This is a genomic window from Ruegeria sp. HKCCD7255 (assembly GCF_013031565.1).
Classification (GTDB): Bacteria; Pseudomonadota; Alphaproteobacteria; order Rhodobacterales; family Rhodobacteraceae; genus Ruegeria.
The window spans coordinates 632,222-743,754 of record NZ_WQAG01000001.1; the positions used below are offsets into that span (position 1 = coordinate 632,222).

The 111,533-nt window shown below is 57.2% G+C and carries 114 protein-coding genes (2 of these 114 running past the window's edge); 74 read left to right on the top strand and 40 right to left on the bottom strand.

Annotation, left to right across the window (positions count from 1 at the left end; all coding sequences use genetic code 11):
- From GOX45_RS03005 to GOX45_RS03015, 3 genes are all read right to left on the bottom strand, one after another.
- On the bottom strand, nucleotides 1-69 hold the beginning of the coding sequence (locus tag GOX45_RS03005; protein ID WP_371808944.1) for an Hsp70 family protein. 1,233 nt of this gene lie to the left of the window's left edge; 69 of the gene's 1,302 nt are visible here — the first part of the coding sequence; the start codon lies at nucleotides 67-69; the stop codon falls past the left edge of the window.
- Nucleotides 70-131: 62 nt separating this feature from the next.
- Nucleotides 132-1,229: an acyltransferase family protein gene (locus GOX45_RS03010; protein WP_217350249.1), complete on the bottom strand. Its 1,098-nt coding sequence runs from the start codon at nucleotides 1,227-1,229 to the stop codon at nucleotides 132-134.
- 231 nt (nucleotides 1,230-1,460) lie between these two features.
- On the bottom strand, nucleotides 1,461-3,644 hold the full coding sequence (locus GOX45_RS03015) for an esterase-like activity of phytase family protein (protein ID WP_171097832.1): 2,184 nt from the start codon (nucleotides 3,642-3,644) through the stop codon (nucleotides 1,461-1,463).
- A gap of 266 nt (nucleotides 3,645-3,910) precedes the next feature.
- On the opposite strand from GOX45_RS03015, the gene GOX45_RS03020 reads away from it, so the two are divergent.
- From GOX45_RS03020 to GOX45_RS03055, 8 genes are all read left to right on the top strand, one after another.
- Nucleotides 3,911-4,990, top strand: coding sequence for a hypothetical protein (locus tag GOX45_RS03020; protein ID WP_171097833.1), 1,080 nt, complete (start codon nucleotides 3,911-3,913; stop codon nucleotides 4,988-4,990).
- A 317-nt stretch (nucleotides 4,991-5,307) separates the two neighbouring features.
- A complete protein-coding gene (locus GOX45_RS03025) occupies nucleotides 5,308-6,432 on the top strand; it encodes a hypothetical protein (RefSeq protein ID WP_171097835.1) in 1,125 nt (374 codons plus the stop codon).
- A gap of 57 nt (nucleotides 6,433-6,489) precedes the next feature.
- Complete coding sequence (locus tag GOX45_RS03030) at nucleotides 6,490-8,421, top strand: ATP-binding protein (protein WP_171097836.1); 1,932 nt, start codon at nucleotides 6,490-6,492, stop codon at nucleotides 8,419-8,421.
- A 115-nt stretch (nucleotides 8,422-8,536) separates the two neighbouring features.
- Nucleotides 8,537-8,833 carry a hypothetical protein gene (locus tag GOX45_RS03035; protein ID WP_171097838.1) on the top strand — a complete coding sequence of 99 codons (297 nt, stop codon included), beginning with the start codon at nucleotides 8,537-8,539 and terminating at the stop codon, nucleotides 8,831-8,833.
- Nucleotides 8,834-8,872: 39 nt separating this feature from the next.
- Complete coding sequence (locus GOX45_RS03040) at nucleotides 8,873-9,208, top strand: hypothetical protein (RefSeq protein WP_171097840.1); 336 nt, start codon at nucleotides 8,873-8,875, stop codon at nucleotides 9,206-9,208.
- Nucleotides 9,205-10,542 carry a DUF6638 family protein gene (locus GOX45_RS03045; protein ID WP_171097842.1) on the top strand — a complete coding sequence of 446 codons (1,338 nt, stop codon included), beginning with the start codon at nucleotides 9,205-9,207 and terminating at the stop codon, nucleotides 10,540-10,542. Before GOX45_RS03040 ends, GOX45_RS03045 begins: the two co-directional genes overlap by 4 nt.
- Before the next feature lies 1 nt (nucleotide 10,543).
- Nucleotides 10,544-10,810 carry a hypothetical protein gene (locus GOX45_RS03050; protein WP_171097844.1) on the top strand — a complete coding sequence of 89 codons (267 nt, stop codon included), beginning with the start codon at nucleotides 10,544-10,546 and terminating at the stop codon, nucleotides 10,808-10,810.
- Nucleotides 10,811-10,820: 10 nt separating this feature from the next.
- Nucleotides 10,821-11,465, top strand: coding sequence for a DUF1523 family protein (locus tag GOX45_RS03055; protein ID WP_171097846.1), 645 nt, complete (start codon nucleotides 10,821-10,823; stop codon nucleotides 11,463-11,465).
- 38 nt (nucleotides 11,466-11,503) lie between these two features.
- Here the strand turns inward: GOX45_RS03055 and GOX45_RS03060 are convergent, their stop codons facing one another.
- From GOX45_RS03060 to GOX45_RS03075, 4 genes are all read right to left on the bottom strand, one after another.
- Nucleotides 11,504-12,601, bottom strand: coding sequence for a flagellar basal body P-ring protein FlgI (locus tag GOX45_RS03060; protein WP_171097848.1), 1,098 nt, complete (start codon nucleotides 12,599-12,601; stop codon nucleotides 11,504-11,506).
- Nucleotides 12,598-13,320 carry a transglycosylase SLT domain-containing protein gene (locus GOX45_RS03065; protein ID WP_171097850.1) on the bottom strand — a complete coding sequence of 241 codons (723 nt, stop codon included), beginning with the start codon at nucleotides 13,318-13,320 and terminating at the stop codon, nucleotides 12,598-12,600. The genes GOX45_RS03060 and GOX45_RS03065 overlap by 4 nt, the downstream gene beginning before the upstream one ends.
- A 72-nt stretch (nucleotides 13,321-13,392) precedes the next feature.
- Nucleotides 13,393-13,821, bottom strand: a complete 429-nt coding sequence (locus GOX45_RS03070; RefSeq protein ID WP_171097852.1) for an Lrp/AsnC family transcriptional regulator — start codon at nucleotides 13,819-13,821, stop codon at nucleotides 13,393-13,395.
- A 54-nt stretch (nucleotides 13,822-13,875) separates the two neighbouring features.
- The gene (locus GOX45_RS03075) at nucleotides 13,876-15,195 is read right to left on the bottom strand and encodes an MFS transporter (protein WP_171097854.1); all 1,320 of its coding nucleotides are present in this window, start codon (nucleotides 15,193-15,195) and stop codon (nucleotides 13,876-13,878) included.
- A 168-nt stretch (nucleotides 15,196-15,363) separates the two neighbouring features.
- Here GOX45_RS03075 and GOX45_RS03080 point away from each other — a divergent pair, with 168 nt between their 5' ends.
- From GOX45_RS03080 to GOX45_RS03110, 7 genes are all read left to right on the top strand, one after another.
- Complete coding sequence (locus GOX45_RS03080) at nucleotides 15,364-15,978, top strand: ribonuclease D (protein WP_171097855.1); 615 nt, start codon at nucleotides 15,364-15,366, stop codon at nucleotides 15,976-15,978.
- Nucleotides 15,975-16,937, top strand: coding sequence for an SIS domain-containing protein (locus GOX45_RS03085; protein WP_171097858.1), 963 nt, complete (start codon nucleotides 15,975-15,977; stop codon nucleotides 16,935-16,937). The genes GOX45_RS03080 and GOX45_RS03085 overlap by 4 nt, the downstream gene beginning before the upstream one ends.
- Complete coding sequence (lptC, locus tag GOX45_RS03090; protein WP_254445911.1) at nucleotides 16,937-17,548, top strand: LPS export ABC transporter periplasmic protein LptC; 612 nt, start codon at nucleotides 16,937-16,939, stop codon at nucleotides 17,546-17,548. The genes GOX45_RS03085 and lptC overlap by 1 nt, the downstream gene beginning before the upstream one ends.
- A 3-nt stretch (nucleotides 17,549-17,551) precedes the next feature.
- Nucleotides 17,552-18,046, top strand: coding sequence for an LptA/OstA family protein (locus tag GOX45_RS03095; protein ID WP_171097860.1), 495 nt, complete (start codon nucleotides 17,552-17,554; stop codon nucleotides 18,044-18,046).
- Nucleotides 18,046-18,804: an LPS export ABC transporter ATP-binding protein gene (gene lptB / locus GOX45_RS03100; protein ID WP_171097861.1), complete on the top strand. Its 759-nt coding sequence runs from the start codon at nucleotides 18,046-18,048 to the stop codon at nucleotides 18,802-18,804. Before GOX45_RS03095 ends, lptB begins: the two co-directional genes overlap by 1 nt.
- A gap of 253 nt (nucleotides 18,805-19,057) precedes the next feature.
- Complete coding sequence (gene hpf / locus GOX45_RS03105; protein ID WP_171097863.1) at nucleotides 19,058-19,621, top strand: ribosome hibernation-promoting factor, HPF/YfiA family; 564 nt, start codon at nucleotides 19,058-19,060, stop codon at nucleotides 19,619-19,621.
- A 61-nt stretch (nucleotides 19,622-19,682) separates the two neighbouring features.
- Entirely contained in the window at nucleotides 19,683-20,147 is a 465-nt protein-coding gene (locus GOX45_RS03110; protein WP_171097865.1) for a PTS sugar transporter subunit IIA, read from the top strand.
- 51 nt (nucleotides 20,148-20,198) lie between these two features.
- Here GOX45_RS03110 and GOX45_RS03115 read toward each other — a convergent pair whose 3' ends face one another.
- A complete protein-coding gene (locus GOX45_RS03115) occupies nucleotides 20,199-20,714 on the bottom strand; it encodes a CAP domain-containing protein (RefSeq protein WP_171097867.1) in 516 nt (171 codons plus the stop codon).
- Between the two features lie 170 nt (nucleotides 20,715-20,884).
- Between GOX45_RS03115 and GOX45_RS03120 the strand changes: the two genes are divergently transcribed.
- Entirely contained in the window at nucleotides 20,885-21,484 is a 600-nt protein-coding gene (locus GOX45_RS03120; protein ID WP_171097869.1) for a L,D-transpeptidase, read from the top strand.
- Between the two features lie 139 nt (nucleotides 21,485-21,623).
- Entirely contained in the window at nucleotides 21,624-21,806 is a 183-nt protein-coding gene (locus GOX45_RS03125) for a hypothetical protein (protein WP_171097871.1), read from the top strand.
- 65 nt (nucleotides 21,807-21,871) lie between these two features.
- Here the strand turns inward: GOX45_RS03125 and hemH are convergent, their stop codons facing one another.
- Together hemH and GOX45_RS03135 are read right to left on the bottom strand one after the other, a co-directional pair.
- Nucleotides 21,872-22,921 (bottom strand): ferrochelatase, encoded by a 1,050-nt coding sequence (gene hemH, locus GOX45_RS03130; RefSeq protein ID WP_171097873.1) that lies wholly within the window; start codon nucleotides 22,919-22,921, stop codon nucleotides 21,872-21,874.
- Between the two features lie 57 nt (nucleotides 22,922-22,978).
- A complete protein-coding gene (locus GOX45_RS03135; protein WP_171097874.1) occupies nucleotides 22,979-23,809 on the bottom strand; it encodes a methyltransferase domain-containing protein in 831 nt (276 codons plus the stop codon).
- On the opposite strand from GOX45_RS03135, the gene GOX45_RS03140 reads away from it, so the two are divergent.
- Genes GOX45_RS03140 through GOX45_RS03155 form a run of 4 tightly spaced genes read left to right on the top strand, consistent with a single transcriptional unit; the run spans nucleotide 23,790 to nucleotide 26,135 of the window.
- Nucleotides 23,790-24,554, top strand: coding sequence for a ComF family protein (locus GOX45_RS03140; RefSeq protein WP_254445912.1), 765 nt, complete (start codon nucleotides 23,790-23,792; stop codon nucleotides 24,552-24,554). The genes GOX45_RS03135 and GOX45_RS03140 overlap by 20 nt on opposite strands.
- Nucleotides 24,555-24,592: 38 nt before the next feature.
- The gene (gene grxC, locus GOX45_RS03145; RefSeq protein ID WP_171097876.1) at nucleotides 24,593-24,850 is read left to right on the top strand and encodes a glutaredoxin 3; all 258 of its coding nucleotides are present in this window, start codon (nucleotides 24,593-24,595) and stop codon (nucleotides 24,848-24,850) included.
- A complete protein-coding gene (locus GOX45_RS03150; RefSeq protein ID WP_171097878.1) occupies nucleotides 24,850-25,680 on the top strand; it encodes a carbon-nitrogen hydrolase family protein in 831 nt (276 codons plus the stop codon). Before grxC ends, GOX45_RS03150 begins: the two co-directional genes overlap by 1 nt.
- A gap of 14 nt (nucleotides 25,681-25,694) precedes the next feature.
- Nucleotides 25,695-26,135, top strand: coding sequence for a MarR family winged helix-turn-helix transcriptional regulator (locus GOX45_RS03155; protein WP_171097881.1), 441 nt, complete (start codon nucleotides 25,695-25,697; stop codon nucleotides 26,133-26,135).
- Nucleotides 26,136-26,137: 2 nt separating this feature from the next.
- Here the strand turns inward: GOX45_RS03155 and ubiG are convergent, their stop codons facing one another.
- Nucleotides 26,138-26,884 (bottom strand): bifunctional 2-polyprenyl-6-hydroxyphenol methylase/3-demethylubiquinol 3-O-methyltransferase UbiG, encoded by a 747-nt coding sequence (ubiG, locus tag GOX45_RS03160; protein ID WP_171097883.1) that lies wholly within the window; start codon nucleotides 26,882-26,884, stop codon nucleotides 26,138-26,140.
- A gap of 48 nt (nucleotides 26,885-26,932) precedes the next feature.
- Between ubiG and pip the strand changes: the two genes are divergently transcribed.
- From pip to infB, 6 genes are all read left to right on the top strand, one after another.
- Nucleotides 26,933-27,910 carry a prolyl aminopeptidase gene (pip, locus tag GOX45_RS03165; protein ID WP_171097885.1) on the top strand — a complete coding sequence of 326 codons (978 nt, stop codon included), beginning with the start codon at nucleotides 26,933-26,935 and terminating at the stop codon, nucleotides 27,908-27,910.
- Nucleotides 27,907-28,728, top strand: a complete 822-nt coding sequence (locus GOX45_RS03170; RefSeq protein ID WP_171097887.1) for an ABC transporter substrate-binding protein — start codon at nucleotides 27,907-27,909, stop codon at nucleotides 28,726-28,728. The genes pip and GOX45_RS03170 overlap by 4 nt, the downstream gene beginning before the upstream one ends.
- Before the next feature lie 174 nt (nucleotides 28,729-28,902).
- Nucleotides 28,903-29,493: a ribosome maturation factor RimP gene (rimP, locus tag GOX45_RS03175; RefSeq protein WP_170386826.1), complete on the top strand. Its 591-nt coding sequence runs from the start codon at nucleotides 28,903-28,905 to the stop codon at nucleotides 29,491-29,493.
- Nucleotides 29,493-31,106 (top strand): transcription termination factor NusA, encoded by a 1,614-nt coding sequence (nusA, locus tag GOX45_RS03180; protein ID WP_171097888.1) that lies wholly within the window; start codon nucleotides 29,493-29,495, stop codon nucleotides 31,104-31,106. The genes rimP and nusA overlap by 1 nt, the downstream gene beginning before the upstream one ends.
- 22 nt (nucleotides 31,107-31,128) lie before the next feature.
- A complete protein-coding gene (locus tag GOX45_RS03185; protein WP_171097890.1) occupies nucleotides 31,129-31,752 on the top strand; it encodes an RNA-binding protein in 624 nt (207 codons plus the stop codon).
- Between the two features lie 8 nt (nucleotides 31,753-31,760).
- Nucleotides 31,761-34,235 (top strand): translation initiation factor IF-2, encoded by a 2,475-nt coding sequence (gene infB, locus GOX45_RS03190; RefSeq protein WP_171097891.1) that lies wholly within the window; start codon nucleotides 31,761-31,763, stop codon nucleotides 34,233-34,235.
- Between the two features lie 204 nt (nucleotides 34,236-34,439).
- Here the strand turns inward: infB and GOX45_RS03195 are convergent, their stop codons facing one another.
- The 3 genes from GOX45_RS03195 to GOX45_RS03205 all read right to left on the bottom strand — a co-directional run bounded on the left by GOX45_RS03195 (nucleotide 34,440) and on the right by GOX45_RS03205 (nucleotide 37,509).
- Nucleotides 34,440-34,925, bottom strand: a complete 486-nt coding sequence (locus GOX45_RS03195; protein WP_171097893.1) for a GNAT family N-acetyltransferase — start codon at nucleotides 34,923-34,925, stop codon at nucleotides 34,440-34,442.
- A gap of 9 nt (nucleotides 34,926-34,934) precedes the next feature.
- A complete protein-coding gene (locus GOX45_RS03200; RefSeq protein WP_171097895.1) occupies nucleotides 34,935-35,888 on the bottom strand; it encodes a homocysteine S-methyltransferase family protein in 954 nt (317 codons plus the stop codon).
- 181 nt (nucleotides 35,889-36,069) lie between these two features.
- Entirely contained in the window at nucleotides 36,070-37,509 is a 1,440-nt protein-coding gene (locus tag GOX45_RS03205; RefSeq protein ID WP_171097898.1) for an aldehyde dehydrogenase family protein, read from the bottom strand.
- A gap of 222 nt (nucleotides 37,510-37,731) precedes the next feature.
- On the opposite strand from GOX45_RS03205, the gene GOX45_RS03210 reads away from it, so the two are divergent.
- Nucleotides 37,732-38,382, top strand: a complete 651-nt coding sequence (locus tag GOX45_RS03210) for a peroxiredoxin (RefSeq protein ID WP_171097899.1) — start codon at nucleotides 37,732-37,734, stop codon at nucleotides 38,380-38,382.
- A gap of 77 nt (nucleotides 38,383-38,459) precedes the next feature.
- Here GOX45_RS03210 and GOX45_RS03215 read toward each other — a convergent pair whose 3' ends face one another.
- From GOX45_RS03215 to GOX45_RS03260, 10 genes are all read right to left on the bottom strand, one after another.
- Nucleotides 38,460-39,191 (bottom strand): glycosyltransferase family 25 protein, encoded by a 732-nt coding sequence (locus GOX45_RS03215; protein WP_171097901.1) that lies wholly within the window; start codon nucleotides 39,189-39,191, stop codon nucleotides 38,460-38,462.
- Between the two features lie 54 nt (nucleotides 39,192-39,245).
- A complete protein-coding gene (locus GOX45_RS03220; RefSeq protein ID WP_171097903.1) occupies nucleotides 39,246-39,935 on the bottom strand; it encodes an outer membrane protein in 690 nt (229 codons plus the stop codon).
- A gap of 154 nt (nucleotides 39,936-40,089) precedes the next feature.
- Entirely contained in the window at nucleotides 40,090-40,584 is a 495-nt protein-coding gene (locus tag GOX45_RS03225; protein ID WP_171097906.1) for a LuxR C-terminal-related transcriptional regulator, read from the bottom strand.
- Between the two features lie 23 nt (nucleotides 40,585-40,607).
- Nucleotides 40,608-40,880, bottom strand: a complete 273-nt coding sequence (locus GOX45_RS03230; protein ID WP_171097907.1) for a PepSY domain-containing protein — start codon at nucleotides 40,878-40,880, stop codon at nucleotides 40,608-40,610.
- Between the two features lie 265 nt (nucleotides 40,881-41,145).
- The gene (locus GOX45_RS03235) at nucleotides 41,146-41,700 is read right to left on the bottom strand and encodes a putative glycolipid-binding domain-containing protein (RefSeq protein WP_171097909.1); all 555 of its coding nucleotides are present in this window, start codon (nucleotides 41,698-41,700) and stop codon (nucleotides 41,146-41,148) included.
- A 170-nt stretch (nucleotides 41,701-41,870) separates the two neighbouring features.
- Nucleotides 41,871-42,698: an alpha/beta hydrolase gene (locus tag GOX45_RS03240; RefSeq protein ID WP_171097911.1), complete on the bottom strand. Its 828-nt coding sequence runs from the start codon at nucleotides 42,696-42,698 to the stop codon at nucleotides 41,871-41,873.
- 72 nt (nucleotides 42,699-42,770) lie between these two features.
- A complete protein-coding gene (gene tdh / locus GOX45_RS03245) occupies nucleotides 42,771-43,799 on the bottom strand; it encodes an L-threonine 3-dehydrogenase (RefSeq protein ID WP_171098152.1) in 1,029 nt (342 codons plus the stop codon).
- Nucleotides 43,800-43,818: 19 nt separating this feature from the next.
- The gene (locus tag GOX45_RS03250; protein WP_171097913.1) at nucleotides 43,819-44,769 is read right to left on the bottom strand and encodes a cysteine synthase family protein; all 951 of its coding nucleotides are present in this window, start codon (nucleotides 44,767-44,769) and stop codon (nucleotides 43,819-43,821) included.
- Nucleotides 44,766-45,953, bottom strand: coding sequence for a glycine C-acetyltransferase (locus tag GOX45_RS03255; RefSeq protein WP_171097915.1), 1,188 nt, complete (start codon nucleotides 45,951-45,953; stop codon nucleotides 44,766-44,768). Before GOX45_RS03255 ends, GOX45_RS03250 begins: the two co-directional genes overlap by 4 nt.
- 109 nt (nucleotides 45,954-46,062) lie before the next feature.
- The gene (locus tag GOX45_RS03260; RefSeq protein ID WP_171097917.1) at nucleotides 46,063-46,629 is read right to left on the bottom strand and encodes a helix-turn-helix domain-containing protein; all 567 of its coding nucleotides are present in this window, start codon (nucleotides 46,627-46,629) and stop codon (nucleotides 46,063-46,065) included.
- A 111-nt stretch (nucleotides 46,630-46,740) separates the two neighbouring features.
- Between GOX45_RS03260 and GOX45_RS03265 the strand changes: the two genes are divergently transcribed.
- Nucleotides 46,741-47,916, top strand: coding sequence for an acetyl-CoA C-acyltransferase family protein (locus tag GOX45_RS03265; RefSeq protein ID WP_171097918.1), 1,176 nt, complete (start codon nucleotides 46,741-46,743; stop codon nucleotides 47,914-47,916).
- Nucleotides 47,917-48,014: 98 nt separating this feature from the next.
- On the opposite strand, the gene ubiB is transcribed toward GOX45_RS03265, so the two are convergent.
- Together ubiB and ubiE are read right to left on the bottom strand one after the other, a co-directional pair.
- Nucleotides 48,015-49,544 (bottom strand): 2-polyprenylphenol 6-hydroxylase, encoded by a 1,530-nt coding sequence (gene ubiB / locus GOX45_RS03270; RefSeq protein WP_171097920.1) that lies wholly within the window; start codon nucleotides 49,542-49,544, stop codon nucleotides 48,015-48,017.
- Entirely contained in the window at nucleotides 49,545-50,297 is a 753-nt protein-coding gene (ubiE, locus tag GOX45_RS03275) for a bifunctional demethylmenaquinone methyltransferase/2-methoxy-6-polyprenyl-1,4-benzoquinol methylase UbiE (RefSeq protein ID WP_171097922.1), read from the bottom strand.
- An 86-nt stretch (nucleotides 50,298-50,383) separates the two neighbouring features.
- On the opposite strand from ubiE, the gene mutM reads away from it, so the two are divergent.
- The 7 genes from mutM to recF all read left to right on the top strand — a co-directional run bounded on the left by mutM (nucleotide 50,384) and on the right by recF (nucleotide 56,990).
- The gene (mutM, locus tag GOX45_RS03280) at nucleotides 50,384-51,235 is read left to right on the top strand and encodes a bifunctional DNA-formamidopyrimidine glycosylase/DNA-(apurinic or apyrimidinic site) lyase (protein WP_171097924.1); all 852 of its coding nucleotides are present in this window, start codon (nucleotides 50,384-50,386) and stop codon (nucleotides 51,233-51,235) included.
- A gap of 66 nt (nucleotides 51,236-51,301) precedes the next feature.
- Nucleotides 51,302-52,078, top strand: a complete 777-nt coding sequence (locus tag GOX45_RS03285) for an enoyl-CoA hydratase (protein ID WP_171097926.1) — start codon at nucleotides 51,302-51,304, stop codon at nucleotides 52,076-52,078.
- A gap of 229 nt (nucleotides 52,079-52,307) precedes the next feature.
- Nucleotides 52,308-52,571 (top strand): 30S ribosomal protein S20, encoded by a 264-nt coding sequence (rpsT, locus tag GOX45_RS03290; protein WP_171097928.1) that lies wholly within the window; start codon nucleotides 52,308-52,310, stop codon nucleotides 52,569-52,571.
- 246 nt (nucleotides 52,572-52,817) lie between these two features.
- Entirely contained in the window at nucleotides 52,818-52,955 is a 138-nt protein-coding gene (locus GOX45_RS03295) for a hypothetical protein (protein ID WP_171097930.1), read from the top strand.
- Nucleotides 52,956-53,106: 151 nt separating this feature from the next.
- Nucleotides 53,107-54,483, top strand: a complete 1,377-nt coding sequence (gene dnaA / locus GOX45_RS03300) for a chromosomal replication initiator protein DnaA (protein ID WP_171097931.1) — start codon at nucleotides 53,107-53,109, stop codon at nucleotides 54,481-54,483.
- A 228-nt stretch (nucleotides 54,484-54,711) separates the two neighbouring features.
- A complete protein-coding gene (dnaN, locus tag GOX45_RS03305) occupies nucleotides 54,712-55,833 on the top strand; it encodes a DNA polymerase III subunit beta (protein ID WP_171097933.1) in 1,122 nt (373 codons plus the stop codon).
- A 59-nt stretch (nucleotides 55,834-55,892) separates the two neighbouring features.
- Nucleotides 55,893-56,990, top strand: a complete 1,098-nt coding sequence (gene recF, locus GOX45_RS03310) for a DNA replication/repair protein RecF (protein ID WP_171097935.1) — start codon at nucleotides 55,893-55,895, stop codon at nucleotides 56,988-56,990.
- Here the strand turns inward: recF and GOX45_RS03315 are convergent.
- Entirely contained in the window at nucleotides 56,987-57,553 is a 567-nt protein-coding gene (locus GOX45_RS03315; RefSeq protein WP_171097937.1) for a carboxymuconolactone decarboxylase family protein, read from the bottom strand. The two genes, recF and GOX45_RS03315, sit on opposite strands and share 4 nt — an antisense overlap.
- 99 nt (nucleotides 57,554-57,652) lie before the next feature.
- On the opposite strand from GOX45_RS03315, the gene GOX45_RS03320 reads away from it, so the two are divergent.
- From GOX45_RS03320 to GOX45_RS03425, 22 genes are all read left to right on the top strand, one after another.
- Nucleotides 57,653-58,225, top strand: a complete 573-nt coding sequence (locus GOX45_RS03320; protein WP_171097939.1) for a TetR/AcrR family transcriptional regulator — start codon at nucleotides 57,653-57,655, stop codon at nucleotides 58,223-58,225.
- Nucleotides 58,226-58,327: 102 nt separating this feature from the next.
- Nucleotides 58,328-60,745, top strand: coding sequence for a DNA topoisomerase (ATP-hydrolyzing) subunit B (gyrB, locus tag GOX45_RS03325; RefSeq protein WP_171097941.1), 2,418 nt, complete (start codon nucleotides 58,328-58,330; stop codon nucleotides 60,743-60,745).
- Nucleotides 60,746-61,257: 512 nt separating this feature from the next.
- Nucleotides 61,258-62,997 (top strand): ABC transporter substrate-binding protein, encoded by a 1,740-nt coding sequence (locus GOX45_RS03330; protein ID WP_171097942.1) that lies wholly within the window; start codon nucleotides 61,258-61,260, stop codon nucleotides 62,995-62,997.
- An 81-nt stretch (nucleotides 62,998-63,078) separates the two neighbouring features.
- Nucleotides 63,079-64,128 (top strand): ABC transporter ATP-binding protein, encoded by a 1,050-nt coding sequence (locus tag GOX45_RS03335; RefSeq protein WP_171097944.1) that lies wholly within the window; start codon nucleotides 63,079-63,081, stop codon nucleotides 64,126-64,128.
- Between the two features lies 1 nt (nucleotide 64,129).
- Nucleotides 64,130-65,206: an ABC transporter ATP-binding protein gene (locus GOX45_RS03340; protein WP_171097946.1), complete on the top strand. Its 1,077-nt coding sequence runs from the start codon at nucleotides 64,130-64,132 to the stop codon at nucleotides 65,204-65,206.
- A complete protein-coding gene (locus tag GOX45_RS03345; protein ID WP_170670891.1) occupies nucleotides 65,203-66,066 on the top strand; it encodes a carbohydrate ABC transporter permease in 864 nt (287 codons plus the stop codon). The genes GOX45_RS03340 and GOX45_RS03345 overlap by 4 nt, the downstream gene beginning before the upstream one ends.
- Nucleotides 66,063-66,860, top strand: coding sequence for a carbohydrate ABC transporter permease (locus GOX45_RS03350; RefSeq protein WP_170401963.1), 798 nt, complete (start codon nucleotides 66,063-66,065; stop codon nucleotides 66,858-66,860). Before GOX45_RS03345 ends, GOX45_RS03350 begins: the two co-directional genes overlap by 4 nt.
- A gap of 8 nt (nucleotides 66,861-66,868) precedes the next feature.
- Nucleotides 66,869-67,270, top strand: a complete 402-nt coding sequence (locus GOX45_RS03355; protein WP_171097948.1) for a DUF2160 domain-containing protein — start codon at nucleotides 66,869-66,871, stop codon at nucleotides 67,268-67,270.
- Nucleotides 67,271-67,336: 66 nt separating this feature from the next.
- A complete protein-coding gene (locus tag GOX45_RS03360) occupies nucleotides 67,337-67,732 on the top strand; it encodes a BlaI/MecI/CopY family transcriptional regulator (protein ID WP_171097950.1) in 396 nt (131 codons plus the stop codon).
- A complete protein-coding gene (locus tag GOX45_RS03365) occupies nucleotides 67,719-68,819 on the top strand; it encodes a M56 family metallopeptidase (protein ID WP_171097952.1) in 1,101 nt (366 codons plus the stop codon). The genes GOX45_RS03360 and GOX45_RS03365 overlap by 14 nt, the downstream gene beginning before the upstream one ends.
- Nucleotides 68,820-69,445: 626 nt before the next feature.
- Nucleotides 69,446-70,147 (top strand): GntR family transcriptional regulator, encoded by a 702-nt coding sequence (locus GOX45_RS03370; RefSeq protein WP_254444455.1) that lies wholly within the window; start codon nucleotides 69,446-69,448, stop codon nucleotides 70,145-70,147.
- Nucleotides 70,148-70,149: 2 nt separating this feature from the next.
- A complete protein-coding gene (locus GOX45_RS03375) occupies nucleotides 70,150-71,184 on the top strand; it encodes an ADP-ribosylglycohydrolase family protein (protein ID WP_171097957.1) in 1,035 nt (344 codons plus the stop codon).
- Nucleotides 71,181-72,113 carry a PfkB family carbohydrate kinase gene (locus tag GOX45_RS03380; protein ID WP_171097959.1) on the top strand — a complete coding sequence of 311 codons (933 nt, stop codon included), beginning with the start codon at nucleotides 71,181-71,183 and terminating at the stop codon, nucleotides 72,111-72,113. Before GOX45_RS03375 ends, GOX45_RS03380 begins: the two co-directional genes overlap by 4 nt.
- A gap of 36 nt (nucleotides 72,114-72,149) precedes the next feature.
- Entirely contained in the window at nucleotides 72,150-73,190 is a 1,041-nt protein-coding gene (locus GOX45_RS03385) for a PotD/PotF family extracellular solute-binding protein (RefSeq protein WP_171097961.1), read from the top strand.
- A gap of 21 nt (nucleotides 73,191-73,211) precedes the next feature.
- A complete protein-coding gene (locus tag GOX45_RS03390; protein WP_371808947.1) occupies nucleotides 73,212-74,075 on the top strand; it encodes an ABC transporter permease in 864 nt (287 codons plus the stop codon).
- Complete coding sequence (locus GOX45_RS03395; RefSeq protein ID WP_171097962.1) at nucleotides 74,075-74,845, top strand: ABC transporter permease; 771 nt, start codon at nucleotides 74,075-74,077, stop codon at nucleotides 74,843-74,845. The genes GOX45_RS03390 and GOX45_RS03395 overlap by 1 nt, the downstream gene beginning before the upstream one ends.
- Entirely contained in the window at nucleotides 74,845-75,900 is a 1,056-nt protein-coding gene (locus GOX45_RS03400; RefSeq protein WP_171097964.1) for an ABC transporter ATP-binding protein, read from the top strand. The genes GOX45_RS03395 and GOX45_RS03400 overlap by 1 nt, the downstream gene beginning before the upstream one ends.
- Nucleotides 75,897-77,714 (top strand): trehalase family glycosidase, encoded by a 1,818-nt coding sequence (locus GOX45_RS03405; protein ID WP_217350250.1) that lies wholly within the window; start codon nucleotides 75,897-75,899, stop codon nucleotides 77,712-77,714. The genes GOX45_RS03400 and GOX45_RS03405 overlap by 4 nt, the downstream gene beginning before the upstream one ends.
- Nucleotides 77,711-78,250, top strand: a complete 540-nt coding sequence (locus GOX45_RS03410) for a cysteine hydrolase family protein (protein WP_171097967.1) — start codon at nucleotides 77,711-77,713, stop codon at nucleotides 78,248-78,250. The genes GOX45_RS03405 and GOX45_RS03410 overlap by 4 nt, the downstream gene beginning before the upstream one ends.
- A 426-nt stretch (nucleotides 78,251-78,676) precedes the next feature.
- A complete protein-coding gene (locus tag GOX45_RS03415) occupies nucleotides 78,677-79,072 on the top strand; it encodes a YciI family protein (protein WP_217350251.1) in 396 nt (131 codons plus the stop codon).
- Nucleotides 79,069-80,298: a DUF6596 domain-containing protein gene (locus tag GOX45_RS03420; protein WP_217350252.1), complete on the top strand. Its 1,230-nt coding sequence runs from the start codon at nucleotides 79,069-79,071 to the stop codon at nucleotides 80,296-80,298. Before GOX45_RS03415 ends, GOX45_RS03420 begins: the two co-directional genes overlap by 4 nt.
- Nucleotides 80,299-80,386: 88 nt before the next feature.
- Complete coding sequence (locus tag GOX45_RS03425; protein ID WP_171097970.1) at nucleotides 80,387-80,887, top strand: SRPBCC family protein; 501 nt, start codon at nucleotides 80,387-80,389, stop codon at nucleotides 80,885-80,887.
- A gap of 242 nt (nucleotides 80,888-81,129) precedes the next feature.
- Here the strand turns inward: GOX45_RS03425 and GOX45_RS03430 are convergent, their stop codons facing one another.
- The 3 genes from GOX45_RS03430 to GOX45_RS03440 all read right to left on the bottom strand — a co-directional run bounded on the left by GOX45_RS03430 (nucleotide 81,130) and on the right by GOX45_RS03440 (nucleotide 84,141).
- Entirely contained in the window at nucleotides 81,130-82,041 is a 912-nt protein-coding gene (locus tag GOX45_RS03430; protein ID WP_171097973.1) for a homocysteine S-methyltransferase family protein, read from the bottom strand.
- Between the two features lie 128 nt (nucleotides 82,042-82,169).
- Complete coding sequence (locus tag GOX45_RS03435; RefSeq protein WP_171097975.1) at nucleotides 82,170-82,715, bottom strand: GNAT family N-acetyltransferase; 546 nt, start codon at nucleotides 82,713-82,715, stop codon at nucleotides 82,170-82,172.
- A gap of 73 nt (nucleotides 82,716-82,788) precedes the next feature.
- Nucleotides 82,789-84,141: a tetratricopeptide repeat protein gene (locus GOX45_RS03440; protein ID WP_217350253.1), complete on the bottom strand. Its 1,353-nt coding sequence runs from the start codon at nucleotides 84,139-84,141 to the stop codon at nucleotides 82,789-82,791.
- A 172-nt stretch (nucleotides 84,142-84,313) separates the two neighbouring features.
- Between GOX45_RS03440 and GOX45_RS03445 the strand changes: the two genes are divergently transcribed.
- A complete protein-coding gene (locus GOX45_RS03445) occupies nucleotides 84,314-85,873 on the top strand; it encodes a winged helix-turn-helix domain-containing protein (RefSeq protein ID WP_171097978.1) in 1,560 nt (519 codons plus the stop codon).
- A gap of 280 nt (nucleotides 85,874-86,153) precedes the next feature.
- On the opposite strand, the gene GOX45_RS03450 is transcribed toward GOX45_RS03445, so the two are convergent.
- Entirely contained in the window at nucleotides 86,154-86,291 is a 138-nt protein-coding gene (locus tag GOX45_RS03450; RefSeq protein WP_171097980.1) for a hypothetical protein, read from the bottom strand.
- Nucleotides 86,292-86,421: 130 nt separating this feature from the next.
- On the opposite strand from GOX45_RS03450, the gene GOX45_RS03455 reads away from it, so the two are divergent.
- The 14 genes from GOX45_RS03455 (at nucleotide 86,422) to GOX45_RS03520 (ending at nucleotide 99,070) form a co-directional block, all read left to right on the top strand.
- The gene (locus GOX45_RS03455) at nucleotides 86,422-88,716 is read left to right on the top strand and encodes a bifunctional salicylyl-CoA 5-hydroxylase/oxidoreductase (RefSeq protein WP_171097982.1); all 2,295 of its coding nucleotides are present in this window, start codon (nucleotides 86,422-86,424) and stop codon (nucleotides 88,714-88,716) included.
- The gene (locus GOX45_RS03460; protein WP_171097984.1) at nucleotides 88,713-89,432 is read left to right on the top strand and encodes an SDR family NAD(P)-dependent oxidoreductase; all 720 of its coding nucleotides are present in this window, start codon (nucleotides 88,713-88,715) and stop codon (nucleotides 89,430-89,432) included. Before GOX45_RS03455 ends, GOX45_RS03460 begins: the two co-directional genes overlap by 4 nt.
- A complete protein-coding gene (locus GOX45_RS03465) occupies nucleotides 89,429-89,896 on the top strand; it encodes a MarR family winged helix-turn-helix transcriptional regulator (RefSeq protein WP_171097986.1) in 468 nt (155 codons plus the stop codon). The genes GOX45_RS03460 and GOX45_RS03465 overlap by 4 nt, the downstream gene beginning before the upstream one ends.
- A complete protein-coding gene (locus GOX45_RS03470) occupies nucleotides 89,893-90,696 on the top strand; it encodes an enoyl-CoA hydratase family protein (RefSeq protein ID WP_171097988.1) in 804 nt (267 codons plus the stop codon). Before GOX45_RS03465 ends, GOX45_RS03470 begins: the two co-directional genes overlap by 4 nt.
- On the top strand, nucleotides 90,696-91,847 hold the full coding sequence (locus tag GOX45_RS03475; protein WP_171097991.1) for an acyl-CoA dehydrogenase family protein: 1,152 nt from the start codon (nucleotides 90,696-90,698) through the stop codon (nucleotides 91,845-91,847). The genes GOX45_RS03470 and GOX45_RS03475 overlap by 1 nt, the downstream gene beginning before the upstream one ends.
- Nucleotides 91,847-93,457, top strand: a complete 1,611-nt coding sequence (locus GOX45_RS03480; RefSeq protein ID WP_171097993.1) for an AMP-binding protein — start codon at nucleotides 91,847-91,849, stop codon at nucleotides 93,455-93,457. The genes GOX45_RS03475 and GOX45_RS03480 overlap by 1 nt, the downstream gene beginning before the upstream one ends.
- A gap of 13 nt (nucleotides 93,458-93,470) precedes the next feature.
- Nucleotides 93,471-93,707: an Lrp/AsnC ligand binding domain-containing protein gene (locus GOX45_RS03485; RefSeq protein ID WP_171097995.1), complete on the top strand. Its 237-nt coding sequence runs from the start codon at nucleotides 93,471-93,473 to the stop codon at nucleotides 93,705-93,707.
- A gap of 23 nt (nucleotides 93,708-93,730) precedes the next feature.
- On the top strand, nucleotides 93,731-94,861 hold the full coding sequence (locus GOX45_RS03490) for an ABC transporter substrate-binding protein (protein WP_171097997.1): 1,131 nt from the start codon (nucleotides 93,731-93,733) through the stop codon (nucleotides 94,859-94,861).
- Nucleotides 94,862-94,946: 85 nt separating this feature from the next.
- Nucleotides 94,947-95,867 (top strand): branched-chain amino acid ABC transporter permease, encoded by a 921-nt coding sequence (locus GOX45_RS03495; RefSeq protein WP_171097999.1) that lies wholly within the window; start codon nucleotides 94,947-94,949, stop codon nucleotides 95,865-95,867.
- Nucleotides 95,864-96,847 (top strand): branched-chain amino acid ABC transporter permease, encoded by a 984-nt coding sequence (locus GOX45_RS03500; protein ID WP_171098000.1) that lies wholly within the window; start codon nucleotides 95,864-95,866, stop codon nucleotides 96,845-96,847. Before GOX45_RS03495 ends, GOX45_RS03500 begins: the two co-directional genes overlap by 4 nt.
- Nucleotides 96,840-97,589 carry an ABC transporter ATP-binding protein gene (locus GOX45_RS03505; protein ID WP_171098002.1) on the top strand — a complete coding sequence of 250 codons (750 nt, stop codon included), beginning with the start codon at nucleotides 96,840-96,842 and terminating at the stop codon, nucleotides 97,587-97,589. The genes GOX45_RS03500 and GOX45_RS03505 overlap by 8 nt, the downstream gene beginning before the upstream one ends.
- On the top strand, nucleotides 97,586-98,272 hold the full coding sequence (locus GOX45_RS03510; RefSeq protein WP_171098003.1) for an ABC transporter ATP-binding protein: 687 nt from the start codon (nucleotides 97,586-97,588) through the stop codon (nucleotides 98,270-98,272). Before GOX45_RS03505 ends, GOX45_RS03510 begins: the two co-directional genes overlap by 4 nt.
- An 11-nt stretch (nucleotides 98,273-98,283) precedes the next feature.
- On the top strand, nucleotides 98,284-98,685 hold the full coding sequence (locus tag GOX45_RS03515) for a thioesterase family protein (RefSeq protein WP_256368653.1): 402 nt from the start codon (nucleotides 98,284-98,286) through the stop codon (nucleotides 98,683-98,685).
- Entirely contained in the window at nucleotides 98,675-99,070 is a 396-nt protein-coding gene (locus GOX45_RS03520) for a RidA family protein (RefSeq protein WP_171098006.1), read from the top strand. Before GOX45_RS03515 ends, GOX45_RS03520 begins: the two co-directional genes overlap by 11 nt.
- 586 nt (nucleotides 99,071-99,656) lie before the next feature.
- Here the strand turns inward: GOX45_RS03520 and mgrA are convergent.
- The 7 genes from mgrA to GOX45_RS03555 all read right to left on the bottom strand — a co-directional run bounded on the left by mgrA (nucleotide 99,657) and on the right by GOX45_RS03555 (nucleotide 106,453).
- The gene (gene mgrA, locus GOX45_RS03525; protein WP_371808949.1) at nucleotides 99,657-100,688 is read right to left on the bottom strand and encodes an L-glyceraldehyde 3-phosphate reductase; all 1,032 of its coding nucleotides are present in this window, start codon (nucleotides 100,686-100,688) and stop codon (nucleotides 99,657-99,659) included.
- A gap of 301 nt (nucleotides 100,689-100,989) precedes the next feature.
- Nucleotides 100,990-101,739, bottom strand: a complete 750-nt coding sequence (locus tag GOX45_RS03530) for a DUF3299 domain-containing protein (protein WP_171098008.1) — start codon at nucleotides 101,737-101,739, stop codon at nucleotides 100,990-100,992.
- A gap of 65 nt (nucleotides 101,740-101,804) precedes the next feature.
- Nucleotides 101,805-102,647: an efflux RND transporter periplasmic adaptor subunit gene (locus GOX45_RS03535; RefSeq protein WP_171098010.1), complete on the bottom strand. Its 843-nt coding sequence runs from the start codon at nucleotides 102,645-102,647 to the stop codon at nucleotides 101,805-101,807.
- A 115-nt stretch (nucleotides 102,648-102,762) separates the two neighbouring features.
- Nucleotides 102,763-103,143, bottom strand: a complete 381-nt coding sequence (locus GOX45_RS03540) for a hypothetical protein (RefSeq protein WP_171098012.1) — start codon at nucleotides 103,141-103,143, stop codon at nucleotides 102,763-102,765.
- A gap of 24 nt (nucleotides 103,144-103,167) precedes the next feature.
- A complete protein-coding gene (locus tag GOX45_RS03545; RefSeq protein WP_171098014.1) occupies nucleotides 103,168-103,566 on the bottom strand; it encodes a hypothetical protein in 399 nt (132 codons plus the stop codon).
- A 64-nt stretch (nucleotides 103,567-103,630) separates the two neighbouring features.
- Nucleotides 103,631-105,022: an amidohydrolase family protein gene (locus GOX45_RS03550; protein ID WP_171098016.1), complete on the bottom strand. Its 1,392-nt coding sequence runs from the start codon at nucleotides 105,020-105,022 to the stop codon at nucleotides 103,631-103,633.
- Nucleotides 105,023-105,091: 69 nt separating this feature from the next.
- Nucleotides 105,092-106,453, bottom strand: coding sequence for an amidohydrolase family protein (locus tag GOX45_RS03555; RefSeq protein WP_171098018.1), 1,362 nt, complete (start codon nucleotides 106,451-106,453; stop codon nucleotides 105,092-105,094).
- 182 nt (nucleotides 106,454-106,635) lie between these two features.
- Between GOX45_RS03555 and GOX45_RS03560 the strand changes: the two genes are divergently transcribed.
- On the top strand, nucleotides 106,636-107,661 hold the full coding sequence (locus GOX45_RS03560; RefSeq protein ID WP_171098020.1) for an AraC family transcriptional regulator: 1,026 nt from the start codon (nucleotides 106,636-106,638) through the stop codon (nucleotides 107,659-107,661).
- A 437-nt stretch (nucleotides 107,662-108,098) separates the two neighbouring features.
- Here GOX45_RS03560 and GOX45_RS03565 read toward each other — a convergent pair whose 3' ends face one another.
- Complete coding sequence (locus GOX45_RS03565; RefSeq protein WP_171098022.1) at nucleotides 108,099-110,078, bottom strand: bifunctional 2',3'-cyclic-nucleotide 2'-phosphodiesterase/3'-nucleotidase; 1,980 nt, start codon at nucleotides 110,076-110,078, stop codon at nucleotides 108,099-108,101.
- Nucleotides 110,079-110,338: 260 nt separating this feature from the next.
- On the bottom strand, nucleotides 110,339-111,533 hold the 3' portion of the coding sequence (locus GOX45_RS03570) for an ATP-binding protein (protein WP_171098024.1). 338 nt of this gene lie beyond the right edge of the window; 1,195 of the gene's 1,533 nt are visible here — the last part of the coding sequence; the start codon falls outside the window, past its right edge; it ends in the stop codon at nucleotides 110,339-110,341.

Genomic DNA, 111,533 nt, shown 5'->3' on the forward strand with positions numbered 1-111,533 from the left:
GGGGCCATGAGGTGCCATGCCCAAAACTTTCTCGAAAATGCGCAGAAGGTGGTGCACCCAATGTTTCACAGACAGCGGGTCAAGCAGGTACCTCGACCTGGTTGCATTGGTCTGGTCACTGGCGCAAAAAACTATGTAGCTTCCTGACCTCTTGCCACAGATTTCCGATGCGTTTTTTTGCCAATCAATAATACCGACAGAGTGCTCGGCAACCTGAGTGCAACTTTATAGAGGATTGATCCGCAGAACAGTGCTATCACCGGCGCTCCAAGGAAGAAAAGCACATATATCGGCTGGTTTGGATCTAATCCAATGTGCACCAATATTTGATACAAGGTAGAGATAACTATCGCGTGGCTAAGAAACGCGGGGTAAATAAATGGCTCGCGCTTAACGAAGAAGCCTGAGAAGTGTATTTTCACAGCTACAAGGCTGAGTGCCAAGAAACCAAAAACAAGTGCAAGCCGTTTGAAAAGATTACTTGCAAGGTGGACTACGTTTTGGATTTGGCTTGAATCCGGTTGCGTTTGCGACATGAAGAGCATCAGCGCAAAAAACGAGATAAAGGCAGGTATGGCAATCTTGAGATCTGCCATCTGCGCTAGTGAAACGCGCTTGTGACGCAATACAAAGCCAAAAAGCATAAATAGCAAAATGCTCTCGCGAAAGACCAGTGGTTCCAGGCTGTCGGTAAAGTAGGCGGCTAAACCGACAACAACGCTGACCAAGGGAAAGGCGACAATCAAAGGTCGTGCGAGCGCGATAATGCACGAGGAAACAAACAAATCGCGCAGAAAGAAAAGAGGAAGGCCGAGCGTTTTGTCAAACAGTCCGGTCACGTTATTCAATAGGTCCAACTGGGACCCTGATTTGAGGATCTGGGCTGTTGTTGTCGATATCCCAGCGGAAAGAGCCAAAAGTGCCAAAGCAATCGTGATGACGTTCCAAGTGATCATGGGAACATATAAAACGATAAATCGATCTTTTATTGATTTCAGCAAGCCACGAATAACCGTGTCGTATAAGAGAAAGCCGCTGATCGTGCTTAATGCCGCAACGCTCGCGCGGCCGCTCATCTCAATCAAGAGCCAGGCAAGAATCTGATAGTCCCCTGTCATCACCGCGCTTTCTTGGTGAGATCCAGGGTTCACATGAACGTACATCATGCAGAAAATGCATAGAAATCTGGTAACAGAAATAATCTGAGAGTCGGTCGACAGTCGGTTCATTTGTTCACTCGTTAAAGGGGCACCGAATTAATATTCAGTACTTAAGATATAATACGGTAGTGCGCGAAATAAGAAAACCAAATTAATTTAATGCACTCCAACTTCGGCCGCAATGCCGGAATAATCGTCGTATTGTTTCGCTCGGCCCTATCGGAATTCGCGACTTCGGTCGTATTAACATTAAATAAGCTCCGCGCAGTCAGACGCGAAGCTTGTGCTTTCAGAGCTGGATCAATTGCCCGCGTTCACAGATCCGATCGACCAGAACATCGTCTCACCCGAAGCGTCGTCGACACCGTCATTATCGGTCATCACAAACGCCTCGCCCGAGGGCAGGATCGCCAAGCCTTCGATCTTTTCCAGAACATAGCCGCCAGTTGAGGTCAAGTCGGGCAGAAGGTCGCGGACCTCTTGCTTGCTGACCACGGGCAGGGGGCCTCCCAACGGGGCAGGGCTCATGTCTGCCAGCGGGATGCGATAGATCTTTTTGGTCACCGCGCGGTGGTCGTGCTGGTTGTCGCGTTCAATGACATAGACATGGTCACCAAAGGCCACGATTCCCGACAGGCCGACCCAGCCGGTTTCGGGATCCGCTTTGGGATAGTGCACCGCACCCCATTCACCGCTGTCCAGATTGTAGGAGACCAGTTTCACGTGGTTTTCCGGATCGTCCTTCCATTCCCGCTGAACCGCCATCCACAGAGTGTCGCCGACCTTGGTAATGCCCTCAAAGCCAAAGCGTTTCTCGACCGCCATCAATTCGGCTGGCAGGCCGATCTCACCCTTGCGGTCCTTGATCAGACCGTCGGCCGAGACGTGATAGATCGCATGCGGGATAACCCGGTCGGTGCGACCCTCAGAGGCGACATAGAAGCCGCCTTCACCGTCCAGGGTGATGCCCTCAAGGTCCAGCTTTTGCGCCGGGTTGCCGTCTTGGCGGTGGATGCGGATCACGTCCACGATGCGAGCGGGCTGCTGGCTGGGGTCGATCTTGAAGATCGAAGGCTGGAAGCCATAGAAGCTGTCATTGACCGCATAGATCATGCCATCTTCGTCCGCGACCAGCCCGGACAGGGCGCCCCAGCCGATCAGCTCATCCGCGCCTTCTGACGTCAGATGCGGATAGGCGGCAGGCGCATCCTGATATTCGAAGATTGACACATGCGCGCGCGGGCCGCCATCTTCGATCAGGTCTTTTTCATTGGCCGAGATCAGCAGGTTGCGCTCGGGGATCGCTACATAGCCTTCAGGGCCAACGCCTGAGGGTAGCAGCTGTTTCAGCACCGGGTTCGCCGGATCAGTGGCGTCATAGACGCCGACGACCGAGGCGCGCTCGGCCCCGACAAAGATCATCGGAGTGCCACCAAATGTGGCTGCGGTCACGCTTTCGGGTTCAACCCCTTTGCTGTCCGAACGTTTGTCGGGATAGTGACCGATCTGGATAATGGCTTTCTCGAAATCGGTGCCGTTTTCGTAAACAACACTGCCGTCCTTGTGAAAGATCGTCCAACCGCGCGAACCGCCTTCGTAATCGCCCTCATTAGCCGTGGCGAAGTGGTTGTCATCGATCCATTTCACCGCGTCTGGCTCACGCAGGCGACCCGGCTGGCTTTCGGTAAAGATCAGTGCGCCGCGCTCATCGGTGGCGTCGATGCCGTCCAGATCTACGCTACCGGCTGAGAAATGGCTGATGACCTTGCCATCCTTGTTGACTACCGCGATGTGGTTGTTTTCCTGCAGGGTGATGACGGTCTCACCCAGGCTGTTGATGTCAACAAACTCAGGCTCGGGGTCGGTGGGCGCAACCTCGGCCAGACCGGTCAGGGTGGCCAGTGTCATGCCCGCGCAATCCAGTGCGCCATCCTTCAGCGGCACCAGAGCCAGAGACCCGGCAGGCAGCTGCGGGATGATGCCATCGTTCAGGTCTTCGTCGCGCTCATTTTCAATGGCCACGGCAACAAAACTGCCATCGGGTGCGATGGCAACGCTGTCGGGCTGGCCGCCCAGATCGCAGGCGCCGGTTTCCGCCTTGCTCGCGATGTCAACCGAGATCAGCTTGCCCGACGGTGCGGTATAGCTCTCGGATGTGTTCACACCGACAAACGCGGTCGCACCAACGATGCCGACCGAAGTGGGCTCACCACCCACATCCATCGCGCCCAGCGGGGCTGGGTTCGCGGGGTTGGTGATGTCGATCATCCCGATCACACCCAGCGGGCTGTCGGTATAGACCAGTGTCATTCCATCTGCCGAAGCGGCGATGATCTCGGGCGAGGTTTCGCGGGTGGTATCGGCCCCTTCGCCCATGTTTTTGACAACAGGGAAAGACGCAATCCGGTTGAAATTCATCTCTGCCAGGCCCTGACCGGCGGTCAGCGCAAGGGCAGATGTCAGGCAGGCAAGGCGCAGTGACATCCTGTGGTATCCTCTCTCACTAGAACGTCGAGTGGCATGGACCGGGTATGTTGCGTGACCATGACGGTTTTGTTTCAGTTTGATGACAAAGGGCGGCGGCGTTGCAGGGAAAGCGCGCGTACCCAAATCCACGCGCCAAATGGGTGTTGCCGCTATCTTTTGGCGGGTGAATTTGTCAGTCTTTTCTGGAATTTATAACCCGAGGGGATGTAAAAGGCCGTAACATCACCTATCTATAGGGTATATAACGAAAAAAGGGATAGAAGATGTCGAACCAGCAGTTTGAATCATTGATTCAGGAAACCCAGACCAAAGTCCGCGAAAGCCAGTCACAGATCGAAAGCCTGACCTCGCGGATCGAGGCCGCACGGGCCAAGATCGGCACGGCTGAGGCCGATATCGACATCGAAAATGCGACGTTAGAGGATGTGCACGCCCATACCGAGGTGATGAACGCCAATATCGCCGAGCTGATCATGGGTCTGGACGACGTGACCAGCGCCTTTTCCAAGGATTTCGACGAAATGCGCTCCAAAACCGGGTGGGAGAGCTTTGTCGGCATTTTCGCCAAGGGCAAATCCGAGTCGATGCGGCAGGAGCGGATGCGCACCGCCAATATTGACGACAAGTTGCAAGACCTGATCGCCAAATCGGACGTGATCGTAAAGCTGCTGGAAGGGCAGTTGGCGGTGCTGGAAGAACAGCGGGTAAAGGTCGAACAGAACCTTTCCGTCACGCTGGATGACCGTGAGGCGACCGTGGCCGAACTGGAGGCATTGCGTGCCGAGATTCAAGGCATGGACCCGACGATTATTACTCTGGAAAACAAGATCAGCGTCGAACAGGACGCCGCTGCGCGCACACAGCTGGAAACCGAACTGGCCGAGCTGAACACGCAATACAACGCCAAGGTTCAGGAAGAACAGGTCAAGCTGGCCAAAAGCCAGACGCTTGAGCGCTATATCGAAAAAGGCAAAACCTGGGTCGATTCCCTACAAAACCAGGCGGCGACGCAGATGGTGCTGATCAACAAGCTGCAAACAGACACGCAGCAGCGCGTGGTGCTCTATGACGCCCTCACCAAATCGTTGAAAACCGCGCAGCAGCAGGACGTGGCGCACCGCATCAACGAGATCGGCGTGCAGACAGACCAAGAGGCGCAAACCGCCATGGCCGCCATCGGCACTGCGACCAACCAGAAAATGGCCGACATGCTTGAGGCGCACGAAGACCACATGGTCTTTGCCCGCGACGTGCTGGAGAAAAAGGCCAAGGCGGACGAACGCTTTGCCCGCCGGTTTGCGTCGATTGTGGAGAAGCATGATAAGAATTTGTATGGGGGCTAAGTGCGTTTCGCTCACCAACAATTCCTCTTGTTAACTGCAAGTCTTGGACCTTTGGAACTGCCGCGAATACTGGAGCGATTGGGGTTAATCGACGAAAAACCGGCTTATCCAGAAGTTGTCGAGGCACTGCTGATGATGGTCATTGCAGCTTCGATTATAAGGCTGCTGTGTTGGCTCAGTTGGGGTAGTGAACGGGGGCTTCGGTTTCAGCGATCAGTTGGAATTAATCCCGAAGTGGTTCTGAATAGCATGGGTTCGCCGTTATATCGTTGGTGGTTCCACTTCGACAAAAATGGGAAGGACTTGGACGCTCCTGGATGAACGACATTGACCTCACCCAAGACCATGTCGGCCTGACCGATACCTTTGCCTCGCGCCGCTATTTCCGCAAATTTGAGGTGATCACCGTCCACCTGTTGCGCGTGGCTGCGACGATGGAGGCTGAGGGCGCGATCAGCAAGCAAGAGGTGCGGATCGTGTCGCGGTATCTTTCGGGGCTGCTCTACACCTTTCGCGCGCTCAGCATGAAATACCTGCTGGTCGGGCGCGATACGGGGCGGTTCTTTGGCAGTCTTGCGATGGACAAGCGCGACAGCGGGTTTCCGGTGGCGGCCGAGTTGCTGACCATGGCGAATGACGCACAGCAGGCGCAGGTGCATCTGGCGAATATGCCCTCAGCCGATGAGCTGAAAAACGACATGGTGCGGACGATTATTGGCGATCAGGAGATCCCCACCAAGCTGCAATTCGCGCTGTCCCAAAGGCTCTATTACGAGGAATTGCTCAAGGGAGAGCTGTTTTGGGCGCGTAACGATCCCGAATGTCACTGGATCGAGAATGACGGGGATCGCCGCAAGTTCCTGCTGCACTGGGCGGTCTATGACAGTCAGATCAACCTGCCGGTTCTATACATGATGCAGTTGGAAGACAGCGGCAAGACAGCACTGCCCAAGGACCAACGCCGCTGGCCCGAGGTGCAGGCACATCTTATGGCGCAGTCTTTGGGCGGGTTAAAGCTAGTGACCATCGCCAAAGGGTTCGATCAGGATTTCGACGATCTGCATCCCAAACACGTACGCCGTATCCATGTGGGGCCGATGTATTCCTGGGCCTATACCGAGCAATCCGGGCCATTGCGTCGGGTGCTGGAAGATGCGCAGGCCCCTGAGGGTCAGGATTGGGCCATGGCCTGGACCACCGAGGAGTTGCAGAGCGAGGACGTGGTGCAGGAACGCGCAGGCTGGTTCGGCACGGTCGACCGCGAGGTTTTTGCGCTGGACCCGTTTGGCGGGCAGGGGGCCGAAACCGGGGCAACACGCACGCAGCGCTCGATCATCCTGCCTCAGCGCCCGTTTCAGGTGCTGGCTGAGCGTAACCCGCCGGGTTTTGGGGATGTGCGTAAATTCGTGGTCAGCAAGGCCGGGCAGGTGTTGCGCTATTAGATTTCATGCCTCCGGCGGAGGTATTTTTGAACAGAAGAAGCAGGGGCGGGTTTTGAGATGAGTTTGACGTCAGATCAGATGGAATTGCGCGAGGCGGATATTCGCAAGCATTATCCGGCAGCGACCGCTTTGCTGAACGGGTTCGAGCATGCTCCGCGGATTGCCAAACCGGTTGAGGCAGCGGTGGAGCGGTCTCCGGGTGTAACCTCGGGGCGGCGATTTCGGTCGACGACGCCAGGGTTGGTGACGCGACGGGTGGCGCGGGCGGATGGGGTGCATCTGGTCGAGCGGATTGAGGCGTCGGATGATGGCGATGCGCTGGTATCGCCGCCGCAGGCGACGGTGCAGCAGAGTATTCGCCGGGCCATCGCGATTGCTCTGGCGGTGGCTGAGGCTTATGCTGAACAGACCCCGCTGGCCGATTTGAAACGTGCCAATCTGGCGGGGGATTTGCCTGCGGCGCGGAAGAGTGAATTCTCGGAATTGCTGACGGCTGAGGCGCTGATAACGGGCCATGTGTTTGGCAATGCGCTGACCTATTTGATGTCCTCGCATCTGGGCGAAACCACTGCGGATATCGGTGAGATCGAAGAAGTTCTGACCGATAATGGCCAACTCGCTCTGCATGGCGCGCTGTGGGAATTGGATCAGATATTGGCCAAACATGCGCCCGATGATGCGCATCTGATCGCGGCCACCAGTGCCTATGCCGAGCAGTTGATGGACAAGGTTGCGTTGCGCGCGCAATCAGCGGGCCATTTGAGCCCGTTTCAGACTGCGGCCTGGCATATCGAAGCGGATGATCTGACGATCCGGGGGTTTGAGCCAGCGTCCAAGGCCAAATCCACCACACTGACCATGACATTCAAGAAGCCGAATGAGGTGGTGGGCAACCATATCGCCAAATATCAGGCGATGAAGCTGGCCAAGATGCTGATGGCCTATGATTTTGACCGTCGCCTGAACCCGTTTGCCGAGCTTGGCGGGTTCATCTTTACCTTCATGGGCGACGGCAAACCGGGCACTGGGAAAACCACGCTGATCCAGATGATGGCCGGGCTGATCAATGACTATTGCCAGAACGCGGGCTACCCGTTCCGCTATCAGAACCTGAGCACCGACAATATCGACAGCTATCAGGGCAAGTCCGGCCAGAACGCCAAGGCGTTTATCAACACGATCATCGACCCCTCGGTCATCGGCTTTGGCACCATCGACGATATCGACCAACTGGCGGGAAAGCGTGGAGACCGGCAGTCCTCGGCCGGTCAGTTGGAAATCACCGCCGTGCTGATGGAAAGCTTTGCCGGGGCCAACACGGTTGTGCGTGGCAATTGCACCTTTGGCATGTTCTCAAACTACCCCGAGAATGTGGATGACGCCCTGCGCCAGCGGGCCGGCGCGCGGTTTCTGGTGGACGGGCCGCAAACGCGTGAGGACTATATCGACATCCTGCACCTGCTGATGGGCCGCAACCACGACATTCCGCTGGGCGAACATGAGGCCTATGCCGCGCAGGAGATCAAGAAGGCCGTCACTGCCAGTTTCGAAAGCCATTTCCGCCCGCATGAGGCTGCTTTGTTGCAGGTTTACGACCGGGTCTCGGCTCAGATCGGCCAGCTGGACACGATTGCCAAGCTGGGCACCTACCTCAAGGCGATTCAGGCCGCAGATGAACGGTTCACCGGTCGTGCGATTAAGAACATCACCGACGCGGTCAAGGTGCGCGCGATGGACTTTGAGCTGCCCGACGAGTGGATGGAAAACCCCGAGCTGTTCCTGTTCCGCGACTATGACACCAAGAAGGCCATGATCGCTGACCTGCGCCAGCCGATCACGGTCGAGATGGTGACCCAGGAAATCAACCGCTACGCAGACAGCGAATTCCGCTATGCCGACAAGAGCGACGAGGTCGCGATTGAGAACGCGGTGCGTGAGATGGGCCGGATGGAGGAGGCCAAACGCCGGTATCTGGAGGCGAAGGGGTGAGCGCTAAACTGCCTTCACATATTCTTGGCCAGTCGTTGTTCTGGTATGTTCCGGCGATGATCTTCGCAGGTGGCGCGTATGCAACAACGCGTCGTCGTTCAAAGGAGGCGAAGACATGATACTGACACTTGCAATCACCGCCGTAGCCCTGGTTTTGGGTCTCATTCTGCCATTGCGCTGGGGCGTAGTTGGCTTTCTGGGGGCTGTGGTGGTTCTCTATCTGATCCAGTTCGGCATCAATACCAGCCGCGGGTTTGAGGGCGCCTCATGGGAAGAGACGCTGATCCTGTTTGAGGGCAGCGTGGTGTCTTACATCGGCTTCAATTTGCAGATTACCGCGCGGGCCTTTGCGTTGCCTTTGCTGGTGTTAGCGGCTGTGGTTGTGGGGCGGTTTAGGAAGGGAGTAAGCTGAGTTGAATATAAGCTCGAACTGTTTAGCGGGAGAGCCTGAGTGCTAGATATCATCTTCCTGATAACCTGTACTCTTCTTGCCTATATTGGCATAAAGTTCGTCCGTTGGGTGATAAGGCGTCTCTTGCCTGTTCCAAAGGGAGCGTTCATGTGGTTGCGTTTCTTTGTTTGGTGGACCGCAAGTTTGGGTTTTGTAGTTGCCGTATACTTCGGCGTTATCGCTTTTTCCGGTGTTCTTGTTTTGGAAATTTGGGGTTTGGGTCAGCGTCTAGAGCCCTCCGTACTCCTGATGGGGGGGCTCATTTTGTCGGCACCCTATTGGGTCGGCTTGGCCAAAGGAATTGATCTTCAAGTTGCGCATAGGTTGTCGTCATGATCCGCCTCATCGAAAAAGGCCTGATGTTTGGCAATCTTGTCCACATCTCCAGCACGGTCCTGGTCGAGCGGTATAATCGCGCGTTACAGCATCTGTCGGGTAAGACCACCGCGCTTGCGGATTTTCATATCGATATCTCGGGCTATTCCCCCGAGATCGGGCAGGAACTGGGTGACCCGCTTTACCTCAACCCCAATGGGGTCAATCGGCAGTTCATCCTGCTGACGACCGAGCAGAAACGCGCGCCTCTGCTGAATGTCAAATTCTCAACCTCGCGCGAAATCTTGCGCGACTTTATCGAACAGAACGAAGCGCAGCTGTTTGCTCTGACCGCAACGGATGCGGTGGCCGGAGAGCTGGTGAACTCGGTCTTCAAACTTACCACGCCAGTTGATCTGCTGACGCTCAGCAAGATCGAGATCGAGGCGGATACGGTGGGCGGCACCCTGCGCAAGGCCGAGCAATTGGCGGAAATGGTCGAGCAGTTCAAAACCGAAGAGGACGCCTGGTTCGACGATGTTCTGATCGCCAGGATGATCGAAGCGGCCAAAGATACAGGCGACGTTACACGCAACCCTGTCCGTTTGCGCCACACCGCGTTTGATCAGCCAAATTTCTGGACGGCGCATTATGGCGGGCTTTATCTGTTTCCTGACCTTGAGCATCCGGCTGCGATTTTTGCGGGGGAACGGCCAGACGGCTTGCCGCTGGAATATGTGTTTCACATGTCGCAGCACAATGAGATCGCCAAATTTCTGAACTATAACAAGCTCGTGGAAACCATCATCGAGGCGCGCGGCGTGGATTCTGCTGCCATTTTGAAGCAAAAGATGGATTTTCTGACGGTGTCGGCGGCTGCGCATGCCGATGTTGACCTGAAAGGCTTGGACCGCCGGGACCTGCGCCATCTTGCGCGCCGTCATGTAGACCAATTGCCTGAGGCCTATCACGGGTTGGCGCAGCTGCTGCGCTGGGCAACGGATGGTGGGCGGTGGCCGCGCATAACCTCGGATCACCCGGCCTATTTCTATACTCTGCGGGCGGCCAACACGCCGCATCGGGATTTGGTAAACATGTTGCTGACCGAGCTGGCGCCACTGGATCCGCGCCAGATGTTCATTTGCCACAAAGAGCTGTTCTATGCGACCTACGCCCAGTGGCCTGAAAGCAAAAAAGCCTATGTTGCCGATTTCCTTGCCCGCGAGTATCAGCTGGACAAAGCAGGTGCACGGGCGGCCTTGTTCGGGCATGAGCCTGATATGAGCGGTGAGGATCGGATCAGTGACGATCTGATTGCTCGTGTCGGGCCCTGGGGTTCTGTAAGGAGGGATTGAAATGCTCGGAGCGCTACGACTGTTTCTGATCCTTTTGTTTTTACAGACGGTTGCATATTTTGCGCTGTCTCTTTACTCGCGCGGTGTCCGGCGGCAAAAGCTGGAAAGCTGGTGGGACGAGAAAGGCAAAACCGGTGACAAGAACGCGTTTGTTGAACGCGGATTGCACGTCTATGACAATTCTTTCCGGCGCAAGTTGATACTTGCTGTCTACATTGTGCCCTGGATCGCTGTTGGCGCACTGATCTATATCGTGAATTACATGTGAGGGATAAGACATGGCTTATCTGAAATGGGGTTTCATTCTTGTCTTCTGGATCACGCTTGGCACGATCCTCCAATATGCGCTGCCGCAACATGATGTCGTGCGGATCGTGAACACTTATGAGGAACGTCAGGATCTGAACGATTGGACGCGGATCTTCTGGTCTGAACCCGAGGATCAATCGACCAGCTTGTCGAACCGCGACGTTCAATTCATTCAGGCGGTGCGCGCCAATGGCAAACCCATCGTGTATCGCAACGAAGATACGGGCTGGGGTTGGCCGCCCTATTTCAAATTCGACACGGCGAACCTTTATACCGAAGCGAATGATGCAAAGTCGACGAAAGAGGATCCGGATTGGGTAGTGGTCACCCATTATGGCTGGCGGAACGAGTTTATGTCAATCTTCCCTAATGCGATTTTCATTCGACATGTCGAAGGCCCGGATGTCCGTATCATCCCTTGGTTCAATATCATTTTCCTGACCGTGTTTGCGGCCATCGTTTGGGCTCTGTGGGTTCGGTGGCGCCGTTTCCGGCAAAGACGGATCGATCCCGTTTTGGAAAATGTCGAAGACGGCTTGTATGCCGCAGGTGACGCGATTGACGAAAAGCGCAAGGGATTCAGACGGTGGCTGGACAGTTGGAAGTCGAAGTAAGATCGAACAGGGTCTATCGGCTATTCCATCGCCGTCCTTTACCTGACAACAAATTCAGCATGTAGCGCGCCAGCCGCCTTGATCGTTTTCAGGATGTCGATCATGTCGCGTGGTGACACACCCAGTGCGTTCAAACCGGCCACCACTTCGGACAAAGTTGTGGCCTCGGGGAATTCGGCCAGACCAGTGCCTTCCTCTTCTTCGATGCCTGCAATTGTACGCGGGACAACAACGGTTTCACCCCGTGCAAACGGGTTTGGTTGAACCGCGATCGGGGCTTCTTCGACCGTCAGGGTCAAATTGCCTTGCGAGACGGCCACGCGTGAGATTCGGACATCCCTGCCCATTACGATCGTGCCCGATCGCTGATCGACCACGACCCGGGCCTTGGTTTCAGGCTCAACCAGTATGTTTTCGATCCGGCCGATGGCATGCGCAGTCGACACCGCGCGGGTGGCCTCTATGTTGATCTCAACGGTGCCGGAGTCGCGCATGATAGCCACGACCCGGTTGAACTCGGTATTGATTGCCGCCTCAATGCGCCCGGCAGTTGTAAAGTCCGGCTCGCGCAGGGCCAGTCTGAGTTGGGTCAGCGATGACAGTTGAAAGTCAATCTCACGTTCAACGCGAGCGCCCGAAGGGATAACGCCCGACGTTGGAACGCCCTGCACGACCGAGGCTGCTTCTCCTTCTGCGACCGCGCCGCCGGCCAAAACAGTGCCTTGGGCCACGGCGTAAATCTGGCCGTCCGCGGCATTCAGCGGGGTCATGATCAAGGTGCCACCCAACAGGCTTTTGCTGTCGCCAATAGCGGAAACGGTAATGTCGATCTGACTGCCCACACGCGAAAACGGAGGCAAAGTGGCTGTAACCAGAACCGCTGCGACATTTTTGGGCCGAAAGTCTTCGCCGTTCACATTGACGCCCAGACGTTCGAGAATGCTGGACATGATCTCTTCGGTAAAGGGCGAGTTTCGCAGCCCGTTTCCGGTGCCGTTCAAACCGACAACAAGGCCATAGCCGACAAGATCGTTGCCGCGCACGCCGTCGAAATCCACCAGATCCTTCAGGCGAATGGTGCCAGCGCTGGCCAGGCTCGGCAAAAGCAAAAGGATCAGGGCAAGGAGGCGGATCATAGGAAGTTCACCAGCGACAGACCCGCGTTGCGCACGGTGACGGAATAGTGGCTTTCCAGTTGGAACTGGACGGTTTGCAATTGTGTGGCCGTTTCATACGGGTCCGCTGCGATCAGTTGATTGCGTGCAAACTCGATGCTGGTCATGGCCGCCGCGTTGCGCGTTGCGGCCTGTTCGATGCGCGCCTCGGCCGCGCCAAGCTGCGCCAGCACGGTTTGGAAGCGGCTGGTATAGGCTTGGGCCAGGTCTGGGGTTCTGGAATGATAGGCTCCGGCAGCGGCGGGCCAGCTTCCCAGTTCCGCGTATAGCTGTTTCAAAAACCGCGCGGCGTATTCTGCGTTTTCATGGGGGTCGAACATGGCGTCGATCGAGCGGAACGCGTTTCCATGCCAGCGATAGTTTATCTGGAAACACCCGACATCGAAACTGCGCGTGCCGGACTTGAAGATCTTGAAGACATAGGCCTTGGCTTCAGCCTCGGACCCGAACCAATAGCCTTGGCCTTCGACATTGACGGCCCAGGGCCAGGGGATCAGCTGCCCGTCTTTGGCGCGCCCAGTTTCCACCCGTGTGATGGCGCGCAGGATGTCCAGGGGTACCCTTTCGGCCTGCGCTGCATGACGCGCGGCCTGATCACAGATCGAAGCCTGCGCCACCGCACCCATGAGGGCAAAAACATGCGCCCACAGCGCAAGGATCAAGTTGAAAGGATTGGGCATTCTGCCGGTCCGGGATTCTTTTGGTCCGGGCCAAGCTAGCGGGGTTTCCCTTTACAGAGGGTTAGCACCGCTTCAGTTTCGATCAATCCGGCGGCCAAAGACAACGCTTGTATTGGTCCGCAACACGCCCGGGATTTTCGCCAGTTCATCAACCAGAATATCCAGATCCTCAAGCCGAGGCGCCTCGGCTGACAGCATAAGGTCGAAATCTCCGTTGATCGAGAAGCAGAGTTTGACTTCGGGATAGGCCTCAAGCCGTTTCACAATACGTGTGGTCTCATTCTGCTGCACCTCCAGCATCACGATGACCTGCACTTTGGGCGTATCTTCGGTCGCCCCCAAACGCACTGTATAGCCCGCGATCACGCCGCGTTCTTCCATGCGATTGATGCGCTCGTGGACGGTTGTGCGCGCCACGCCCAAGGCACCGGCAATCTGCGTGGTCGAGGCGCGGGCATTAGCCTGCAGAGCGGCGATGATACGACGATTCAGCTGATCCATTGGGGCTCCGGTACAGGGCGCATGTATTTGGTTATGGCAGATTTGCCCGTGGTCTCAAGCCTGCCGAGGGACCTTTGGATGCAGGTCGTCGATGATGATGGGATGAGCGTGGGGCAGACCCCCTGCCAGATGTGGGTGGTCGGGCGGCAGGTTTGGGTGATCGTGCTGGATGGGATCCTGGTCCTTGCGCGGCCAGAGGCCAAATGCAGCGACAATCCCCAAGACAGAAAGCGCCGCCATGCTACCAAGCGCGACTGCGGCGCCTGACACGGTCATCAACCAACCTGACAGTGGATAAGTCACCAGCCAGCACCCGTGCGACAGGGTGAATTGCGCGGCAAACACGGCAGGACGGTCTTCGGGATGCGCGGATCGGGTCAACAGACGGCCTGATGGTGTCAGCGTGGTGGAATAGCCGAACCCGGTCAGCGCCCACAGCGCGACCAGTAGTCCGAGCGTTAACGGGACATGGGCTGCCAAGATCGCAGCACAGGCCATTGTCGTAGCACCCAGAATTGCTCCACCGAGCATGACGCGGCGATCTTCGATTCGGTCCAGCAGTCGGGGCAACGTGAAGGCGGCGAGCATTGATCCACCGCCAAACCCGGCCAGCGCGATGGCCACCGCGCTTTCGGACAACCCAAGATCAGATCGCACAATCACAACCGTATTCACGATGACCATGGCGCTCAGCGCTGCAGCGCTTGCGTTCAGCGCAAGCAGACCGCGCAGCCGGGGTGTTTTGAGATAGATTTTGATGCCGCGTGTCGTGCGGTCATAGATTCCCCGGGGCCTGCTGGGTTTGGGCGAGGGCAGGGCGACCGACACGACTAAGAGGGCCGACGCTACAAAGCCCAAGGCGGTCCCCCAAAACAGGCTGTTGAAGCTGACCAGTAACAATAAAGCAGCTGCAAAAACCGGGCTCAGCAGGCTTTCCAGATCGTAGGCCAGTCGCGATAGCGATAGCGCGCGGGTATAATCCGCCTCGTCGGTCAAAACATCTGGTATCGTGGCCTGAAATGCCGGCGTGAACCCGGCCGAGGCGGATTGCAGAACAAAGATCAGAACATAGACCTGCCAGACCTCGGTCACGAAAGGCAGGCAGAGCGCCACGGCGGCGCGGATCAGGTCGAGAACAACCAGCATCTTGCGGCGATCCAAACGTTCGGCAAATGCCGCAGCCAACGGTGCCACGATGACATAGGCAACCATCTTGATCGTAAGCGCGGTGCCAAGGATCAAACCAGCGGCGTCACCCGCCAAATCATATGCGAGCAAGCCCAGAGCAACCGTCGCAAGGCCGGTGCCGGTCAGGGCAACGATCTGTGCGGCCAGCAGGTGGCGATAGGTTCGGTTTCTGAGAACGTTCAACATCGGAATTCAGCCTTCGACATGCGTCCCAGCTTTTGTGGCTTTCAACAAAAAGGCAATGGCTTTGAAGGCTTGGGTTTGGCACCGCTTGGCCGATGCCCCTTAGATGGCGTTGAGTTTATGGGGCAAACCTCTTATCTCGGGGGCAATATCGCTCAAAGGATTAGTCGCGTGGCGAACCATCTTTACAAAAACGACCTGCCAGACGGCTTGGACCTGGGGCCTGTTGTGGCCATCGACTGTGAAACCATGGGGTTGAACCCGCATCGTGACCGGCTCTGCGTGATCCAGATGTCGGGAGGCGACGGTGACAGCCATATTGTTCAGGTCGAAAAAGGCCAGACCGAGGCGCCCAATCTGTGTGCTATGCTGGAGAACCCGGAGGTTTTGAAACTGTTCCATTTTGGACGGTTCGATATCGCGGCGATGTATCACGCATTTGGCGCTTTGGCGGCGCCGGTTTATTGCACCAAGATCGCCAGTCGTCTTGTGCGCACCTATACAGACCGGCACGGGCTGAAGAACCTCTGTCAGGAACTGATCGGCGTCGATATCTCGAAACAGCAGCAGATGAGCGACTGGGGGGCCGAAACCCTGACCGACGCACAACTGGACTATGCCGCGTCTGACGTTCTGTATCTGCACCGCTTGCGGGATGCGCTCAACGGGCGTCTTGCCCGCGAAGGTCGGACCGAAATGGCGCAGGCGTGTTTTGACTTCCTTCCCATGCGTGCCAAGCTGGACCTGGCAGGTTGGCCCGAAACGGATATCTTTGCGCACTCATGACCGATAACGAAGCATTCCTGAAAACGGCCCGGCAGGTCGTAACCGACGAAGCCCGTGCGCTGGACGTGCTGGCCGACGGTCTGGATAAGCACTTTGCCGAAGCCGTGCACATGATCCTGCAGGCATCAGGCCGCGTGATCGTCAGCGGCATCGGCAAATCGGGACATATCGGTCACAAGATAGCAGCCACTTTGGCCAGCACCGGAACACCTGCCTATTTCGTGCACCCGGCCGAGGCCAGCCATGGTGATCTGGGTATGGTGTCAAAAGGCGACGTGGTTCTGGCAATCTCCAACTCGGGCGAAGCGCCCGAGCTTGCCAATCTGTTGGCCTTCACGCGCCGCTTTGGCATCCCGTTGATTGGCTTGTCCAGCAAACCCGAAAGCTCGCTGATGAAACAGGCCGATGTGCATTTGCTGATCCCGTCACTGGGTGAAGCCTGCGGGTTCGGCATGGTACCGTCGATCTCGACCACCTTGACCCTGGCGATGGGTGATGCGCTGGCCATTGCCCTGATGAAATACCGCGATTTCAAGCCCGAGAATTTCCGCGATTTCCATCCCGGTGGCAAATTGGGCGCGCAGCTGAGCAAGGTGCGCGACTTGATGCATACCGATATTCCGGTTGTGCTCTCCGATACCCCGATGAGCGAAGCGTTACTGGTCATGAGTCAGAAGAGCTTTGGCGTGGTTGGGGTCACGGATGCCGACGGGCGTCTGTTGGGGATCGTGACCGACGGGGATTTGCGCCGTAACATGGATGGGTTGCTGGAGAAGGCAGTCGAAGATGTGATGACGCGCAATCCGATGACGATAGCGCCCGGCGCTTTGGCCGAAGAAGCGGTCGCGATAATGAATGAACGCAAGATCACCTCGTTGTTTGTGGTCGAGCCGGAGCAAGGCTGCCTGGCGCAAGGACTGCTTCACATCCATGACTGCTTGCGCGTCGGGTTGGGCTGATGCGCAATACCATGGATCGCTATTCCCGGATGGTGCAGTTCCTCAAGGTGCTGCTGCCATTGGCGGCGATCCTGCTGTTGGCCTCGGTCTTTCTGCTGTCGCGCAGCATCGAAACGGATGTCTCGGTGCCCTTCACAGCCGAAGCGATTGACGAACGGCTGGCCGATCAGGTGGTGACGATGCCTGACTACAAAGGGGTGACGCGCAACGGCGAGGAGGTTCGGGTAGAAGCGATCCGTGCGGCCCAGGGCACTGACCGGGATATGCCCACAGCAACGGAATTTCACGGCACTTACAATCTGCACAACGGTGGCGTCATCACGCTTGAATCGAATACCGGCTCTATTCGGCCCGACAAAGGCACAGCCACCTTTGAAGGCGATGTCGTGATCCTGACGGCTGACGGTATTCAGGTGACCACCGATCTGCTGAACACGTCGCTGGATGAAATCCGCGGCGATACGCCAGGGCGGGTCGATGGTGTTGGTCCGATTGGAGAATTTACAGCCGGGCGCATGACCTTTGGAACTAAAAAAAAGGATGGCCCGGTCCATATTCTTTTTACAGATGGGGTGAAACTGATATACGAACCCCCAAAAGCAGAAAGATAACTTGTGATTGATTTGCGCGCCGCCCTTGTTTCCGTTGCCCTCAGTTTCACGGCAATACCTGTTGCGGGGCAAGAAGCGCAGGTCGCGTTCGGGTCGCCAAATGCTGACCCTACACTTCCGGTCGAAGTCACCTCGGAAACCTTGAACGTCAACCAGGAAGACGGCTCGGCCGAGTTCATCGGCAATGTGATCGTTATTCAAGGCGAGATGCGTCTGACGGCTGAGCGGGTTCTTGTGATCTACAATCAGGAACGTTCGGCCATTGAACGGATGGAAGCGACCGAAGATGTGGTGCTGGTCAGTCCGCCGGATGCGGCAGAAGGCGACTGGGCAGAGTACACGATCGATACCGGTGTCATCAACATGCGCGGGAATGTGCTTTTGACCCAGGGGCCCAGCGTGATCAGCGGCGACGAGATGGAAGCGAACCTGACCACAGGCACCGCAACCATGAGCGGCAATGTCAAAACCATATTGCAGCAGGGTGGCGGCAACTGATGGCGAAACCCAAACTTACGGTTGCAGAAGGCTCATCTGGTCTGAGGATCGAAAAGCTTCGTAAATCCTATCGCAAGAAAACCGTCATCCGCGATGTCTCGATGACCTTAGATCGTTCCGAGGTTGTGGCGCTGTTGGGCCCTAACGGATCGGGCAAAACGACGACCTTCTATTCCGTTGCAGGTCTGGTGTTCCCCGAGGCCGGTACGGTGACAATCGACGGTCAAAACGTGACAACCCTGCCGATGTATCGCCGGGCCCGGTTGGGCATCGGCTATCTTCCGCAGGAAATGTCGATCTTTCGGGGCATGAGCGTCGAAGACAATATCGCCGCCGTTCTGGACATTACCGTGGACCACGTTCACCGCCGCAAAGAGCGGTTGGAAGAGCTGCTGTCGGATTTCTCGATCGAGCATCTACGCCGCGCACCCGCCCTGGCCTTGTCCGGGGGTGAACGGCGGCGCGTCGAAATAGCGCGCTGCTTGGCTGCAGATCCCAAGTATCTGTTATTGGACGAGCCTTTTGCAGGGGTCGATCCGATCAGCGTCGGCGATATCCGTCATCTGGTGGCCGATCTGAAGAAGCGCGGGATCGGTGTTTTGATCACAGACCATAACGTGCGGGAAACGCTTGAGATTGTCGATCGTGCCTACATCCTGCATGACGGGCAGATGCTGATGTCCGGCACTCCCGATGAAGTTGTGGAAAACGAAAACGTGCGCCGTGTTTATCTGGGCGAAAACTTCAGGATTTCATGACGTTGCGCGGAAAGACGCCAAATTGTTAGGCGAAATCGCGTATATACACGACCTGTTTTGATTGACTCTTCGGCTGTCTCTTGCCTCAATTGGCACATGGCATTTCTTCGGTTCCAATCTGGATCAGGATGCCCCTTCTTTGAAGGGTGTGATCTCAGACAACCCCGGGACATGTCGCTATCCCCCACCCGATAAAAACAGGCACGTTGCGCGACGCAATGTCAGAATGGGTGTGAATTGTGAAGGAGACCACATGCGTTACCAAATCAGCGGAAAACAGATCGACATCGGTGCGGCTCTGCAGACCCATGTGCAGACCGAGCTGGGCGAGGTTGTGGGCAAATATGCTCAAAGACCGACCGACGCCAATGTCGTGTTTTCCCGTTCGGCGCATGAATATGTGTGTGAAACCACTGTTCATTTGTCCACAGGGCTGACGGCGCAGGCCAAAGCCCACGCAACCGAAATCTATGCAGCTTTCGAGGCGTGTTGTGACAAAATGGAAACGCAATTACGGCGGTACAAGCGCCGTTTGAAAGACCATCACAAGGACCGGGTCGAGCCGGTTGAACTCTTTGGTGCGTCCTCTTATATCCTCGCGTCTGACGATTCGGACGTGGCAGACGAGCCAGAAACGCTGCAGCCCATGATTGTGGCTGAAATGGAAACAAAAATTCCATCTCTCAGCGTGGGCGAGGCCGTTATGCAAATGGAACTTGCGGGCGCACCTGTTTTGGTGTTCCGAAATGAAAACAAGGATGGATTGAATGTCGTTTATCGTCGCGATGACGGTAATATCGGTTGGATCGATCCGTAACAGGCAAGGATACTAAGACGAACTTTCGCGATTGCGATTGTTGCGTCATTGGAGCGTGATCATGGAGCTTTCGAGCATATTGAAGCCCGAGGCGGTACGCATTCTATCTGCGGCCTCTAGCAAGAAGAGATTGTTTCAGGAAATCGCAGACGTTGCGTCTGCGGCGCTGAGCATGGATGCGCAGGCCATTGTCGAAAGCCTATTGGAGCGAGAAAGCCTGGGCCCTACGGGAGTAGGCCATGGTGTCGCCTTGCCGCACGCGAGGCTGCCAGACATTGACTCTGTCACTGGCGTTTTCGTGCTTTTGGAAAAGCCGATTGATTTCGGTTCGGTCGATCGTCAGCCGGTCGACCTGGCCTTTTCGTTGTTTGCGCCAGAAGATGCAGGTGTTGACCATTTGAAGGCTTTGGCCCTTGTTTCGCGGACACTGCGCGAACAGACCGTCTGCGCCAAGCTGAGAGCCAATCCGGACCCGGTCAAAATCTACGCAATCCTGACCGAAGCACAGTCGGTTCAGGCCGCGTGATACAAAAAAGCCCCCGGAAAAACGGGGGCTTTTGAATGAGACAGGCTGCGCTCAGCCGCCGGTGCCCATTTCCAACGTCCACCAGATCTTGCCGTTGTTTTCCTGATGCCACGCGAACCCCATTTGCGTGGCGCGCGGATCCATGATCACGGATCGCGGCCCGGGCTCTTGCATCCAGGCGGCCAGCGTTTCGGTTTCGGTCTCAAACGTCTCCGAGATCGCCTCGCCGAGGAATGTCCCGAAATAGCCGACCCGCGCGGCACGATCCAATGGTGATGAACCATCGGACCCGAAATGCCAGGGCCGGTTCTGGCGGGCCATGTCCTTGGAATGCGTGGCAGCTGCAGCGTTGAGTTGCGCATTCAGTTGTACAGGTTGCAGGCCAGAGGCCTGACGCAAAGCGTTCACCGAATCAACCATGCGGAATTGCAGCTTTTCCGGGTTGCCGCGGATTTTGTAGACCGTCGGCAACGGCCTGCCATCGGTGCCCAAAGTGGTCGTCGCCGAATCAGTACAAGCCGCCAGAGCGACCAAACAAATCAACAGAAAGGGAAGAATACGCGTCATGATGGGTCCGAAATTTGTGTCCTCACCGGAAATAGCTTGCGAAAGCCTAGGGGGCAAACATGCAATGAGAGAATGTTGCGTGAATCTGCCGGTTTGGTTTGCGACTGAAGCATTATCGCCATAAAATACCATAGATATTCGCATTTGTGCTTGGAAAAGGACCGTATCCGATGGTCAAGAAACCAATTTCGAACACCACGCGCCGGGGATTTTTGGCTGGTGCCGCCGTAAGTTTGGCCTCGCCCGCGGTTGCGCAATACATCCCAGGCGATCCTTTGCGCCCGGCACCGGAACCCGAGCCCGCTGTGCGCCGCAATATCTCGGGTTTCCGGGCGTTGGACTGGCAGCCTTACTTTTCAAACACCAAAAACGGCGCGATCCTTGTCGATACGGTCTCGCGTGCGCTGCATTATTGGTCAGATGATCAATCAGTGTACAAACTCTACCCGTCTTCAGTGCCTTTGACCGAAGAAATGACCCGCCGGGGACGGACCAGCGTGATCCGCAAAGTCGAAGGTCCCAGCTGGGCACCGACCCCTTCGATGAAAAAGCGGAACCCCGAATGGCCGGACTTCATTCCGCCTGGACCGGATAACCCATTGGGAACACACGCTTTGTACCTCAGCTGGAAGTATTATCGCATCCACGGAACACATGACACGCGCAAAATCGGCCGCAGGTCGTCGAACGGATGCATTGGTTTGTTCAACGAAGACATCGCCGAGCTGTTTTCGATGGCCAAAGTCGGCACGCAAGTGTTGCTAATATGACGACATTTTCGCGCAGCGCGCGGACTGAATCGCAAGTTGCAATTGCATTCCTCGGGCATTGCTGATTAGAAAAACTTACGAGGTAAGTCTTAGATGTGCGGTTTCGCTAATTGGAATCGTGCAAATTCTGGAGGTTAATATGAAGAAACTCGTTCTCGCCGCTGCACTGACCGCCGCTGCTTCGACCGCTTATGCGGGTAACCTGGAAGAGCCGGTCGTTGAAGCGCCGGTTATCGTCGAGGAAACTCAAGGTTCTTCGCAGGGCATCATCCTGCCGCTGATCCTGCTGGTCGTTGTTGCTGCTGCTGTTGCCGCAAGCTAATTCGATACAGAATTCCTGAAAAAGGCGGTGGATCGTTCCACCGCCTTTTTTGTTTGAGGCGCTGCTTACTCGAGCCAGCCGCGCAGGTTGTCTTGAATGACCTTCCCTAACGCCGCGATATGGGCGTCTTGGTCGTTTAGGCACGGGATATAGGTAAAGCTTTCTCCGCCAGCCTCTTCAAAGCTCTCTTTGATCTCTTCATTGATCTCTTCCAGCGTTTCAATGCAATCGGCTGAAAAGGCCGGGGCAATAACCGCGATGTTCTTTTTGCCCTGTTTTGCAAGGTCAGCCACATGATCGACGGTGTAGGGCTTTAGCCACTCTTCCGGGCCAAACCGCGACTGGAAGGTCGATACAAGCTGATCATCTGCCCAGCCCAACCTTTCTTTCAACAGGCGAGAGGTTTTGGCACATTGGCAGTGATAGGGATCGCCTTGCATCAGATAGCGTTCCGGCATGCCGTGATAGGAACAGACCAGTACATCCGGTTTGGTCTCCATCGCGGCATAGGCGGCCTCTACTGACCCGGCCAAAGCGTCGATATAGGCCGGTTCGTCGAAATAGGCGGGCACGGTGCGGCTGGCGGGTTGCCAGGCTTCGTCCATCAAGGCGCGGAAGAACTGGTCGTTGGCCGTGGCCGTCGTAGCCCCGGCATATTGCGGGTAAAGCGGGAAAAACAGGATGCGGTCACAGCCTGCCTCGACCATTTCGCGCACTTTGGATTTGGTCGATGGGTTGCCATAGCGCATACAGAAATCGACCACCACCTGATCTCCGTACCGATTGTGCATCGCATCGCGCAGCTTGGCGGTCTGATCCTTGGTGATCGTCATCAATGGGCTTTCACCCTTGTCGTGGTTCCATATGGACTTGTAGGCCTCGCCCGAGCTAAAGGGGCGCTTGGTCAGGATAATCCCCTGCAATATCGGCTGCCACTTCCACTTGGGGTAATCGATGACCCGCTGATCCGACAGGAACTCGTTCAGATACCGGCGCATTGGCCAATAGGTATAGTCATCCGGCGTCCCCAGATTGGCCAGCAGAATCCCAACGCGCCCCATTTTGACCTTGGGATGGTCGGCGGGGGCATGGGCGGGGCGAGTGGCATCAAACATATCGGGCGTCCTGACTTTCTTTTGTTCCGGCCTGAGATAAGGGGATTCAACCCGGCGTCAATCAGGCAGTTTACCTTCTTCGGTCCGCAATGCATCCGCCAGCCGCATTTGTGCTGATCCCGGGCGCAAGGGTTTGGGTTGGCTGTCATCGGGCGACCAGCCGGTCAGGCAGATCATCTCGAAGGTGGCTGCCAAACGGCCCGAAGCGGTTGGGAAATGTTCTGCGTAAAACTGCTGGGCGGTGTCAAATACGGCGCGCCGGGTTGGGTATTTCAACCGTGCCGACAGCGTGTTGGTCTCTCCCATTTCGCGCAGGTCCCGCATCAGATGCCAGATATCGCGATATTCCGCGGTCAAGGGCACGGCATCTGCAACCGGCAGAGCAAGCCCCGCCCGTTGCAGCAGCCCGCCCAGATCTCGCAACTCGGCCATGGGTGCGACGCGGGGGCTGAGGCCGCCGGTAACCTCGATCTCGGCCTGACCCAAAGCGGCGCGCAGCTGATGCAGGGTTTCTCCGCCCAGGCAAAGCACGAGAAGCAACCCGTCTGGTTGCAACGCGCGATGGCATTGGATCAGCTGCCCCACCGGATCATTGGCCCAGTGCAGCGCCATTGCGTGGATCACCAGGTCATGGGCGCCGGATTGCAGAGCAAGCACTTCGTCATCGGTGGCGGTGATGGCGCCGGGTAAGACATCAGACCAGACATGCGGAAACGGTGTCACAATCGCGGGCGCCGTAAAGGTTTTGTTAACCATGGAGAGCCGATCCTGCACCTCGTCGATCGCGGCGCGGTGCAGAAACAGCGCTTCGTCCCGCGCACGCGCGCGGTGTCGCAGGATGGCCGTGCGGTCAAACAAAGAGGGTGCGTTGGGTTCAGGCAGTTTCATAGCGCGCAAGTATCGCATCACGCAGCGGATTCAAACAGCTCTTGCGCTGATCTATCCGCCACGCTGCATGGGGTGCGGTGCGTTGACCGAATCCGATTTCGGTCTGTGTGGCGCGTGCTGGCGCGAGACGCCGTTTATTGGTGGAGCCGTCTGTGACAGCTGTGGTGTTCCGGTGATGGGTGAAGAGGATGATCATCGCATCGAATGTGACGATTGCCTAAAGACTGCACCCCCTTGGCAGGCGGGTCGCGCTGCGATGTTGTATGACGGCAAAGCGCGATCCTTGATCCTGGCCCTCAAACACGGTGACCGGCCCGAGCTGGCCCGACCAGCAGCAAGATGGCTGGCGCAGGCAGGGCAAGGGCTGTTTCGCCCGAACATGCTGATCGCGCCGGTGCCCTTGCATTGGTCACGCCTGCTTAAGAGGCGCTATAACCAGTCTGCCCTTTTGGCGCAGAACCTTGCGCGCGAGGTCGGGCAGGAATGCATCCCGGATCTGTTACTGCGAAGGGTGCGAACGCCAGTTCTGGACGGTAAAACCGCGGGCGAGCGCGCGGACATATTGGACGGTGCCATTGCCGTGCATCCCAAACGGGGACACCATATCAAAGGGCGCGATGTCCTGCTGATCGATGATGTCATGACTTCGGGCGCGACTCTGGCGGCGTGTACCCGTGTGTGTCAGGCCGCACGGGCAAATCATATTTTCGTGTTGGCTCTGGCGCGCGTTGCCAAGGATGCCTAATTCGCTCAAGATTGCGCGAAACCCGAAGGAAACGGAAAATGAAACCGGTTGAGATCTATACATCGCCGCTTTGTGGCTTTTGCCACGCGGCCAAGCGTTTGCTGAAACAAAAGGGTGTCGAGTTCAAGGAAGTCGACGTTCTGATACACCCAAAACGCAAGCCCGAGATGATCAAGCGTGCGGGTGGTAAACGCACCGTGCCTCAGATTTTCATCGGCTCGCAGCATGTGGGTGGCTGCGACGATCTGTATGAGCTTGAGCGTCAAGGCAAGCTGGACAGTTTGCTTGCGGCCTGATGAAAACAGCCCTGCTGCAGATCACCTCATCGGACGATCCGGCCGAAAATCTGGACATGGTGCGCGCGATGATGACTGACGCGGCCGCGCAGGATGCGCGCTTTGTCCTGACGCCCGAGGTGACGAATTGCGTCTCGACCAGCACCACGCGGCAGCGCGCGGTTCTGCAGCATGAAGAAGACGACATCACTTTGGCAGGTCTGCGTGCGCAGGCCGCCGAGCTGGGCATTTGGCTGCTGATCGGCTCGTTGGGTATCAAGACGCATGATGCGGATGGCCGCTTTGCCAACCGGTGTTTCATGATCGACGCGCAGGGTCAGATCGTGGCGCGGTATGACAAGATCCATATGTTCGATGTGCAGGTTACCGAATCCGAAACCTTTCGCGAATCGAAGAACTATCGCCCGGGCGAAACAGCGGTGATTGCCGAGACGGATTTTGGCAAGGTCGGGCTGACGATTTGCTATGACCTCCGTTTCCCGCATCTTTACGCCGCGCTGGCGCAGGCGGGCGCACGGATTTTGACGGTTCCGGCGGCTTTTTCCCCGGTCACTGGTGCGGCCCATTGGGAATCCCTGTTGCGGGCGCGGGCGATTGAAACCGGGTGCTGGGTTCTGGCCCCGGCGCAAACCGGCACGCACCCGAAGACGCGCGGAAAAACCCGCCAGACCCATGGGCACAGCCTGGTTGTCGCCCCGTGGGGAGAGGTGCTGATCGACGCAGGCACCGATCCGGGCATTCACATTTTCGATTTGGATGATAGTTCTGTGTCAGAGGCGCGCCGCCGCGTGCCCTCATTGACGCATGTTCGGCCTTTTACAGGGCCCTGATCCAGAACCGAGATATGACGGACGAACAAAATGCCCTGGCGGTCACGCTGTTCAGCGAGATCCTGACCGCCGATCAACTGTTGCGCAACCGGCTGAGCCGGGTGCTGCCCAAGGGCATGGAAATCTCGCATTTCTCGGTGCTGAACCACCTGGTGTTTGTGGGGGATGAGCGGACGCCAGCGCAGCTGGCCAGCACCTTCCACGTCACGCGCGGCGCAATGACCAACACCTTGGCCAAGCTGGAATGGGCCGGATACATTCACATCCGCCCCGACTGGGACGACGCCCGCCGCAAAATGGTCGCCATCAGCCCAGCCGGCCGCCGCGCGCGCGATCAGGCGATTTCGTCGATTGCCCCGCTGATCAACCGCGTGGTCGGAGAGCTGGGGCTGGAACGGGTGCGGAGTACGCTGCCTGTGTTGAGGGATCTGCGGTTGCAGTTAGAGGGGGAGTAACCCTACCCAGGCTTCACACTCGCCGTCACATAATTCACGCTCAGATCGCGATCCGAGATCGACCAACTCCACAGGATCGGGTTGAACACGAACCCCTTGCGATCCACCGGGTCCAGCCCGGCCTGGCGCAGCAGGTCAAAGAGCTCATCGGGGGTGATGAACTTGTTCCATTCATGCGTCCCACGCGGTAGCCAGCGCATGACGACCTCGGCTCCGAAAATGGCCACCGCATAGGATTTCGGGTTGCGGTTGATGGTGGAACAGACCTGCAAGCCGCCGGGTTTCAGCAGCTGTTGCGTAGCGGTCAGATAGCCCAAGGGAGCGGCCACATGCTCGACGACTTCCATGTTCAGCACCACGTCGAACTGTTCGCCTGCGGCGGCCATGTCTTCGGCGGTGGTGTGGCGATAGTCGATCTCAAGCCCTGATTGCTCGGCATGGATACGCGCGACGGGTAGGTTGCGCTCAGCCGCGTCGGCGCCCACGACCTCGGCCCCCAAACGCGCCATCGGTTCGCTCAGCAACCCACCGCCACAGCCGATATCCAGCAGGCGCAGGCCTGCAAAGGGATTCGGCGCGGTCAGGTCACGATCGAATTCACCGGCAATTTGCTGCGTGATATAGTCCAGCCGGCACGGGTTCAGCATGTGCAAAGGTTTGAATTTTCCGTGAGGATCCCACCATTCTGCAGCCATCGCTTCAAATTTTGCGATCTCGGACGGGTCCACCGTGTTCGGATGCGCTTGCATTCCTGTCTCCGTGTGCTCTTTTACGCTTAAGGACTATATAGGGCCATAATGGACAAGTACCCGGACCAAAAGCGCGCAGTTCAATATCTGTACTCGCCGATCGACCCGTTCGATCAGCGGATGGTGGATATGGGCGATGGGCATCGTATCTATGTGGAACAATGCGGAAATCCCAAAGGGATCCCGGTTGTGGTTCTGCATGGTGGCCCAGGTGGTGGCTGCAGCCCGGCAATGCGGCGGTATTTCGATCCGCAGGTCTATCGGGTGATTCTGTTTGATCAGCGTGGGTGTGGGCGATCAAGGCCCACCGCGTCGGTGGAAAACAACACCACATGGCACCTGGTCGCCGATATCGAACGTTTGAGAAAGCTCTTTGAGATTGAAGAGTGGCTTGTGTTTGGCGGCAGCTGGGGCGCGACCCTTGCCTTGATTTATGCGCAGACCCATCCGGATCGTGTCAGTCATCTGGTGCTGCGCGGCGTCTTTTTGGCCACGCAATCCGAACTCGATTGGTTCTATGGCGGCGGCGCAGGCAAGTTCTGGCCCGAGCAATGGGCCAAGTTCACCGCGCTTCTTTCCGATGCCGAGCTGAAGGATACGATTGCAGCCTACAACAAACGCCTCTTCTCAGGCGATCGCGCGACGGAAATCCTCTATGCGCGGGCCTGGTCGCATTGGGAGAACGCGCTGGCTTCGGTGCATACCAATGGGTCGGTCGGGGAAAGCCCGGGTGAATATGCGCGCACCTTTGCGCGGCTTGAGAATCACTATTTCATCAACAAGGCGTTCCTTGAAAAAGATGGCCAGATTCTGGATCAGATGGATCAGATTCAGGATATCCCCGGCTTCATCGTGCAGGGGCGCTATGATATGATCTGCCCGCCGCAAGCTGCTTGGGAGCTGGCAGAGCGTTGGCCCAATGCCGAGCTGAAGATGGTTCGTAACGCTGGGCATGCCTTGTCCGAACCCGGCATCAGTGCCGAGTTGATCCGCATTATGGATCGGATTGCCGAGGGCCTGTCATGACCCGGATTGACCGCCGTGCCTTGTTCGCCTCAGGTGCCGCCGCAGCGTTGCTGGCGGCCACCGGCGCGACCTTGGCGGATACGCCGAAACAGGGCGGGACCCTGCGTCTGGCGGTGCCGCGTGATGACAGCCTGGATCTGGTGGCGCGAGGGGCCGTCTTTGACACGCTGACCGAGATTGCACCCGATGGCACGTTGCGCGGTGAGCTGGCGACAGGCTGGCATACGGATGCCGAGGCGCGCGTTTGGACCTTTGATCTGCGCCAAGACGTGCTGTTCCACGATGGCGCTGCGCTGGACGTGACCGATGTATTGGCCGTTCTGGACCGCGTTGGCCAGGCTGAAGCCCTGTCGCCCCGCCAGTTGCGGCTGGAGCTGACCGACAGCAACCCTGGTTTGCCGTTTCTTCTGGCCGACAGCCCCTTTGTGATAACCGGCGCCGGGCAAGAGGTTTCGCCTCTGCACGCGGCCAATGGCACCGGCTGTTATCGGGTCGAGCGCGCCGAAGACAATCGCCATTTCCTAGGCCGCCGCGTGGACAATCACTATAAGGCCGGAACCGCCGGTTGGGCCGATGCGGTTGAGGTGATCGTGATCCCCGATCCCTCCGTGCGCGCCGAGGCGCTGCGCGATGGTTACGTGGATGTTGCGGCCTTGCCTGATGCCGCCGGGCTGAAGGGCGTGCGCGGATTGCGCTTTCACCCGTCCGAATCGGACATGGCGCTTGCGGTGGCCTCGATGGTTGGTTTGCCGCGCCAATTGGGTCAGTCCCGCGCGTTGGATGATGGGCGATTGGCCGAAAGATGGTGGATCGCCTAAGGCGAAAAAGATCGCCTTGATCACATTCTCAGACAATCGTCTTGCAGACTCGGGCCATCCTGCGTATATGCCTCCGTAACAGCGGCGTGTCGGGCGAAGGTCTGAGGCTCCACCGGAAAGTTCGACGGGCCGCGCGCCCGTTTTTTTGTGCCCGACTGAAGGGTAGAGAACCTGATGACAAATGACTTGATAGCCAAAGCTGCCATTGACCGGCGACTGGCCGAGATCATCACCCCCGTGATCGAGGATCTGGGGTATGAGCTTGTGCGCATCCGTTTGATGAGCGGTAAGCAGACCACCTTGCAGATCATGGCCGACAAGCCCGATGGTGGCATCGAAGTGGATGACTGCGCCGAGATTTCGAACGCGGTCAGCGCCACGCTGGATGTCGAGGATCCGATCCTCGACGCCTATACGCTTGAGGTATCCAGCCCAGGGATCGACCGCCCTTTGACCCGTCTCAAGGATTTTGAGACTTTCGAAGGGTATGAGGCCAAGATCGAGACCGCAGAATTGATCGACGGACGCCGCCGGTTCAAAGGTGAGTTGGCCGGGATCGAAGGGGACGAGGTTTTGATCAACATCCCCGAAGGATCCGAGACGATCACCATCGGTCTGCAGTTTGACTGGCTGAGCGATGCCAAGCTGGTCCTGACCGATGATCTGATCAAGGAAATGCTGCGCCAGCGCAAAGACGCCGGTGCCCTGAACGAAAACGCTTTCGACGAGATTGAGACCGAAGGGTCCGAAGAGGAGACGAACTGATGGCAATCACCTCAGCCAACCAACTGGAGCTGTTGCAGACCGCCGAGGCCGTGGCCCGCGAAAAGATGATCGACCCCGGTCTGGTTGTCGAAGCGATGGAGGAATCGCTCGCCCGCGCCGCCAAGAGCCGTTACGGCGCCGAGATGGACATCCGCGTGTCCATCGACCGCAAAACCGGCAAGGCGACCTTTACCCGCGTGCGCACCGTGGTCGAGGATGAAGAGCTTGAGAATTATCAGGCCGAGTTCACTGTCGAACAAGCCAAGCAATATATGGAAAACCCCGAGGTCGGTGACGTCTTTGTTGAAGAAGTTCCTCCGGTCGAAATGGGCCGTATCGCCGCGCAATCTGCGAAGCAGGTTATCCTGCAAAAGGTGCGTGAGGCCGAGCGGGATCGTCAGTACGAAGAATTCAAGGATCGCGCAGGCACCATCATCAATGGCGCCGTGAAACGCGAAGAGTTCGGCAATGTCATCGTTGATCTGGGCGGTGCCGAGGCCGTTCTGCGCCGCAATGACAAGATTGGTCGCGAAAGCTATCGCCCAAATGACCGCGTGCGCGCCTATATCAAAGAGGTCCGCCGCGAAGTGCGCGGCCATCAGATCTTCCTGTCGCGGACAGCGCCGGAATTCATGGCCGAGCTGTTCAAGATGGAAGTCCCCGAGATCTACGACGGCATTATCGAGGTCAAGGCCGTGGCGCGTGACCCCGGTTCGCGTGCCAAGATTGCCGTGATCTCATATGACGGTTCTATCGACCCCGTTGGCGCTTGCGTTGGTATGCGCGGCAGCCGGGTACAGGCCGTTGTGAACGAGTTGCAGGGCGAAAAGATCGACATCATTCCCTGGAACGAAGATCAGCCGACGTTCCTGGTGAACGCGCTTCAGCCTGCCGAGGTCTCCAAAGTGGTTTTGGACGAAGAGGCTGGCAAGATCGAAGTTGTGGTGCCTGAGGAACAGCTGAGCCTCGCCATCGGTCGTCGTGGTCAGAACGTGCGTCTGGCCAGCCAGCTAACCGGTCTGGATATCGATATCATGACCGAAGCTGAAGAATCAGCGCGCCGCCAGAAGGAATTCGAAGCCCGCACCCAGCTGTTTATGGACAGCCTGGATCTGGACGAATTCTTCGCTCAACTTCTGGTTTCGGAAGGGTTCACAAACCTGGAAGAGGTGGCCTATGTCGAGATCGAAGAACTGCTGGTCATCGACGGTGTGGATGAAGGTACCGCGCAAGAATTGCAAACCCGTGCCCGTGAGTTCCTCGAGGCGCAGGCCAAGGCCGCGCTGGATGCCGCACGTGCTCTGGGCGCCGAAGAAAGCCTTATTGAATTCGAAGGCCTGACACCCCAAATGGTGGAAGCACTGGCCAAGGATGATGTGAAGACGCTGGAAGACTTCGCAACCTGCGCCGACTGGGAACTGGCCGGAGGCTGGACCACAGTTGATGGTGAGCGTATCAAGGATGACGGTGTGCTAGAGCCTTTCGGCGTAACGCTGGAAGAAGCGCAAGATCTGGTGATGACCGCACGCATTATGCTGGGCTGGGTTGATCCGGCCGAGTTGGAACAGATCGAAGCAGATGGCGAAGCGACCGACGAGGAGGTCGAGGCCTGATCTCAGGCCTCGGGTGGCTTAGATGGGTCGCGGTGGCGTCCATAAGGATCGGTCGGAAGACCCCGAGCGCAAGTGCATCGCCACAGGCGAGGTTCAGCCCAAACATGGGCTGGTCCGCTTTGTGACGGGGCCGGACGGTCAGGTCTATCCCGATGTCGCGGCAAAACTGCCGGGACGCGGGGTCTATGTGGCGGCTGACCGCGATGCGCTGGCCACTGCGGTGGGTAAAAAGCTGTTCGCGCGCGGGTTCAAGGCTCAGGTGACTGTGCCCAAGGATCTGGTGGACGAGGTCGAAAAACAGGTTTCGCGACGGGTGATCGAACTGATCAGCCTTGCGCGCAAGTCCGGTGATGCGGTCGCCGGGTATGAAAAGGTCAAGACGTGGCTGGACCGGGATGAGGCCCAGGTGCTGATTCAGGCCAGCGATGGATCGGGACGCGGCAAGTCGAAACTGAGCACGCCGCATTTCGGGAAATACATCGGATGGCTGACTGCGGATGAATTAGGACAGGCATTTGGGCGCCAAACCGTGATTCATGCGGCGCTGGCCTCTGGCGGACTCGCCAAACGTGTTGTAGAGGAAGCGCAGCGCCTGCGTGGCTTGCGCGAAACGGATGACGGCGGCAAGGGCCGCTCGGAAGGGTAAGAAGCTTTATGAGCGATAGTGACGGCAAAAAGACATTGGGTCTTCGTGGCGGGGCACGCCCCGGGAATGTGAAACAGAGTTTCAGCCACGGACGCACCAAGAATGTCGTGGTGGAAACCAAACGCAAACGCGTCGTGGTCCCCAAGCCGGGCGCAAGCAAGCCGGGTGGCGGAGCTGCGCCTTCGGGTGATCCGTCGCGTCGCCCAGCGGGTATTTCTGACGCGGAAATGGCGCGCCGGATGAAAGCGCTGCAAGCGGCCAAGGCCCGCGAGGTCGAAGAGGCCGCTGAGCGTGAAGCGGCTGAAAAGGCGCGCGAGGAAGAACGCGCCCGTCGTCGTGCGGAACAGGAAGCCAAAGAGCGTGAACAGCGCGAGGCCGAAGAACGCGCCCGCGCTAAGGCCGAAGAAGAAGAGCGCAAGCGTCAGGAAGCGGAAGAAGCTGCCAAACGTGCTGCTGCTGCCCCCGCGCCGGAAGAGGTCAAGCCCGCGCGCGGCCCGGCCAACAAACCTGCACCCGCAGCCACCCCGCGCAAACAAGACCGTGAACGCGAGCAGCGTGGTCGTGGCAAAGGCCGTGATGACAACCGTCGTTCGGGCAAACTGACACTGGGTCAAGCCACCGGTGGCGAAGGCAATCGCCAACGCTCGATGGCGGCGATGAAGCGCAAACAAGAGCGCGCGCGCCAGAAAGCCATGGGCGGCCCGGTTGAGCGGGAAAAGGTGATCCGCGATGTGCAACTACCCGAGGCCATCATGGTCTCGGAACTGGCCAACCGTATGGCTGAACGCGTGGCCGATGTGGTCAAGTCGCTGATGCAGATGGGCATGATGGTGACGCAGAACCAGACCATCGACGCCGATACCGCAGAATTGATCATCGAAGAATTTGGCCACAAGGTCACCCGCGTCTCGGACTCGGACGTTGAAGACGTCATCAAAGAGGTCGAGGATACTGACGAAGATCTGAAATCGCGCCCGCCGGTCATCACCATCATGGGTCACGTTGACCACGGTAAAACCTCATTGCTGGATGCAATCCGCGATGCACGCGTTGTGGCTGGCGAAGCGGGTGGGATCACCCAGCATATCGGTGCCTATCAGGTGAAAACCGATGGCGGCACCACGCTGACCTTCCTGGATACGCCGGGCCACGCGGCCTTTACCTCGATGCGTTCGCGCGGGGCTCAGGTCACGGATATCGTGGTTCTGGTTGTGGCCGCTGATGACGCGGTGATGCCGCAGACGGTTGAGGCGATTAATCACGCCAAAGCCGCCGGTGTTCCGATGATCGTGGCGATCAACAAAATCGATAAGCCCGAAGCGAACCCGGACAAGGTGCGCACCGACCTTTTGCAGCACGAAGTGATCGTCGAAAAGATGTCGGGTGAGGTTCAGGACGTCGAGGTTTCGGCCATGACCGGCCAGGGCCTGGACGAACTGCTTGAGGCCATCGCGCTGCAAGCCGAGATTCTGGAGCTCAAAGCCAACCCCGACCGCGCTGCCCAAGGTGCCGTGATCGAAGCGCAGCTGGATGTGGGCCGTGGTCCTGTGGCCACCGTTCTGGTTCAGAATGGCACGCTGCATCAGGGCGATATCTTCGTTGTCGGTGAGCAATACGGTAAGGTCCGCGCACTGATCAATGACAAGGGAGACCGCGTCAAAGAAGCGGGCCCCTCGGTTCCGGTCGAGGTTCTGGGCCTCAACGGCACGCCCGAGGCCGGTGACGTTCTGAACGTGACCGAAACCGAAGCGCAGGCGCGTGAGATCGCCGAATACCGCGAGAAAGCCGCCAAGGACAAACGCGCTGCTGCTGGTGCTGCGACAACGCTTGAGCAGCTGATGCAGAAGGCCAAGGAAGACGAGAACGTGGCCGAGCTGCCGATCCTCGTCAAAGCCGATGTGCAGGGCTCTGCCGAAGCCATCGTTCAGGCTATGGAAAAGATTGGCAATGATGAGGTCCGCGTACGCGTGCTGCATTCAGGCGTTGGTGCGATCACCGAAACCGATGTGGGCCTGGCCGAAGCCTCTGGCGCACCGGTCTTCGGGTTCAACGTCCGCGCCAACGCATCGGCGCGCAACACGGCGAACCAGAAGGGTGTCGAGATCCGGTACTACTCGGTCATCTATGACCTTGTGGATGATGTGAAAGCTGCCGCTTCCGGCCTGCTGAGCGCCGAGATCCGCGAAAAGTTCATCGGATACGCCGAAATCCGCGAAGTCTTCAAAGTTACCGGCGTCGGCAAGGTTGCCGGCTGTCTGGTCACCGAAGGCGTTGCCCGCCGCTCCGCCGGCGTCCGCCTGCTGCGCGACAACGTGGTGATCCACGAAGGCACGCTGAAGACGCTGAAACGCTTCAAGGACGAAGTGGCCGAAGTTCAGTCGGGTCAGGAATGTGGTATGGCGTTTGAGAACTACGACGACATCCGCCAGGGCGACGTGATCGAAATCTTCGAACGCGAAGAGGTTACGCGCACACTGGATTGATCCGGTCTGGTGAGTGAAATGCAACGCAGCGGCCCTTTGGGCCGCTGTTTTTTTGTGGGGTGCCGGGTGCTGGCCAGTCTTTGGACGAGGCTAGCAGTGGAACAAATGAACTGAGGTCTAGGCCTTGGGCTGATTTGCGGACATTGCTACCGTTCGCTCTCTGGCTTCTAATGTCTGCTTTCGCGCACAAATCTAGTTCAAAACTCAAAGTCGCATGCTCATCTCATGCCAAGTCAATCCTCCGTGGGTTGAGGCAGACAGTCTCAAATACAGATAACCAAGCTTCTCATAGAGCGGTACGTGATGCTCTTTGCACATCAAGTAAATCATTTTTTTGTCCATCTCGCGCATTCGGCCGATGAACTCATCCATCAGCGCCCGAGAGTGACCCCTTCCTTGCGCGGCAGGGTCGACGACCACGGACATGATGACAACATTCGGTGCATCGGGATCATGGCCGATGAGTTCCTTGAATTCCTCGTCTGACATTTCGACGTTATGCGCGCATCCACAATTGATGAAACCACATGTCTTATTGTCTAATTCAAGGATCAGAAAACCCTCTGGATAATTCTCGATACGTTTGGAGATCTTCGCATGGGTCGCAGCTTCGTCTCCTTCATATGCGGCGGTCTCGATCTCGAAGCAGCGATCCGCATCGGCAAGCTGTGCGTTTCGAAAGGTGATCATACAAGTCTCTTATGCTGCAACTGATTTCCGAGCCTCGCTGACTTGCCTGGCGATTTGCCCGATGTGGCGACCGTCAGTGCCGCAACACCCACCCCAAACGTGCACATGTGGGAACCGTTTGGAAAGCGCCGCCATTTGCCCTCCCAATTCTTCCGGATCGCCATCCTCAAGGTGACCAAGGCTGCAAAGAGAGAGCAATTCCATTGCAACGGCATTCGGCAGGAAGCCTCCCAGTCGATTAGTCCATTCACCGTGGGTCAATCCAGGCTCGAACTCGGTCGGGTGGGCGCAGTTAACCATGTAGTAGAGCGGCGCGTTGCTCGTGGCGGCATCAATGTTTGTCACCGCATCGGCCAGCGCCGTGCCGTCGTTAAGTCGTCCACCCTTCGCGATCATTGAAACGACGCTAGGGATGTCGGCAGCTTTCGCAGCGCGCGCAAATCCGATAGCTTCTTCAACACTTGAGAATGTCGCGGCGGTAACAAAGTCGGCCCCGGCGTCCCTGAGTGTAATGATCTGCTCTGAATGATAGTCTTCGGCTTCAGCGGCATTTTCTACCCGACCGGTGTCATAGGCGTCTCCACGTGGCCCAATGCTACCGCCAATCAGCATAGGCGTTGTGTCGCTCTGATACTCGCGAGCGAAATCCTTGTAGAACTCGATCCCACGAATATTGATTTCTGCGAGGGCTCCTTTTGAAAAGCCGATCAGTTCCCCCCAGTCACGGCTGGCTCGATAATGAAGGCCGTCGTTTATGACGCCGAACCCATTTTCGACAGCCGCCTCAACCAGCCTCCGGTGGTAGTCGGTCAGGCAAGCGAGGCCCCGCTTGTCATTCAACAGTTCAAATGCGCAAAAGTGACGAAGTTCGAAGCCGTCCTTGTATTGGAGCCAAGTCTCGAAACCCCAGCCACAGGCCATGTCTTGTCCGCTTTGTTGCGGAAGAGCTTGTTGTTGCGCCATGTCCGTCCCCCTTTTGGTTGGAGGTAGATTAGCCAAATTTCTTACGATTGTCTCGGATCGTCATTTCCTTGATCGGACATTCATCCGCTGCGCAGCATCCGTCATGATGGGCTCCAAGCAACATTGCGACAGCTCGGATCGCGCCAGCTTCGAAAATTCGCTCCGGTACGCTCGATCCAGGCTATTCCGCGGCCCAGCCTCCGACGGCTTTGACCTCAAGGAAGTCTTCCAGACCCCAGACCCCGCCTTCGCGGCCGTTGCCGGATTGTTTCATGCCTCCGAACGGGGCACCTGCGCTGCGGGATTGGCCGTTCATTTCTACCATGCCGGACCGTAGGGCGCGGGCCATGCGGTTGGCGCGGTCTCCGTCTTGGGTCTGCACATAGTTTGTCAGCCCGTAGGGCGTGTCATTGGCGATCTCGATGGCCTCTTCTTCGGTGTCAAACGGGATCATGGTCAGGACCGGGCCAAAGATTTCTTCGCGGGCGATGGTCATTTGGTTGGTGGCGTCGGCAAAGACGGTCGGGCGCACGTAATAGCCTTTGTTCAGACCGTCAGGGCGACCGGTGCCTCCGGCCACAAGCCGCGCGCCCTCGTCGATACCTTTCTGGATCAGGTTCTGAATTTTGGTCCATTGCAGCTCATTTACCACCGGGCCGATATGGCGACCTTCGTCCGAGGCCGGACCGACCGAGACCTTATTGGCCACCTGCGCGGCGGTCTCGACGGCCTGATCATAGATTGGGCGCTGGACCAGCATGCGGCTGGGTGCGTTACAGCTTTGGCCGGTGTTGTTCATCATATGTAGCACACCGCGTTTCACCGCCTTTTCATCGGCATCGGCAAAAACCACATTTGCGCCTTTGCCCCCCAGTTCCAGATGCACTTTTTTCAGTGTATCTGCGGCATTTTTGGAGATCGCGGTGCCTGCCCGGGTCGAGCCGGTAAAGCTGATCATGTCCACATCCGGGTGTGCCGAAAGCTGTGAGCCGACACCCGCGCCATCACCATTCACAAGGTTGAAGACGCCCGCGGGGAAACCGGCCTCATCCATCATTTCGGCAAAGATCATCGCGTTGAGCGGGCTTTGTTCAGAAGGTTTCAGCACCATAGTACAGCCCGCAATGGCCGCAGCTCCAACCTTGAGCGTGATCTGGTTCATCGGCCAGTTCCAAGGCGTGATCAGAGCGGCCACGCCCACCGCTTCGTAGATGATCCGGTCATTGGGCGCATGATCGCCCAACGGGCGTTCGAAGGGGAAGGCTTTGGCCGCGCGAATGAAGTTTTTCAGGTGATAGATGCCCGCGCCCGACTGCTGGTTGCGGGCCATGTCGATGGGCGCGCCCATTTCCAGGGACATGGCTTGGGCCAGATCCTCGGATCGGGTTGCGTAGATATCGACCAGCTTTTCCACCAGCGCGATCCGGTCTTCGACCGGTGTGGCCATCCAGCCCGGCAAAGCGGCTTTGGCTGCGGCGACCGCGGCATCTGTGTCCGCTTGACCACCCAGAGAGATCACGGCGCAGGGCTCTTCAGTAGACGGGTTGATCACTTCGAAATCTTGAGACACCGACGGGGCCACCCAGGCACCATTGATATAGAAGTCACGCTTTTCGATCATGGTCAGTCCTCCTGATCCGAGATTTAGCCGACCATACGGTCGGTTTTGCGGGCTACTCTGTCAGGAGACTCCGGGGCAGGCAAGATGAAATCGGAGAGGTGTTTCACTTTCACTGATGCCTGAAATTTGACCGTGGGGTGGGGATCAATGGTTTAACCTGTGGTCAAAGTGATTAAGTTTGTGGCATCCGACTCGCCTTGCGTCTCAAGAAAGGAGAACACCATGGGTTTGCGTATCAACGACACCGTCCCGAATTTCACAGCCGAAACGGACCAGGGGACCATTCAGTTCCACGACTGGATTGGTGATAGCTGGGCCATTTTGTTTTCGCACCCAAAGGATTTCACCCCTGTCTGCACCACCGAGTTTTCGGCGGTAGCGCAGTTGAACGATGAATGGGCCGCGCGCAACACCAAGGTGATTGGCGTGTCGGTTGACGGTGTCGAGGACCACAAGAAGTGGAAGAAAGACATCGAAGCCTATGGCAATGCCAATCCGGGCTTTCCGATCATTGCCGATGATGGCTTGGCTGTGTCCAAGGCTTTTGACATGCTACCCGCCGAGGCCTATTTGCCAGACGGCCGCACCCCTGCCGACAGTGCGACGGTTCGGTCGGTCTTTATCATCGGGCCAGACAAACAGCTGAAACTGTCGATGACCTATCCGATGACTGTAGGTCGGAACTTTGCTGAAATCCTGCGTGCGTTGGATGGGTTGCAGATGTCGTCCAAAGGCGTCGCGACCCCGGCCAATTGGGTTCCGGGCGAGGATGTGATCATCCCGCCTGCGGTGTCGAACGAAGATGCCAAAGCCAAGTTTGGCGAGTTCGAGACGATCTTCCCGTATCTGCGCAAGACCAAGGCGCCGTCGTAAAGGTCGCCTCGGGTCAAAAGGGGGGGCTGTCAGCCCCCCATCGCGCCCTGCAGGCGCAATTCCCCCTGAGGATATTTTTAGTCTGATGAAGCAGGTGGGCGCTGCGGATGCAGGTGGAGCTTTGCCCTGTACAGCGCGCGTTTGACCTCGCGAGTCAGCTTGTCTGACATCGGCGGTTTGGTTTGAATCGTCGAGCCGCCGATCTCTTGCGCGACTTCCCTGTTGCCGCTGCCTTGCAACGCGTGAATGGGCTGACCAGTGATCCAGTGCATTTGCAGGAACGTGTCGACCGGGCGGTCGATCTGATCTGTAGCGGCCAGCAGGCGTTCGGCGGCGCGGCGGCCAACCATTTGGCACACGCATTGCAGACCGATCACCTTGGGCAGGATCAGACGCAAGTCATCTTTCTCAGCCAGGATTTCGGCAGGTACTTCGCGTTGTTTCACCGGAATTCGAATATAATGTTCAGGCGTCGCAATGGGGGCCAGCAGGCCAAGCGCGGCAGACAAACGATCAGGGTCTAACCCCAGGTCATCTTCCGTGATGATGGCCAGATCGATGTGATCTTCGACCATCTTGCGCCAAATGGCACGATGGCTTTCGAATACACCGATTTCCGCAGGTCTCAGCGGAAACGGGTAGTGCGGGCGGTGGAGTGTTCCGGGAAATACATCCACGTCTGCAATCTGTTGTGGGTCCCGTCCATTCACAGCCTCAAACAGCTCCGCGTTCGGCAGTTGCGCGCACAGGCGATCAGCATTGGCGCGACGTGCGGTGCTGGAAGACATATGGATGACGAATGAGCGCATGCCCCCGTGCATAAAACACGGGGGCAGAGGAGGGAAGTCGCCTTGTTGTCGGGTTCAGAAGTTGTAGCGCAGGCCGAAATTGATGCTGAACGTGTCCAGATCATCCTCGACCGAGCCGGTGGATGCGCCGTTCGGGGCGAGACGTTGGGATGAAACATCGAAAGCGCGGGCATAGCGGGCATCCACGGTGAACGCGGTTGTGGCCGAGATGTCGTAGGCGACACCTGCGATCACCTGGGCTGCGAAATTGGTGTCGCTGTCATCCAGTGAAACGCCTGGGCCATAGTTGATGTCGATATCGGAATAGGTCGCGCCCAAGCCAAATCCTGCATAAGGGGTCCAGTCGCCTTCGCGCTTGAAGTCAAACAGGACGTTGGCAAAAAGCGAGGTTTGCGTGATGTCGCCTGATACATTGCTTTCACCGGCCGGACCGTTGCCGGAAAAGTTGACGCCGTCGACATCATTGTCACGGTAGGACAGTTCCAATTCGATCCGGGTGCCAACCGTTTCGTTTGACCATTGCGGTATTTCTTTGCCGATGGCAGCGCCGAGGCCAAAGCCCGAGTCAAAATCGGTGTCGACAGATTGGCTTACGCCGTTGACTGAGCCTTTGAAGATGCTGTCCTGCAGCTGGCTATAGCCCAAAAAGCCCTGAACATAGAGCCCATCATTCAAGCTTTGCGCTGCAAGGGCAGAGGCGCTGAGCGAAAGGACACCTGCGGTCAGAAGAATTCGAGAGATCATGTTCACGTCCTTTATTCCATTGGGCTTTCCCCTCAGATGGGGGATGGCGAAGCCAAAGGAAAGACGCGTGGGATTCTCGTTGCGTCACAGGTTGTTGGGCCGGTGTGAGGGCACGAATCCGTGACTGATCTTGACCAGGCTTAGGTTAAGGATGTCACTGGCTTGAAACGGTGTCCGGCAGCAACTCTTCAACGAAAAAACTGAGGAGCTGCAAACGGCCAGTGACACCGGCTTTGCGATAAACCGCGGCGCTTTGGGCTTTGATTGTGCCCTCTTTGGTTTGCCGCAGCTGGGCGATCTCGGCAATCGAGAGACCTTTGAGCGACAGCATCGCCACGTCTCGCTCGGCGTTACTGAGCTTCCACTCGGTAAATTGCGTTTCGATGATCTGCGCGAAGGCACCCTGTGCCACACCCAATTGGCGCTGCAGGTCGCGGACGCGTTTGGCCTGTTCCCGGATCAATGTGACGGTGGCCATCAACCCTGCGATCAGAGCCAAGGATAGAAACAGTTCGAACCCGTGCAAATGGCGAAAGCCAGGGCTTTCGCCTCCGGTCCAGTCCATCGCGGCATCGGTCAGGAAGAAGGTGGCGCAGACCGCCTGCACCACCAGAAGGAGCCAAAGCAAAGACGTTTGCGAGATCTTCATAGGGCCCCTTTTTCAACATGCGTTCAGTCGTCGTCCTGCTCCAACTCGATGGCGGTCACGACACCTTCTGTTTCGGACAGAACCAGTTCAGTTTCCACACCATCTTTGCTGAGTTCAACCTCGATCTCGCCATCTTCGAGCTCGATCTCTTCGATGACATAGCCTTGCGCTTCCAGCGCCGCACGGATTTCGGCCTCATCCGTACCCAGCTTGTCGCCGAGCCCGACATTGGCCAAAGCCAGGGCGGGGACGGCTGCAATCAATCCGGCAAGTGTCAGCATTTTCAGGTTTTCCATATCGCATCTCCGTTTTTGCGTTTCGATGCGATTGAGCTGGGGGCGGGGCAGGGTGGTTGCGATTGGATTTTGGTTGAAATGAGCCGGATTGGACTAAGGTTTATGTCGGTTTTCATTCCAACCGCTGCCCGAGTAGGAGATTGGAAGACTCTTGATGTTCAGTATAACATATTGTTATTTTAAGATTTATCGGCTTTGGGTTTCATGTGGCGGTGGCTATGTTCCGCGGCGTTTTTGAAGAAAGCCCGTCCTGCGGACAAAGCTATCATTTATCGCAAGTCCAGAAGCCCGGATAATCCGTCACCAGACTACTACTGTTAGTTGTGAGGTCCGAACGAAACTGATGAGCTGGCGAGCCGTATTCATACGAAAGCTCAGACCGCCTCAGGTAATACTGCTCAAGAGGCTTGAGCTGCCAATCAGCAGTATCAAGCCACGCTGCTACTCCTTGCGCTTTTTGGCCCATTTCAAGGTTTAGGCGCCTAATTGCTGTGGTGTTCGTTGCGGGTGTAAATCCCAGATCAATATCTAAGGAACCGCGAACACTTTCGGCGACGCTTCCATTGAGAATCCATATGCCGCTGGCCTTGCGTATAATTTCAATGCTCAGGTTGGTCTCACCGGCCCAGCCTGAAACGTAAACCGCTTGCGTTTTCCAATCCGCATCATGACGCACTTCATAATTGATGCTGGTCGCGGTTTGCTTCTCTAAGAAAACTGTCGCCCCTCTCAACGCCCATCCATCATCCAATTTTTCAAGACGACAGGCATCATGACCTCGAACATCCAATCTTTGCCAAAGTATGCAAGCAGTGCGCATATGCCGAACCTTTGTAACCGTGCCTTCGAATCCAAATAATGTTGGCACGCTCTATTATGGGCGACAACAGCGGCAGTTTGGGCCATCTCACGGCGCCACGCGAATACGCGATTTGTTGTATCTTTGGCTCGTGAGTTAGTGGCAAAATCGCCCAACCCTAAAACCACCGCCTACCGCGTGCCCGACAAAAACGTCTTTGGGTGCATGATGATGTCGAAATGCTGCATGCCGCGTTGCAACTCGAAACTGACCGAATGGCCGGCCTTGCGCAGGGCCTCGGCATAGTCGCGGCTTTGGCGGATGAATTCGGGTGTGTCGTGTTCGGCCACTGTCACGTGATAGTGCGGGCCGGGGGTGGGGAGGTGCAAGATCGGAGACAGGTCGTGAATGTCGACGGGGGTCAGTTGCAGGGGCTCGTTGACCGAGACAAGGCTGATCGGTTCCAGATCAAAAATGCCGCTGATCAGAATGACCTCACGCACGCGCAGCCCTGCTTTGGCGAGTGCGTCGGCGGATGTGGCCATCACCATGGCGGCCAGATGCGCGCCTGCGCTGTGGCCCGACAGGGTGATCCTACGCGGGTCTATGCCCAGCGCCTGAGCCTCTTGGGCGAGCCAGAGCATCGCATCGCGACATTCAGAGATCATCTGAGGCAAACGGGCATCGGGGGCCAGCGTATAGTTCAGTGTCGCAAAACTCTGCCCGGCATCAACGACTGCCGGGGCCATCACCGCCGAGTCGCGCTGGCTGAGCGCGCGCCAATAGCCGCCATGTATGAACACATGTAACGGCGCATTCGCATCGCGCGCTGGAAAGACGTCAAGAACCTGCGTGGGCGCGTCGCCATAGCGCAGATTTTCGCGCACTGTATTGTTGGTCCGGGCCTGCGCGCTGAGGGCGGCATAGCTGGCTAGATAGGGGGAGATGTCGCCCCCAACCATCGAGCTTGGGGAATAGGCCTGTTCAAGTTCGTCTTGCGAAAATCCGCGATACAGCATGGGGTGATTTTGGCTCCGCTGGGTTGCCCTGTGCCTTATGTTTAGAGGGCACTTCAGGGGTTTGCCAACCGCTTAGCGCCAGTCCAGAACCACCTTGCCCGATTGGCCGGACTTCATCGCTGCGAACCCTTGAGCGAAATCATCCAAGGCAAAGCGATGGGTAATGACCCGGCTGACATCCAGACCGTTCTGCAACATGGCGATCATCTTGTACCAGGTCTCAAACATCTCGCGGCCATAGACGCCTTTGATGGTGATGGCCTTGAACACGATCTGCGACCAATCCACCGGCGACGTGCCGGGTGGGATCCCCAGCAAGGCGATCTTACCGCCCATGACAAGGGCATCGACCATCTGGTCGAGCGCCGCTTGTGAGCCTGACATCTCAAGCCCGACATCAAAGCCCTGCGTCATGCCGAGTTCCGTGATAACGTCGGGCAGTGCTTCTTTCACCACGTTCACGGTGCGCACCGTTGGTACCACGTGTTCGGCCAGGGTCAGGCGGTCGGCGTTGATATCCGTGATAACCACATGCCGTGCACCGGCATGGCGGGCCACGGCCGCGGCCATGATCCCGATGGGACCGGCGCCTGTGATCAGTACGTCCTCGCCCAGCAGGTCGAAACTCAGCGCGGTGTGCACAGCGTTGCCCAGCGGATCAAGGATCGCTCCGATCTCATCAGGAATGTCATCCGGCAGTGGGACAACGTTGAAGGCTGGCAGCTTTAGATATTGCGCAAAGGCGCCTTGTTCGTTCACACCGATGCCGCGCGTGCCCGGGTCAAGATGGAACTTGCCCGCGCGGCTTTGGCGGCTGTCCGGAGTGATCAGATGCCCTTCGCCCGAGCAGCGCTGGCCAATGTTCAATCCGGTGACGTTGCGCCCGATCTCGACAATCTCACCGGCGAACTCATGTCCGGTGATCATCGGCACAGGAACGGTTGCGGCGGCCCATTCATCCCAGTTCCAGATGTGGATATCGGTGCCGCAGATCCCGGTTGTGTTGACGCGGATCAGAACCTCATCCGGTCCGATTTCGGGCACTGGAGCCTGTACCATCCACAGACCTTCTTCGGGCTTGGACTTTTCGAGCGCTTTCATAGTGTTGGGTTTCACGGAGTCACTCCCACAGATCGGTGGACAGGTATTTCAATCCGCTGTCACACATGATGATGGCAACGCAGCCGCCTCTTTCTGGCCCGCGCAGCAGTTGAATTGCGGCGGCAAGGTTGGCCCCGGCGGAATAGCCTGCGAAAATGCCTTCGGTCCGGGCCAGCAGCCGGGCGCAGTCCCGGGCTGCGTCGCCAGAAACAGAGAGGTGACCGGCCAAAACCGTTTCATTCAGATGCGCCAGTTCGCTCATCGCGTAACCGCCGCCTTGAATGGGATGATCCGGTGCGTTGATGGGTTCCCCGGCCAATGCGCGGGCCCCTTCCGGCTCAACCGCATAGCAGTTCACACCGCGTGGGGTCAGGTATTCCGCTGCTCCGGCCAGTGTGCCGCCCGAACCGGCGAAGTCGCAGAAGGCGGTGACAGCGCCGCCTGATTGGTCCCAAATCTCGGGCCCTGTGCCTGTTGCGTGGGCCAAGGGGTTTCCGACATGGCCAAACTGATCTGCGCGAAAAGCGTTCCGTTCTTGTGTGATCCGTTGTGCCGCCTCGTCCACCAGGGCCAGATCAGCGCCAGAAACTTCGCCGGGTTTGCTGCCATCGGCCTGCGGTACGATCACAACCTCGGCCCCCAAGGCGCGCATCATGCGGGCGCGTTCGACCGAGTTTCCCGCGCTCATCACCGCGATGAAGGGATGGCCCAGAATGCCGCAGACAATCGCCAGACCGGTTCCCATATTGCCCGAGGTCAATTCGACCACGGTTTGCCCCGGGGCCAATGTGCCGTCCGCGCGCGCCATTTCGATGATCGCTTTGGCGGCACGGTCCTTCTTGGAAAATCCTGGCAGCAAATAGTCGAGCTTGGCCAGAATGCGGCCGTCCAGGACAAGCTGCTGGCTCAACCGAGTCAACTCGACAAGCGGCGTGTTTCCAATTGCGTCGATGACAGAGGGCAGGATCACGAGATCACACCAAGCGCTTTGCCAACCTTGCCAAAGGCCGCCAGGGCGCGGTCCAGTTCATCTTGAGTCAAAGCGGCGTTCATCTGAGTACGGATCCGGGCCTGCCCGCGTGGAACAACCGGGAAGAAAAAGCCCGACACATAAACGCCCTCGTCAAACAGGCGCGAGGCCATCTCTTGCGCCAGCGTTGCTTCGCCCAGCATCACTGGGATGATGGGGTGTTCACCGGGCAAAAGGTCAAAGCCCAGGGCCTCAAGCCCAGCGCGCCAATATTTCGCATTGCTGAACAGCTGCGCGCGCAACTGCTCACCGTGTTCAACCAGTTGGATCGCCTCCAGCCCGGCAGCAACGATCGAGGGCGGCAGCGAGTTCGAAAATAGATAGGGCCGCGCCCGCTGCCGCAGCAGGTCGATCACTGGCTGCGGCCCGGCGATATAGCCGCCGATTGCCCCCCCAAGGGCTTTGCCCAAGGTTCCCGTCAAAATATCGACATCCACACCAAAGTGATCCGGTGTTCCTGCGCCGCGAGGCCCCATGAAACCAGTGGCGTGGCAATCATCGACCATGACAACCGCGTCATATGTGTCGGCCAGTTCGCGGATCTTGGGTAGATTGGCCAAATAGCCATCCATCGAAAACACGCCGTCCGTGGCAATCATGATATGCCGCGCACCGTCAGAGCGCGCTTGTTTGAGCCAGGCTTCGAGGTCGTTCATGTCATTGTTCATGTAACGATACCGTTTGGCCTTGCACAGGCGCACGCCGTCGATGATCGACGCATGGTTCAGACTGTCCGAAATGATCGCATCTTCCGGGCCTAACAAAGGCTCGAACAGACCTCCATTCGCATCGAAACAGGCAGCAAAGAGGATCGCGTCGTCCTTGTTGAGAAACTGCGCCAGCTTCTGTTCCAGCTCACGGTGAATATCCTGCGTGCCGCAGATGAAGCGGACCGAGGCCATGCCGAACCCTTTGGGCTCCATCGCGCTTTTGGCCGCCTCGATCAGCGCGGGGTGATCGGCCAGGCCCAGATAGTTGTTGGCGCAGAGGTTGATTACGCGACGGTTGCCCACCGTGATCTCTCCGCCCTGGGGCGAGGTGATCATGCGTTCGTGTTTATACAGCCCCTCGGATTCGATTTGCACAAGGGTGTCCGCAATGTGGGACAGGAATGCATCTGCCATGGCGATCTCCGTTTATCTGAGTCGCGTATCTAACATAACGGAGGAATTTCCCAAATAGGGGATGTTCGTAATTGCGGAAAAGTTTCCGTGAAGGCGGAAATCTGCCGCGTCAGGCGTTCTTGACGATCAGAAAGACCCGCGCCGGGCCACCAAGTGATGCGATGGAGTGGGCAACATCCGCATTATAACGGGCAGTGTCGCCTTGCGTCAGTTCTGAGGTTGCGTTGCCTGAAGTGACGCTCACGTCACCTTCCAACACAGTAAGCTGTTCCTGCGCGCCTCGCATATGCGGTTGGCTGTGCAACGCGCCACCTGTGTCGAAACGGATGTCATAGACCTCGTGCCCCCCCGCTTCTTCGGGGGGTGAGAGAATGCGGATCCGACAGTTCTGCCCCATATTGTCGATGCTGGGCACTTCGGCTTTTCTGAGCACTTCGATCTGGTCTTCGGCTTTGGTGCCATCCAGCAGCCCGGCAAAGTCCACTTGCAAGGCGCGTGTCAGGTTCCACAATGTCGATATCGTCGGGCTGCTTTCACCGCGCTCGATCTGGCTGACCATCGAGCGTGAGACGCCGCTGAGATTTGCAACCGCCTCAAGGGACAGCCCTTTGGCGCGGCGCGCCTCTTTTAGTCGGGCGGGCAAAAGGTTCAGGATATCGTCTGTGTCTTCCGTCATGACGGAATCCATGCGTGTTGCGTAACGTAATGTCAATTCCGGTCGTGACAGCCCATGGAATATGCAGATCATGTTGCAAGAGCAAAACGCGCAGAGTTTGGAGGAGAAAACATGACGGATGTAGTAATTCTGGATGGTGCGCGGACCGCCATCGGCACGTTTGGTGGCGCTTTGTCTTCGACAGCCCCGATTGATCTGGCGACAGTCGCGACCGAGGCAGCACTGGAACGGTCTGGTGTTGAAGGCGCGCAGATCGGGCATGTTGTATTCGGTCACGTCATCAATACCGAGCCGCGCGATATGTACCTGTCGCGGGTTGCTGCGATGCAGGCGGGCATTCCCAACGGAACGCCTGCAATGAATGTGAACCGGTTATGTGGATCGGGCGCGCAGGCGATTGTTTCGGCGGTTCAATCGTTGATGCTAGGCGATGCCGAGTTTGCCGTGGCAGGTGGGGCCGAAAGCATGTCGCGCAGTCCGTATATCGTGCCGCAGGCGCGCTGGGGCGCAAAGATGGGAGATGTTACCTCATTGGATATGATGCTGGGCGCGTTGAACTGTCCCTTTGGCACTGGCCATATGGGCGTGACGGCAGAAAATGTCGCGGACGAGCATCAGATCAGCCGGGAACAGATGGATGCGTTTGCGCTGACCAGTCAGAGCCGGGCAGCGGAGGCGATTGAGGCCGGGTATTTCGACACCCAAATCGCGCCGGTGCAGGTCAAGGTCAAACGCGACATGATTGATTTCAAGGTGGATGAGCATCCCAAAGCGACCACGGCTGAGGCACTGGCCGGTTTGCGTCCGGTGTTCAAGAAAGACGGGCGCGTGACTGCGGGCAATGCATCGGGCATCAACGATGGTGCGGCAGCGATGGTTCTGGCCACGGCGGATGCGGCAGAGAAGGCCGGTTTGAAACCCAAAGCGCGCATTCTCGGTTATGCCCACGCGGGCGTTCGGCCCGAGGTGATGGGCATTGGTCCGGTTCCGGCGGTACAGAACCTGTTTGCCAAGACCGGCTTGTCCGCCGATGATTTCGATGTGATCGAAAGCAACGAGGCCTTTGCCGCGCAGGCTTTGGCGGTCAATCAGGAACTTGGACTGGACGCTGCCAAAGTGAACCCGAACGGGGGTGCGATTGCCTTGGGGCATCCGGTTGGTGCGACCGGCGCGATCATCACCTTGAAGGCTTTGTATGAACTGGAGCGTATCGGTGGCTCAAAAGGGCTGATCACCATGTGTATTGGCGGTGGTCAGGGGATAGCGATTGCCATAGAGCGACTTTGATCCGCCTGTTTAGGAAGGGGGCTGTCTGCCCCCCTTCGCGCTGCGGGAGTGTTTCCCCGCGAGGATATTTTTAGCCAGTCAAAGCAAACGGGCCGGGTTTATCCGAGTGTCATGATCAACAGTGTTGCGACGACGCCCGCGGCAGCGCCGATGACAGCCGGTAGCAGGGTCGCGCCGAGCCCCTTGCCGCTGGGGTCGTCTTTTTGGGTTTGGGCGATCAGGGCGTCTTCGACCAGCGCAGGCAGGCGTGGGCCGAACCGAGCCAGTACCAAAGCGGTTTTGCCAAAATCGCGGAGCGCCGCGCGCGGGCCTATCGACTGTTTGATATAGTCTTCGACCACAGGGCGCGCGACCTCCCAGATGTTGATATGGGGGTCCAGCGAACGGGCGACGCCTTCGACCACCACCATCGTGCGTTGCAGCAGGATCAGCTCGGTGCGGGTCTCCATGCCGAAACGCTCGGTGACCTCGAACAGATAGTTCAGAAGGCGGCCCATCGAGATATGGGTGGCGTCCATGCCAAAGATCGGTTCACCCACGGCGCGCAGGGCGCGGGCAAATTCGTCGACGTCCTGGTTGGCAGGGACATATCCGGCTTCGAAATGCACTTCGGCGACGCGTTTATAGTCGCGGCGGATGAAGCCAAAGAGGATCTCGGCATAGACCCGACGCGTATATTCGTCGATATGGCCCATGATGCCATAGTCATACGCAATGATATCCCCATTGGCCGCGACCTTGAGGTTGCCTTGGTGCATATCGGCGTGGAAATAGCCATCGCGCAAGGCATGTAGCAGGAACAGCCTTAGAACGCGTTGGGCCAGGTCGTGGCGATTATGGCCAGCCGCATCCAGGGCGTCATTTTCGCCCAACGGGATGCCATCTGCCCAGCTGAGTGTCATCACCCGGCGGGCAGAGAGCGACCAGACCACCGGTGGCAGCCAGAATCCTGCATCGTCCTTAGTGTTTGCGGCGTATTCCGAGGCTGCGGCGCTTTCCAGGCGCAGGTCCAGCTCACCTCGGACCACGCCGTCGAAATGCTCGATCACTTCCATCGGGCGCAGACGGCGGGCCCCGGGGGCGCAAAGCTGAACGATGCGGGCAGCGAAATAGAACGCGTCGACATCTTTGCGGAAGGCGCGTTCGATGCCCGGGCGCAGCACTTTGACCGCGACATCTTCGCCGGTGCTGACCAGCTTGGCCTTGTGCACCTGCGCGATCGAGGCGGCTGCGATGGGTTCGCTGAACTCGCTGAAGATGTCCGAGACGGGCTGACCCAGCTCTTTCTCAACTTCGGCCATGGCCTTGGCTTTGGAGAAAGGAGGCAGCTTGTCTTGCAACACGCGAAGTTGTTCGGCCAGTTCATCCCCGACCACATCGGGGCGGGTGGAGAGCACCTGTCCGAACTTGATGTAGGCCGGGCCCAGAGCCGTGAGCGCGCGGGTGGCCGGAGGCATTGACGGGTCGCCTTTGTAGCCCAGCCATTGGAACGGTTTGCCCAACGTATGCGCCACGATCCGCAAGGCGCGCGGGGCCTCGAACGCGTCCAACACCACGTTCATGGCTCCGGTGCGCTCGAGCGTGGCGCCTGTGCGGATCAGGCGGATGATGTTATGGGGGCCGCGCATTCAGATCTTCCAACCGGAATGCAGCGCCGCGATGCCCATGCTGAGATTGCGGTATTTGGCGTTTTCAAATCCAGCGGCTCGGACCATGCCCAGAAAGGTATCCTGGTCGGGGAATTTGCGGATCGATTCCACCAGATACTGATAGCTGTCATAGTCGTTGGCGATCAGTTTGCCCATGCGGGGAATGACGTTGAAGCTGTAGAGGTCGTAGAGCTTTTGCAGTCCATCATTGGGCAGTTGGCTGAACTCCAGCACCATCAGGCGGCCACCGGGTTTCAGAACGCGATATGCCTCATTCAGAGCCTCTTGCGGGCGGGTCACGTTCCGGATGCCGAAAGAAATCGTATAGACGTCAAAGCTGTTGTCGTCGAAGGGCAGGGCCATCGCGTCGCCGACCACCCAGTTCAGGCTATCGGCCATCTGGTCGGCTTCGGCGCGCTGGCGGCCTTCGACCAGCATGGGTTCGGTCAGGTCCAAAACGGTGGCGTGGCCGTGGCCCGCGCGTTTGAGAAAGCGGAAGGAAATGTCGCCGGTGCCGCCTGCCACATCCAGCAGGTGCTGACCGGGGCGCGGGGCCAACCAATCCATCATGGCGTCTTTCCAGACCCGGTGAATGCCCATCGACATGACATCATTCATCACGTCATATTTCGAGGCGACCGAGTTGAATACGCCTTGCACCCGCCCGGCCTTTTCAGCCTCGCGCACGGTTTCGAACCCGAAATGAGTGGTCTTGTCGTTGCTGTCGGACATTTGCCTTGCCGTTTGTCGAATTTCGCCTCTGTTATAGGGCCATAACAGGCGGGCACAATGCGGCCCTTTGGAACAGGAGCCAAGTCATGCCCGAATTGCCCGAGGTCGAGACAGTCAGGCGTGGTCTGATCCCGGCGATGGAAGGGGTTGTGATTGCGCGGGCTGACGTCAATCGCCCAGATCTGCGCTGGCCTTTCCCGGACCATATGGCCGAACGGCTGACAGGCAAGCGGGTGGAGCGGTTGCGGCGACGGTCGAAGTACATTCTGGCCGATCTGAGTAGTGCAGAGACATTGCTGATCCATCTGGGCATGTCGGGGCGGATGACGGTCTCGGGGGATCCTTTGGGGCAGTTCGTGCATGATCATCCCGCCAAGCAAAAGCATGACCATGTGGTGTTCCACATGGCCAATGGTGCGCGCATCACTTTCAACGACCCGCGTCGCTTTGGTGCGATGGATCTGCTGCCAACCGCAACGGCGGAGCGGCACAAGCTGCTGTCGGTTCTGGGGCCTGAGCCTTTGGGCAATGATTTTCATGAGCAGCATCTGATTGAGGCGTTCAAAGGTAAGAACACGCCGATCAAATCGGCCTTGCTGGATCAGGGAATCGTTGCGGGTTTGGGGAATATCTACGTCTGCGAAGCCCTTTTTCGCGGCAAGGTGTCGCCACGTCGCAAAGCGGCGCAGATTTCTTCGGCGCGTGTTGCGGCACTTGTGCCGATCATCCGGCAGGTGTTGCAGGATGCCATCGAAGCGGGCGGATCGTCCCTGCGCGATTTCCGCCAAGCTGATGGAGAGCTTGGATATTTTCAACACAGCTTTGACGTGTATGGGCGCGAAGGTGAACCCTGCCGCACCGCAGGATGCGGTGGGACGATCAAGAGAATCACCCAGTCTGGTCGCTCATCCTTCTATTGTGCGCAATGCCAAAGATAACTTGATCCGACGAAATCAGATGATAAGGAATCGTATCTGAACGGAACAACCGGAAGCTTTTACCTCATGGCTTTTGAGACGATCATCGTCGAAATCGAAGACCACGTCGCCCTCATCAAACTTGACCGTCCAGATGCGATGAACGCGCTGAACACCCAGTTGCTGGGGGAATTGTGCGATGCGCTGGAAGACGCGGATAAGAATGACAAGGTGCGCTGCATCGTCATCACCGGCTCGGACAAAGCGTTTGCCGCGGGTGCGGACATCAAAGAGATGTCCGAGATGAGCTTTGTTGACGTGTTCAACGTTAACCTCTTTGCCGATGCCAATGACCGCGTGTCTGCCATTCGCAAGCCGATCATCGCTGCCGTTGCGGGCTATGCGCTGGGCGGTGGGTGCGAGCTGGCGATGCTGTGCGATTTCATCATCGCCGCTGATACGGCCAAGTTCGGTCAGCCCGAGATCAATCTGGGTGTCATCGCCGGCCTTGGTGGAACACAGCGCCTGACGCGGTTCGTGGGTAAATCCAAAGCGATGGATATGAACCTGACCGGCCGTTTTATGGATGCCGAAGAAGCAGAACGTGCTGGTCTTGTCAGCCGGGTGGTACCTGCCAAAAAGCTGATCGAAGAAGCTGTGGGTGCCGCGCAGAAGATTGCAGAAAAATCGCAACTGAGCACAATTGCGGCCAAAGAGGCTGTGAACCGCAGCTATGAACTGCCGCTGAGCGAAGGTATGTTGTTCGAACGTCGGGTTTTCCATTCGATGTTTGCCACCGAAGATCAAAAAGAAGGCATGGCCGCGTTTCTGGAAAAACGGGCCGCGCAGTTCCGCGACAAATAGGCCGGGGTCTGAACACAACGATCAGGCGGGCCAATGCCCGCCTTTATTGTGGGCGCTGGTTACGATCAAGAATCCGCTTGGCAAAGCCGGACAACTTGGATAGTAACCGCCGTCATACATGCGCGTGCGGCCCGCTTGGCCCGACTCACACTCGTGATTTCTGATCCGGTGCGGATAATTCCGTGGCGCGCAACCCTAGATAAACGTACCGAACAAAGGTCAGAGACAAATGGCAAATTCGCCCCAGGCAAAGAAGCGCGCGCGTCAGAACGAAAAGCGTTTCGCAGTCAACAAAGCACGTCGTTCGCGCATCCGTACTTTCCTGCGCAAAGTAGAAGAAGCAATCGAATCCGGTGACAAGGAAGCTGCATCCGCAGCATTGCGCGCAGCTCAGCCCGAACTGATGCGCGGCGTCACCAAAGGCGTTTTTCACAAGAATACAGCGTCTCGCAAAATGTCGCGCCTTTCGGCGCGGGTGAAAGCGCTGGGTTAACTTGACGTTAGCCAAAATCAGCAAAGGCTGCTAAGCATGGGCGTCGCATTGCGGCGCCCTTTTTTGTTGTTGCCAGAATGCCGCGTCCTCACGAAACCGAGAGATTCTTTCGCTCTCAGACCCGAGTCAATATCAGAGTTTCGTTGCCCGAAGCGCCCGGCTCTTGCTACCACTGATTCAGCGATTCACTCGCTTGGGGGGACAGGCTGTTCCAACGATCTTGCTGACGGGCATTGGCTGGATCTCATGGGACGAATGTTCGAAAACCGGTTTTGCCGGATGGACGATCTGCTCTGGGTCTCGGGTTTGCCGACGATCTCAGCCCTGTCAAAATTGAAGCGTGATGCGCCTACCGATCTGGGCTGCCCTGCTGCGGGGTATTGAGAGGTATTGCGTTGAGCGACGGAAAACCAAACCGCCAGATCTCTTGGTCTGGCGATAGGGTTCCTGTGTGTGTGAATTCCGCGATCCGGGGGACCGGGCGACATGAATAAGGCCGACAGGCCAATAAAGAATGGGATGCGTGAGGCGCTTAATGACACAAGAGAAATGGGGACTACTGCGTAACAAGTTGCTGAAGGCCATTGGACAGAACAATTTTACGACCTGGATCGAGCCTTTGGAGTTTCAAGAGTTGAAGGATGGCGTTGCCGTCTTTTCGGCACCGACCAATTTTATGGGTAACTACGTCAGCCAGAATTTTGCTGATCTGATATTGTATGAATTGAATATCGCAGGCGAGACTGTACAACGCCTGTCGTTCCGCACGGCGGCGAATTCTCCGGTACGTCCGTCGGACACCGCGGAAAAGCCGGACATGTTACGGGCTGTTCCACCCGTCCATGCGCCTGCGCAGGGCCAGATGGAATCGCTGCAGGCAGCACCGCTTGATGCACGCTTTACTTTTGACAGCTTTGTCGTGGGCAAACCCAACGAGCTGGCTCATGCGGCAGCGCGTCGGGTTTCCGAAGGTGGGCCGGTCACGTTTAACCCGCTGGTGCTGTATGGTGGTGTAGGGCTTGGTAAAACTCACCTGATGCACGCCATCGCGTGGGAGCTGAAAACCAAACATCCGGAACTGAATGTCCTATATCTGTCGGCCGAGCAGTTCATGTATCGCTTTGTACAGGCACTGCGCGAACGTCGGATGATGGATTTCAAACATCTGTTCCGGTCTGTCGATGTACTGATGGTGGATGACGTGCAGTTCATCGCCGGCAAGGATTCTACTCAGGAAGAGTTCTTTCACACCTTCAATGCCTTGGTTGATCAGAACAAACAGATCATTATCTCGGCAGATCGCGCACCGGGTGAGATCAAGGATCTTGAGGACCGCGTGAAATCCCGTTTGCAATGTGGTCTGGTCGTGGATCTGCATCCAACCGACTATGAGCTGCGTTTGGGCATCCTGCAGAACAAGGTACAGCAATACAGCAAAACCTATCCTGATCTGGTCATAGCGGATGGCGTTCTGGAGTTTCTGGCCCACCGCATCTCGACCAATGTGCGCGTGCTGGAAGGCGCATTGACCCGCCTCTTCGCCTTCGCCTCATTGGTCGGGCGCGAGATTGACATGGAACTGACGCAGGATTGTCTGGCGGATGTGCTGCGCGCGTCCGAGCGCAAGATCACGGTTGAAGAGATCCAGCGCAAGGTCTCGGAATATTACAACATCCGTATCAGTGACATCGTTGGCCCCAAGCGTTTGCGGTCTTACGCCCGTCCGCGCCAGGTTGCCATGTATCTGTGCAAGCAGCTGACCAGCCGATCGCTGCCTGAGATCGGGCGTCGTTTTGGCGGGCGTGACCACACAACAGTCATGCATGGGGTCAAACGCATCGAAGAGTTGAAACTGACCGATGGTCAGATTGCCGAAGACGTGGAGATGCTGCGCCGCGCTTTGGAAGCCTGAGAGATAAAGCCAGCCACTCACAGAACGCCTCGGACCTGCAGGTTCGGGGCGTTTTCTTGTGCATAATTGTCCACGATCCATCGTTAACTGTCTTGGATCGTGCACGCGCCCCTTGACGCTTTGGGTATTCCGACCCAGAAAACCGTAAAAACTCCTTGTGCCCGCGGGCTGAGACGCTAACGTGCCAGTCCCGCCCATTTTGGCACTCAAGTCAGAGGAATAGAGGGTATGAAGATCAGCATCGAACGCGGCACCCTTCTCAAGGCCGTTTCTCAGGCCCAATCCGTTGTGGAACGTCGCAACACTATCCCGATACTGGCCAATGTGCTGATTGAGGCTGAAGGCGATCAGGTACAGTTCCGCGCGACCGATCTGGATATTGAAGTGGTGGACAAGGCGCCAGCGCAGGTCGAAAAGTCAGGCGCAACAACGGTTGCGGCCACAACCCTGCATGAGATCGTGCGCAAACTGCCAGACGGGGCGCTGGTGACCCTCACCGCTGACAGTGCGGCGGGTCGGTTGACGGTTGAAGCTGGTCGGTCGAATTTCTCGCTTGCGACGCTGCCGAAAGAGGATTTCCCGGTGATGGCGTCCTCGGAATACCAGTCGAACTTTACCGCATCAGCCGCGTTGCTGCGCCGGTTGTTCGACAAGTCGAAATTTGCGATCTCGACGGAAGAAACACGCTATTATCTGAACGGCGTCTATATGCATGTGGCCGATGGATCGGATGGCGGCAAAGTGCTGCGCTGTGTGGCGACCGATGGACACCGGCTTGCGCGTATCGATGCCGATCTGCCGGAAGGCGCAGCGGATATGCCGGGCGTCATTGTTCCGCGTAAAACAGTGGGTGAGCTGCGCAAGCTTCTGGAAGATGACGAGATGGACATTGCGGTGTCTGTCAGCGAAACCAAGGTGCGTTTTGCAACTCCAGAGATTACCCTGACTTCGAAAGTCATCGACGGGACTTTCCCCGATTACACACGCGTCATTCCGCAGGGCAACACCCGCAAGCTCGAAGTGGATGCGGCGGAATTTGCCCAGGCCGTGGATCGTGTGGCGACCGTCTCGTCAGAACGCTCGCGGGCGGTGAAATTGCAGCTGGACGGGGACCGTTTGATCCTGTCAGTCAATGCGCCCGACAGTGGCGCCGCCGAGGAGGAGTTGGCCGTGGCCTATGGCGACGAGCGGCTGGAAATCGGGTTCAACGCCAAATATCTTCTGGAGATCGCCAGCCAGGTGGATCGCGAAAACGCGGTGTTCATGTTCAACTCGGCAGGTGATCCGACCTTGATGCGTGAAGGCAATGATCAAAGCGCGGTTTATGTGGTCATGCCGATGCGCGTCTGATCGCGCTGACGCGCGATGCCTCCGGCGGAGGTATCTTTGAACAGAAGAAGGGAGGGGTCATGGGATTGGCCCTGACCGAGCTTACGGTCTCGCATTTTCGGTCGCACAAACTGGCACGCTTGTCTTTGGATGGGCGACCGGTGGCGATCCATGGGCCGAACGGGGCAGGCAAGACCAATATCCTGGAAGCGGTGTCACTGTTTTCACCCGGGCGCGGGATGCGGCGGGCGAGCGCGGCCGAAATGACTCGTCGCCCCGAGGCGTTGGGGTGGAAGCTGTCGGCGGTTTTGGATGCGCAGGGTCAACGCTATGAGATCGAGACCTGGTCTGAAGGCGGCGCGGCGCGGCAGGTTCGGATTGACGGCAAGGCGGCGAGCCAGATTGATCTGGGCAAGCTGGCCCGCGTCGTGTGGTTGATGCCATCGATGGATCGTTTGTGGATCGAAGGTGCCGATGGGCGGCGGCGGTTTCTGGACCGTATTGCGCTGAGCTTTGATCCATCTCATGCCGAGGCGTCACTGAGTTATGAAAAGGCCATGCGTGAGCGTAACCGGCTGTTGAAAGAGCAGGTGCGGGACGCGCATTGGTATGCAGCCCTTGAGACGCAGATGGCCGAGACGGGGCACCGGATCCACGAGGCGCGTTTGGCAGCTTTGGAGCATCTGCGCGCAGCACAGGCACAGGCCGAAACCGCGTTTCCGTCGGCGGAGCTGGATCTGATCCAGACCGAAGGCGCGATGCCTGAAACAGCAGAGGATCTGCGCGAGGCACTCAGTGAAAGCCGGTTCCGCGATTTGGCGGCGGGGCGCACGCTGGTCGGGCCGCACCGGTCGGATCTTTATGGGGTATTTGCCGCCAAGGGCGTGCCCGCACGGGATTGTTCGACAGGTGAGCAAAAAGCGCTGTTGGTGTCGCTGATCCTGTCGAATGCCCGGGCTTTGGCACGCCTGATTGGCGCACCCCCAATTGTTCTATTGGATGAGGTGGCCGCGCATCTGGATGCGGGTCGGCGGGCGGCGCTTTACGACGAGATTTGCGCGCTGGGTGCTCAGGCCTGGATGACGGGCACCGGGCCAGAGCTGTTTGCGGAATTGGAAAGCAGAGCCCAGATGCTGGTTGTGACCGAAGGCACCGAAGGCTCAACCGTGGCCGGCTAGGCAGGTTCGCTGACTTTGCGTTCCCACAGGAAGCCGCGCATGACCTCGTCTACGGGTGTTTGGGCCATGTGGTTGACATAGTTCGACATGGTTTTCTGCGCCAGACCTAGAACAACATCCAGAACCGCGCGGTGCGAATAGCCTGCGTCGAAGAAGGCCTGAAGCTGCGCTTCGGTCGGGTTGCCGCGGGTTTCCATCACTTGAAGGGTGAAGGTGCGCAGCGCTTCGAGCTTGGCCGACGGCAATGGCGTTTCATTGCGCAGAGCTTCGGTGATCTCGTCCGAAACTTTCATCATCTTGGCGATGCCCGTGTGGGCGGGGACGCAATAGTGGCACTCGTTCTCGACGTTGATCGTCTGCCAGACAACGGTTTTTTCATCATTGTCGAAATCGGTCTGCATGAAGAGGCCGTGCAGTACCTGATAGCCTTCCAGATGCTGGGGGCTTTCCGCCATGACCTTGTGCAGGCCGGGCAGCCGCCCAAAAGCAGCTTGAGATTTTTCCAACAGCGGTTTGGACGCTTCGGGTGCGGTGGTGAGGTCGTGTGACGGGAAATCGGCCATATCAAAACTCCTGTTTCTGGCGGGATGAGTCGTATTTAGGCTTTATTGAGCGATCACTCAAGTATATATTTGAGCGAACGTTCAAGAAATGGTGATCCCATGCCCCGCAAACCGTCCTATGACCGAGACGCGCTGATCGCACAGGCGCGTGATATCTTTTGGCGTTACGGTTGGGCCGGGACGTCGCTGAAAGATCTGGAGCGCGAGTTGAAGCTGAAGCCCGGCAGCTTTTACGCGGCCTTTGGGTCAAAGGACGCGCTTTATGCCCTGGCGCTCGAGCGGTATGCGCAGGACGGTGTGACCAACATGATGGACATGGCGCAAGAGTTAGGGCCGCTTGGAGCGCTCAAGGCTCAGCCGTTGCGTGTGATCGAAGCTGCGGACATTCCGACCAAGGCCTGTATGCTGTCAAAGACCTACGCCGAGTTGCAGGCTCGGGATCACGAATTGGCAGCTCAGGCGCGGGCGCATATGGTTGAGATGAAGGCGTGTTTTGCAGAGCTTTTTCGGCGCGCTCAGGAAGCGGGTGAAATAGGTACAGACCATGATCCCGATCGGTTGGCCGCGCGTTATCAATCTGACTTGTTGGGGCTGCGACTGTCGGCTGAACGTGATGACGTGAATGGTGTTGAAATCGCCAATGAAATCGCAGCTGATTTGGATCGGCTTTGATCCACAAAAAAACACCCAATTCCACACAAAATATTGGGGGATCGCGTGACATTCCCTACCAGAAAACGTATAAAATACGAAAATAATATAGGTACTGACTGAATGTCCGAAGACGCACAGGCACCCCAGGAATACGGCGCGGATTCCATCAAAGTTCTCAAAGGCTTGGAGGCGGTTCGAAAGCGCCCCGGCATGTATATCGGGGACACCGATGATGGCTCGGGTCTGCACCATATGGTGTATGAGGTTGTTGATAACGGGATTGACGAGGCGCTTGCCGGTCACGCCGACCATGTGACAGTAAAGATTCATGCGGATTCCAGCGTGTCGGTGAGTGACAATGGGCGTGGGATTCCGGTGGATATTCACCCCGAAGAAGGTGTCTCGGCAGCCGAAGTCATCATGACGCAGCTGCATGCGGGTGGCAAATTCGACAGCAATTCTTACAAGGTGTCGGGCGGTCTGCACGGCGTGGGCGTTTCGGTAGTAAACGCATTGTCGGATTGGCTGGAGCTGCGGATCTGGCGCAACGGACAAGAGCATGTGGCCCGCTTTGAGGGCGGCGAGACGGTAGAGCATCTGAAAGTCGTTGGTGAGTGTGGGGATCGTACTGGGACAGAGGTGCGGTTCCTGGCTTCGACCAACACGTTCTCGAACCTCGAATACTCCTTTGAAACTTTGGAAAAACGGCTTCGCGAACTTGCCTTCCTGAACTCGGGTGTGTGGATCATCCTGATCGACGAACGCCCGGCGGAGCGGCTGGAAACCGAGCTGTTCTATGAGGGCGGGGTCAAGGAATTCGTCAAATACCTCGACCGGTCGAAAACTCCGGCCATGCCCGAGCCGATCTATATCAAGGGTGAGCGCGACGAGATCGGGGTCGAGATCGCGATGTGGTGGAATGACAGTTATCACGAGACGGTGCTACCTTTCACCAACAACATCCCGCAGCGCGATGGCGGTACCCATGTGGCGGGATTCCGAGGTGCGTTGACCCGGACAATCAACAACTATGCGCAATCCAGCGGGATCGCGAAGAAGGAAAAGGTCAGCTTTACCGGCGACGATGCGCGCGAGGGTTTGACCTGTGTGTTGTCGGTCAAGGTACCTGACCCGAAATTCTCATCCCAGACCAAGGACAAACTCGTCAGCTCCGAGGTGCGCCCGGCGGTTGAAGGGCTGATGAACGAAAAACTGGCCGAGTGGTTCGAAGAGAACCCAAATGAGGCCAAAACCATCGTCGGCAAGATTATCGAGGCCGCGCTGGCCCGGGAAGCTGCCCGTAAGGCGCGTGAACTGACACGACGCAAGACGGCGATGGATGTGAATTATCTGGCCGGAAAGCTCAAGGACTGTTCCGAGAAAGACCCGTCAAAGACCGAAGTGTTTCTGGTCGAGGGGGACTCGGCCGGGGGCTCGGCCCAGACTGGCCGGGATCGGTTGACACAGGCGGTTCTGCCCCTGCGCGGGAAAATCCTGAACGTGGAACGGGCGCGGTTTGACCGGATGCTGTCGAGCCAGGAGATCGGCAATCTGGTCATGGCGCTTGGCACCGGGATCGGCCGCGATGAGTTCAACATCGAAAAGCTGCGCTACCACAAGATCGTCATCATGACCGATGCGGATGTGGACGGCGCGCATATCCGCACCCTGCTGCTGACCTTCTTCTACCGGCAGATGCCGGAACTGATCGAAGGCGGATACCTCTATATCGCTCAGCCACCGCTCTATAAGGTTTCGCGTGGTAAATCAGAGGTTTACCTGAAAGACCAAGCGGCGCTGGATGACTACCTGATCAATCAGGGCGTCGAAGGTGCGGTGCTGAAACTCGGCTCGGGCGAAGAGATCATCGGCCAGGATTTGACCCGCGTGGTCGACGAAGCGCGGCAGTTGAAACGTGTGCTGGATGCGTTCCCGACACACTATCCGCGCCACATTCTTGAACAGGCCGCTGTTGCCGGGGCCTTTGTTCCCGGCGCGGTAGATGCCGACCTGCAAGGCGTGGCCGACAAGGTTGCCGCGCGTCTGGATCTGATCGCGCTGGAATATGAGCGCGGCTGGCAGGGCCGGATCACCCAGGATCATGGCATTCGACTGGCACGTATCCTGCGCGGTGTAGAAGAGGTGCGTACACTGGACGGTCCGATGCTGCGTTCGGGCGAGGCACGCAAGACCGGCAGTTTCACCCAAAGCCTACAAGAGATCTACAACACGCCAGCAACACTGGTGCGCCGCGACCGATCTCAGGTCATCCACGGCCCGCTGGACCTATTGCGCGCCATCCTCGAAGAGGGCGAAAAGGGCCTGTCGCTGCAACGCTACAAGGGTCTGGGTGAGATGAACCCCGATCAGCTGTGGGAAACCACGCTGGACCCCGATGCCCGCACGCTGCTGCAAGTGCGCGTGGATGATATGGTCGAGGCCGATGACCTCTTTACCAAGCTGATGGGCGATGTTGTCGAGCCGCGTCGCGAGTTCATCCAACAAAACGCGCTGAGTGTGGAGAATCTGGACTTTTAGAGCCTTGTAGGGATGCCCATAATCGTTCGCGAGCGAACTTGGAACTGATCCACAGAAAAATGGGTATCGCTGCGGTTCGGCTGAAATCAGTCGGGCCTGGACTAGGTCCGCTCAGGCACGACACCATGCGTATTAGAGCGGCGCGAGCCATCTTTGAAATCCAACTAGTAGGTGGGAGACGGTCGTTCGCCGCAACAGCGAATAGGCTAGTTGAGCTTTGAAATTGGCCGACGTTCAGCGTCGTCTTTCACCTAAATTGCGTTGGAACGGCTGATGTTGAGTCAACTTTGAACGAACCATTTCGCGATGCTTTGAGCTCCAACGGACAGCCGATGTTTGAACGTATATTCAAATTTTAGCATTCCATTAGGTATAAATTTTTCTATAAAATCAATATTATATGCTGAAAAATCTCTATTACTAAAATTTTAGTTTGACAGCGGCGCCGAATATCACCGATGCTGTCTGTCATCCGGTGTGCGCCGGATCACATTATCTTTGGGAGGAGACAGATGCGGAGACATCTACTTTCCGCAGTGGCGGCAGCGGCCGTCATTGCGGGGCACGGTCCTGCTTGGGCCGACGAAGCCGCAGCACAACGTTGGATTGACGACGAATTCCAGCCTTCGACCTTGTCGAAGGACGAGCAATTGTCCGAAATGAAGTGGTTTATCGAAGCTGCACAACCGTATTCGGGCATGGAAATCAACGTCCTGTCCGAGGGTATTCCGACGCATTCCTACGAATCCGAGGTTCTGACCAAGGCGTTCGAGGAAATCACAGGGATCAAGGTCAATCACCAGATCCTCGGTGAAGGCGAAGTGGTTCAAGCCGTTCAAACGCAGATGCAAACCGGCCGGAACCTCTATGACGGCTACGTCAATGACAGTGACCTGATCGGTACGCACTCGCGACTGCAACTGGCCTATCCGCTGACCGATATGATGGAAGGCAGCTGGGCGGCGACAACCTCGCCAACCTTGGATCTGGATGATTTTATGGGCATTCAGTTCACGACAGGTCCGGATGGAAAACTGTACCAATTGCCTGATCAGCAGTTCGCGAACCTTTATTGGTTTCGGAAGGACTGGTTCGACGATGAAGACAACAAGGCCGCGTTCAAGGCGAAATACGGCTATGACCTAGGCGTTCCGGTCAACTGGTCGGCCTATGAAGACATCGCCGAGTTCTTCACCAATGACGTGAAAGAAGTCGACGGTGTCGCGATCTATGGCCACATGGACTATGGCAAGCGCGCACCTGACCTGGGGTGGCGTATGACCGATGCCTGGCTGTCTATGGCTGGTGCCGGTGACGTCGGCGAGCCGAATGGTGTTCCGGTCGACGAATGGGGCATCCGCATGGAAGCGGGCACCTGTAACCCTGTCGGGGCGTCCGTCTCGCGCGGTGGTGCCGCCAACGGTCCGGCTGCGGTCTATGCGATCCGCAAATGGGACGAGTGGTTGCGGAACTATGCGCCTCCGGGTGCGGCGTCGTATGACTTCTATCAGTCGCTACCGGCGCTTAGCCAGGGCAACGTGGCCCAGCAGATCTTCTGGTACACCGCCTTTACCGCCGACATGGTAAAGCCGAAGTCTGAAGGCAACAACACTGTTGACGACGAAGGCACGCCGCTATGGCGGATGGCGCCCAGCCCACATGGCCCCTACTGGGAAGAAGGCCAAAAAGTTGGCTATCAGGACGTGGGGTCGTGGACCTTCCTGAAATCGACCCCGGAAGATCGTGCTCAGGCTGCGTGGCTCTATGCTCAGTTCGTGACCTCCAAAACTGTCGACGTGAAGAAGTCCCATGTGGGTCTGACCTTCATCCGCGACAGCTCGGTCAACCACGAGTCGTTCACCGAGCGCGCGCCCAAGCTGGGTGGTCTGGTCGAGTTCTACCGCTCGCCTGATCGCGTGGCATGGTCGCCGACCGGCATCAACGTGCCGGACTATCCGAAGCTGGCCCAGATCTGGTGGCAGCAGATCGGTGACGTGAACTCGGGCGCCTTCACCCCGCAAGAGGCGATGGATCGTCTGGCCGAGGAAATGGACATCACCATGGCCCGGATGCAGGCCGCGGATGAAAGCGCCGGTGTCTACGGTGGCTGTGGTCCGCGCTTGAACGAGCCACAGGACGCTGCCTTCTGGTTGGAAAAGCCAGGTTCACCAAAGGCCAAGCTTGAGAACGAAAAGCCGCAGGGCCAGACAGTCAATTATGACGAACTGGTTGCGCGCTGGCAGTCTCAGTAAACCAAAGCAACCGGGGGTGCCGTTCGCGGCATCCCCACACCAAGACAGCGTGATCGCGCTGCGGGATCGGAATTCACGGACATGATTGAACTTCAAGACGCGACCAAACGGGTTGGCAACGTCATCCATATCAAACCGACGTCTCTGACGCTTCAGACTGGCCATTTCAACGTATTGTTGGGCGCTACAGGATCGGGAAAGACCTCGCTGATCAAGATGATGGCCGGGCTGGATCCAATGGCCTCGGGCAAGGTCCTGATGGATGGGCAGGACGTCACAAAGCTGAACACGCAGAAGCGGCAAATCAGCCTGGTTCACCAATTCTTTGTGAACTATCCGCATATGACCGTTTTCGATAATATCGCCTCGCCCTTGCGCGTTGCGGGGATGGCAAAATCCGAAATCGAAGGTCGTGTAGAAGAGGCGGCCGACCTGCTGCAATTGCGCCCGATGCTAAACCGCCGTCCGCATGAATTGTCCGGTGGTCAACAACAGCGGACCGCGTTGGCCCGCGCGATTGCCAAAGAAAGCCGTGCCGTTTTCCTCGACGAACCTTTGGCGAACCTCGACTACAAGCTGCGCGAGGAATTGCGTGAGCAACTGCCGGACCTGTTCGCCGGGCGCGGTGCGGTGGTGGTATATGCCACCTCGGAACCTGAAGAAGCGCTGCTTCTGGGTGGTCACACTGCCCTGATGGAAGACGGCCGCGTTACCCAATTTGGCCCGACTGCGGATATCTACCGCAATCCTGATAATCTGGCTGCCGCCCGCGTCTTCTCGGACCCGCCAATCAACGTGGCCCGGATCACCGTTTCAGGTGCGCAAGCTCAACTGGAAGGCGGTGGCGGCTGGTCTGTCTCGGATATGGCTGACGGTGAATACATGGTGGCAGTGCGTCCGCATCGGGTGACACCGTTTCGCGCTTCGGATGCTGATGTCGAACTGACGGGCCGTGTTATCGTGACCGAGCTGTCTGGTTCAGATTCAAGCGCGCATTTTCGGCATGGGGCGGATGACTGGGTGTCTTTGGCTGCCGGTGTGCATCCTTATCAGGTGGGCGAGGATCACAGTTTCTACATGAACCCGGCCCATTGCCGGTATTTCGGCCAAGACGGTAAAAGGGTGGCCTAAGATGGCACAAATCAAGCTTTCCAACCTGCGACACAGCTATATGCCCGCGCCGAAAGGCTCCGAGGACTATGCGCTGAAGGAAATTGATGTGACCTGGCGCGACGGTGGGGCCTATGCTCTGCTCGGGCCGTCGGGCTGCGGCAAGTCTACGCTGCTGAACATCATATCCGGCCTTCTAACCCCCTCTGAAGGTCGGATACTATTTGATGACCAGGACGTAACCGCACTCCCTCCGGATCAGCGCAACATCGCGCAGGTTTTCCAGTTCCCCGTGATCTACGATACGATGACCGTGGGCGAGAACCTGGCGTTTCCACTCAAGAACCGGGGCGTAGACGCGGCCACGATCAAGCGCCGAGTCGATGAGATTGCCGAGATGCTTGATGTCACGGATATGCTGAACACCCGTGCCAGCGGCCTCAGCCCGGACAACAAACAGAAGATTTCAATGGGGCGCGGGTTGGTGCGCGACGACGTGAACGCGGTCATGTTCGACGAACCGCTGACCGTGATCGATCCGCATCTGAAATGGAAGCTGCGGTCCAAGCTGAAAGAACTGCACCAGCGCGTCAAAGCCACGATGATCTATGTGACCCACGACCAGACCGAGGCTCTGACCTTTGCCGATGAAGTCGTGGTGATGCAGGAAGGTGAAGTGGTCCAGATCGGCACACCGGTGGACTTGTTCGAGCGTCCTCAGCACACATTCGTTGGCCATTTCATCGGCTCACCTGGCATGAACGTCCTACCGTGCGAAGCCAAAGGTGATCGTGCAATTTTTGAAGGTCACGAGGTGCTGCTGGAGGGTACGACCAACGGTGAAGGCGGTCGCACGGATCTGGGTATCCGGCCGGAATACATCAGTTTTGGCGAGACAGGCATTCCGGCACATGTCACCAAAGTGTCGGATGTTGGCCGGCATTTCGTGGTCAGCGCAATGGTCGGCAATACCGCAGTGAAAGCTGTCGCTGAACACAACGCGCCCGACCCCGGATCGCATGTCTATCTGAATTTCAAAGCCGAACAATCGCGCGTCTACCGCGACGGCTGGATCGCAACCGAGGAGCGGGCGCAATGAGAACGGAAAACCAAAAAGCCTGGTTCTTTGTCCTGCCGGTTCTGGCGCTTGTCGCTTTCAACGCGTTGGTGCCGATGATGACGGTGGTCAACTACTCGGTGCAGGAAACCTTCGGCAATAACCAATTCTTCTGGGAAGGGTTGGGCTGGTTCGAGCAAATCCTGCGCTCGGACCGTTTCCAAGCGGCCCTCGGTCGGCAGTTCCTCTTTACCTTCCTGATCCTGCTGATCGAGGTGCCCTTGGGTATTATCGTGGCTCTGTCGATGCCACGCAAAGGGTTTTGGGTGCCTGTATGTCTGGTGCTGATGGCCTTGCCGATGCTCATCCCATGGAACGTGGTCGGTTCGATGTGGAACATCTTCACCCTGCCCAAAATCGGATTGATGGGCTATTTCCTGAATGACGTTCTTGGCATCAACTATGACATGACCCAACAGCCGCTGTCGGCCTGGATCACGGTTATCGTCATGGATGTGTGGCACTGGACCTCTTTGGTGGTACTGCTGTGCTATGCAGGGCTCGTGTCGATCCCGGACGCCTACTACCAGGCGGCCAAGATCGATGGTGCAAGCCCCTGGTCGGTGTTCCGTTACATTCAACTGCCCAAGATGAAAACGGTTCTTACCATCGCTGTCCTGCTGCGTTTTATGGACAGTTTCAACATCTATACCGAGCCCTTCGTTCTGACCGGCGGTGGCCCCGGAAATTCGACCACCCTGCTGTCGATTGACCTTGTGAAGATCGCGCTGGGACAGTTCGACCTTGGCCCTGCGGCGGCGATGAGCCTGATCTATTTCGCAATCACGCTGCTGGTCAGTTGGGTCTTTTACACTCTGATGACAAAGGATGACGCGCAATGAAGAAGCGGTCTCTTATCCCGATCCTCTATATCGCGTTCCTGATGTTGCCGATTTATTGGCTGGTGGCGATGTCTTTCAAGACCACGAACGAGATCCTGTCGGGCTTTTCCCTGTTCCCCCAGACATTCACGCTGGAGAACTATGTCACGATCTTCACCGACCCGACGTGGTACTGGGGTTATATCAACTCGATCATCTATGTGACGATCAACACGGTGCTTTCGGTCTGTGTTGCCCTGCCTGCTGCCTATGCATTCTCGCGCTATCGGTTCCTGGGTGACAAGCAGTTGTTCTTCTGGCTGTTGACCAATCGGATGGCCCCTGCAGCCGTGTTCGCGCTGCCGTTCTTTCAGCTCTACTCGTCGATTCACCTGTTCGACACCTATCTGGCCGTGGCGCTGGCACATACGCTGTTCAACGTGCCGCTGGCGGTGTGGATTCTCGAAGGCTTCATGCGCGGTATCCCGAAGGAACTGGATGAGACGGCCTATGTCGACGGTTATTCATTCCCACGTTTCTTTGTCACAATCTTCCTGCCCAACATCAAGGCGGGTGTGGGTGTGGCGGCCTTCTTCTGTTTCATGTTCTCATGGGTGGAAATGCTGCTGGCCAAGACGCTGACCGCAGTTGAAGCCAAACCCATCGCCGCTGTGATGACCCGGACCGCGTCCAGTGCAGGGTATGAACTGGGCCTGCTGGCCGCAGCCGGCACCCTGACCATCATTCCCGGCGCCATCGTCATCTGGTTTGTCCGCAACTACATCGCGCGCGGTTTCGCGATGGGACGTGTGTGAGGTTCGAAATGCGTAAACGTCTTCTCATCCTGCCTTTTCTCCCCACTGCCGCATTTGCCCAACAGGCCGGTTGGGGTAATGTCGGCCAGCAAGAAGAAAAAGGTTTCTCTTGGACCGATCCGTTGTGGCCTGATTTCTGGATGGCCTGGACCCCGGCAACACTGGCGCTATTTGTCGGGATTTTCTCGGCCATAGCTCTGATCGGCTTGCTTGAGGGCTTCAAGTTCCGTGACGGGATAGAACGGCGCGGAGTTCTGGGTTTGACGACCACGCTTGGGGATCGTCTGTTTATCACGCTGCTGGGATCGGCGTACATTTTCCTCGCCTGGCTTGGATTGGTTGGACAACCGGTCTGGACCCCGCTTTTCCTGTCAATCGGCTGGGGCTTTTTCGTTTTCTGGAAAGTTTAGGCTTTGAGAAATGATGAAAGGATGCTTGTCTGGCAGGCATACTAAGAAATGGCGACACTTGGACCGATGCGAAAGAAAAAGACATCCAATCTACTGACCGAAGTGGAACTGGAGTTCATGAACGAGCTCTGGGCGCTGGGTCAGGGCTCGGTCCGCGATGTCCTTGATCGCCTGCCACCTGATCGCAATCTCGCCTACACATCCGGCGCGACCATTCTGCGGATCCTTGATGAAAAAGGGTTCGTCGAAAGCGAGAAGAACGGCAAGTCGCTGACCTACCGACCGCTACTGGAAAAAGACAGGTACCAGTCGCGGTCGCTGCAGAATCTTTCCCGGACCCTGTTTGACGATACACCCGCAACACTGGTTGCTAGGCTCGTAGACGATGAAGGGCTGACAGAAGATGACTTGGAGGAAATTCGAGCACTGGTAGAGAGGAGACTGCAAAATGACAGCGGTTAAACCGGTTCTCGATGCGTTTCTTGAGTTCAACGTTGTGCTTGGATTTTCGGCGCTGATCTGGCTGGCAGTGCGTGGGACATTGTCGCTTACGCCAATGCGGTATGGCTTTGTTGCTCAGCTTCGTTCGCTCAAGATACTTTGCATCGGCGTTATGCTCAGCCCGGCCTTGGCGATGGGTGTTTCAAGCTTTGTCAGTCAGGTGTGGCCAGAACGCGCTGTCGCGCTGGGGGATATCGCAGTGGCGGCCTATCTGCGCGGCGAAATCGCCATGCCGGCTGCGCAGTTTGAAACCCTTCTGAACACACGCGAACGTTGGGTTGATCATGTCCTGTCAGGCGGCTCTGCCTTTGTGGTTTTCGCGTTGAGCGTACTTGTTTTGCTGGCGGCTGTTCTGGCAATTCGGGTTGCGCTGAACGCGCTTGCAATTCGCAAGGCCGTCCGGACCAGCTTTCTATGGCGACAATCGGCTAAAGTGGACATTCGTCTTTCAGATCGCGTGACCGTGCCCTTTGCTGTACGCGGCCTGCGTCGCCGTCACGTCGTTTTGCCCAGCCATCTGCTGAACTCGCCACGCGATTTGCGCTTTGCTCTGGCACATGAATTCCAGCATATCCGCGCACTCGACGTGGAATGGGAGCTGGGTTTCGAGCTTTTGCGCCCGCTGCTATTTTGGAACCCGGCCTATCTGGCGATAAAGCATCAGTTTGACCGGCTTCGCGAATTGGCATGCGATCAGTCCGTCGTCTCGCGCAAAGGGATTGAGGCGACCGACTATACGGCCTGTTTGCTGGACTACTGCGCACGTTCGGTTAACCTGAAAGTTCCGCGTATTCTTCATGTGGCCCTGGTTAATGGGCCGAAAGCAAAGCGTGTTCTGCGTCAGCGTGTGATTGCCTTGACCGACGCGCCAGTGAAGACAACCCAATTGTCAGCTATCTTCTTTGGCCTAACACTTTCCCTGGTCGTTGTGCTTGCAATTGGCTCGGCCTCGGTTCGTCAAACTCAAAACTGGAGCCATGATCGTATTATGCTTTCGACGGTCGTAAACTTGGAACGGCTGGAAGCTCGGAATCAGGGCAGTGAATAAGCTGTAATTTACGTCCATTGCGGGCTGAGGGTTTTACTTGCCGTTTTTGCAAGGTTCAGGGCCCATCGACTGCTGAAAATGGGGATGGTTCACGTCTCAACAACGAGAGCGGGAACTGTCTGATCTTTCCTAGTTGAGCGACGCGCAGTTCGCGCCTCTAGAGCTTTGTTTCCAAGTCCCACGGCGCGCCTCGCGTTGATGAAAAACAGGTTCTATACGAGATTGTCTTTTGCAGCCCCGATGGCTCACGCTGGCCTGAAAAACCAAAGGAATACGGTCAACATAGTTGAACGGGATCTTGGCCTCTGTAGGACAGCGAAAACCCCGTAAACGCTCGATGATCGTTGGACGTGATGGAACGATAAGGGCATCTTTGCGCAGGTGCTGATGGGATAGCCAGCGTGTGGCAGCCCGTTACGACAGATGCCCAAAGGTATTCCTGTTCGCAATCCTATTGTCCGTGGCTTTGTCCGCCTTTTCCTCTGGGTAATGACCGGTTGGTGGAAATAGCCGAGCTTTGAGGGAGCGGTAATAGCTATCAAGCGCGTCCGAAAAACCAGGCCATGTTGACACCATCAAAATATCTGTACTAACCTGTTCCTTATTAGATGAGGAACTTAGAACAGATGGCCCATCTCGCGAAATTCGAGCGGATCGCTGCTACCATCGAGGCAGATATCCGTGCTGGGCGGATTGCCTTTGGGGATGCTCTGGCCAGTGAAGCCGCGCTGGTTTCCCGGTTTTCGGTGAGCCGCAATACGATCCGCAAGAGCCTTGCTCTGCTCGTCGAGAAGGGGCTGATCTCCACGCGGGTCGGCAGCGGATCTTTCGTGACCTATGACGGAGAGGTAATTGACAGCGCGGCAGGATGGTCGGTTTCGTTGTCCGCAAAAGCCGCAAGGCTACAATCCCGTATCCTGTCCTTGTCACGGGGCCCGATGGAGATTGATTGCCACGAACTGCCGTTGGGCAGTGATTGCCTAAAAGTGGACCGTATTCGGTTCCGTGTCGAAACCGGGCGGGGCGTATCGCTGGAACGCAGCCGTATCCCGTGGCACGACGGGTTTGCGAATGTTCTCGAACATGGCCTGGTCGAAGGCTCGATTACCGAGACATTGACATCACGCGGCCTGACTGCACTTGGGGGGCGTGAATGGGCTGGTGTGGAACGCGCTTTGTCCGAGGAGGACGCGGCGCTTTTGGGTTGCGACCCCGGACTGCCGATGCTGAAGCTTCGCAGGGTTAGCCGCGCTGCGAACAACAGCGTGGTGGAGTTCGTCGAAAGCCTGCTGGACCCTGACCTCTTCGCCCTAAGCTTCGAGTTTTGACCATGAGGGCCGCAGGTCAGGATATCGAGAGGGATCGGGCGGCGGCGACGCTCTACGGGCTGGCCTTGGGGGACGCGCTCGGGATGCCGTCACAGACCCTCACGCGGGAAGAGATCCGCCGCAACTATGGGACCATAGAAGGGTTCGTGGCCCCATTCGCGGGCCACCCGGTTTCCGACGGGCTTGATGCTGCCCAGGTCACCGACGACACCGAGCAGACCGTTCTCTTGGCACGCCGATTGATCGATTGCCCGGGTGCGTTTGACGCCAAAGGTTGGACAGAGGACCTGCTTGAGTGGGAAGCCGGGGTTAAGGCGCGCGGCCTTTTGGATCTGCTCGGGCCTTCAAGCAAAGCCGCACTGGAGGCGATCCGCCACGGAGCTAACCCCGCAGAGGCGGGCAAGTCGGGAACAACAAACGGGGCGGCAATGCGCATCGCCCCTGTGGGCATCATGGTTCCGGCCGAGGATATCGACGCTCTGGTGGCTGCGGTTGAAGAGACATGTCGCGTGACCCACAACACCGGCGAGGCCATCGCCGCTGCGGCCGCTGTGGCAGGTTACATCAGCGCGCGGGTCGGGGGCGCCGGTGACAGTGCTGCTTTCGAAACCGCCATCAGAGCTGCCGAGTTGGGACAAAAGCGGGGCCACACGACTGGTATTGGTGACATGGCAGAGCGCATCGCGCATGCGGTCAAACTTGCGGGAGCGGGGGTCCCGGTGGATGTCTTTGCCGAACGTGTCGGCACCTCGGTGGTCAGCCACGAGGCTGTCCCCGCCGCGTTCGGTCTGATGCGCATGGCGGCGGGCGATGTCTGGCGCGCGGGGTTGTTGGCGGCGAATATCGGCGATGACACCGACACGATCGGAGCGATGGCTTGTGCAATGTGTGCGTCGGGATGTGGCATGGATGGACTCCCGCAAGAGCATCTCGAAAGGCTGAAATCGGCGAACGCCCTTGAAATCGAAGACATATCGGAGGGATTAATTGCCTTGCGTAGGCGCGCACCCGTCCATTCGAGGGAGGTTGTATCATGAGTGCTCCCGCGCGCTTGCTGCAGCTTCATGGTGTGATTGTAGATCTGATCTACCGCGTCGAGGCTGTTCCAAGGCCGGGCAGCGAGACCATCGTGCACGGTTTCGATATGTCCCCCGGTGGCGGGTATAATGCCATGGTGGCGGCCAAGCGGTCGGGGCTCACCGTCATCTATGCCGGGTCTTTGGGGACCGGTCCGCTGAGTGAGATGGTGCGTGATGCGTTGGACGCCGAAGAGATCGAATGCCTGCATCCGCGCGATAGCGAGCGCGATCAGGGTTGCTGCACCGTGATGATCGACGAAGCGAGCGAACGCACATTCGTTGCTGCTGAGGGTGCCGAGGGACATATTGCCGAGCCCGACTTACGTCGCATAGCGACGGCGGAATTCGATTGGAGCCTCATATCGGGCTATACGCTCTACTACAAAGGTACCGGCCCGGCTTTGACCCGCTGGCTTGAGGTTGAGCCGAAGATTCCAAACCTCGTATTTGACCCCGGACCGCTGATTGCTTCTGTCCGACCCGAAGCGATTGCAGCAGTTCTGTCCCGAGCGGCATGGGTCAGTGCGAATGCCGCCGAAGCCGCAGTTTTGACGAGCGAACGCAACCCGTTGAACGCCGCTCAAAGGCTGGCCGAGGATCGCGCTGGTGGCGCAGTGGTTCGTCTTGGAAGCGAAGGTTCTATCGTGGCATGGGACGGGCACCACCGGCGGGTTCCAGGCCACCCTGTTGCGGCGGTAGACACCAACGGCGCGGGGGATGCCCATATCGGCGCTTTCATCGCGGCCCTGGCGCGGGGACAAGACCCGGCCGAGGCCGCGCTCTACGCCAATATCGCCGCCGCGATTTCGACCACGCAGCATGGGCCTGCAACTGCGCCGGACCTGACCACAATCCAGGAAACGCTTCGCCTAAAAGAAGCGGGATAGAAACCAACGGAAAACCAAATTGAAAGGGAGACTGACATGAAGATGAAAAAACAGGCCGCTGTAGCGTCTGCGCTGGTTCTGATCGCTTCGGGCGCGATGGCCGACGAAATCCGTGTCTTGAACTGGCAAGGCTATGGCACGGACCAGGAATTCGCGCTTGCACCATTTACCGAGGCGACCGGCCACACAGTCGTCCACGACTATTTCAATTCGGAACAGGAGATGCTCACCAAGCTCAGGACCAACCCCGGCGCCTATGACGTGGTGCTGATCAACGCGGCCTTTTTCCCGGACGTGCTGGCCGAGGATTTGCTGCAACCGATCGACACCTCGAAGGTCGCGAATTTCGCCGATGTGGCCCCGGACTTTGCCGCCAATGACAGTCTGAACGTCGACGGCTCACTATATGGCGTGCCGTGGACCTGGGGCTTAACTTCGATCGCGATCAACTCCTCAACCATTTCCGAGACGCCAAGCTCGATCAACGTTATGTGGGATGAGGCCCATAAGGGGCGTGTGTCGATCCGCGATGACGCGGTTGAGGCGGTGCAATTGGCCGCGCTGGCGACAGGCCAGAACATCAACGACATCCAGGACATGGACGCGGTCGAGGCCAAACTCGGTGCGTTGATGCCGCAAATCCGCACATTCTGGGGTTCGGAAAACGACTGGAACCAGTTCATGGCTGCGGGCGAACTTGATGTGGCGAGCTATTGGTCTGGTTCCGCCGAGCGATCGGCTGCATCGGGCCTGCCGGTGCAGTTCGTGGTACCCGAAGAGGGTGCAATCGGCTGGCTTGACGGCCTGGCCGTTCCAGCCTCGTCAGAGAACGTCGACGCGGCCCATGCCTTCATCAACTGGATGATCGACCCGGCATTCTACTCGGAATGGAACGCGAATGGCGCACCGGCTTCTGCCAACGCTGCCGCAGCGGCAGCTCTGCCCGAGGACGCCTTCAATCGCAAGGTATTGGGTGATCCAGAGGTGGCTGCGCGGGTCCAGTTCATGGAGCCTGTTTCGGAAGAGAACCGCGAGGCCTATCTTGAGATGTGGCAGGCGCTGAAAGCTGCGCAGTAAGACCTGACAGGAGGCCTGCCCGTGGCAAACATTCTTTCACAGGATACGCGGCGCGCGGCGGGCCTTTTGACCCCTGCCTATCTGTGGCTGACGGTGGCGATCTTTCTGCCACTTGCGGCCATGCTCTATTTCAGCTTTCTGTCGGACGTTCCCTTTGGACCTGAGGCTGACTGGTACTACACGTCCGAGAACTACAGAGCGTTTTTCGAAACCGGCACCTATGCCTCGCTTTTGTGGAAGTCGATCAAGCTGGGCCTGACGGTCACGGTTATCTGTGTCCTGCTTGGCTTTCCTTGCGCATTGGTGTTGGCAAAGGTGATCCAGGGCCGCTCGCGCGAGGCGCTTTTCCTTTTGATCATCTTGCCTTTCTGGTCGAATTCGCTGGTGCGGATCTTTTCCTGGGCAATCGTACTGCGCGGCAACGGCGTTTTGGAACTTGCTGTAAACTGGGTGCTGCCTTTTGACATTCGTCTGGGCCTGATGTTTACGCCCACGGCAGTGGTGATCGGGTTGGTACACAGTTATTTGCCCTATGTGATCCTGACCTCCTATCTGGCGCTGCAGGCCATCGACAATTCGTTGATCGAGGCCGCGCGGTCGATGGGTGCCAAACGCCTGACGATCCTGTGGCGGATCATTCTGCCCCTGTCGATGCCCGGCCTCTTGGCGGGCGCGGTGCTGATCTTCGTGCCCGTTGTGGGCTCGTTCATGGAACCCCGCATTCTCGGAGGGCGCTTCGGTACTTACTATGGGACCGTGATCGAGGATCAGTTCACAGCCGTATTCAACTGGCCCCTGGGCGCTGCGCTTTCCTTCATATTACTTGCTGTGGTGCTGGTGATCCTTGCGCTTTCAAGCCCGATCTTGCGGAAGGCACGCACGTGATGGGTGTTTTGGGGCGCATCTGGCTGGTTCTGATTCTGGTCTTTCTGTACGCGCCGATCCTCATCATGGCGATGATGTCTTTCAACGAATCCCAATTCTATCAACTGCCGTTCAAGTTCTCTCTGAATTGGTACGAAGCTTTGGCAAGCAACGACGCGATCAAGACAGCCGCCATCCGTTCGGTGCTGATCGCCATCGCCACTACGGTGATCGCGACGACGCTGGGCACGGCAGCCTCGATCGCACTGTTCCGCTACAGCTTTCCGGGCAAACGGGTGTTACAGGTTCTTTTGTTCCCACCCATAGCGATCCCCTGGCTGATTACGGGGACGGCAATGCTGATCTTCTTCTTCGGCATCGGGCTAGGGCGTGGCACGCCCTCGGTGCTGATCGGCCATGTGGCTCTGGCATTGCCCTACGTAATCGTGGTGGTTTCTGCTCGGTTGGCCACATTCGATCCAACGTTGGAGGAAGCTGCGCGATCCCTTGGGGCGTCGTCCTGGACAGTCACCATGCGCGTCACCGTGCCCTGGATTCTGCCGGGTATCATTGCCGGCGGTCTCTTTGCCTTCGCCGTCAGTTTTGACCAGTTTGTCGTGTCCTATTTCCTGTCCGAGCCCGGCGACGCGACGCTACCTGTGCTGATTTACACTTCTATTCGCAAGGGTTTCACACCCGAGATCAACGCCGTTTCGACCATCATCATTGTCATCTCCATGGCGATCATGCTGCTGGCGGCCCGTTTTTCGAACTTCGGAGGAGACCGCTGATGGCCGAGGTTGTCGTGGAGAACGTCACAAAGTCTTTTGGCCCGATGAAAGCGCTCGACAACGTGTCGATGGACTTCCCAGATGGTGGGTTCTTCGCGCTGCTGGGCCCTTCTGGCAGCGGGAAAACCACGCTTCTGCGCACCATCGCCGGTTTTATCCTGTCGGATAGCGGGCATATTCGGATCGGTGGCGAGAAAGTGGATCGCGTCCCTGTTGAAAAACGCGATATCGGCATGATGTTTCAGAGCTATGCGCTTTTTCCCAACATGACCGTGGCTGACAACATCGGTTTTGGGCTGCGCGTTCGAAGGGTTGGCGCCTCGGAAGAGACCAGGCGCGTTGGCGAAGCGCTGGAGCTTGTACGGCTTTCGGATCTGGCGCATCGCAAGCCCAGCGAGCTTTCGGGTGGTCAGAGGCAGCGTGTGGCCCTTGCCCGCGCCTTCGTAACCAATCCGCGGGTATTGCTGTTGGATGAGCCACTTTCTGCGCTGGACAAGGCGCTTCGCGTCGACATGCAGATCGAGTTGAAACGCATCCAGCGCGAGATCGGTATCACGACGATCTTCGTCACCCACGATCAGGACGAGGCGCTGACGCTTGCTGACAAGATCGGCATTCTGAAGGATGGTCGGATGGTGCAGGCAGGCCCGCCCCGCGACGTTTATGATCGCCCGGCAAGCACTTTTGCCGCCGAATTCCTGGGGGAGGCCAATGTCTTTGACGGCACCCGCGAAGGCGGTGGCCTGCGACTGACTGATGGGTCCCTGATCGCTTTACCGGAAGGGTCCGAGACGGCTCAATCCTTTGCAATCCGGCCCGAAAACCTGTCGCTTGCCCAGGAGAAACCTAATGGCGACGGTATCGGCAGCCTTCAGGCCCAGATGGTGCAACGAGTGTTTGCGGGCGCGATGACGACCTGTGTCGTCGAGTTGAGCGACGGACGTCGGATGAAGGCCATCGCGCTTGATCGGGATATGCCACATGCTGAGGATGGTTCCCCGGTCTGGCTGACATGGAAAACCGCGCAGCTGACGCCAATCGGAAGCGAGCCATGATCGGTGATGCCTTTGGCTGGGGAACATGGACGGCTGAGCGCCCGGCAGAGTTTTCTCATCTCGAAACCGGGCTGCAGCTGACAACGGTGCTGTATTCCGATCGGGCCGAATCCGCCACAGACCTTCCTCCGGGTGATCAAGTTCGATACGGGCATCGCGGTATCCGTAATGGGCTGATCGAGTTCACTACATCGTTCGAAGATACAGAACTTGACTGGACCTGCGACAGGCATGGCGACGCTTTGGATTTGTCCTGGATCTGCCGCTCGAACGGGGAATGGGGCCTGCGGTATTGGGTTTGCCTGTGTCTGAGCACCCCGTCGGGTGCGGCCTTTGATTTCGACCCCGAGACGGGTGCTATCACGATGGAAGGCAGCGCCTTTAGCGCCAAATGCAAGCATCGCCCACTATTGGTCACCGCCCATGACAAAGCCGCTGGGTTGATCGACGAGCTTGAAACCAACGGGTATTTCTTTTTGGGGTCCCGCAGCACCAAAGGCAGATTTCTGGCCCTGCGTTTCAATCTGGATGAGACGCCTGAGATGTCGATCAAGCTCGACATTGGTGAATCTGAGCGCGTAAAGTCGGCCCCGTCTCCGAAGGTAGAAAGCGCTTTGCAGGCCGTCCACGATGTCCTCGCCTGGAACCATGTCTTCGATCCGGTGAACAAACGCCCCTACACAGCGCTCACACGCAATTGGAGTGCAAAGAAGTTTGGTGGGTTCGGCGTTTGGTTGAACGATATCCTGTTCCATGGACTCTTGTGGTCGCTGCTCGATCCATCGAAATCACGAGAAAACGTCGAAGCCGTCTTTGCCCATCAGACCGAAGCGGGTAACTTCCCCTGTCTCGTGACCGGCAATGACGCCTGGCTGGATCGCTCACAGCTGCCAATGGCGTCTTACGTGATCTGGGCGATCTATCGGGCAACAGGCGACCTTGCGTTTCTGAAATGGGCCTATCCGAAACTGATGGCCAACCATCGCTGGTGGTGGCGCAATCGGGCGCTGGCGGATACCGGACTGGTTGCCTATGGCACCAGTAAAGGCCCGGGTGATGGGCTTTATAAAGGCACCAAGCTGGCCGCCAGAAACGAGTCGGCGATGGACAACATGGCGGTTCATGACGAAGCAGAGTTCGATCCTGAGACAGGGCTTATGCAATCGGCCGACGTCGGGCTCAATTCCCTTCTGGCACTCGACGGTGAAGTTTTGGCGGCGATGGCGGAGTTGTTGTGCCACTCTGAAGACTTTACCGAGTTGTCTGACCGGACAGCGCGGCACAAGGCTCAGATCAAAGCGTTTCTTTGGGACGACAACCGTTCGGTATTCGCCAATCGCCTGACCAGTGGAAAATTCGTCGAGGCTTTGGCACCTACGTCTTTCTTTCCAATGGTAGCTGGTGCTGCGCGAGAAGATCAGGTCGAAGCGCTCGTAGTAAAATATCTTCGGCCCGATACCAAGTTCGGCGGGACGTATGCATTGCCTTCTGCGCCGCGCGACCAACCGGCGTACAAAGACAACACGTATTGGCGTGGGCGGGTTTGGGCACCTTTGAATTTCTGGGTGCATCAAGGGCTTATACGATACGAACGGCTGGACGAGGCCAGAGCGTTGGCCGAAAAGAGCCTGGACATGTTCAACACACACTGGGTCGACCGAAAGTGCGGTGAAAACTACAGCGCTGTGGACGGACAGATCAACGATCAGGCGGACACGGATAGTTTCTACACCTGGGGCGCACTTCTTCCGGCGTTATCCCTTTTTCAGGGCACGTTCGGGGACTTCTGGAGCTCTTTGGAGATAAGTCGATGACCGTAAACCCGTGGCTTCTTGTGATCGACATGCAACCCGCGTTCAGCAACCCCGAAAGCCCCTGGTTCGTGCCAGGCTATGAAGACTGCGCCGCGAAAGTTGCGCGTCTGGTAGATGCCTTTGGCGATCGCGTGCTGTTCACCCGCTTTGTGCCGCCGCGTGACCCTGACGGAAGTTGGAGGTCCTACTACGCAAAGCATCAGTTCGCGTTGGACCCTCAAAGTCGACCGCTTTGGGAGCTTGACCAGCGCTGGTATGGATGCCTGTCTGTAGCCAGCCACCGCTTCGCCAAATGGCACGAAGCCTCACCGCTGGTGCCACCGAACGCCGAACTGGTTATGTGCGGCGTCGCTACGGATTGCTGTGTTCTAGGAACTGCCATCGAGGCGAATGACGACGGGCGCACTGTCCGACTGGTAGCAGACGCATGTGCGGCGGCAACAGATGACCTTCACAGCGCGGCGATGACGGTTCTGTCGGATCGAGCAGGGCTATTGCAATTGACCGATACCGACAGCGAGGTTCCTCGTCTCTGACGCGCCCTCACTAACTTATGCTGCCACACTTTAGGTTCGTCGCCAGAACGAACGCCCGTTTTTCGTCCCTTTCTTGTATTTCACGAACAGCTGACACCAGCCGTTCGCGCGAAGCCGCCGAACAGTGGAAAGGCCCGCTTCAGAATTTTCTGAACTTTTTTCTGTTTGGTGTCGATTTGCGCGTTGTTCGTCCGTCGTGTGTGTGAAGCGGCAAAAAAGCTCTTCGCAAACACATCGAAAGGACAGATCTATGAACTTCAAGAACACCGCCACCTGCATGGCCTGCGGTTTTGCTGCACGCTTTAACCACACAAGTAATGCCGCACCAAGTTCGATCGGGTAGGGCCCCGGTGGCCCGCGCAATGGGGCTTGTCACGAACGGTTTGCGCGACCTTAGGTTTGAGCGCGGTCTTGCCAACATCATCGATGCTGTTTCTAAATCTCATCACCAACAAGGAAACCAAAACAATGCGTTACACTTTTCTTCTTTATTCTGACCCTGCAAAGGCTACCGACATGACCGAAGAGGATTGGGCAAAGGCGAAAGAAATCTATGGGCAGTACATCAGCGCCCTGCAAGAGGCCGGCGTCTTTATCGAGACCGACTGGCTCCACCCCGCAGACACTGCCACCACGGTGACGTTGGCAGGAGGGGAAAAACGGGTTCAGGATGGGCCGTTCGCCGAGACCAAGGAAACCCTTGGTGGCTATTTCGCCATCGATGTCCCCAACCTCGACGAGGCGATGAAATGGGCGGAGAAGTGCCCCCATGTTCACTACGGCAAGCTCGAAATACGCGCTTCCGCGATGGGCAGCGTGTGAGCCGGACGGAAGCACAGGCGCGGGCAGAAGGCGTCGCTCGCGCCGCCTACGGTAAACTGATTGCGATGCTAGCCAGCCGCACTGGCGATATCATCGCCGCTGAAGACGCCCTTTCCGATGCCTTCGTGACCGCCCTCAAAACATGGCCTGACTGCGGCATTCCTGACAAACCCGAGGCCTGGCTTTTGACAGTGGCCAAGAACAGACGCATCGATCAGGCGCGCCGAGATGCCCGCCTGGTCATTACAGACAAGGCAAACGACATGGCTGGCGCAACAGCAATTGAACCCGAAGAGGTAGAACTGGATGAGCGCCTGAAGTTGATGTTCGTCTGCGCGCATCCGGCGATTGACGAGGCCATCCGCGCGCCTTTGATGCTGCAGACCGTACTTGGGTTGGAAGCCGAACAGATCGCTCACGCCTTTCTGGTAAAGCCTGCGACAATGGCGCAACGGCTGGTGCGGGTGAAGAAAAAGATCAAATCCGCAGGTATTCCGTTTGTCGTGCCAGACTCAAAGGCATACCCCGAACGGATGGTTTCGGTTCTTGAGGCGGTCTATGGTGCATATTCCGTCGACTGGCTGGAAGGTGATGGCGAATTCAGCCATGAGGCCTTCTTCCTGTCTAATATCCTCTCAGAACTGGCTCCGGAAAATCCCGAAGCGCTCAGCCTCACTGCTTTGATCGGGTTCGTTGAAGCGCGGCGCGACGCCCGCTTGAGTGACGGCGTTCTGGTCCCTGTGCCGGAACAGGATGTCGAGCTTTGGGACAAGCAGCTCATCGACCGTTCAGCGAGCGTGTTCGCCCAAGCCTCGCGCAAGCGCCCGCCGCACAGCGTCCCAGGACGGTTCCAATTAGAGGCCGCCATCCAATCCGTTCATGCTGCCCGATCCGTTACGGGAAAAACTGACTGGCGAGCGTTGTCGCAGCTTTATGCTGGATTGATGCACTCCTATCCATCCATCGGCGGAGCGGTTAGCCGTGCCGCAGTCGTGGCCGAAGACGCGGGCCCTGCAGAAGGTCTTAAGATCCTGGACTGGATTAACTACGACCGGCTGAACGATTATCAGCCGTTTCATGCGGTACGAGCGCAGTGCCTCGCGAAATTGGGACAGACTGCTAAGGCTGCGGAGGCTTACTCCAAAGCCCACAGCCTGTGCACAGATCACCCATCGAAACTCTGGCTCGAGAAACAAATTGCGGGTTTAAGAAAACAAATGTCGTGAGGTGTCGATTGGCCGGTTTGGTTTTCGTCGTGTGGGCAGAAGAGAGAAAAAGGCTTCTCTCAAACGCCAGACCAAGAGGACCAAACCAATGACCGTCGCTTACACTATCGCCGCCTTCATCGCAGCATTCACCCTGATCGCACTCATGTTGCCACGCGAGGTCGTCGTCACCCGTCGCGCGGACGTCGCAATGCGCCCCGAAGATGTCGTCGCCCGAGTCGCGAGCACTGAGGGCTTCCAGACGTTCAATCCCTACCGCACCACGGACCGTAACCTGAAAATCACGCCCTTTGGTCCTACCGAAGGTGTTGGTTCCGGCTTCCGTTTCGAAGGAAAGGAGGGCAAAGGCACCCAGACTGTGACCGATGTTACCGCGACGCGGGTCACGCACCTCATCGATCTAGGTGCGATGGGCAAACTGGTGCAAACCATCGAAGCCATAGCGACCGGCAACGGCGCTTGCGTGACATGGACCGTGACCTCGGACATGGGTTTCAATCCAGTCTTCCGGATTTTCGGTCTCTTCATTGATCGTATGCTCGGCAAGACCTATGAACTCGGCCTCAAGAACATCGCCGCGCTGACTTAAGTGCTCGCGATGCTTGAGGCGAAGGCGGGCTCTGGGTCCGTCTTTTGCATTGCTGTGAGCATATCAAAGCTTCGGCGCAGCATTTGTTGCGAATGCTCGGCGGATGGCTGCATTCAGGTACTGCCAAAAAACACTGTATCTTGAAGATGAGCGGCGGTAAGGAGCCGCACAAACAGGTTGTGGAAGCGAGGCACGGCATCACGTCAGACTTCAGCGCTAACGCTAAGATCGAACCAAGTTGGCTACACCAATTCGCTGGCCATCGATTTCAGGTGACGCATGTCGGTGCCACAGCACCCTCCAAAAATATGTATCGATGGGTTCTGCTGCGCAATCGCGGCAATTTGTTTCCCAAGTTCAATTGGATCGCCTTCGTCCAGCTCATCGGCTTCGTCAAGTTCCGCATGCGAGCAACTTGAAGCATTTGCCACCAGACCTCTAAGTCGGGGGTGATTGCCAAGCGCTCCGGCGAAGTGGGTCGGATGAGCGCAGTTGACCATAAAAAACAGCGAAGCCGCGTCGGTTGCCGCGTCGATCTGATCAATTCCGTCCACAAGTTTGGTTCCGTCTGCAAGACATCCGTCTGTCTCAACAACCAAAGACATAATGATCGGCAGGTCGGCGTCTCGGGCGGCGAGGATGCATCCCGCTGCTTCGCTTGGCCGGTTGAATGTATATGCGGTGACCAGGTCTACGCTGGTGTCTTTCAGGCTGTGCATTTGAGCGGCGTGGTATTGCCGTGCGTCTTCGATGGATACCGGTGGTATGTCTGCGTAAGGATCATAGCGCGGGCCAATACAAGCCGACACCAGTACATCATCGCGCGCGGCAGCTTGGCGTACGTCTTCCATTAGACTGACCGCATCTTTGTTCACTTCGACAAGCCGTTCGGCGTCGTACCCCAAAGGTGCTGCCCGGTCGGCGTTTGCCATCCATGTGGGCGCGTCGAGGATGCACCCGACGCGCATTTCTCCGGCGAGATCGACAAGAGCCTGCATCTGACTGGCCAATATCGCCCTGGTACCGGGTTCTTCCAGCAATGGAAACGACGCGAAACCGGGCAACTCAACACCATGATTGAATATCAGGTCGGTGCCAGTGCCAGCATAAACCAGAAAAGTCTTGTCAGCTTCGAATGGGAACTGTCGCACCATTCTGAATCCGCTCCAATAGCCGCTACGTTTTCGAAATAAACCTACATGGTCTCGGGGATCTTGTTAACCTTTGGGTGGCAAAGGCGTGGCTTACTTCGATGCGTTGGTTCTGCTTGGTCGGAGGACCTTCACGGCGCGTGCACCACGTGATTGCTTGTACGCACACTTGCAGCCGATACTCGGTCCGACAATCGACCCATCATGACAGCGTCGGCAAACCCGCCCGGACGACGTGCGTATCTGCGAATTACGCCTTCTTTCTCGAACCCAAACGCCTCATAAAGTTCCAAGGCGTGGGTGTTGTCCGACCAGACCAAAAGACCAGTTCGCTCAAGCTGCAACCAGTTATCACACAAATCCAGCATTGCACCCAGCAGCGCTTTGGCTATTCCGTTGCCTTGGAAATCTTCGCGCACTGCAAGCAGGTCAATTTGGCCCACGTGGTTGTGGCGCTGTACGTTCGGTTCAGTCGACATAAAGCAGATGCCAACAACGCATCCATCAACTTCTGCCACCAGTTTGTAGTCACCTGGTCCCGACTTGATGCGCGCTTCGACATTGGCGTTTGCAACATGTGGCAATCGCATCGTGCCCAGCATCACTGATTCATCAGTTAGAATTCCTTTGATGTCCGAAACGTCTTGGGCTTCTACATGGCGGATATCAATTCCCATAGTTTGTCCTTTCAATCAGATTGTCTGACGCGAACGAGCCACGCTCGCGTCAGTTTCTTTCCGGCGGTCGCAATCAAGCGACGGCAACGGCGTTGTTTGGTTGCTCTACAGCGCGACCCAAGAAGCGCTTGTTGATGGGGCTATGCGGCTTTACTGCCAGCCGCTCGTTTGCCAGGGCCTCAGCCGCATTTCGATTGCCTGAACGCACTGCGGCTTCGGTCAATGTCCAATCGATGATGTCGCGCTGCGCGTGACTGCCACCGAAAGAGTTTGCGATAAACCGCGCACCATGGAGCGCTTCGGTCGCGTCCGCGTAACGACCCTCCCAGAACGCCCGGAACCCTTCGATCAGAGGCAGTCCTGTTGCAGCGGCCCAACGCGATGTCTCATCACCACCAGCGGGTGAATTGCGATACTGATTGAGGATCCGATCAACTTCGTCATCGCGGCCAGAGCCGAGATAGGCCATAGCTGCATGCCAATCATTAAATGGGTACAGTTTGCCGTCAGCGTGGTTGTCCCAACAGGCCGCGACATCTGACCATCGGTCCGAGATGTCGTGATCTTCCAGATGCAAGCGCCACAGCAAAGCCGAAGCATCGACCAGATCCAATGCGACTTCGCTTTTCCCGTCTCTTATGCGCGCATCATACAGGTTGATCGCCTCGTCGGCTTGGCCGAGGTCGAGGTGATACAGCGCCTTGTGCCACCAGTTATGGACCTTGAAGAAGTTGTCGTTACCCGACCAATGAGGCTCCCGAGATGCCATCCAAGCGATGCCTTCTTCAGCACGACCTTGCATTTCCAGAACATGCGCGACGGCATGCTGCGCCCAGCAGTCCAAGCGATCGCGTTCGACTGCTTCGCGACCAAAGGCTTCAGCGCGGGCATAATCTCCGGTCTCTTCCAGTCCAAACGAATACATGCCAAGCAAGATGGAATACCCCGGTTGATCCTCTGACCACTTTGGTAGAACCCGGGCGATCCGATCACGCATGTCGCGCGCATTGGCACGGTAAAAGTCCATCAGGTGACCGGCTTGCAGCCCCAGGATATCATGCGGAAATTCCATGTTATGGCGGTCCAGCCTGACGGCAGCCTCTGTCCAATTGTTTGACAGAAGCGCGTCCAGGGCCGAAACATGAGATCTCTCCAGGTCAGATTTCGCAAGAGGGCGCACCGTCGCCAATATGCTGCGCGCCTCAGTGGCTGCTTCAGGCTCGGTTGCCAACCCGAACAGATAGGCTTTTAGAATATACGGCATGGCGAAATCCGGTGCGGCTTCGATCGCCTGGTCAGCGAGCTCGACGGGATCGCCCCGATATATGTTGAACGCGCGAAACGCGGCGTTGAAGTAATCCTCAGCAACGTCTTTTGCTCCTGAAGTCGGCCGATTTACGGACAATCTTGTTTCTTGATGGGGCATGTCATTCTCCAATCTCTGTTTTGAATGGGCGGATCGCCCGAATGCGATGGCTCTACCGCGCCATCGACTGCGCTGCTTGAAGTCAATTGGGAGATTTTTGGGAGATGATTGGGAATCTATATTTGAGGCTTCGCTTGGGATAAAATGGCAAGACCGAGGGGGCGGATCGAGAATGCGATACGAGTTCGATGCCTTTAGTTTAGACACCGATACCCGCGAGCTTCGTTGTGGTGCGACTGCTGTCGCGCTTGAGCCGCAAGTTTTCGATCTGTTGGTTCTGTTGCTCGAAAACCGCCATCGGGTGGTTTCCAAGGATGAGATTGTCCAACGCGTCTGGTTTGGGCGCGTCGTTTCGGATTGGACGATCCTCGGCCGCGTAAAATCGCTGCGTCAGGCATTGGGCGATGATGGGAGCGCTCAGAAATACATCCGTACATTGCGCGGCCAAGGGTTTCGCTTTGTGGCACCCGCAAAAATGGTATCGATAGAAAGCGCTAAAACTCAGGAAGCGTCGGGAACAAGCGATCAGAAAACAGTCGCGGCGCCACCATGTATTGCGGTGCTGCCGTTTTCGGCGATTGGCGATCCAGAGGTCGGAAGATCATTGGCAGATGCGATCCCGCGCGAATTGATCAGATCGCTCTCCAGTGTGCGTTGGCTACGGGTCATTGCACACGGATCGTCATTCAGGTTTCGTGGACAGACGATTGAATTTCAAGATGTGAAGTCGCTACTCGGTGCACAATACTGCATCTCTGGAATGGTCGAGGCGTTGGCGGGTCGCCTTTATGTAGATGTTGAAATGGCCGATACCCGCACTGGTGAGGTTGTCTGGGCAATTCGTAAAGAGGCCCCGATTGACGAGGTGCAACGTTTGCGAACCGAAATTGCCGGGGCTGTGCTCAATATTTCCGAGTTTGAGCTGCCGGAACATGAGGCGCGGCTTCTAGATGTGGATGACGCAGAAAACCTGGATGCCTGGTCTTCCTTGCATCTTGGAATTCGTCACATGTATCGGTTCAACAAGGCAGATACGGAAATAGCCCGAAAGATGTTCGAACGCGCCGTAACGTTGGAGCCAACATTGGCACGCGCGCATGCTGGGATTTCGTTCACCACATTTCAACGCGTGTTTCTGGGCTACTCGTCAGACCTTGCCGCGGATCGACTGGCTGCCAGGCGTAGCGCCGAAGAAAGTGTGCTTTTGCAACCGCGCGACCCGTTTTCGAATGTTGTCATGGGCAGAAGCCTTTGGCTGACAGGAGATACAGAGGCGAGTAAACCGTGGTTTGACCGGGCGGTCCTTGAAAGCCCGAATTACGCATTTGGCCGTTACGCTTCCAGTTGGGCAAAGGTTTTCACATCGGATTACGCTGGCGGAAACGAAATGACTGATCTTGCCATTGCTCTTAGCCCGCTTGACCCGCTGCGTGGCGGCATGCTCTGCAACAAGATGTGGATCGCACTTGCCGCAAAGGACTATGATGCTGCCGTTCAGTGGGCGCAACGAACCGCGCTGACGCCTGGTGCGCACGCGGGCCACGCGATGTTTGCGGCGATGACAAACCGTTTGGTCGGCAATGACGAAGGAGTGTCGCAGTGGCTAAAAGAAACGAAACGCAGAAACCCGGGGTTCAGCAAATCAAAAGCAATGGCTCTCGTTCCGAGGAGTCACACTGAATTTCGAGCCCTTACGGAAGAGGCTTCAGTTGCGCTTGGTCTTCTTGATTAGGGATTGCCGCGCCTTGTACAAATAGCATCGAACCCGAGTTTCTGATGTTGATACATGCAGCACCGTTCTCGAACGCCATTGAACTCGGTTTGCCATCGCTGCGGGTGGGTTTACAAACCGGACTTTGGCCAAAAGTGTTATGTGCCCTTAAGCGCCATCGCAAGTGCAATCACAGATTGTAGCGCGAGCCGCAACGCCAATTCGCAGGTAGGATCAATCGCCAGTGCAAACGCTTGGCGGCTGGACAACGTTGTTTTGCCATGAACAGGAAATCGGCCGTTTAATGGGAGGTCTGCGTCGTTTCGCGCACCATCCGCTCTTTCTCTGTCAGTCGATCATTCAGACCAAACGGGTGCGACCAATCCAGCGCAACCGGCATGGCGCGAGCGACTAACGGGCTGTTGGCTGAGTTTGGCATTGCGGTTCTCCCTTGCTGGCGTCGTTCAAATCAAGATCTATAAGCATGAAAAATTCAAGTTTGAAATTTTATGCTTGAAATAAAATAGGAGATGGAGAAAGCTACGTTCTGAGAGAAGAAGGCTACGAAGATGCGAATTGCGTGCTTAGGTGGTGGACCTGCGGGCCTCTACTTTGCAATTTCAATGAAGCTGCGTGATCCGAGTTATGAGATCACTGTGTTCGAGCGCAACAAAGCCGATGACACTTTCGGTTGGGGCGTCGTTCTTTCGGATGAAACTCTCGACAACCTCGCTGAAAATGACGCCAAAAGCGCCGCAGCCATCCGCGCGAATTTTGCCTATTGGGACGATGTAGCCCTGCGTTATAAGGGCGAGCATCTGATTTCATCAGGCCACGGGTTTTGCGGCATAGGGCGCAAAAAGCTGCTGCTTCTGTTGCAGGACCGGGCGCGCGAACTGGGTGTCGATTTGAAGTTCGAGGCCGAGGTTGAATGTGTCGAAACCTACGCCAAGGACTACGACCTTGTCGTTGCCTGCGACGGGTTGAATTCAAAGACTCGGGCACATTTTGCGGACACATTCAAACCAGAGATTGACGTGCGCCACTGCCAGTTTGTCTGGCTTGGCACCCATCAAAGGTTCGATGATGCCTTCACCTTCATTTTTGAAGAAACTGACAAGGGCTGGGTTTGGGCGCACGCCTATCAGTTCGACGAAGACACCGCGACGTTTATTGTGGAATGCACGCAAGAGACGTTCGACGCCCATGGGTTTGCCGATCTGAGTCAGCAGGAAAGCATCGCGATCTGTGAGGAGATCTTCAAAGATCACCTGGGTGGGCACCCGTTGATGACCAATGCAAATCACATCCGCGGCTCGGCATGGCTGCGCTTCCCCCGGGTGATGTGCGAACGGTGGCACAAGGACAATGTCGTGCTGTTGGGCGATGCGGCAGCCACGGCGCATTTTTCGATCGGGTCTGGCACCAAGCTAGCGCTGGAATCGGCGATTGCACTTGCAGATTTGTTGCAGGCCGAGCGCGATATGGAGACCGCCTTTGCGCGGTACGAAGAAGACCGGCGGCTGGAGGTGTTACGTCTGCAATCTGCCGCGCGCAATTCGATGGAATGGTTCGAGATGGTAGAGCGGTACTTTGTGCTCGACCCCGTGCAACTGAACTATTCCATGCTGACCCGGTCGCAGCGGATCAGCCACGAGAACCTGCGCGAACGCGACAAGGATTGGCTGGAAAGTGCCGAGCGCTGGTTCATGCACCAATCTGGTGTTTCCGGTGACGCACCTGTGCGTACGCCGATGTTTGCGCCGCTCAAATTGCGAGATTTGTCTCTGAAGTCGCGCGTAGTTGTCTCGCCGATGGCGCAATACAAGGCTGTTGATGGCTGCCCAACAGATTGGCATCTGGTGCATTATGGCGAGCGCGCGAAGGGTGGTGCGGGTTTGGTATTCACCGAAATGACCTGCGTCTCGGCAGAGGGCCGGATCACACCGGGCTGTCCAGGGCTTTATGCGCCCGATCATGAGGTCGCGTGGGCGCGGTTGACGGCCTTCGTCCATGCCGAGACGGACGCCAAAATTTGCTGTCAGATAGGGCATTCCGGTCGCAAGGGCTCGACCCAGTTGGGCTGGGAACAGATGGATGCGCCATTGCCCGCAGGCAATTGGGATATCGTCAGCGCCTCCGCTATCCCATGGTCCAAAGACAACGCCACTCCGCGCGAAATCACGCGTGACGAAATGCACGAAATCACAGCCCAGTTCGTTGCATCGGCAGAAATGGCCGAACGCGCAGGGTTCGACATGATCGAACTGCACGCGGCTCACGGCTATCTGCTTTCGTCCTTCATTTCGCCGGTGTCGAACGTCCGGACTGACGATTTCGGCGGCACACTTGAAAACCGTCTGCGGTGGCCGCTTGAAGTCTTCCGCGCAATGCGCGCGGTCTGGCCCGAGCGCAAACCAATGTCGGTGCGCATTTCGGCGAACGACTGGTTGGGTCCGCAGGGTGTGACGCCAGAAGAGGCTGTTGCAATCGCTCAGGCGTTTGCAGGGGCCGGTTCTGATTTGATTGATGTCTCGGCTGGACAGACAAGCATTGACGCCAAGCCTGTCTATGGCCGCATGTTCCAGACCCCCTTCAGCGATCGCATCCGCAATGAGACAGGCCTGAAAACCATGGCGGTCGGCAATATCTACGAGGCGGATCACGCCAACTCGATCTTGTTGGCTGGTCGGGCTGATCTGGTGGCTGTCGGACGCCCGCATTTGGCTGACCCGTATTGGACACTGCGTGAAGGCGTCAAAATCGGCGACCGCGCAGCACCTGACTGGCCGCTTCCTTACCTCGCGGGACGTGACCAGGTCTGGCGACTTGCCGACCGAGACGCTGAGGTTACAAAGGCATGAGGCGGGTTCTGGTGACAGGCGGCGGTACCGGGATTGGCAAGGCTATTGCTCATGCATTTGCCGATGCGGGAGACGCTGTCACGATCACCGGACGCCGGGCATCCGTTCTCGAGGCCGCCGCGCAGGGGCGCAACATGGCTCATGTCGAAGCCGACGTCACGAACGAGGCGCAAGTGAATGCGCTTTTTGAAAAGCCCTTTCAGGTGGTCATCGCGAACGCCGGTGGTGGCGCTGCGGTGAAAATCCGAGAAACCTCGCTTGAAGACTGGAACACCACACTGGCCGTTAATCTGACGGGCACGTTCCTGACATTCCGCGCAGCCTTGCGAGACATGTCCGCGGGCGGGTGTTTGATTGCCATTGCCTCGACCGCATCATTGAAGGGCAATCCATCAGTCCCCGCCTACACCGCAGCAAAACACGGAGTGTTGGGTTTGGTCCGCGCGGTTGCGCTTGATGCGGCCAAAGACGGGATAACCTGCAATGCGATCTGTCCCGGCTTCACAGACACCGATCTAGCAGAGACCGCGATCACAGGGTTGATGTCCCGGTTCGAAGTGGACCGCGAAAAGGCCACAAAAATGGTGACCTCTGCAAACCCTCAAGGACGTCTTGTGACCCCGGCAGAGGTGGCGGAAACAGCTCTATTTCTTGCATCCGATGGAGCGAAGTCCATCAACGGCCATGCGCTTGCGATGTCGGGAGGTGAAATATGAAGGCAAAATCAAAAACCATCCCAGAACCAATCTCAAAAACGCGGCTGCGGCTTTGGCTTCGGCTATTGAAACTATCAGCCGGGATTGAGGCAGAGTTGCGCCGGCGATTACGCGACGGACACGACACGACCCTGCCTCGTTTCGACGTGCTTGCGGCGCTGTCGCGCCATCCAGATGGGCTGAAGATGAGCGATCTGTCCGGGTATCTGAAAGTGTCCAACGGCAATGTGACCGGCATTGTCGACCGCCTGACCGAAGAAGGATTGGCGCTGCGCGTCGCGATCCCCGGAGATCGTCGAGCGCAATTGGCGCGGCTGACCCCAAAAGGGAAGCAGGCCTTTGACACTTTGGCTGAGCACCATGAGGCTTGGGTCGACGAATTGCTTGGCGGGCTGTCGCTGGACGAAGCAGAGACACTGTCTCGGCTTTTGGAAAAGGCACGAACAGAGGATGACGCGGCGTGACCCTGAGCGAGACAAAACACTTCCGTTGCGACATCGAAAATGGCATTGCGCGCATCGCTCATGACCGACCCGAACGCAAGAATCCTTTCACCTTCGACAGCTATGCTGAGATGCGCGACTGGTTCCGCGCGCTGGTCTATTCTGACGATGTGCATGCAGTCGTGATCCTGCCAAACGGCGGCAACTTTTCATCCGGCGGCGATGTGCACGACATCATTGGTCCGCTCACCAAGATGTCGATGAAAGAACTTTTGGCCTTCACGCGTATGACGGGCGATCTGGTCAAAGCAATGATTCATTGCGGAAAGCCTGTGATCGCGGCCGTGGACGGGGTCTGCGCTGGGGCCGGGGCGATCATGGCTATGTCATCGGACATGCGCATTGCAGGTCCGGACGCGAAAGTAGCGTTTCTGTTCAATCGCGTGGGTCTTGCGGGCTGCGATATGGGGGCCTGCGCGATGCTGCCCCGGATCATTGGTCAGGGTCGCGCGGCTGAGTTGCTTTATACGGGTCGTACCCTTCGTGCCGAAGAAGGCGAACGCTGGGGTTTCTTCAACTCTATCAGTTCAGCGGATGCATTAGAGACTGACGCTCTGGCGTTGGCAGGGCGGATCGCTTCTGGCCCGACCTTTGCCAATGGTATGACCAAAACCATGTTGGCTCAGGAATGGAACATGAGCCTTGATCAGGCCATCGAAGCCGAGGCACAGGCGCAGGCTATCTGTATGCAAGGCAACGATTTCCGACGCGCTTACAACGCCTTTGTCGCCAAAGAAAAACCGGTGTTCGAGGGGGATTGATGGCGGATCAGAGCTTTCTCCATTGGCCCTTTTTCGAAGACGGCCACCGCGATTGGGCCCGCCATGTCGAGGACGTGGCCGGCGCGCTGGTCGTTGACCATACAGACACCGATGCCGCCTGCCGTCAGTTGGTGGCAGCGCTTGGCGAAGCTGGTGTGCTTGGCCCGACAAGTAGCGAGGATGGTGCTTTCGATGTCCGCAAGCTTTGTCTTGCGCGTGAAATTCTGGCCCGTCACGACGGGCTTGCGGATTTCGCCTTCGCGATGCAGGGCCTCGGCACCGGCGCGATCACCCTGTTTGGAACCGAGGCTCAAAAGGCGGCGTGGTTGCCTAAAACCCGCGCCGGGCAGGCGATCTCGGCCTTTGCCTTGACGGAACCGGGTTCTGGCTCGGATGTGGCTGCCAATACGATGACGGCCACGCGCGACGGGGGTGACTTTGTTCTGAACGGGGAAAAGACTTGGATATCGAATGGGGGGATTGCCGATGTCTATTCGCTGTTCGCCCGCACCAGCGAGGCACCGCGTGCCAAGGGGATGTCGGCCTTTATCGTTACCCCCGATCTGACCGGATTTGAGGTGGTTGAGCGTCTGGAGTCGATCGCCCCACACCCGCTGGCCACGCTGCGCTTCACCGATTGCCGCGTACCAGCGAGCGCGATGATCGGCGCGCCGGGGCAGGGGTTCAAGATTGCGATGTCCGTGATAGACGTTTTTCGGGCGACCGTAGCTGCGGCGGCATTGGGTTTTGCCCGCCGAGCGCTTGATGAAGCCCTTGGTCGTGTCACCTCGCGGCACGTCCAGGGATCTCCATTATTCGATTTACAGATGGTTCAAGGTCATATCGCGGATATGGCCGTGGATATTGATGCGGCAGCGCTATTGATCTATCGCGCCGCCTGGACCCGTGATGCGGGCGCGCCAAGGATCACGCGCGAGGCCGCTATGGCCAAGCTTTTTGCCACGGATCAGGCGCAACAGGTTATCGACAAGGCAGTGCAGCTCTTTGGCGGCGACGGTGTGCGTAGAGGGACGCCGGTCGAAACGCTGTACCGCGAAATTCGGGCGCTTCGAATTTATGAAGGTGCAAGCGATGTTCAGAAGGTGATCATCGCGCGCGAGACTTTGAGTGCAGCGAGAGGAGGTGCGTGATGTTTGGACCCTCTGCGCATATCGACACTTTCACGCGCGACAATCTACCTCCGGCGGATCAATGGCCGGAGTTCAATCTTGACGGGTTTTCCTATCCAGAGAGGCTGAATGCAGCCGTCGAGTTGACCGATGCTATGGTTGCCAGAGGCTTTGGCGATCACACTGCCCTGATCGGAAACGGTCGCCAGCGCACGTACAAAGAACTGACCGACTGGACCAACCGACTGGCCCATGTGCTGGTTGAGGATTTGGGTGTGGAACCGGGTAACCGTGTGCTCATCCGGTCGGCCAACAACCCGGCAATGGTGGCTTGTTGGCTGGCCGCGACGAAGGCGGGTGCGGTGGTGGTAAACACCATGCCCATGCTGCGCGCTGGTGAGTTGCAGAAATATGTCGAACTGGCCGAAATCACCTACGCATTGTGCGACACACGCCTCATGGACGAGATGGAGCTTTGTGCAGGTGCGTGCCTCAGCCTGCGCGTGATGGGGTTTGACGGTACTTCAAACCACGACGCAGAGCTGGATCGGTTGGCGCTGGAGAAGTCTGTACACTTCGACGCCGTGCGAACCGGTCGCGACGATGTGGCCCTATTGGGGTTCACCTCCGGTTCCACCGGTACACCTAAGGCGACCATGCATTTCCACCGGGATTTGCTGATCATCGCAGATGGCTATGCCAAAGAAGTCCTAGGCGTGGTTCCGGATGATGTATTTGTCGGTTCACCGCCCCTTGCCTTCACTTTTGGGCTCGGAGGTCTGGCGATATTTCCGCTGCGTTTCGGTGCGACGGCAACCCTTCTGGAACAAGCGACCCCGCCCAATATGATCGAGATCATCCAGAAATATAAAGCGACCGTTTCGTTCACAGCGCCCACAGCGTATCGTGTCATGTTGCGCGCTATGGATGAAGGCGCGGATTTGTCGTCACTGCGCGCTGCGGTATCAGCGGGCGAAACTCTGCCCGCCCCGGTCTATGATGAGTGGATTGCGAAGACCGGCAAGCCAATGCTTGACGGAATTGGCGCCACCGAGATGTTGCACATCTTCATCTCCAACCGTTTCGACGATCACCGCCCGGGATGCACAGGCAAACCGGTTTCAGGGTACGAAGCCAAAGTCGTGGACGCAGTAGGCAATCCAGTGCCAGATGGCGAAGTGGGCCGCCTGGCAGTCCGTGGCCCAACCGGTTGCCGCTACCTGCGTGGGGACCGGCAAGGCGCTTATGTCAAGGACGGTTGGAACATCACCGGCGACAGCTTTTCGCGGGACGAAAACGGCTATTTCCACTTTGCCGCGCGCAACGACGACATGATCGTATCCTCGGGCTACAACATCGCGGGTCCCGAGGTCGAGGCGGCCCTTTTGTCCCATCAGGCCGTATCTGAATGCGCTGTCATCGGTGTGCCCGACACCGATCGCGGACACATTGTCGAAGCGCATGTTGTCTTGGTGGATGGCTTTTCACCAGGAGAAGAGATCACGCAGATTTTGCAAGAACATGTGAAGGCGACTATCGCCCCTTTTAAATATCCAAGATCTTTAGTTTTCTGTGCAGCGTTGCCGAAAACCGCGACTGGGAAGATTCAGCGTTTTAAACTGAAGGGATAAGAAGGAGTTCAAGATGGCCTGCCTATTCGTTCAAATCCGTTGCAAACCCGGCAAGACCTACGCCGTCGCAGATGCGATCTTGTTGAAGGAAGTTCACTCCGAAATGTACTCAACCAGTGGCGATTTTGACCTTCTTCTGAAAATCTACGTCCCTGAAGGACAAGATATCGGGCGTTTCATCAACGATAACATCAGCCCCATAGAGGGCATCGAACGTACACTCACAACACTAACATTTTCGGCATTCTGAACCAAAACAGGAAGGAAAAAGATATGAAAAAGGTACTAGTTGCTGCGCTGGCAGCGACAGCTCTTGCGGGACCTGTCGTGGCCGACACCAAGATTGGCATGATAACAACGCTTTCGGGCGGGGGGGCCGGGCTGGGCATCGACGTACGCGATGGCTTTATGCTGGCAATTTCACAATCGGGCCGTGACGACGTGGAAGTCGTGATCGAAGATGACCAGCGCAAGCCCGACATCGCAGTGCAATTGTCGGACAAGATGATCCAATCAGAGAAGGTCGATATCATGACCGGCATCATCTGGTCCAACCTCGCGATGGCCGTGGTGCCGGCTGCGACGGCACAGGGGGTGTTCTATCTTTCACCGAACGCCGGACCATCGGCTTTGGCGGGACAGGGCTGCCATCCGAATTACTTCAACGTGGCGTGGCAAAACGACAACCTGCATGAGGCCGCTGGGGCCTATGCCAACAGTGCGGGCTATGGCAAAAGCTTTATCCTCGCGCCGAATTATCCGGCGGGTAAAGACGCGCTCACGGGCTATAAACGGTTCTTTGAAGGCGAGTTGGCGGGCGAACTTTATACCGAGCTTGGTCAAACTGACTATGCGGCCGAGATCGCGCAGATCCGTGCCTCGGGGGCCGATAGTGTGTTCTTCTTCCTGCCCGGTGGCATGGGGATCTCTTTTCTCAAGCAATACGCCGACAGCGGCGTGGACCTACCGGTTGTGGGGCCAGCCTTCAGCTTTGACCAAGGCATTCTGCAGGCCGTCGGCGGCGCGGCTTTGGGGGTCGTGAACACCTCGCAGTGGAACAAGGATCTCGACAACGCGACCAACGCGGCTTTTGTCGAGAGTTTTCAGGCAGAGTATGGCCGTCTTCCGTCGCTCTATGCCAGCCAGGGGTTTGATACAGCCAACCTGATCCTGTCGGCGCTGGACGTGGCCAGCCCCGATGACGCGGATGCTTTCCGCGAGGCCCTGCGCGCGGCCGATTTCGACAGCACCCGTGGCGACTTTGTCTTCGGTCCAAACCATCACCCGATACAGACCATCTATGCCCGCGAAGTTGTGCAGGAAGGAGATGTCTTTACCAACAAGCTGTTGGGCGCCGCGCTGGAGAACCACGCAGACGCCTATGCTGGCGACTGCAAGATGTAGTCAGGCAAGGCCCCGGGGCTGACCCGGGGCAACCGCTTTCCACTGACCAAGGGTCCCGGATCAAGTCCGGGACGGAAATCGTATCATGTCCGCCATCCTGATTATCGAACAGATCCTGAACGGCCTGCAGTTCGGCATTATGCTGTTCTTGATGGCAGCCGGGTTGACCCTGATCTTTGGGGTCATGGGGCTGATCAATCTGGCCCATGGGTCGCTTTACATGGTCGGTGCCTTTGCGGCAGCCGCGGTGGCCGGCGCCACGGGATCTTTCTTGTTGGCATTGGTGGCAGCACTTGCCGCTGCAGCGTTGGCGGGCGCCATTGTCGAGATAGTCGTGATCCGAAGGCTCTATAAGGCGCCGCACCTGGATCAGGTTCTTGCCACCTTCGCCTTGATTTTGATTTTCTCAGAGGGAACCAGATGGATCTTTGGCTCGTTCCCCCTGTTCCTTGACGTGCCAAGTTATCTGTCCGGGCCAACTCTTTTGCCGGGAGGCATCCAATACCCGCTGTACCGTCTCGTGTTAATTGGTGTCGGTTTATCGGTCGCGATTGGCCTTTGGTGGCTAACGGCGCGGACACGGATCGGCATTCAAATCCGCGCAGGCGAAAATGACCGTGAAATGATCGCCGCCCTCGGTGTCGATATCTCGAAGTTGTACACAATCGTCTTTGCTCTGGGTGCTGCTCTTGCGGGGCTCGCGGGCGCGCTTGTGGGGGCAATTCAATCTGTACAAGTCGGCATGGGGGAACCGGTGTTGATCCTGGCGTTTGTCGTGATCGTGATCGGTGGGATCGGATCGATCAAGGGCGCCTTTATTGGTGCGATCCTTGTGGGTTTGACCGACACTCTTGGCGGTATATTCCTGCCACAGTTGTTCAAACTCTTCATGGAGACCGGTGCGGCCACACAGACTGGGTCGGCCCTAGCATCCATGGCAGTCTATGTATTGATGAGCCTCGTGTTGATTTGGCGACCGACCGGCCTTTTCGGAGCTCGAGCATGATCCGGGAAAGCTATATCAACTGGATCGTTCTTGCGGGTTTTCTTGTGGTACCGCTTTGGGCGCTGAGCGCGGACGAGCCCTTTACCATTACGTTGGCCACCCGCGCTGTGTTGTTGGCGCTCGCTGCCGTTGGTCTTAACATTGCTCTTGGGATCGGTGGATTGGTCAGCCTTGGCCATGCGGCCTTTTTCGGGCTTGGCGGCTATGCAATGGGCATTCTGGCCCATCACGCCCAGACCTTTACCCCGCTTGAGCTGGGGATGTTCACCATCGCCGGGACCAAGTCCATGCCGATCATATGGCTGACGGCAATCATCGTTTCGGCCCTGGCTGCCTTTGTCATCGGCCTTCTCTCGCTGCGCACGACGGGTGTCTACTTCATCATGATCACGCTGGCCTTCGGCCAGATGTTCTTCTTCTTCTCCATCTCGTGGAGTGCGTACGGCGGCGAGGACGGTTTGTCGATCTACGTGCGAAATGGCTTCCCCGGCCTGAACACCCTGGTCCCTATCCAGTTCTTTGGGTTGTGCTTTGCGGCCCTTTGCGCGGCGCTCTTTGTCCACTGGAAGCTACGCAAGTCACCCTTTGGTCTGGCGCTTAACGCGGCGCGCCAAAGTCCAGCGCGAGTCGAGACGGTGGGGCTCAATCCGGTTCGATTGAAGCTTCTGGCCTTCGTGATCTCGGGGGCGATTACGGGGCTGGCGGGCGCGCTGTTTGCTGATCTCAACCGTTTTGTCAGTCCCACGATGTTTTCGTGGCAGCTGTCCGGCGAGTTGATCGTTCTGATCATCATCGGCGGCGTAGGACGACTGATGGGTCCTGTCATCGGAGCAGCGCTGTTTGTAACACTTGAGCACTTCCTTGGCGCCTTCACCGATTTTTGGCACATCTGGCTTGGGGTGATCCTGCTTCTGATCGTGCTCTTTGCGCGGGGCGGAGTGGTCGGCATTCTGACCGGAAAGGCGGGGCCGCATGTCTGAAGCTGTCCTCGAAACCCGCAATCTGCACAAGAGCTTTGGCGCGCTGAAGGCCACGGATGATGTTTCTATTGATCTACGCCCTGGTGAAATCCACGCCATCATCGGCCCCAACGGTGCGGGCAAATCGACGCTGATCGCGCAGATCTCCGGTGGGCTGCAACCTGATGCGGGGTCTGTTCACCTGTCGGGCCGCGATGTCTCGGGGTTGAGCACAGCTGCCCGCGCGCAGGCAGGGCTGGGCCGTACCTTCCAGATCTCCGCGCTGGCGATGGAGGATACGGTTCTGGAAAACGCGCTCTTGGGGGCGCTTGGCCAGTCGGGCCGTCCCTGGCAGTTCTGGCGATCGGCTGCGCGGCACACCGACCTTCTGGACCGCGCGTTGGCGGCCCTCGACCGGGTGGGCTTGTCAGACGCCGCTGAACAGGTCACCGCCAACCTCAGCCACGGGCAACGCCGCCAGTTGGAAGTCGCCGTGGCGCTCACGCTGGGCCCCAAAGCCTTTGTTATGGACGAACCAATGGCGGGGCTTGGCACCGAAGGCTCCAAGACCATGACCACATTCCTGGATGGGCTGCGCGAGGAGGCTCCAATCCTGCTCGTTGAACACGACATGGATGCGGTTTTTGCACTGGCCGACCGGATCTCGGTGCTGGTCTACGGGCGCGTGATCGCCACCGGCACGGTCGACGAAATCCGCGCCTCGAAAGAGGTACAAGAGGCCTATCTGGGAGAAGAGGCATGAGCTTGCTGCGCGTTCATGATCTCAAAGCTGCCTATGGCTCGGTCCCCGCTTTGTTCGGTGTGGATCTGGAATTGGCCGCAGGCGAGGTGTTGGCCCTGATGGGCCGCAACGGCATGGGAAAGTCCACGACGGTCAAGGCGATTTGCCGGATGATTCCGTCGCAGGGCGGTTTGCAGTTTGCCGGGCACGATCTGCACGCGTTGCCAAGCTACAAGGTCGCTCGTTTGGGGATCGGCCTGGTCCCCGAGGGCCGACGCTGTTTCAAAGACCTGACGGTTCAGGAAAACCTTGTTGCCGCCGCCCGCTCTGGTCCTTGGGATTTGAAGGGTGTGGATGACCTTTTCCCACGCTTAGGCGAACGGCGCCACCAACGGGCTGCGTCGCTTTCGGGTGGCGAACAACAGATGCTGGCCATCGGTCGCGCGCTGATGACCAACCCGCAGCTTTTGATCCTTGACGAAGCCACAGAAGGCCTGGCCCCTATCGTACGCCAGGAAATCTGGGCCGCGATCAACCGGATCAAGACAGAGACGGGCATGGCCATCCTATTGATCGATAAATCGCTCAGGGAACTCTCGGCCGTATCGGACCGCGCGACGATCCTTGCCCGCGGGCATACCGTTTGGACGGGGAAGATGACCGAGCTGACACCGGAAATCACTCATGAGTACGTGGGGGTGTGATGGCATTCGAAATGCATCAAAAGGTCCTTTTCAAACATTGTGACCCTGCGGGTATCGTTTTCTTTCCACGGTACTTTGAAATGATGAACGACTGCGTCGAGGCGTTCTTCGACGAGGTCTTGGACCACCCATTTGAGGCGCTGCACAAAACTGGTGCGGTCCCGACGGCGCAGATCGAAACACGTTTCGCGGCACCAAGCCGCCATGGCGATCACCTGACGCTGCGTTTACGCATTGTCCACCTGGGGCGCACATCGGCGCGCTACAAAATGACCGGACATGCGGGCGAGGCACTGCGATTTGAGACCACCGGAACGCTGGTCAATGTCGACGCACATGGGCGTCCAGACAAGTGGCCGCCGCACGTCGCAAAGAAACTCGAACAAGAAAAAGAGAAGCTTGATGCCACATAAAGTCGTTCAACCAGAAGGTTGGTTGCCCGCCTTGGGGTACGCAAACGGTGTGTTGACCAAGGACGGCACCTTGCACATTGGCGGTCAGATCGGATGGGATGCCGAAAAGAGATTTGTCGGAGATGGCTTCATCGATCAGATGCGTCAGGCCCTTTTGAACATCCGTACCATTGTAGAGACGGCAGGAGGGTCTGTTGAGGACGTGACGCGTCTGACGTGGTTTGTGACTGACAAATCAGAATACCTCGAAGCGCAAAAAGAGGTCGGGCAAGCCTATCGCGAGGTGTTTGGAAAGCACTTCCCGGCGATGTCGATGGTGGTCGTAGCGGGTTTGGTCGAGGATCGTGCGAAAGTCGAAATCGAGGCGACGGCGCATCTGGAATAACACTTCGGCCCGCGTGGCGCAGTTGGCAGCGCCTTACAAGGACTATCGAACCGAATTCAAGAGCTGTTTCCCGAGCTGCATTTTCAATTCAGGTGAGGCTTGAGAAGGTTTCAAGCTTCGCTTGTTCATCTTTGGATCCGACGCTTGCGCGACAGCTCCTACGGTCTAACGCATTAGAATCGATGTCGGTAAGCTGCACAGTGCCTGCGTCCGCAGCGCCCAGAATGTCTTGCAGCGTGGGTGCGGGTTGTAGATCCGGATAGTGCTCTACACCCGCAGACGTTGGGAAGGTTCGATCCCTGCTTTTGTTGTTTTTGGCTGCTACCGCGAGGAGGGCGGTGCTGCCATTTGTGTGGCGAACTGCGATGTCCGCTTTGTCGCACGCTACAGAAATCCAACAGCATTGAACAAGAGCAAGTCCGGCGAATGTCAGCGATACGGGGTGCGACTGCAGCAACGACCAACCATGAGAAAGGTAGCTCTGGGCCGACCGCTCTTGATAGCTGGTTGGTCGCACTAAAAACGTTCGACTTGCCAAAGATCGTATGCTCTAAAGGCCCTCAGTTTTGCGAACGTCCAAAGTTGGTCAATCTGTCTCTGACGACCGCGCCCACAAATTGATATCTTCTTCCGAACTGATTTCATCGATCTTTTGCAACTCGTCGGCGCTGAAGTCGAGATTATCAACGACGCCCGCGCAATCTACGATCTGTTCCGGCCGGGACGCGCCGATAAGTGCGGTGGTCACGCGCCCACCTCTGAGCACCCAAGCCAGAGCCATTTGCGCCAGAGTCTGACCACGTGCTTCGGCCATGTCGTTCAGAGCACGGACACTTGCCAGGGACCGCTCGTTGATCATGCCATCGAGCAACGACTTTCCTTGCGTGGCACGGCTACCATCCGGAATATGGCGCAGATATTTTGACGTCAGAATGCCTTGTGCCAGTGGCGTGAATGCAATCGATCCTACCCCAAGATCGTCCAGGGTATCGAGCAAACCGTCCCGCTCCACCCAACGGTTGAGCAAATTGTAAGAAGGCTGGTGAATCAGACAAGGTGTCCCAAGGTCGTTGAGAATCTTCACCGCCTCGCGTGTGCGTTGGGAGTTGTAGCTCGAAATACCCGCGTAGAGCGCGCGGCCCGACCGCACGATATGATCCAAGGCGCCCATCGTCTCTTCGAGCGGGGTGTCGGGGTCGAAACGGTGGGAATAAAAGATGTCGACGTAATCAAGCCCCATTCGCGCGAGTGATTGATCACATGACGCAATGAGGTATTTGCGCGACCCCCATTCGCCGTAGGGTCCTGGCCACATGTCGTAGCCGGCCTTCGAGGAAATAATCAGCTCATCCCTGTAACCCGCGAAATCCGTTTTGAGGATCTCGCCAAATGCCTCTTCCGCTGAACCGGGTGGCGGACCGTAATTGTTCGCCAGATCAAAGTGAGTGATCCCATGATCAAACGCGGTCCGACACATGGCGCGCTTGTTTTCGTGCGTCGAATCCGCACCGAAATTATGCCACAGGCCCAAGCTGACAACAGGAAGCTTCACACCCGACCGCCCGCATCGCCGATAGATCATCCGCTCATAGCGGTCCGACTCTGGAGTGTAAGGAATGGGTTTTGGCTTTGGCGGTCGTTGAGCTTTGGTCATGCGCACATAATCAATGGATTGTTGGCACTGTCAAACGGATCACCTGCGACAAGACCAACGCAAATTTGTTCGAGCAGCCGTCGCCGATTTCTTTGGGCGTTAATTAGCGAATTATCTTAATGTTTGCGAAAAGGAACGAGGATGCGTTCGCTGGGACTTATGATCTTGCTGCCGCGTTCGCCGTTCCGTCTCTCACGAGCAGATATTAAACTCAGCGGGCCGAACGTGTGTTCTCAACCGTGCTTAGCTCAAGGAGGACGTGCCACTAATCGTCTCTGGTTGCCCCGCCAGTCGCTTTGATCCTTCCAGTCAGCACACTTGCCCTGTTGGTTGTCGCTTCCTCGGAAGTCTGGATTGGTCCAAAAGTCTGCACGTCATCGACCTCCAAAGTGAACGCAGCATTCATGAGGACGGGACCATCAACAACCAGCATTTCCTTCTGCGTCGGGTCGATCCTGATTTGACCTGTTACAACGATGGGCTCGTAGACTGTCGAGGGCGCCCAGGAATCGCTGAGGCGCAAACGCACCATCTGGTTTGGTGGCGGAGGTGGCACGTGGCTGCACATTCCACGTTCAGGCACGATATATGCCATTTGGGAACCATCTTCGTCACGGGGGGCCGGGATCACGAATCCCCCCAATGAAATGGTCACGCCATCGATGTCGACGTTGGCGGCCGTGCCCGCCTTCTGACGTCTTTCCATCACAACCCAGCGTTGGGAAATCAGCCAGTCCGCATCAACGCCTTCCTCAGCAAGGGTTGCTTCAGTCGCCTCGATATCCACTTGAATCTGGCCCAGCTGTTCTGGCGTCGCACCGCCTTTCTCTAGCTGCGCACGCTGCCGAACCAGATTACGTAGTTCGCTAAGCTGTTTGCCCGTCAATTCGACGAATGGATCTTCGTAGTTTTGAGCAGTTTCATCGATCAAGTCTGCCCATTCGATACGTTTAACTTCCGAATGAGCCGGCAATGCCAATAAGCACGCGGCGACAACTGCAAATGAAAAACGCATTGTCATATGCTCCTCAATTATAGGCAGGACTGGACAACAGGCCACTTACTCCGACGGGTCATCACTCAGTTCCTTAGGCTCGAAATGACGGTGACTTTTGCTCCTGGGCGGAGCAGCAAATCGGGGTTCGGGAACTCGGCCCAAATATCCATGAGCTGCGTTTTGGGATTAACCGTGAATGCCCCACCAAAGTAATGTCCCTCATAGGGGTACAATTGTCCGTCTGGCATCTGCAAAGACAGGCTGAGCCCCTCAAACGCCTCGGCATCTGATTCAAATATCTGACGCCGTTTGATGAATTCCTCGTAGGGCACTTTGACGACCACGTAGACCGGGTCGATGTCTGACAGGATCGCCAGCGTTTCGTCCCCCCGTCGTTCTGTGCTCAGATACTGGTACTGCTTGACATGCGGTTGGCTGATAATCCCCGAAAAAGGCGCATGTAACTCGGTGAAGCTATAGGCGAGCTGTGCGCCTTCATAAGCGAGGCCGGCCCTTTCCGCTGCGATTTCAGCAAGATCGCGGTTCACCTGAGCAAGTTGCAACTCTGCTTCCGGTATCAGGTCTTTCAGATAAAGCTCCGTTTTCCGTCCCAATTCCGCATCCGCGAGCATGCGTTGGGCTTTCGCATCCTTCAGAGCTGTTTCGCTGAGCCGCATTTCGATGAAGGGACCCTTTTTGCCAAACTCGAACAGTAGATCGCCCTCATGAACGTATTGACCTGCATGAAACGCTATTCGGGTGACCACGTTGTCCACCAAGGGCGACAGTTCTGCTTCGCGACTGGGCTGCACATAGCCCTCAAAATGTATTGTTTGCGGGACGTCTGCTGCACCGTTTTCCTGCGCGTATGCAACGCCTGCTGACGAAAGAGTAGCAAGCGCAAAAAGAACAAGAAGGGCCTTCATCATCGTAGCGCCTCGGATCCGGGTTTTGAACTTGGGCCGGGGTTCACAAAATGATCGCCCCGGCCAGCATCAGGACAAACGAGGTAGTTCTTGCCCTGAAACATCGTACTTTCGTCTAGTTGAGAAGATCACCGACGATGCCGACCGCATCGACCACGGTAGACAGGTCATTCGTAACTTCGAGCACTTCGTCATCGACCAGAATGTAGCGGTTTCCTTTGCCCGGCTCCCCCAGCTTCCATTTGGAAAGGTCCCCAATATCTTCGAACTCCAGGTCAGATGGGAGCTTGGCACCGCGTGTGTAGCGCTTGATCTGTCCAGGTGGCACAGCCTTTGGGCCTTTTCCGGGTTTGTCTTCTATCTGAATGCTGACATCACCGTTCTTGCCCCCCTTGTTCGGCTTTTTACCCTTGTTGTCTTTGGCATAGGCATCGCTGCCTCCAAGGATGAAAAGCACAGCTGCTAAGGCTGCAAGAATTCCGTATGCGATCTTCATAGATTGTTCCTTTGCTTCTCAACTTCATTCGACTGGCGTTGAAAATTCCGGCACGCGCTTCAGGGCTTCAACCATATCCGCGCTCGTCATCAGTTCGATGAAGGTGTAGTCTTTCAGAACCCCTTGGCTCAGACGCGAGATATACATGGCCTGCACCATGCCCGGATCGTCCGGGATACGGACAGTGATATAGTTCTTTCCGTCTGCCAGCCCCCAGAAATAGCTGATCATCTCACCGCCCATTGCGGCGAGCGCTGCACCCATATCCTTTTCCCGGTCGGTCGGATTGTCGATCATGATTTGCCAGGCATCGGGGTTTGGTTCCCCGATCCCCAGGTAGTATCGGCTGTGAGACTCCTCCGCTGCTGCTCCGGAAACACCAATCCCAACTGCGCAAAGAGTTGCTGCGATTACCTTGTTCATGGGTCGCTCCCTTGTTCAGTATCGACGGCGCAAGGCGCAGGGGCCAGTTTTCCGCATACTCTGCTCATTCGAGTGTATTCTTGTAGAAGACGCCGTCTTTCATGATCACACGAATGGTCTCGAACCCTCGATCACGCGCAGGTGCATCAAACCACTTCGGATTTGCGCCAAGAACCGACAGGTCCTCCAGCGGGTTTCCGTCGACGATCAGGATGTCGGCATAGGCCCCTTCTTCGATCACGCCCAGTTTGTTGGGATAAGGGTTCCGCCGCCCTGTCAGTTGGGCGAGTTCACCGCCAGTCGAGGTCGCTGCAACCAGGAAGGCGTGGTTACCCAGCAATTCAGCGAAATAGTACTTCTCAAAGTCTCGGTGTGCGCGGCCAAACCCAATGGTGGACAGCACGGTGTCGACGTTATGTACGATCTTGGGTTTGTACTTCTTGATGTACTCAATGACGTTTTCTGAGCCGACGAGATATTCTTCCAGCTTCGGTTTCACCGTCGGCATCGAGAAATTCGGATGGTCGAGCAGCGCCGGATCCATTCCAGCCACATTCAGGGCCCAAAAGATACCCTCATCCGCAATGCGTTTGACGGTCTCCTCGCTCACCATCTGAGCGTGCTCCAGTGACTTGACGCCAGCGTCCAGAGCCATTGTGACCGTTTCGTCCGTATATGCGTGGACAGTCACATAGGTATCAAAGAACGACGCAGCCTCGACCGCTGTCGAAATCTCATCAACGTTGTAGGCAACCGACCAGAGCGGGTCGAGCTCGGATGACACACCACCCCCTGCCATCAGTTTCAGGAAACTCGCACCATGCGCGAAGTTAAGCCGCGATGCCTTCCGGATTTCTTCGGCGCCATCAGCAATGTATGACAAGTTGAACGTATTGGCGACGTCGTCCGACCCCATGTTGAAGGTTCGCTGCTCGGGGTTTCGCCAGTCGCCATGCCCGGATGTCGGGCCGATGGCGGCGCCTGACGCATAGATACGTGGCCCGTCTACAATCCCCTTGTCGATCAGTTCGCGCAGACCTGATCCCATTCCACCGGTATCCCGCACCGTGGTGTAACCATCGTGGAGATAGTCGCGGGCATTTTCGGCCGCGGTGGCCCCGATCTGATCCCATTTGGCGGCCTGAAGACCCGAGAAGGATTGCACGAGACCTGTAGCGTAGAGATGCACGTGACTGTCAATCAATCCTGGCATCAGCGTGCGCCCGCCCCCGTCAACAAGCGTCGCATCGGGCGCATCAATACCGTCGGTCGAGACTGTCTTTATGAGATTGCCTTCAACTAGAACATTCGCGTTTTCGATCCGCTCTTCACTAATTCCGTCAAAGATATGCACATTGGTGAACAAGGTTTGCGGGAGCGCGTCCTGCGCCAACGCACCGCTTGTCGCCAAGGAAACAAATCCAGCAATTGCTGTCAGTGAGGCCAGTGTTTTCACGTGTCAGTACTCCCATTTGTCAAGCTAAGGGGGCGCGGGATGTCGAGGTAAATTCACCCCGCGCGACACTCAATCGAGTGTATTCTTGTAGATCACGCCATCTTTCATGATCAGGTCGATGTTATTGGTGTAGTCGACCAGGATCTCGGCATCCTCGACCGGGTTTCCTTCAACAAGCAGCAGATCGGCATAAGCGCCTTGTTCGATCACGCCCAGCGGGCCTGCTTTGTAGGGGTTGAGTTCTCCTGACAGTGCCAGAAGTGCTGCCGATTTAGACGTGGCCTGTTGCAGGATTTCGTGTGAAGTCCATGCCTCCAGCCGGTATTTGAACTCATCGTTTTGCTTGGTCAGCGCGACGGGATCGCCGATAATGTCCGTGGAGAAAGCCACGTTCTCGATCCCGAAATCTTTGATCAACTGCATCTGATTTCGTGCACCCGCTTGCACGCTGAGGAACTTTTCGGCGGACCCAGGCCCAAGTGCAGTAACAATGGTTTGCTCGTCGATCCCCAGAAGCGAATAGAACGGAACGATCCAGGCATCCGCGTCCTTGATCGCTTGAGCCCCGACTTCGGTCATCAGTTGTCCATGTTCAATGCTGATCACACCTGCCTCAATTGAGCGCACGATGGATTCGTCCGTATAGGCGTGAACCATTACATAGGTTCCCCAATCGGCAGCGGCCCGGACAGAAGCCTCAAGCTCTTCCGGCAGACCCTGAACGGTGTGTAACGGATCAACCTGAGAGGACACCCCACCACCAGCCATCACCTTGATCTGGACTGCGCCAAGCCGCAGGGCTTCGCGGGTCGCTCGCAGTGTTTCCGGCACGCCATCGGCCAGGAACTCCAAGTGCTGGTTAAAGAAGGATGGTTGCGCCCCCATGAAGTTGGGATGGGGCTCGGTATAGACACGATGTTCTCCATGCCCCGAGGTTTGCGAGATCACGGGCCCAGAGGCGTAGATACGCGGGCCAACGGCCTTACCCCGATCAATCGCTTTTTGCAGACCAATTGCAGGACCACCTGCATCCCGAACAGTGGTGAAACCCCGTAGCAGCATTTTCTCAGCTTCAATCGTCGAAACTGCACCCCAGTACATCCAGTCGAAGTTATCGCGCAGGTCCGCCACGGGTTCCGTGACTGTCATATGCACATGTGCGTCGATCAGGCCCGGCATCAGGGTGCGACCACCACCATCAATGATCTGGGCATTCGCAACGGCCAAGGGTTCCGACGATACTTCTGCGATCAGGTTGTCCACGACCAGAACGTTTGCGTTTTCAATTCGCTGTTCATCGACGCCGTTGAACACGTGCACGTTTGTAAAGAGGATGGGAAAGCTCTCTTCCTGCGCAAAACCTTGGCCCGCGAATACCAGGCTTGCAGAAAAGGATGTCGTGGCCACCAAGCATTTGAATTTCGGCGTCATTGAGGCCCTCCAAATACGAATCACAGATGTAGATTTCTGAATGTGATTTTAGAATGATCGCCGGATATTGCCTGACAGCATGACAGGCTGTTCCAAAAAGATTTGGCATTCTGCAAGTTCTAGGCGCCTTTTTGTGTGTTTGCTGTCTTTCTGTCGTGAAATCCATGATATCTGAGGGCGACATGGACGTATTTGAGCAAAATACCAAGAAGGCCTTGCCGCTGGTCAGGGCATCGGTTGCTGCGCCTGTGGTCGCCGCTTTGCGTGGCGCCGGTGTAGAACCGGATACCGTTCTGAACCCATTGGGCGTGAGCGAGTCCCAAGTGATGGATCGCCAGAATTTCCTGCCACACGAGACGATCTATAAAATCCATCAAGCCGTCGCTGACTCAACTTCACCAGACTTCTGCGCGCAAGTCGGTCAATCAATTGACCTTGTCCGGTTCCTGCCTCTTGGTGACACTTTGGCCGCAGCATTGACGCTGGGAGACTTCTTCACGCGCTACACTCAAGCTGTCTCGAAAGAATCCAATGCGGTCACGCAATCGCTGCTTGTGGAAAACGAGCACGCTTATTTCAGCGCCAAGCGGAAATTCAAGATTTCGGTTTCGCCAGGGCAGACCGACGCATTTCTGGCAAGCATTTGGATATCGTTATTGCACCGGGTTATGGATTTCAGGTGGGACCCAAGCCAGATCATTTTACGGGTAAGCGAACCTGACGTGCTGCCCAGGCACTTTCATGGTGTCCAAGCCATCAAATGCAGCCCACAGGGTTTTTCGATCCGGTTTCCTTCAATCTGGCTTAGCCGCCAGTTGCACCCGGACGCACTGGAAAACCCGTCAGACCTGACAAACACCGACCCTGATCTGCACGCACCGCAAGATTTCTTAACCGGGCTTCAGAGCCTGATCCGGATTCATCTTGGCGAGCCGGGATTTGGTGTAGACGAATTGGCGCGCCTATGCGGGTTCCACCGTGAGACATTGAACAATCGACTGGCCCCTTACGGGCAATCCGCCTCTCAGGTCATATCTGGCATCAAATTGGAAGAGGCAAAGAAGCTGTTGGGTCCGGGAGGGAAATCCGTTGGTGAGACCGCACTGCGACTTGGCTACGCAGACCCTACCGCGTTTTCGAGGGCCTTCCGCAAATGGACTGGAATGTCGCCATCGGCTTATAGGAATTTCACGACAGGGCGGGCCTGACCATTTCGGTGCCAATGCTGATCGAGGTTTCTGTACTCAGAACAAGACGGTACTAAAAAGGGTTTTCGATGCTCGGCACGAAGTTCGGTGAATTGGTTCCTCGTCTTTTTTCAGCAAGCCGCGACCTTCCGGCAGGGGTTTCGTTGGGCTAATCAAAGTGCAGTTTTGATTGAGGAATAACGACTATTGTTGAGGGATTTGCACCGTAACTGCCAGCAATTGAACGAGATTCTGGAACAGGTCAAAGCTGTCAGTAAATACTGCAATCCGTGCGCAATACTATGGCGACAAAATCGATTATTGCTGAATGTTGTCAGTGTTGTTGGCGTAGCGCTATGCCTGCGCACACCGATAGCGCGTTGGATTGGCACATCCGTTTATGCAAGCCAAAATGGGTACTCGCCACCCGTTCCCAGGTGGCGAGTAAAAGTTCCGCATCAAAGCTTGATGCGGAACGCAGCAAAGCCGTCGGCGCCTTCGCCAGCATCTTCGATGGTGACACCGTTTACATCATTCATGTAATCGCGCGCTTTCGGGCCGGTCTCGAACAGGACCGTTGTGTCTTCGAGGGGTGCAAAAGACCAGTTAGCGTCGGCTTTGGGGTCAATTGTTCCCTTTTCAACGATATAGCGCACGAGAACATCGCGGTTGGTATCGGGTGCTTCGAATACCACCGTATCACCCATGGCTCCGGGGAAGGATCCACCGCCTGACGCACGATAGTTGTTGGTGGCGATAATGAACTCCATGTCATCAGTGATGGGCTGGCCATTGAACGCCAGATCCACGATCCGCGCCGCATCGGGGTTCACTTCTTCGCCTTTGGGGCCAAAGCGCGACGGCTGGGACAGGTCGATCTGATAGGTCACCCCGTCCATCACGTCAAAATTGTATGACGGGAACTCGGGGTTCAGCAGAATTGCGTCTTTCGAACCTGCATCGACCTGATTGAACATGCCAGCCGAACGTTCCAGCCAACCCCGGACCTGGGCACCGTTCACGCGGACCGCTCGCACAGTGTTGGGGTAGAGGTAGAGGTCGGCCACGTTCTTGATGGCAACATCCCCAACCGGGACGTCGGTGTAGTATTCGGGCCCGCCGCGGCCACCGGCTTTGAACGGTGCGGCTGCAGACAGGATGGGCAGACCTTCGTGCTCAGTTCCTTTGAGCATCTCTTCGACATACCATTTCTGGGCGATCGAAACGATCTGTACGGATGGGTCATCGGCGACAAGAGCGAAATAGCTATGCAGAGGGGCTGCTGTTTTGCCGACGGCGCGACGGACATAGGCCAGAGTTTCCTCATGGTCTTTTGCGACCGAATCCAGCACCTCCTGCTGATCCTCGACCAGCGCGGTGATTGATCGATCCTCGTTACGCTTGGAAATCGGGCGCGCCTCGGATGTGGTGGTGACCACGCGCCATTCATTTCCGTCGCGTTCCAGCAGCAGGTCCAGCAAGCCAAGATGCGAGCCCCAGAACCCGCCCATCACGGCGGGTTTGCCCATCAGAGTGCCTTTTTCCACGTCGATGCCGGGGCGATCTGCGAATGTTGGCGAGGGGAAGACCAGGTGATTGTGGCCGGTGACCAGCGCATCGATCCCGTCGACACCCGCAAGAACAACCGAGGCGTTTTCCATACCCTCGGAATGATCGGCTTCACCGATCCCTGAATGCGACAGCGCAATGATCAGGTCACAGCCTTGTTCCTTCATTTCGGGGACATAGGCTTTGGCCGTTTCCACGATATCGCGGGCTTCGACATTGCGTTCCAGGTGCTTGCGGTCCCAGTTCATAACTTGGGGCGGTGTAAAGCCGATGACACCGATCTTGATGGGGTGCTTGGTTCCGTCCCCCATTTCGATTTCGCGGTCGAGAACCGCATAAGGTTTCACAAGTGTCTTGTCACCGCGCGGGTCTGCGCCCTTTTCCTTTGCGATGTTTGCCAGAACAACCGGGAATTCGGCTCCGGCCAAAGCTTTGTCCAGAAAGTCGAGGCCGTAGTTGAACTCGTGATTGCCCAATGTTGCCGCATCATACCCGACTGTGTTGAAGGCGGTGATAATCGGGTGGCTGTCACCCTCTTTCATGCCGCGCTCATAGGCGATGTAGTCGCCCATCGGATTGCCTTGAAGGAAGTCACCGTTATCGACCAGCAGAGAATTTGTCGCCTCGGAACGGATCTGGTTGATGATGGACGCTGTGCGGGACAGCCCGACCGTGTCACGGGGCTTGTCGGCGTAGTAATCATAGGGGAAGACATGGACGTGAATATCCGTGGTCTCCATGATCCGCAGATGCGCTTGGTTATTTGCTGCAGCAGCCGAAAACGGGTGCAAAGTTATCGCAGCAACACCAGCGGTAGAGCCCACCAAAAACTGGCGGCGCGAGAGTGAAGAGCGGTTGGAAAGAGACATGGTTCACCTTTCAAAAGTATTGGTCGACGTGCCTTAATGAAGGCTTTTTGCAACGCCTGTGTGACGAAACTTGCCCCTATATCTGAATTGAATCCGGGTCAAAGCTCGGCGGCGACATTGGGCTGAAAACGTGCCGCATATCGGGTGCGCGCTTAATGATCGTGCAGCAGGTTTCTGCCTTTGGCAATATGGCCAGATTTCCCTGGACGAGTCCTAGATGTCAAAGAGCGCTTTTTCGCTGAAAACGGCCCGGTATTGACCTAGCCAAGCCTTATCTGAAAACAGGCACCCGTTACGCTTGGCTGAACGGTCAATGTTCCACCCAAGGCTTCGGTCGTTGCTTTGACGATGTTCAACCCCATGCCTGTGCCCCCGCTGTCACGGCGTGTCGTGAAAAACGGCTCCATGATTTTATCGATGTTCCCTGCGCTTATGCCAGAGCCGTCATCAGTAATCTCGATGATCGTTTCAGACCCTTCCGACCGCGCCACCACGGTAACCCGTTGCGCAGTGTGTTGCATCGCGTTTTCAAGCAGATGAGTGAGCATGATTGACAATGTATCTGCCTGTACAGGCAGCGGCAGCGCGCCGTTTTCGATCAGGATGTCCAGCCCCGGGAAGGCTTGTTTCAGGCGGGGCAACACGCTGTCCAGGTCACTGACGCCTGCCATGGCCTGTTGGTCCGCCAGGCTAAAGGCGCGCATATTGGCCAACAGGTCTTCGATCCGCTGGCTGCTTTTGTCGACCGTATCCAAAAGCTTGTGTTTCTGGTCGCCCGAGATATCCCCGTCACGCAACAGCTCGGTGGCACCTTTTAGGGCCGTCAGGGGGGATTTCAACTCGTGCGTGACATGGGCGGTATAGGTTTTCAGCGCGTCTTGCTTGCCTTGCAATCGTTGGGTCAGCGTTTGGAAGCTTTGCCCCAGATCGGCGATTTCGCGTGTGCCCAGTTTCTCGGGCGGTTCCCAGCTTTGCCCGGTCTGACCTGCCGAGCGCGTCCGCAGGATCAACTGTTGCAACGGACGCGTGATAAAGCGCCAGAACACATAGCCGATCAACGCGGTTGATAGCGCTACAAAAGCGGCGGCTTTGGCCAGGTTGAAGCGTTCGCCATACAGGAAACGAAAGATGTGGTTGGGCGTTCGGCTGAGGTAAACCGCTCCGATCAGCTTTTGATCCACAAAGATTGGCATTGCCACAAAGACGCGTACCCGCGCACCACGGCTGAGCGTGTAAAGCACCGGTTCACGGTATCCGCGCAGGCGGGTGCGGGCCACGGAAACGACCTCGCCCTCCAGCGCTTGGCGCACCTCGTAGACATGCCCCAGATCCTGCCCGATCTCAGCTGTTCCGGCAAAGACCGTTCCAGATGTGTCCAGAAACCGGTATCCCGCCAGAGTTTCGGCCTGCGCCGCGTTGGCAATGCGGGTCAGTTGCGGGGCGATCTTCTCATAG

Excerpts from the sequence above, each read along its gene's own strand:
- GOX45_RS03060 (WP_171097848.1), bottom strand. The coding sequence starts at position 12,601 with ATGATCCGCCTCCTTGCCCTGATCCTTTTGCTTTTGCCGAGCCTGGCC.
- gyrB (WP_171097941.1), top strand. The coding sequence starts at position 58,328 with ATGTCCGAAGACGCACAGGCACCCCAGGAATACGGCGCGGATTCCATC.
- GOX45_RS03520 (WP_171098006.1), top strand. The coding sequence starts at position 98,675 with ATGCCACATAAAGTCGTTCAACCAGAAGGTTGGTTGCCCGCCTTGGGG.
- GOX45_RS03565 (WP_171098022.1), bottom strand. The coding sequence starts at position 110,078 with ATGTCTCTTTCCAACCGCTCTTCACTCTCGCGCCGCCAGTTTTTGGTG.
- GOX45_RS03215 (WP_171097901.1), bottom strand. The coding sequence starts at position 39,191 with ATGCGCTCATTCGTCATCCATATGTCTTCCAGCACCGCACGTCGCGCC.
- GOX45_RS03045 (WP_171097842.1), top strand. The coding sequence starts at position 9,205 with ATGATCCGCCTCATCGAAAAAGGCCTGATGTTTGGCAATCTTGTCCAC.
- GOX45_RS03445 (WP_171097978.1), top strand. The coding sequence starts at position 84,314 with ATGCGATACGAGTTCGATGCCTTTAGTTTAGACACCGATACCCGCGAG.
- GOX45_RS03350 (WP_170401963.1), top strand. The coding sequence starts at position 66,063 with ATGAAGAAGCGGTCTCTTATCCCGATCCTCTATATCGCGTTCCTGATG.
- GOX45_RS03330 (WP_171097942.1), top strand. The coding sequence starts at position 61,258 with ATGCGGAGACATCTACTTTCCGCAGTGGCGGCAGCGGCCGTCATTGCG.
- GOX45_RS03485 (WP_171097995.1), top strand. The coding sequence starts at position 93,471 with ATGGCCTGCCTATTCGTTCAAATCCGTTGCAAACCCGGCAAGACCTAC.
- GOX45_RS03405 (WP_217350250.1), top strand. The coding sequence starts at position 75,897 with ATGATCGGTGATGCCTTTGGCTGGGGAACATGGACGGCTGAGCGCCCG.
- GOX45_RS03185 (WP_171097890.1), top strand. The coding sequence starts at position 31,129 with ATGGGTCGCGGTGGCGTCCATAAGGATCGGTCGGAAGACCCCGAGCGC.
- GOX45_RS03075 (WP_171097854.1), bottom strand. The coding sequence starts at position 15,195 with ATGTTGAACGTTCTCAGAAACCGAACCTATCGCCACCTGCTGGCCGCA.
- GOX45_RS03490 (WP_171097997.1), top strand. The coding sequence starts at position 93,731 with ATGAAAAAGGTACTAGTTGCTGCGCTGGCAGCGACAGCTCTTGCGGGA.
- GOX45_RS03335 (WP_171097944.1), top strand. The coding sequence starts at position 63,079 with ATGATTGAACTTCAAGACGCGACCAAACGGGTTGGCAACGTCATCCAT.
- GOX45_RS03425 (WP_171097970.1), top strand. The coding sequence starts at position 80,387 with ATGACCGTCGCTTACACTATCGCCGCCTTCATCGCAGCATTCACCCTG.
- GOX45_RS03030 (WP_171097836.1), top strand. The coding sequence starts at position 6,490 with ATGAGTTTGACGTCAGATCAGATGGAATTGCGCGAGGCGGATATTCGC.
- mutM (WP_171097924.1), top strand. The coding sequence starts at position 50,384 with ATGCCCGAATTGCCCGAGGTCGAGACAGTCAGGCGTGGTCTGATCCCG.
- GOX45_RS03220 (WP_171097903.1), bottom strand. The coding sequence starts at position 39,935 with ATGATCTCTCGAATTCTTCTGACCGCAGGTGTCCTTTCGCTCAGCGCC.
- GOX45_RS03345 (WP_170670891.1), top strand. The coding sequence starts at position 65,203 with ATGAGAACGGAAAACCAAAAAGCCTGGTTCTTTGTCCTGCCGGTTCTG.
- GOX45_RS03365 (WP_171097952.1), top strand. The coding sequence starts at position 67,719 with ATGACAGCGGTTAAACCGGTTCTCGATGCGTTTCTTGAGTTCAACGTT.
- GOX45_RS03120 (WP_171097869.1), top strand. The coding sequence starts at position 20,885 with ATGGTCAAGAAACCAATTTCGAACACCACGCGCCGGGGATTTTTGGCT.
- GOX45_RS03460 (WP_171097984.1), top strand. The coding sequence starts at position 88,713 with ATGAGGCGGGTTCTGGTGACAGGCGGCGGTACCGGGATTGGCAAGGCT.
- GOX45_RS03505 (WP_171098002.1), top strand. The coding sequence starts at position 96,840 with ATGTCTGAAGCTGTCCTCGAAACCCGCAATCTGCACAAGAGCTTTGGC.
- GOX45_RS03475 (WP_171097991.1), top strand. The coding sequence starts at position 90,696 with ATGGCGGATCAGAGCTTTCTCCATTGGCCCTTTTTCGAAGACGGCCAC.
- GOX45_RS03155 (WP_171097881.1), top strand. The coding sequence starts at position 25,695 with ATGACGGACGAACAAAATGCCCTGGCGGTCACGCTGTTCAGCGAGATC.
- GOX45_RS03015 (WP_171097832.1), bottom strand. The coding sequence starts at position 3,644 with ATGTCACTGCGCCTTGCCTGCCTGACATCTGCCCTTGCGCTGACCGCC.
- GOX45_RS03465 (WP_171097986.1), top strand. The coding sequence starts at position 89,429 with ATGAAGGCAAAATCAAAAACCATCCCAGAACCAATCTCAAAAACGCGG.
- GOX45_RS03285 (WP_171097926.1), top strand. The coding sequence starts at position 51,302 with ATGGCTTTTGAGACGATCATCGTCGAAATCGAAGACCACGTCGCCCTC.
- dnaN (WP_171097933.1), top strand. The coding sequence starts at position 54,712 with ATGAAGATCAGCATCGAACGCGGCACCCTTCTCAAGGCCGTTTCTCAG.
- GOX45_RS03430 (WP_171097973.1), bottom strand. The coding sequence starts at position 82,041 with ATGGTGCGACAGTTCCCATTCGAAGCTGACAAGACTTTTCTGGTTTAT.
- GOX45_RS03025 (WP_171097835.1), top strand. The coding sequence starts at position 5,308 with ATGAACGACATTGACCTCACCCAAGACCATGTCGGCCTGACCGATACC.
- ubiE (WP_171097922.1), bottom strand. The coding sequence starts at position 50,297 with ATGTCCGACAGCAACGACAAGACCACTCATTTCGGGTTCGAAACCGTG.
- GOX45_RS03240 (WP_171097911.1), bottom strand. The coding sequence starts at position 42,698 with ATGCTGTATCGCGGATTTTCGCAAGACGAACTTGAACAGGCCTATTCC.
- tdh (WP_171098152.1), bottom strand. The coding sequence starts at position 43,799 with ATGAAAGCGCTCGAAAAGTCCAAGCCCGAAGAAGGTCTGTGGATGGTA.
- GOX45_RS03435 (WP_171097975.1), bottom strand. The coding sequence starts at position 82,715 with ATGGGAATTGATATCCGCCATGTAGAAGCCCAAGACGTTTCGGACATC.
- GOX45_RS03385 (WP_171097961.1), top strand. The coding sequence starts at position 72,150 with ATGAAGATGAAAAAACAGGCCGCTGTAGCGTCTGCGCTGGTTCTGATC.
- ubiB (WP_171097920.1), bottom strand. The coding sequence starts at position 49,544 with ATGCGCGGCCCCCATAACATCATCCGCCTGATCCGCACAGGCGCCACG.
- nusA (WP_171097888.1), top strand. The coding sequence starts at position 29,493 with ATGGCAATCACCTCAGCCAACCAACTGGAGCTGTTGCAGACCGCCGAG.
- GOX45_RS03395 (WP_171097962.1), top strand. The coding sequence starts at position 74,075 with ATGGGTGTTTTGGGGCGCATCTGGCTGGTTCTGATTCTGGTCTTTCTG.
- GOX45_RS03265 (WP_171097918.1), top strand. The coding sequence starts at position 46,741 with ATGACGGATGTAGTAATTCTGGATGGTGCGCGGACCGCCATCGGCACG.
- GOX45_RS03125 (WP_171097871.1), top strand. The coding sequence starts at position 21,624 with ATGAAGAAACTCGTTCTCGCCGCTGCACTGACCGCCGCTGCTTCGACC.
- GOX45_RS03530 (WP_171098008.1), bottom strand. The coding sequence starts at position 101,739 with ATGCGTTTTTCATTTGCAGTTGTCGCCGCGTGCTTATTGGCATTGCCG.
- GOX45_RS03115 (WP_171097867.1), bottom strand. The coding sequence starts at position 20,714 with ATGACGCGTATTCTTCCCTTTCTGTTGATTTGTTTGGTCGCTCTGGCG.
- GOX45_RS03555 (WP_171098018.1), bottom strand. The coding sequence starts at position 106,453 with ATGACGCCGAAATTCAAATGCTTGGTGGCCACGACATCCTTTTCTGCA.
- GOX45_RS03065 (WP_171097850.1), bottom strand. The coding sequence starts at position 13,320 with ATGCCCAATCCTTTCAACTTGATCCTTGCGCTGTGGGCGCATGTTTTT.
- GOX45_RS03055 (WP_171097846.1), top strand. The coding sequence starts at position 10,821 with ATGGCTTATCTGAAATGGGGTTTCATTCTTGTCTTCTGGATCACGCTT.
- GOX45_RS03070 (WP_171097852.1), bottom strand. The coding sequence starts at position 13,821 with ATGGATCAGCTGAATCGTCGTATCATCGCCGCTCTGCAGGCTAATGCC.
- dnaA (WP_171097931.1), top strand. The coding sequence starts at position 53,107 with ATGACACAAGAGAAATGGGGACTACTGCGTAACAAGTTGCTGAAGGCC.
- GOX45_RS03415 (WP_217350251.1), top strand. The coding sequence starts at position 78,677 with ATGCTGTTTCTAAATCTCATCACCAACAAGGAAACCAAAACAATGCGT.
- GOX45_RS03440 (WP_217350253.1), bottom strand. The coding sequence starts at position 84,141 with ATGCCCCATCAAGAAACAAGATTGTCCGTAAATCGGCCGACTTCAGGA.
- GOX45_RS03260 (WP_171097917.1), bottom strand. The coding sequence starts at position 46,629 with ATGACGGAAGACACAGACGATATCCTGAACCTTTTGCCCGCCCGACTA.
- lptB (WP_171097861.1), top strand. The coding sequence starts at position 18,046 with ATGGCGAAACCCAAACTTACGGTTGCAGAAGGCTCATCTGGTCTGAGG.
- GOX45_RS03315 (WP_171097937.1), bottom strand. The coding sequence starts at position 57,553 with ATGGCCGATTTCCCGTCACACGACCTCACCACCGCACCCGAAGCGTCC.
- GOX45_RS03225 (WP_171097906.1), bottom strand. The coding sequence starts at position 40,584 with ATGAAGATCTCGCAAACGTCTTTGCTTTGGCTCCTTCTGGTGGTGCAG.
- GOX45_RS03375 (WP_171097957.1), top strand. The coding sequence starts at position 70,150 with ATGAGGGCCGCAGGTCAGGATATCGAGAGGGATCGGGCGGCGGCGACG.
- GOX45_RS03035 (WP_171097838.1), top strand. The coding sequence starts at position 8,537 with ATGATACTGACACTTGCAATCACCGCCGTAGCCCTGGTTTTGGGTCTC.
- GOX45_RS03400 (WP_171097964.1), top strand. The coding sequence starts at position 74,845 with ATGGCCGAGGTTGTCGTGGAGAACGTCACAAAGTCTTTTGGCCCGATG.
- rpsT (WP_171097928.1), top strand. The coding sequence starts at position 52,308 with ATGGCAAATTCGCCCCAGGCAAAGAAGCGCGCGCGTCAGAACGAAAAG.
- GOX45_RS03450 (WP_171097980.1), bottom strand. The coding sequence starts at position 86,291 with ATGCCAAACTCAGCCAACAGCCCGTTAGTCGCTCGCGCCATGCCGGTT.
- GOX45_RS03480 (WP_171097993.1), top strand. The coding sequence starts at position 91,847 with ATGTTTGGACCCTCTGCGCATATCGACACTTTCACGCGCGACAATCTA.
- GOX45_RS03200 (WP_171097895.1), bottom strand. The coding sequence starts at position 35,888 with ATGGCGCAACAACAAGCTCTTCCGCAACAAAGCGGACAAGACATGGCC.
- GOX45_RS03380 (WP_171097959.1), top strand. The coding sequence starts at position 71,181 with ATGAGTGCTCCCGCGCGCTTGCTGCAGCTTCATGGTGTGATTGTAGAT.
- GOX45_RS03050 (WP_171097844.1), top strand. The coding sequence starts at position 10,544 with ATGCTCGGAGCGCTACGACTGTTTCTGATCCTTTTGTTTTTACAGACG.
- infB (WP_171097891.1), top strand. The coding sequence starts at position 31,761 with ATGAGCGATAGTGACGGCAAAAAGACATTGGGTCTTCGTGGCGGGGCA.
- GOX45_RS03195 (WP_171097893.1), bottom strand. The coding sequence starts at position 34,925 with ATGATCACCTTTCGAAACGCACAGCTTGCCGATGCGGATCGCTGCTTC.
- GOX45_RS03135 (WP_171097874.1), bottom strand. The coding sequence starts at position 23,809 with ATGAAACTGCCTGAACCCAACGCACCCTCTTTGTTTGACCGCACGGCC.
- GOX45_RS03495 (WP_171097999.1), top strand. The coding sequence starts at position 94,947 with ATGTCCGCCATCCTGATTATCGAACAGATCCTGAACGGCCTGCAGTTC.
- GOX45_RS03205 (WP_171097898.1), bottom strand. The coding sequence starts at position 37,509 with ATGATCGAAAAGCGTGACTTCTATATCAATGGTGCCTGGGTGGCCCCG.
- hpf (WP_171097863.1), top strand. The coding sequence starts at position 19,058 with ATGCGTTACCAAATCAGCGGAAAACAGATCGACATCGGTGCGGCTCTG.
- lptC (WP_254445911.1), top strand. The coding sequence starts at position 16,937 with ATGCGCAATACCATGGATCGCTATTCCCGGATGGTGCAGTTCCTCAAG.
- GOX45_RS03535 (WP_171098010.1), bottom strand. The coding sequence starts at position 102,647 with ATGAAGGCCCTTCTTGTTCTTTTTGCGCTTGCTACTCTTTCGTCAGCA.
- GOX45_RS03545 (WP_171098014.1), bottom strand. The coding sequence starts at position 103,566 with ATGAACAAGGTAATCGCAGCAACTCTTTGCGCAGTTGGGATTGGTGTT.
- GOX45_RS03210 (WP_171097899.1), top strand. The coding sequence starts at position 37,732 with ATGGGTTTGCGTATCAACGACACCGTCCCGAATTTCACAGCCGAAACG.
- GOX45_RS03510 (WP_171098003.1), top strand. The coding sequence starts at position 97,586 with ATGAGCTTGCTGCGCGTTCATGATCTCAAAGCTGCCTATGGCTCGGTC.
- GOX45_RS03020 (WP_171097833.1), top strand. The coding sequence starts at position 3,911 with ATGTCGAACCAGCAGTTTGAATCATTGATTCAGGAAACCCAGACCAAA.
- GOX45_RS03320 (WP_171097939.1), top strand. The coding sequence starts at position 57,653 with ATGCCCCGCAAACCGTCCTATGACCGAGACGCGCTGATCGCACAGGCG.
- grxC (WP_171097876.1), top strand. The coding sequence starts at position 24,593 with ATGAAACCGGTTGAGATCTATACATCGCCGCTTTGTGGCTTTTGCCAC.
- GOX45_RS03560 (WP_171098020.1), top strand. The coding sequence starts at position 106,636 with ATGGACGTATTTGAGCAAAATACCAAGAAGGCCTTGCCGCTGGTCAGG.
- GOX45_RS03500 (WP_171098000.1), top strand. The coding sequence starts at position 95,864 with ATGATCCGGGAAAGCTATATCAACTGGATCGTTCTTGCGGGTTTTCTT.
- GOX45_RS03170 (WP_171097887.1), top strand. The coding sequence starts at position 27,907 with ATGACCCGGATTGACCGCCGTGCCTTGTTCGCCTCAGGTGCCGCCGCA.
- ubiG (WP_171097883.1), bottom strand. The coding sequence starts at position 26,884 with ATGCAAGCGCATCCGAACACGGTGGACCCGTCCGAGATCGCAAAATTT.
- GOX45_RS03370 (WP_254444455.1), top strand. The coding sequence starts at position 69,446 with ATGGCCCATCTCGCGAAATTCGAGCGGATCGCTGCTACCATCGAGGCA.
- GOX45_RS03410 (WP_171097967.1), top strand. The coding sequence starts at position 77,711 with ATGACCGTAAACCCGTGGCTTCTTGTGATCGACATGCAACCCGCGTTC.
- pip (WP_171097885.1), top strand. The coding sequence starts at position 26,933 with ATGGACAAGTACCCGGACCAAAAGCGCGCAGTTCAATATCTGTACTCG.
- rimP (WP_170386826.1), top strand. The coding sequence starts at position 28,903 with ATGACAAATGACTTGATAGCCAAAGCTGCCATTGACCGGCGACTGGCC.
- GOX45_RS03340 (WP_171097946.1), top strand. The coding sequence starts at position 64,130 with ATGGCACAAATCAAGCTTTCCAACCTGCGACACAGCTATATGCCCGCG.
- GOX45_RS03355 (WP_171097948.1), top strand. The coding sequence starts at position 66,869 with ATGCGTAAACGTCTTCTCATCCTGCCTTTTCTCCCCACTGCCGCATTT.
- GOX45_RS03295 (WP_171097930.1), top strand. The coding sequence starts at position 52,818 with ATGGGACGAATGTTCGAAAACCGGTTTTGCCGGATGGACGATCTGCTC.
- GOX45_RS03010 (WP_217350249.1), bottom strand. The coding sequence starts at position 1,229 with ATGAACCGACTGTCGACCGACTCTCAGATTATTTCTGTTACCAGATTT.
- GOX45_RS03455 (WP_171097982.1), top strand. The coding sequence starts at position 86,422 with ATGCGAATTGCGTGCTTAGGTGGTGGACCTGCGGGCCTCTACTTTGCA.
- GOX45_RS03110 (WP_171097865.1), top strand. The coding sequence starts at position 19,683 with ATGGAGCTTTCGAGCATATTGAAGCCCGAGGCGGTACGCATTCTATCT.
- GOX45_RS03150 (WP_171097878.1), top strand. The coding sequence starts at position 24,850 with ATGAAAACAGCCCTGCTGCAGATCACCTCATCGGACGATCCGGCCGAA.
- GOX45_RS03515 (WP_256368653.1), top strand. The coding sequence starts at position 98,284 with ATGCATCAAAAGGTCCTTTTCAAACATTGTGACCCTGCGGGTATCGTT.
- GOX45_RS03255 (WP_171097915.1), bottom strand. The coding sequence starts at position 45,953 with ATGGCAGATGCATTCCTGTCCCACATTGCGGACACCCTTGTGCAAATC.
- GOX45_RS03230 (WP_171097907.1), bottom strand. The coding sequence starts at position 40,880 with ATGGAAAACCTGAAAATGCTGACACTTGCCGGATTGATTGCAGCCGTC.
- GOX45_RS03540 (WP_171098012.1), bottom strand. The coding sequence starts at position 103,143 with ATGAAGATCGCATACGGAATTCTTGCAGCCTTAGCAGCTGTGCTTTTC.
- GOX45_RS03085 (WP_171097858.1), top strand. The coding sequence starts at position 15,975 with ATGACCGATAACGAAGCATTCCTGAAAACGGCCCGGCAGGTCGTAACC.
- hemH (WP_171097873.1), bottom strand. The coding sequence starts at position 22,921 with ATGTTTGATGCCACTCGCCCCGCCCATGCCCCCGCCGACCATCCCAAG.
- recF (WP_171097935.1), top strand. The coding sequence starts at position 55,893 with ATGGGATTGGCCCTGACCGAGCTTACGGTCTCGCATTTTCGGTCGCAC.
- GOX45_RS03235 (WP_171097909.1), bottom strand. The coding sequence starts at position 41,700 with ATGCGCACTGCTTGCATACTTTGGCAAAGATTGGATGTTCGAGGTCAT.
- GOX45_RS03360 (WP_171097950.1), top strand. The coding sequence starts at position 67,337 with ATGCGAAAGAAAAAGACATCCAATCTACTGACCGAAGTGGAACTGGAG.